Here is a 96,509-nt window from a genome sequence, read left to right on the forward strand (position 1 = left end):
CCACACGGCCCCGGGCTACGGGCCGTCCGCGCGAGGCGCGGAGGGTGTGCCCCGCGCCTACCGGCCCGGCCCGCCGCCCACACGCCTCGCCCCGGTCCTCCAAAGCCCGAGAGGCGAACGCCCGAGCAAGCGCCACTCACGCCCGGGCGCGGTCAACACCCCTACACGGCCCGCCCCGGGAGCCGAGCCACACGGCCCCGGGCTACGGGCCGTCCGCGCGAGGCGCGGAGGGTGTGCCCCGCGCCTACCGGCCCGGCCCGCCGCCCACACGCCTCGCCCCGGGGCCCGAGAGACGGACAGCCCGCACAAGCGCGACGCACGCCCACGCGCGGCCAACACCCCGACACGGCCAGCCCCGGGAGCCGAGCCGGACGGCTCCGGGCGGCGAGCCGTCCGCGCGAGGCGCGGGAGTTGCTCCCGCCGGAGGGGGCGGGTCAGGCTTCGGCCGTCGGGAGGGTTACCTCGAAGCGGCAGCCGCCGGGGATGTTGCGGACCGTGGCGCTGCCCCGGTGGGCCTCGACGATGCCCCGGACGATGGCGAGGCCGAGGCCCGCCCCGGCCGGCGGGGTGCGGGCGTCGGTGCCGCGCCAGCCGGTGTCGAAGACGCGCGGCAGCTCCTCCTCGGGGATGCCTCCGCAGCCGTCGGTCACGGACAGCACCACCCCCTCGGGGGTCCGTTCGGCGGCGACCGCCACCGTGCCGTCGGAGGGGGTGCGCCGGATCGCGTTGACCAGGAGGTTGCCCAGGACCCGGCTCATCTCCTTGCCGTCCACCTCGACCGGCACGGGGTCCACGCCGTCGCCGACGAGCCGTACGCCGTGTTCGCGGGCGAGGGGGTCCGCGCCCGCGAGGGCGTCGCCGACCAGGTCGTAGACGGAAACCCGGGTGGGGCTCAGGGCGAGCGCGCCCGCGTGGATGCGGGAGAGTTCGAAGAGGTCGCCGACCATGCCGTTGAGGCGCTCCACCTCGGTGCGGATCTGCCGCAGATAGCGGTCGGGGTCGGCGGCGACGCCGTCCTCCAGTGCCTCGGACATGGCGCGCAGCCCGGCCAGCGGGGTGCGCAGGTCGTGGGAGATCCAGGCGACGAGTTCGCGGCGGGAGGACTCCAGGGCGCGTTCGCGTTCCCGGGACGCGGCGAGCCGGGCGCTGGTGGCCTCCAGTTCTCGGCTCAGGGCGGCGAGTTCGGCGGTGGCGGGGCCGTCGGGGGAGGTGAAGGCGCCGCCGTCGCCGAAGGAGCGGGCGGCGAGGGCGAGTTCGCGGCTGCGGGCGACCACCCAGCGGCCCAGCAGCAGGGCGGTGGCCAGGGAGACCACGGCGGCCATGGCGGCGACCAGGGTGACGACCTTCAGGTCGTGCTCGGACAGGAACATCGCCTGCGCGACGACGAGGGTGCCGGCGAGCATCGCGGTGACGGCGACGGCGGCGACCACCGTGAGGTGCACGGCGAGCGAGCGGCGCCGGACCAGACGCAGCACGCCCGCGCCGAGCGCACCGGCCGCGGTCGCGCCGAGGAGGGCGTAGACGGCGATGAGGAGGGTGTCGTTCATGGCGACTCCCCCTCGAAGCGGTAGCCGACGCCCCAGACGGTCCGGATCAGCCGGGGGCGGGCGGGATCGTCCTCGACCTTGCCGCGCAGCCGGCGCACATGGACGGTGACGGTCGACTGGTCGCCGAAGTCCCAGCCCCACACCTCCCGCATCAGGTCCTCCCGCCCGAACACCCGCCCCGGGTGCCGCAGGAAGAAGCCGAGCAGGTCGAACTCGCGCACGGTGAGAGCGAGTTCGGCGCCGTCCTTGGTGGCGCGGCGGGCCGCCGGGTCGAGGGTGAGACCGGCCGCGCGCAGCGGCTCCACGGGCTGCGTGCGGCGGACCCTGCGCAGCACGGACTCGACGCGCAGGACGAGTTCGCGGGGGCTGAAGGGCTTGGTGACGTAGTCGTCGGCGCCGACCTCCAGGCCGAGGATGCGGTCGTCCTCGTCGCCGCGCGCGGTGAGCATGATGACCGGGACGGGCCCCTGTCCGCGCAGCCGGCGGCAGACCTCCAGGCCGTCCATGCCGGGCAGCATCAGGTCCAGCACGACGAGGTCGGGCCGGTGTTCGGCGGCCAGGGCCAGGGCGTCGGGGCCGTCGGCCGCGCGGTCGACGAGGTATCCGGCGCGGTCGAGGTAGCCGGAGACCACCTCGGCGACGGTCGGGTCGTCGTCGACCACGAGGACCCGGGGCTGCTGCTGTTCCATGCGGCCAGCCTCGCACCCCGGGCCCGCCCGGCGCGCCGCCGCCCGGCGGACGTACGCGTTCCGTAAGGACCGGGATCTCGTTCCGCAAGGACCGGGATCAGGCCGGTGGGTCAGGAGGGCAGCGGCTGCTCGGTCCAGATGACCTTGCCGTGCGGGGTGTGGCGGGTGCCCCAGCGTTCGGTGAGCTGGGCGACGAGGAAGAGGCCGCGGCCGCCCTCGTCCTCGGTGCGGGCCCGGCGCAGCCGGGGCGAGATGCCGCTGCCGTCGGAGACCTCGCAGATCAGGGCGCGGTCGCGGAGCAGCCGCAGCCGGACGGGGCCGGTGGCGTGCCGGATGGCGTTGGTGACGAGTTCGCTGGCGACCAGTTCGGTGGTGAACGCCAGGTCGTCCAGGCCCCATTCGGCGAGCCGCGCGGTGACGGCGGCCCGGCAGCGGGAGACGACGGCGGGGTCGCTCGGCAGGTCCCACTCGGCGACCCGGTCGGGCCCGAAGGCGTGGGTGCGGGCGACGAGCAGCGCCACGTCGTCGGTCGGGCGGACCGGGAGCAGGGCGTCGAGGACGGCCTCGCAGGTGTCGTCGGGGGCGGGGCCCGCGTGGGCGAGGGCGGCGCGCAGCCGGTCGAGGCCGGCGTCGATGTCGCGGTGGCGGTCCTCGACCAGCCCGTCGGTGTAGAGGACGAGCCGGCTGCCCTCGGGGAGTTCGAGTTCGACCGTCTCGAAGGGCAGGCCGCCGAGGCCGAGCGGCGGTCCGGAGGGCAGGTCGACGAAGTCGACGGTGCCGTCGGGGCCGACGACCGCGGGCAGCGGGTGCCCGGCGCGGGTGAGGGTGCAGCGCCGGGAGACCGGGTCGTAGACGGCGAAGAGGCAGGTGGCGCCTATGCCGCAGATCTCGGCGGGGGTGGTCTCCGAGGCCCAGTCCTCGCTGCGGTCGAGGCGTCCGACGAGGTCGTCGAGGTGGGTGAGGACGTCCTCGGGGGGCAGGTCGAGGGAGCAGAAGTTGTGCACGGCGGTCCGCAGCCGGCCCATCGTCGCCGCGGCGTGCAGCCCATGCCCGACGACGTCGCCGACGACGAGCGCCACCCGGGCCCCGGAGAGCGGGATCACGTCGAACCAGTCGCCGCCCACGGCGGCCTGTGCGGGCATGTACCGGTAGGCGACGTCGACGGCGCTCTGCTCGGGTCGGCCCCGGGGCAGCAGGCTGCGCTGGAGGGCGAGCGCGGTGTTGTGCTCGCGGGTGAAGCGGCGGGCGTTGTCGATGCAGATCGCGGCCCGGCCGCCGAGCTCCTGGGCGAGGGAGAGGTCGTCGTTCTCGAACGGGACGGGGTTGGCGCAGCGGTAGAAGCTGACCACGCCGAGGGTGGTGCCGCGGGCCCGCAGCGGCACCGTGATCAGGGAGTGGGTGCCGGCCGCCAGTACCCGCTCCAGGCGTACGGGGTCCTGGGCGCGCCAGCCGCCCGCCTCGGCGAGCACGGGTTCCAGCACGGCCCGGCCGCTCTCCAGGCTGCGGGCCTGCGGGGTGGTGCCGACGTAGGCGAACCCGTCGCCGACGTGGTAGAGCCGCGGTTCGTCGTTGCGGCAGCGCAGGGCGACGCGGCGCAGCGGGACGTCCGCGCCGAGCGGTCCGGGCTCCTCGCCGCTCAGCACGGCGTCGGGCAGGTCGAGGGCGGCGAAGTCGGCGAAGCGGGGGACGACGACCTCGGCGAGTTCCTCGGCGGTGCGGGTGACGTCGAGGGTGGCGCCGATCCGGGTCCCGGCCTCGTGCAGCAGGCCCAGCCGGCGGCGGGCGAGCAGCGCCAGCCGGCCCACACCGGGCTCGCCGACCAGCACCAGCCCGCCGTCGGACCGGTCGCCGAGGCCGCCGGGGGCGATGACGTGCGCGGCGGCGGCCGGGCTGGTGGGCGGGGTGAGTTCGACGGGGCGGGGGTGGCCGAGGACACGGGCCTCGACGACGACTCCGGTCTCCCCGGCGGCGCCCACGACCCGGCGGCGCAGCAGGGTGGCGGAGCGGCCGCCGCTCAGGGTCACCTCGTCCAGGGTGCGGTGCGGCGAGGCGAGCAGGGCCTCGGCCTTCTCGCGCAGTACGGCGAGGTCGATACGGCCGATGCCGGCGGCGCCGTCCGGCTCCGGGACCCCGTGGGGGGCGGCCCGCCGGTAGGCGGCGAGCAGTGCCCGCTCGTGCTGGGTGGACTGGTCCAGCAGGGCCGTCTCGACGGCGTGGGCGGCCTCCTGGACCAGCCTGAGCATGATCGGGTCGCCGTCGTCGCGCAGGCAGGTCAGGTCCAGTACGGCCATGGTGTGCCCGCTGAGCGGGTCGCGGACCGGGGCGGCGGCGCAGGCGAAGGGCTGGAGGCAGTCGGCGAAGTGCTCCCGGCCCACGACCTGGACGGGGCCGCGCTCCACGAGTGCGGTGCCGACGGCGTTGGTGCCGGCGATGTGCTCGGAGGTGTCGAACCCGGGGGCGAAGCTGACCGCGTCGAGGTGGGCGAGGAGGCGGCGGTGCCCGCCGAGGCGCTGGGCGATGCGGCCCTGTCCGTCGCAGAGGGCGACGGTCGTGCCGAGGTCGGTGAGGGACTCGGTGAGCTTGCGCAGGACCGGTTCGGCGGCGCGCAGCAGCCGCTCGTCGAGGGTCACGTCGGGGACGTAGGGGATGTGCAGGCGGTGCGGTTCGAGACCGGCGGAGCGGCAGCGCTTCCAGGAGGCCAGCACCGCGTCCCGGACGTCCGAGTCGACGCGGGCTCCGGTGAGGAAGCGTGCGTGGGCGTCGACGAGCCCGCCGATGTCGTCCCAGGCGACTGGCAAAGAACTCACTTCCCTCAGGCGTTTTCACCCTAGACCTGATGTGACTCGCATCACAACAGACCGTGAGCGGGGCCGGGAGCCCCGTCCACGACGTGACCAGCCTCCACCAGGACGTTCCGGTCCGCGAGGCGTGCGGTCGCGGCGTCGTGCGTGATCAGCACCAGCGAGGGGCCGTCGGGCTCCTCCTTCAGCCCGTGGAGCAGGGTGAGCAGGCCGCGCCGGGTGACGGTGTCGAGGCCGGAGGTGATCTCGTCGCAGATCAGGACGCGGGGGCGGGCGAGCAGGGCGCGGGCGAGCGCGGCGCGTTGCAGTTCGCCGCCGGAGAGTCCGCCGGGGCGGCGGTGCGCGGAAACCTCGGCGAGGCCGAGCCGCTCCAGCAGGGCCAGCGCCTCGTCCCGGGCGGGGCGCGGATCGGCGCCGCGCAGCCGGACGGCGGTGCGGGCGACCTGGTCCAGTACGGGCCGCGCCTCGTCGAAGGCGGCGCGGGCGTCCTGGAAGACGTACTGCACGGCGGCCAGCCGGTCCCGGTCCCGCCGCCGCAAGCTGCGCGGCAGCGCGTCCCCGTCGAGCAGCACCGCACCCTCGTACTCCCGGTGCAGCCCGGCCAGACACCGCCCGAGCGTGCTCTTCCCACTCCCCGACCGCCCCACGACGGCCACACACTCCCCGCCCCGCACAACGAACCGAGGCACCCGCAGCACCACGACCCCCCGATGCGCGGCGACAAGCCCGCGAACCTCCAGCACCACACCGGCGGGGTCCCCGCCCTCCCTGGCCTCCCCGGCCTCGCCACCTCCACCCGGCCCGGCAGGCATCAGCCCGACAGGACCGCCCGACGGGGCGGGCACCGGCCCGCCGGGCGCCAAGGCGGCGGACACCGGCACGGCAGGACCACCCCGCCCGCCAGGAGCCGGCCCGGCGACACCACCCCGCCCGGCGGCAACATCGTCGCCGACGCCGACGCCCCGTCCAGGGGACACAGCCCCCGCAGGACCGCCCCACCCGGCGGCCGCAGCCGGGACGGCGCCACTCCCCCCAGCGGAAACAGCCCCGACGGCGCCGCCCCGCCCGGCAGGGCCGGCGGACGCCGGCCCGTCCTCCCGAGCCTCACCAGGGCCGCCCCAGCCGCCTCCGCTCCCCATGACACCGCCCGGCCGGGTGCCCCGTCCCGTGGCATCGGGTGCGGAGTGATCGCCCCGCCCGGCGTCCCCGGTCCCGGCATGGTCACCCCGCCCGGCGTCCCCAGTCCCGGCATGGTCACCCCGCCCGGCGGGTGCGGTGCTCGGCGGGGCGCCGTCCTGGCGCGGTGCGGCCCCGCCCGGTCCCTTGGGCGAGGTCCCGGGCGAGGTCCCGGGCGGGACGCCCTGTGGAGCAGGCGCCGACCGGACGGGCGCCCACCGGACGGGGGCGGACCGGCTTCGTCCGCCGGGCGGGGTCCCGGTCGGGTCGACCCGCTCGCCGGGTGCGGCCCGACGCGGGTCGTCGTCCTGTTGCGCGGCGGCACCTCCCGCGGCGCCGCTCCGTGCGCCGGGCACGGTGCCGGCTGGGCCCGCCCGGCCGGTGAGGGCAGGCCGGGCCGGCGCGGCATCGGCCGCGTCGAGGAGGGCGCGGGTCCAGGCGTGTCGGGGCGTGTGCCACAGGCGTTCGGGCGGGCCGGATTCCACCACGCGACCGGCCCGTAGGACCAGGACCTCGTCGGCGAGGGCGCGGACGACGTCCAGGTCGTGGGTGAGCAGGACGACCGCGATACCGCCGGAGGCGACCGCGGCGAACCGGTCCGTGATGCGGGCCCTGGCCTCCGGGTCCTGACCGGTGGTGGGTTCGTCGGCGACGACGACCCGCGCGCCGAGCAGCAGTGCCTGGGCGAGTACGACGCGCTGCTGCTGGCCGCCGGAGAGCTGGTGCGGGTGACGGCGCAACAGGGCCCCGGCGTCCGGGAGCTGGGCGTCGGCGAGGGCGCCGAGCACCCGTTCGCGGGCCGGGCGCGGATCGTCCCCGGCGTGGGTGCGGGCGATGTCGTGGAGCAGGGCGCCCACCCGGCGGGCGGGGTTCAGGACGGCGGCGGGGTGCTGGGGGACGTAGCCGACGCGGCCGCCCTCCGTGTGCCGCACCGAGCCGGTGACCCGGGAGCCCGGCGGGTACTCGCCGAGCAGCGCCAGCCCGGTCGTGGTCTTGCCGCTGCCGGAGGCGCCGACCAGCGCGGTCACGGTGCCGCGCCGTACCCGCAGGTTCACCCCGTCCACCAGGGCGCGCCCGTCGATCTCGACGCGCAGGTCGCGGATCTCGGCGACGAGGTCCTCGGTCACGGGCGTGGCCCCTTCCGGTGCGGTGCCGCGGCGTCCTTCTGCAGGGCCGCGTCGAAGAGCAGGTTCGTGCCGGTGGTCAGCGCCACGATCAGCAGCGCGGGCACCACCACGGCCCACGGCTGGACGTACAGTCCGGTGCGGTTGCGGTCGACCATGACCGCCCAGTCGGCGGCGTCCGGCGCCACCCCGACGCCGAGGAACGCGGCGGTGGAGACGAGGTAGAGCACGCCGGTCAGCCGGATACCGGCGTCGGCGGCCAGGGTGCGCAGGGCGCGCCGGCCGACGTGGCCGAAGGCGATCCGCCACCGGCTCTCCCCCTGCATGCGCAGCGCCTCGACCGCGGGTCCGGCCGCCGCAGCGCCGGCCGCGGCGCGCACGATACGGGCCGCGTCGGGCACGTTGACCAGGGCGACCAGCAGCGCGAGCCCCACCGCGCCGGGCGGGAAGACGGCGGCCGTCAGCAGGATGAGCAGCAGCGAGGGCACCGCGAGCACCACGTCCAGGGGCCGCATCAGGGCCTCCTCCAGCCACCGCCGCCCGGTGAGCGCGGCGGCCAGCCCGGCCGGTACGGCGACCAGATAGGCCAGGGCCGTCGAGGCGAGCGCGGTCAGCACGACCGTGCGGCCGCCGTGCAGCACCTGCCGCAGTACGTCCCGGCCGACGAAGTCGGTGCCGAGCAGGTGCCCCTCACCGCGCACGAAGGACGGCGACCGGGGTCCGGGGTCGCCCGCGAGGAGCGGTCCGAGCAGGGCCAGCAGGACGGGTACGGCGGCCACGGCGAGGCCGAGCGCGAAGCGGCGCCGGGTCACGCGGCCACCTCCGCCCGGGGCACCAGCCGGTGGGCGACGAGGTCGGCGCCGAGGTTGAGGACGACGGCGAGCACCCCGAACACCACCGCGAGCCCCTGTACGACGGGCACGTCCCGTTCGGCGACGGCGTCGAGCAGCACGGTGCCCAGTCCGGGGACGACGAAGAGCGCCTCCACCACGACGACTCCGCACAGCAGCCAGTCGACGGTGCGGGCGAGCTGCTGCACGGCCGGGGCGGCCGCGTTGGGCAGGGCGTGCAGCCAGTGGATCCGGGCTGCGGGGATGCCGCAGCGGCGGGCGTGGGCGGCGTACGGCGAGGCCAGGGCGTCGACCATGCCGGCCCGGACCAGCCGGCTGAGGGAGCAGACGGGGCGGGCCAGCAGCACCAGGACGGGCAGGACCAGGACGGTGGGGTGGGCGAGGAGATCGGTGCCGTGGCCGACGGCGGTCGGCGGCAGCCAGGCCAGCTTCAGCGCGAACACCGTCACCAGCAGCACCCCGAGGGCGAACTCGGGGACGGCGTACACGGCGAGGGTGACGGAGCTGATCAGCCGGTCGGCGGGGCGGCCCTCGTGGCGGGCGGCGAGGACGCCGAGGCCGAAGCCGAGCGGGATCAGCAGGGCGAGGGTGAGGGTCGCGAGGAGCAGGGTGGGGCCGAAGCCGTCGGCGAGGTAGCCGGTCACCGGGCGGCCGGAGGTCAGGGAGGTGCCGAGGTCGCCGTGGAGGAGGCCCCACGTCCAGTCGGCGAGCCGCTCGTGCGCGGGCCGGTCGAGGTGGAGGGCCTCCCGGATCGCGGCGATCCGCGCCGGGTCGGGCTGGTCGCCGGCGAGGGCGACCGCCGCGTCGCCCGGCAGCGCCTCGGTGAGCGCGAAGACCAGCAGCACCACGGCGGCGGTCTGCGCGGCGCCGAGGAGCAGCCGCCGGGCGACGAAGGAGCGCGGGCCGCCCGGTCTCACGCGAGCCACACCTGGTCGAAGCGGGCCCAGTCGAGGGTGTTGGCGGGCGCGTTCGGCTCGACGCCCCTGACCGCGGGGGTGGTCGCGATGATCCAGTCGGCGAACCCCCAGACCAGGAAGCCCCCTTCGCGGTGCAGGCGTCGCTGCATCCGCTCGTAGACGGCGGCGCGTTCGGTCTTGTCGGCGGTCGACTGGGCCTGCTGGTAGAGGGCGTCGAAGTCCTTGTGCCGCCACTGGGTGGCGTTGGTGGTGGAGCCGGTGAGCAGCCGCTGGGACAGGTGCGCCTCGATGGGCATGGCGCCGGAGCGGTAGCAGGACAGGCTGCCGTTGTCGAGGACGTCGGACCAGTAGGAGTCCTTGCTGCCCATGCGTACCTCGACGGTGACGCCGGCGCGTGCGGCCTGGTCGCGGAAGATGGCGGCGGCCTCGGTGAACCCGGCGGCGACGGCCGAGGTGTCCAGGGTGACCTTGAGGTTCTCGGCGCCCGCCGCCTTGAGCAGGGCGCGGGCCCGGTCGAGGTCCTGGGTGCGCTGCGGGAGTCCGGCGGCGTAGTACTCGTAGCCCTTGCCGAACAGGTCGTTGCCGATCTCGCCGGCCCCGGACAGGGCGCCGTCGACGAGTTCCTGGCGGTCGGCGATGAGGAAGAACGCCTGGCGCACCCGCTCGTCGTCGAAGGGCGGGCGGTCGGTCTTCATGCAGAACGCCTGCATGGCGCTGTTGCGCAGCCGCACGATCTCGACGCGTCCGCCCTTCTCGTGGGCGCGTGCGGTGGCCGGGTTGAGTTCGTGGGCGTACTCGATCTGGCCGCCGAGGATCGCGTTGACGCGCGCGGACTCCTCGTTGGCCACGACGATCTCCAGCTCGTCCAGGTGCGGGGCGCCCTCCCAGTAGTCGGGGTTGCGGCGGTAGAGGGCGGAGCGGCCGGGGCTGAAGGAGACGAACCGGAAGGGTCCGGATCCGACGGGCTTCGTGTCGAAGTCGTCGGCGCCCTCGGGGACGATGTAGGCGCCGAACGCGGCGAGCACGTTGGGGAATTCGGCGGTCGGCCGCTTCAGTACGAACTCGATGCCGCGTTCGCCGGTGGCGCGGCTGGCGTCGAGGTCGATGGGTTCCAGGGACGCCTTGGCGCGGAAGGATCCCTCGGGGTCGGTGATCCGGCGGTAGCTGTACAGGACGTCGGCCGCGGTGACGGGTCTGCCGTCGTGGAAGGCGGCTTGACGGAGTGTCACCTTCCAGCGGTCGAGGGTCTTGTTGGGCTCCCACCGTTCGGCGAGGCGGGGGCGGGCCGAGAGGTCGGCGCCGTAGTCGGCGAGTTTGTCGTAGAGGGCCTTGGCGCGGGCGGCGTCGGCGAAGAGGTTGACCAGATGGGGGTCGAGGGTCTCGCTGGCGCCGCCGCCGGCGAAGGCGGCCCTCAGCCGTCCGCCGCGCCGGGGCTTGCCGTCGCCCGCGGAGGCCGCGTCCTCGGTTCCGCCCGCGCAGCCGGTCAGGGCGAGGGCGGCGGCGCCGGTGGTGGCGGCGAGGAAGCCGCGTCGGCGCAGGCCGGGGTGGGGTGCGTGGTCCATGGGTGTTCCTTCGGGTGTCTAGGCGGTGCGGTGGCGGGCGACGAGGTGCAGCCGGTCCGCGTCGGCGGACGCGCCGGGCAACCGGCCCTCCCGCCAGGGGGGTTCGGTGCGCGGGCCGGGCCCGTCGTGGAGTTCGAGCACGTCGAAGCCGTGGACGGCGAGGAGTTGGCGCAGTTCCTGCGGGAACAGCAGCCGCCAGGCGGAGTGCTGGACGAGCGGCGGGGCGCCGTCGTCGGTGGTCCATACCCGGGTACGGCGCAGGAGTTGGGCGGTGCGGTCGAGGGTCAGGGTGGTGGTGGCCCGGTGGTGGACGCCCTCCCAGGTGAATCCGGTTTCGCGGGGCGCGTCGAGGAGTGCGGCGCGGCCGAGGAAGTACGCACCGTTGCGCATCTCCGCGACCAGCAGCCCGCCCGGGGTCAGGGCGCGCCGGCAGGAGGTGAGGAAGCCGTCGAGCTGGGCGTTGGTGTGGCAGTACAGCAGGGCGCTGTCGAGGCAGACGACCGCGTCGAACGCGGCCCGCCCGAGGTCGAAGCCGTGCAGGTCGGCGCGGACGTAGCGGGGGCCGGGGTGGTGGGCGCGGGCGTGCGCGAGCATCGCCGCCGACAGGTCGGCGCCGGTGACGGTACGGCCCTCCCGGTGCAGCCGGGCGGCGTCGCGTCCGGTGCCGCAGCCGATGTCCAGCACCCGGGGCCCGGCGCCGTTGCGGCGCAGGCAGTCCTCGGCCCAGCGCCCGGCGAGCCGCTCGGGATCGGGGAAGCGGGCCTCGTACAGCGCGGGGTGGTCGGTGAGCAGATTCCGGCTGTCGGTACGGGAGTTGCGGGCATCCGAGCCGCCCGCACCGGCCCCGCCGACACGGGGCTCACCCGCGGTCGAGCCATGCGTACGGGCCCCGCCCGCACCCGAACCGCCCGTACGGGAGCCCCCCGTACGGGAGTCCTCCGCACCCCAGCCGCTGACCCCGGAGTCACTCCGGCCCGGCCCCTCCGCCTCGACCCCGCTCATACAGCGCTCCGCTCCGCCGCCCGCGGCAGCGCCCCGCGCCGGTGCAGCCGGGCGACCGCGCACGCCGAGGCCGCCCCGAGGGCCGCGCAGCACAGCCAGGGCAGCCGTTCCCCGGCGTCCATGGCCCAGCCCACGAGGGCGTTGCCCAGCGCGGCGGCGACACCGGAGACGGCGTAGAAGACGCCGAAGTACGTGCCGGTGAGTTCGGGGCGGCCGAAGCCGGGGACGAGTTCCATGACGAGCGGGGAGGCGATCATCAGGCCGAGGTGGAGCAGCACGACGGCGAGGAGGATCGCGAACGGCCCGCCGAAGAGGGGCGGCAGGAAGGCCAGGCCCATCACCGCCGGCCCCACGGCTATCCAACGGGCGCTGTCGCCACGGGACTTCAGGTGCCGGACGATCCTGAGCTGGAGGGTGAGGCCGGTGACGGTTCCGACGAGGAAGACGAGGCCGGCCGCCCCGTCCCAGCCGGTGGCCTGCCGGGCGCCCTCGGGCAGCAGCAGGTAGAGCTGGTTCTCCAGGGTGAACATGCCGACCATGGCGAGGGCGAAGGCGAGGAAGGCCCGGTTGCCGAGGACCTCCCGCCAGTCCCCGAGGACTCCCCCGCCGCTGGGCTCGACGGGGCGGGCGGGCAGGACGAGGGCCTGCGCCACGGTGAGCAGCGCGAAGATCCCGGCGGCGGTCAGCGCGCAGGTGCGGAAGTCGGCCAGCAGCAGCAGGCTGCCCAGCAGCGGCCCGATCAGCGCGCCGACCGTGGCGAACAGGTTGAACAGGGCGAACGCCTCCGCCTTGCGCTCGCCGGCCTCGTGCGCGAGATAGGCCCGCACGGCCGGGTTGAACAGGGCCCCGGCGAGTCCGCTGAGCACGGAGGCGGCGAGCAGGACGGTGAGCGAGTCGCCGAGGGCGAAGAGGGCGAACCCGACGGTCCGCAGGGCGCAGCCGGCGATGATGACGCCGCGCGCCCCGAGCCGGTCGGCGGCCGAGCCGCCGATGAGGAACAGGCCCTGCTGGCTGAGGGTGCGCACCCCGAGGACGACTCCGACGACCGCCGCCGACATGCCGAGGTGGCCGGTGAGATGGGTGGCCAGGTAGGGGACGAGGAGGTAGAAGCCGGTGTTGACGCCGGCCTGGTTGACCAGCAACAGCCGTACGGCGAGGGGGAACCGGCGTATCTCATGCCAGGTCCGCACGGGTCACCCCCAGTCCCGGGCGCCCGCTCGCGCGGACGTGGCCGTTCTCGCCGCCGATGCCGGTCCACGGGTCCCGGGCGAGCAGCAGATGTCCGTCGAGGTCGGTCCAGTGGGCGCGGTCGGCGAGGTGGACGGCGGGGGCGAGGGAGAGGGTGCTGGCGGTGAGGCAGCCGAGCATCAGCCGGGTGCCGCTGCCCTCGATCGCCTCGGCGATCCGCAGGGCGGCGTGGACTCCGCCGCACTGGGCGAGTTTGACGTTGACGCCGTGGACGCGTCCGGCGAGGCGGCGGGCGTCGTCGAGGGTGACGGCGTCCTCGTCGGCGATGACGGGCAGCGGCGAGCGCTCGGCGAGGGCGCACAGCGCCTCCGGGTCGCCCGGCGCGAGGGGCTGTTCGACGGCCTCGACGCCGAGTGCGGCGTACCGGGGCAGCAGCGCGGTGGCGAGGGCGGGGCTCCAGGCGCCGTTGGGGTCGAGGAGCAGCCGGGCCCCGGGGGCGGCGTCCCGGACCGCGCGGACTCGGGCCAGGTCGTCCTCGGGGTCGGCGGTGCCGGCCTTGACCTTGACGGTTTCGAAGCCGCGCGCCACCAGTCGGCGGGCCTCGGCCGCGGCGCGTGCCGGGGTGGTGATGCCGATGGTGCGGGCGGTGGCGGCGACCGGCGCCTCGGGTGCGCCGAGGAGCCGGTGGACGGGGAGGCCCGCCCGTCTGCCGACCAGGTCCAGGAGGGCGGACTCGACGGCGGCAGTTACGGCCGCCGGGGTGTCCGGCGGGGTCAACTCGCCTGCTTTCAGGGCCTCCAGAGCGCTCTCCGGCGTGGCGAACCGGGTCAGCGGGACCGCCCCGAGGAGCCGGCGCAGGGTGTCGGTGTCGAGGCCGAGGTAGGTGCTGCTGACGGCCTCGCCGTGGCCGGCCGTGCCGTCGTGCTCGACGGTCAGCCACACCGCGTCGCGGGCGGCCATGGTGGACCGGGAGATGCGCAGCGGTTCGGCCAGGGCGAGGCGCGCGGTGTGCAGTCGGGTCTTCACCGGGCGCCTCCCGGCCGGTCGGCGAGCGGGTCGGTGACGCGGGTGCAGCGGGCCCAGCCGGTGGCCTCGGCGGCGTAGGGGTGCGGTATCTCCACCGGCCGGGTGGCCGCGGTCGCCGGGTCGAGGCCGTGGGCGGCGGCAAAGTCGTCGTCGTAGACGGTGCCGAGGTAGCGGTGCGGGCCGTCGGGGAAGACGGTGGCGACGACGGCGCCGGGGTGGACGCGGGCGGCCCAGGCGGCGACCCGGGCGGCGGCGCCGGTGCTCCAGCCGCCGCTGACGAAGCTGGTGCGGGCCAGCCGGCGGCAGCTGTCGACCGCCTCGGCGGGGCCGATCCAGTGGACCTCGTCGAAGGCGTCGTAGGCGACGTTGCGCGGGTGGATGCTGCTGCCGAGGCCGCGCATCAGCCGGGCCCGGGCGGGCTGGCCGAAGATGGTGGAGCCGGTGGCGTCGACGCCGATCAGCCGCAGCCGCGGCCAGTGCCGGCGCAGGGGGCCGATCACGCCCGCACTGTGGCCGCCGGTGCCGACGCTGCACACCAGGATGTCCAAGTGGTCCAGCTGGGCGCCGAGTTCGGCGGCGAGGGAGGCGTATCCGGCGGTGTTGTCGGGGTTGTTGTACTGGTCGGGCCAGTAGGCGCCGGGGGTCTCGGCGAGCAGTTCGCGCAGCCGGTCCAGCCGGGCGGCCTGCCAGCCGCCGGGTGCGGCGGGCCGGTCGACGATCTCCAGGCGTACGCCGTGGGCGCGCAGCAACTGGCGCATGGAGGGCTCCAGTTCGCGGTCGCCGACCAGGACGACGGGATGCCCGAGGGCCTGTCCGGCGAAGGCGAGCCCGATACCGAGGGTGCCGGAGGTGGACTCCACCACCGGTGCGCCGGGGGCGAGTTCGCCTCGTTCGCGGGCGCCGAGCAGCATGGACACGGCGGCCCGCGCCTTCATCCCGCCGGCGGCGAGCCCCTCCAGCTTGGCCCAGAACCCGGGGTGGTCCCCGGGCAGTCCCGCGGTGATCCGCACGAGGGGGGTCCGGCCGAGCAGGGCGAGCAGTTCCGGCCGGGCGGCGGGCCGTACGGCGGTGACGGTCATCGTCGGCCTCCCGGACAGCGGTAGCGGTGCACGACGCCGGGTCCGCCGTCGAGCCAGAAGAACGGGTACGGCTCCGCGCACACCGCGCTCACCCCGTCCCCGAGGAAGCGGGGCAGTACGGCGCTGGCGGTCTGCGCGAACATCACCAGCTGCTTGCCGTGCTTCCGGGCGTGCGCGCGCAGGGGTTCGAAGGTGCCGTTGCCCAGGGTCATCCCGGAGACCAGCAGGGCCTCGCAGCGGTCGGCCGCGCCGAGCGCGTCGGCGGTGACCGGCTCGCCCCACTCGGTCGTGCCGCCCTTCAGATCGCAGGCGACATAGCGCAGACCGCGTGAACGCAGTTGCTCCAGCAGGGAGTTGACGACGCCGACGACGAGCACCGTGGACCCGGCCGGCAGGTCGAGCAGGCCGACGACGGCCGCCGCGCGGACCCGCGACTTCTCCAGGGACGACCCGGCGGGCAGCGGGACGCTCTCGGCGCCGCCCGCCCGGGTGTGCGGGCGGACGTGCATCAGGTAGGCGTCGAGGGCGGCCACCCGCACCGGCTCGGCCGGATGGTCCAGCAGCCGGGCGACGTCGGCGCCGGCGCAGTCGTCGAGGACGCCGTCGGACAGGGCGCCGGGTTCGGCCGCGCAGGAGCCGACGGCCTCGGCGAGCCGCAGGCTGAGCACCTCGTTGCGGTAGCCGGTGCCGCGTCCCTCGTGCCGTGCGGCCTGCCGGGTGGTGAAGGCGACGGCGATCCGCGACGCGGCCGGGTCGGGGCCCAGTTCGCCCGCGCGGACCCGGTGGACGAGTGCTTCGTAGGGGGTCATCGGACCACCAGTCCCGCGCGCAGTCCGGCGAGGAGTTCCTCGACCCGGTGCCGTGCGCCGGGTCCCTCGGTGTCGCCCGCCATGACGTGACCGAGGTAGTCGTTGTTGCTGTCCGCGGCCCGTACGGCCCGGCCGGGTTCGGCGAGCGTGAACTCCAGCACGCCCGTGTCGTCGGCGAGTCCGCCCGCGTCCAGGGCCCGGAGGGTGCCCGTGGCCTCGGGCAGGAGGAAGCCGACGGCGGCGCTGCGCAGTCCGGTGTCGACGGTCCCGAGGTCGGGGGCGCGGCCGAGGGCGAGGTCCACCTGGGCGGCGGCGAGGTCGACGCCGGTGACATGGCGGACCAGTTCGGTGATGCGGTTGCCGGCGGGCCGCGGGTTGACCTCCACGACGCGCGGCCCGTCGGAGGTGAGTTTGATCTCGGTGTGCGCGACGACCCCGTCGGCCAGGCCGAGCGCCCGGAGCGCGGCCACCGCGGTGTGCCGGACCGCCTCGGTGTCGGCCGGGGTGAGCGCGGCGGGGAACATGTGGCCGGTCTCGACGAAGGCGGGCGCCGCGCCGACGCTCTTGTCGGTGACGCCGACGACGTGCACGTCACCGGCGTGGGAGACGGTCTCCACGCTCACCTCGGGCCCGTCGAGGAGTGCCTCCAGGAGGACGACGGGCGCCCGCCGCTGGCCGCGGGCGTTGACCGGGAAGTCGTCCATCGCGCTCACGGCGGCGACCAGTTGCTCCTCGTCGTCGACGCGCCGGACGTACATCCCCGCGCACAGGTCGACGGGCTTGACGACCAGGGGGTAGCCGATGTCCCGGGCGGCGCGGACGAGGTCGGGCCGGTCCCGGTGGACGGCGTGGCGCGGCTGGGGCAGTCCGGCGGCGGCGAGGACCCGCCGGGTGGCGTCCTTGCGGCAGGCGTCCTCGACCGCGGCGGGCGGCGGGCCGGGCAGGCCGAGGCGGGCGGCGACGCGGGCGGCGGCCGGGAGGTAGTAGTCGCAGGAGGTGAGCACCCCGTCGAAGCCCAGCACTTCGTGGAGCCGCTCGACCCGGGGCAGCAGGGTCTCGGTGTCGTTGGTGTCGGCGGTGATCACGTTCCGGGCGCCGAGCAGGGGGTGCGCGGTCCCCTCGGGTGCCTGGCGCAGGTAGTGGTGCAGGTCGCGGGTGAGGAACGTGAACGTGTGCCCGCCCTCTCGTATCGCCCGCGGCAGCAGCCTGCTCATCGAGCCGACCCAGCTCTCGATCACCAGCAGATGTCCCACAACTCCCCTTTTCGCGGCGCAGGTTGACGGATCCCGACAGCTCCGCGCGGGGCGCGGGCCGGGTTCACGCGGTCACCATACTGATAATGAAACCCATTGTCATCAACGAGTTGGGGATGGACCGGGGAGCGACTGCCATGGGTGTGACGCAGAACACTGCTGATATGTGCGAAGTTTTACCGGCACCGGTGATTGATCCGGGCCCGCCGCACGTATCCCCTGATGTCAGAGCCGTTCGCCTCAGGAGGTCCGATGCGCATCTCGCGCAGTACGGCGGGAACCGTCTTCGTCGGCGGCGCCCTTGTGCTCACCCTGTCCGCCCTCGCGTACCCCGCGATGCTGGGCGTGCAGAACACCGCGACCGACACGTCCCGCATCATCGCCAACACCCCCTACGGGCCGTTGACCGAGGCGGACCGGGACTTCGTGGTGAAGGTGCGCGCCGCCGGTCTGTGGGAGTACCCGATCGGCGAGATGGCCCTGGAGCGGGGCGACAGCGCGGCGATGAAGGAGGCCGGCAAGCACCTGCTCGTCGGTCACGCGGGCCTGGACGCGCTCTGCCGCAAGATCGCCCCCGAGCTGGGCATCACCCTGCCCAACCAGCCCTCGCCGCAGCAGCAGCAGTTCGTGGCGACCGTGGACTCCAAGACCGGCAAGGAGTTCGACTCGACCGCCGTCGCCATCATGCGCGTGGCGCACGGCCGGATCTTCCCCGCCGTCGCGAGCATCCGGGCCAACACCCAGAACACCCTGGTCCGCCAGCTGGCGGACCTGACCAACGACACGGTGCTGGACCACATCACGGTGCTGGAGAAGACCGGCCTGGTCAACTTCGAGGCGACCAACTTCCAGCAGACCTCGCCCCCCAAGCTGCCGGACGTTCAGGTCACCCCGCCCCCGCCGCAGCCCGGCGCCCCGGTGCTGGCCCTCAAGCCGCGCCCGGACATCGACCTCAACACCGCCGCACCGCAGCCGACCGCCCAGCCGACCGCGGCCCCGAGCCCCAGCGGCACGGTGCGGTGAACTGAGCCGCGCCACGCCGTGCCGCTTCGTGCTGTGAGCGGCGCTCACAGCTCCTTCGCGGGCCAGTCCAGCAGCCGGGCCCCGATCGCCGCGGTCTGAAGGGTGTAGCGCTGCACCGGGTCGGCCGGATCGGTGCCGGTCAGCTGCCGCACCCGCTCCAGCCGGTAGGTCAGGGCCCGAACGCTGAGCGACAGCCGGCGGGCCGCCTCGGCGGAGACGCAGCCGGAGTCGAAGTAGGCGGTGAGGGTGTCCAGCAGCGGCCGGGCCCCGCCGCGGGCCTGCCGCAGCGGGCCGAGGACGCTGGTCACCAGGTCCACCATGGCCTGCCGGTCCCGGGTGAGGACGGGGTAGACCAGCAGGTCGGCGGCGCGCAGCACCGGCTCGGTCAGCTCCAGACGGGCGGCGAGGTCCAGCGCGTTGAGGGCCTCCTCGTAGGACTGCACGACACCGGCCGGGCCGGGGTGGGCGCGGCCGATGGCCACTTGGCCGCCCTCGGTGGCGGCGTACGCGTGCTTGGCGAAGTAGGTGAGGATCTCGTCCTGGTGGCCGGGGGCGATGCAGACCATCCGGCCGTCCTTGGTGGTCAGCAGGATGCTGCGGTCCCCGAACCGGCCCATCAGCGCGCGCTCCACCGAGCGGGGGACGGGGTCGCCGTCGTCGTAGGCGGCCGGGCCCCGGGCCACCGCCACGGTGTGCGCGTGCGCCAGCCGGAGCCCGTACCGCTCCGCGCGCTGCGCGAGCAGGCCGAGGTCGCTGCGGCCGTAGAGCAGGTCGTCCACGAACTCCCGGCGGGCGGCCTCCTCCTGCCGTACGGCCTGGCGCTGGGCACGTTCGTAGCCCTCGGCGAAGGCGTCCAGGGCCTGGGCCGCGGCGGACAGGACGGCGTCGAAGGTGGCGCCGTCGCCGGCCGGGCGGCTCGCCCGGGTCTCGGCCATGTACGCGGCGACCATGGCGCGCAGTCCGATCCCGGCCTCGGCGGCGCGCTCGCCCAGGACCCGGCGGGAGTCGAGTTCCGCGCGGGTGAGCCGGCGGCCGGTCGCGGTGGCGTCGGCGAGGAGGTCGGCGTAGCCGGTCAGGCACTCCGCTGTCACGTCCGGCCCCGCCATGCCCGCTCCCCCCGCTCCGCCGCGTGGTCGCGGCCGCTGTCCCACGTACTTACCGGACGCCCTTTCTAACGCATCCGGTTCGTTGTGTCCCCCACGCATACGGTTCCGCGCCCTGCCGGGCATACGGCGCGGGGCGCCCCCGATGGGCGATCAGCCCGTTTTCCAGCCGTTCCGGGTGTCGATCCGCTCCCACTCCAGCGCCCACTGCGCCAGACGCCGGCGCTCGATGAACTGCCGGACGCCCCAGACGACGCCGACTACGGCGCCGGTCGCGCACATGGCCGCCAGGACGGCGCCCGAGACGGCGTGCAGCCGGATCTCGCCGCCGCTCAGCGGCTCGGACGTGATCCGCTCGTGGCTGTCGGTCCAGACCGGGACGGTGGCCCCGGCCTTGATCCGGGGCGGGACGCGCGCGTCGTCGGTGTGGGTCCCGCCGTCGGCGCCCGTCCAGCGGACCTCGGCCCACACCCGGTAGTCGGCCGGGACCCGGGCCGGCACCTTGTCGTCCGCGTCCTCCACCAGCACCGCCGTCACCTGCCGGCTCTGCGCCCGCTGGTCGGCGGCGGCACGCTCCACAGCGCCGACCGTGACATACCCGGCGACCACCCCGGCCAGCAGCGCCAGCAGCCACCCGGCGAGCACCACCCACGCCTCGACCAGATCGCAGCGCCGCCTCAGTGGACTGCGCCGCCACCGCCACATCCGTATCCGTCCGGACCGTGCGTCAGCCATCGGCCGACACCCCCTGAAGAGCACCGACAGCACCAACCCCAGTGTGCGCCCGCCGTCCGGGTCCCGCCCTCGCTCGGCCCGCCCCCGCCTTGTCAAGAGTTGAATCAAAGTGGCCGAAAATCGCCTCCCCGTGGACCCGGAAGCACTCAAGCGGCCTGCGGTGAAAGCCAGTTCGCCTAGGTTGGGCACCACCTGATCAACGAGGCCACAGCAGGAGGCAGCACCGTGTCGGACGTCGATCCCCAGATCCGCGCGTCGATGGAGATACGCGCCCGCATCGACACGACGAAGCCGCACTCCGCGCGCTTCTGGAACTACTTCGTCGGCGGCAAGGACAACTACGAGGTCGACCGGGAGATCGGCGACCAGATCAAGGAGATCTTCCCGGGCCTGGTCGACGTCGCCGTCACCAGCCGGCACTTCCTCGGCCGTGCCGTGCGCCACCTCGCCGGGGAGCAGGGCATCCGCCAGTTCCTCGACATCGGCACCGGGCTGCCGACGGCCGACAACACCCACGAGGTCGCCCAGCGCGTCGCCCCGGACTCCCGGATCGTCTACGTCGACAACGACCCCATCGTGCTGGCCCACGCCAACGCCCTGCTCACCAGCACCCCGGAGGGCCGGACGGCGTATCTGGACGCCGACCTGTACGACCCCAAGGCCGTGCTGGAGACCGCCGCGGAGACCCTCGACCTCTCCCAGCCGGTCGCCCTGATGATCCTCAACACGCTGGGCCACGTCTCCGAGCACGCGCGGGCCGTCGACCTCGTGCAGCGGCTCATGGCGGGCCTGCCCTCCGGCAGCTACCTCGTGATCAGCGACAGCACCGCCACCAGCGAGGGCATGATCGCCGCGTCCGAGGCGTACAACTCCAGCGGCGCGGTGCCGTACCACGTGCGCAGCGTCGAGGAGATCGGGGCCTTCTTCGCGGGGCTCGAACTGGTCGAGCCGGGCATCGCCCAGGTCACCGAGTGGCGCCCCGACGGGACCGGGCCGCAGGGCTCCGAGGTCTCCGTCGACGCGTACTGCGGAGTGGGCCGCAAGCCCTGAGCGGGACCGGACGTCAGGACGGGGAAGGGCGCGGCCGTGGGCCGCGCCCTTTTCCGTGCGCCCGGTCCGGCGCGCGTCCTGACCCGTTTCTTCCCTGGGCCGTCGGTTTCCGGACTCCGCGACGTCACGTCCGCCGGGCACCTTTCGCACGTCCCCCCTTGCCTCGCCTTGTGATCCGTCCGCCCCGCTCCCCGGGGGCGTGACGCGGAAGGACGACGTGCGCCATGTCCCTTCTCCCGCTCCCCGCCCCGGCCGCCGCCCCCTCCCCCGACCGGCTCGCCCGTGGCGTCCGTCTCCTGCTGACCGTCCTGCCCCTGCTGCTGATCGGCGGCTGGCTGGTCGCCGACCGGCGGAGCCTGTACGACGGCGCCGGCCGGCTCGCCGCCGCCCACCCCGGCTGGCTGCTGTCCGGCATCGTCCTCACCTGTCTGACCTGGGTGGCCTCCGCGGTCGTACGGCAGGGGGCGATCCCCGAGCGGATGCCGCCGCTGCTGCTGCTCGCCTCGCAGTTCGCCGCGGGCGCCGCCAACCATGTGTTCCCGGCCAGCATCGGCGCCCACGCCGTCACCCTGCGCTTCCTCCAGGGCCAGGGCGTGCCGCTGCCCCGGGCCGCCGCGTCGCTGGCCCTGTACTCGCTGGTCAGACCGGTCGCGAAGGTGTTCGTGCTGCTCGGTCTGGTGCTGGCCGCCCCGGAACTGCTCCGGCCCTCGGATCTCCTCCCGCACTCCGGCACACTGCTGCCGGCCGCGGCGGGCGCGGCCGCCGTACTGGCCGTCGTCGCCCTGCTCCTGACCCTGGTACGGCGCCTGCGCCAGGGCTGCCTCGGCTTCCTGCGCACCGCCCTGACCGACGCCCGGCGGCTGCACACCATGCCGAGCCGGGTGCTGGCGCTGTGGGGCGGGGCGGCCGCGACCCCGCTGGTCCAGGCGGGGGTGGTGGCCTCGGTCGGCTCCTCGCTCGGGCTGCCGCTGTCGTGGCCGCAGATGGTGTTCGCGTTCCTCGCCGCGAGCACGGCCGTCGGGGCGGTGCCCGCACCGGGCGGCATCGGCCCCGTGGACGCGGCGACGGTCTTCACGATGGTCGCCCTCGGCGCCCCCCTGGGCCAGGCCACGGCAACCGTGATCGGCTACCGCGTCCTCACGGTCTGGCTACCCCTGGTCCCGGGCCTGCTGACCCTCTCCGCCCTGGTCCACCGCAAGCTGCTGTGACCGTGGCGGAAGCGCCGGTCACCGCCCCGGACGTGCGGGACGGGCGACCGGGCACGGCCACCCGAGGCGGAGCCCCCGTCACCGGCTCTCGCACGCGGGACCGGGGAGGGGCACTCGCCGCGAAGCCCTCGGCACCGGCCCTGTCGTGCGGGGCACCAGCACTCACGGCCGAGCCCCCTCACCCCCCCATACAGGGCGATGACCGGGCACGGCCACCCGGAGCGCGACCCCGAAACCAGCCCCGCGTACCGCTCCGAGCAGGAGCACTCGGAGCGCAGCCCCCGACGCCGACCCGGGACGCCGAGGGCACGGGCCGGCACTCGGAGCGGAGCCTCCGACACCGGCCATCGTGTGCGGGGCCGGGCACGGGCATGCGCCGCAGAGCGCCGGTCACCGGCCCTCGCACGCAGGGACGCGCGCAAGTACGCACCGCACAGCGCCCGACACCGACCACCGCACGCGGGGCGTTCACCGGGCACAGACACTGGAGCCGAGCCCAGGACCCCGGCTCTCTCGTGCGGGACCGGGCACGGGCCCTCCGGGCGAAGCCCCCCTTCACCGGCCCCCGCCCACCGGGCGGCGACCGGGACGGGCGATCCGCCGCGCAGCCCCGACACCGACCCCGCACGCAAGCCGGAGACCGGGCATCGGCACTCGGGGCCAAGCCCCGTCACCCGCCCCGCCCCTGCGCAGCGGCCGTCAGCCGCTCTCCGTGGGCTGCGCGGCTCGGTTCTGGAGGCGGGCGGCCAGGACTGCTACGTCGTCCTCGGCGTGCCGAGCGTCGAGGCGGGCGAGTGCGGTGTCGAGGAGGTCCTGGACGCCGGTGGCGGAGGCGAAGTCCACCCGGGCCAGCCGGTCCAGGGAACGGTCGATGTCCTCGCCGCGGCGCTCGACGAGTCCGTCGGTGAACAGCAACAGCGCCTGGGAGGGGTCCAGCCGGTGGTTGGCCGGTTCGTAGCCGCCCAGGCCGGTGCCCAGGGGCGGGCCGACCGGGACGGGGAGCAGCGAGACCCGGCCCTCACCGTCGATCACGGCGGGCGGCAGATGGCCGGCGCTGGCCAGCGTGACCATGCCGCGCACCGGGTCCACCCGGGCGATCAGGCAGGTGGCGGGGCGGCGGTCCGGTTCCGCCGAGGCGATGTCGTCGAGCTGGCGCAGCACCCGGTGCGGTGGGAGGTCGGCGGAGGCGATGTAGCGCAGGGCCGAGCGGTAGGCGGTCATGTCGACGGCCGCGTCGAGGCCGTGCCCCATGACGTCGCCGACGACGAGGAGCGTACGGCCGAAGTGCAGCCGTACCGTCTCGCACCAGTCGCCGCCGACCACGGCGCGCTGCCCGACGGGCAGGTAGCGGATGGCGACGTCGAGGTTGGGGTGCGGGCGGCCGGGTTCGGCGAGCAGCGCGCGCTGGAGCTTGCCGACGATCCCGGCGACGGCGTCGTGCTCCCGGGCGTGCCGGACGGTGGCGGCGGCCCGCTCCGCCAGGAACGCCGCCGCGTCCTCCTCGCCGTGGCCGAAGGGCGCCCCCTCGCGGGCGCAGACGAGCACGCCGTAGCGGTGGCCGCCGGCGGTGAGCGGGACGCACAGGGCGGGCCGGGTGCCGCCGGAGGTCAGCCGTACGGCGCCGCCGGTGCCGCGGACCGCCTCCGCGACCCTGCGGGCGTCGGGCAGCACGGCCGGGTTCCCGCGGGTGAAGCGGTACTCGGCGCCGGACCCGCCGCGGTCGTCCAGGACCGCCGTCGCGGCCGCGACCTGGGCCGCGGTCTCACGGGTCAGCTCGGTCCAGGTGGTGTCCTCGTCCAGGGTGGTGCCGACGCGCGAGGCCGCCGAGCGCAGCGCGCTCAGCCGGGAGCCACCGGCGCCCCAGGGAGGCGGGGCGGCGGAATCGGCCGGCTCGGCTGCCGCCGGGCTCCGGAACGACTCGAACGATCGCGCCACACCTACCACCCTAAAAGCACACCCGCCCGGACCGGGTGACGGCAGGATTTCGCCAGGTCGAATACCAGCACGCCGCCGGGTGCGCGAAACGGCCACCGGCTCCGCGCGGGCGCGGGTCCGGTGGCCGTCGGGAGCGGCGGGGTTCAGCCCTGGTCGGGCGTCAGCCGCAGCGAGATGCTGTTGATGCAGTAGCGCTGGTCGGTGGGGGTGGCATACCCCTCACCCTCGAACACATGACCGAGATGGGATCCGCACCGGGCGCACCGGACCTCGGTGCGCACCATCCCGTGCGAGGTGTCGCTGAGCAGCTCCACGGCGTCGGTGTCCTTCGGGTCGAAGAAGGACGGCCAGCCGCAGTGCGACTCGAACTTGGTCGCCGAGGTGAACAGCTCCGCGCCGCAGGCGCGACAGGAGTAGACGCCCTCGGCCTTGGTGTCGGTGTACTCACCGGTGAACGCGGGTTCGGTTCCGGCCTGCCGCAGCACGGCGTACTCGGCCGGGGTCAGTTCCGCGCGCCACTGCTCGTCCGGCTTCTCGACGTCGTACGACATGTTTCTCAGCCCCTCACTTCGACAGGCGGTCCAGGATCTGCGGGCCGAGGTCCGTCACGTCACCCGCGCCCATGGTGAGAACGAGATCACCGGGCTTCGCCATTCCCGCCACCGCGGCGGGCACCTCGCCCTTGTCGTGCAGGGCCGTGACGTCGGCGCCCGCGACCCGCGCCGCGTCGATGATCAGCTCGCTGGTGACCCCGGGGACCGGGTCCTCGCGGGCCGGGTAGATGTCCAGGACCAGCGAGGCGTCCGCGAGGGCCAGCGCCTGCCCCATCTCCTTGCCCAGCTCCTGGGTCCGGGAGAACAGGTGCGGCTGGAAGACGACGAGGATCCGGGCGTCCCCGGCGGCGGCGCGCATGGCCTCCAGGTCCGCGGTCATCTCCGTCGGGTGGTGCGCGTAGGAGTCGATGACCTGCACGCCGGCCGCCTCGCCCTTGAGCTGGAGGCGCCGCTTGACCCCGGTGTAGGAGGCGAGCGCCGGTGCCAGCTCGGCCGCCGGGATGCCGAGCGCGGCGCCCGCGGCGAGGGCGGCCACCGCGTTGTGGGCGTAGTGCCGGCCGGGGACGGAGACGGTGAAGGTGAGCTCCTCGCCGTCCAGGACGACCGTCACCTCGCTGCGCAGGCCCTGCGGGACCACGGAGAGCACCCGCACATCGGCGTCCGGCGCCTCGCCGTAGGTCACCGTGCGGACCCCGTCGAGGCGGCGGGTCAGCTCGCGCGCGCCCTCCTGGTCGGCGGAGACCACCAGGGTGCCGCCGGGCACGATCCGTCCGGCGAAGGTCTCGAAGGACTCGTAGATCTCGTCCATCGACGCGTAGTTGGCGTGGTGGTCCAGTTCCACGTTGAGCACGATCGCCACCTCGGGCGCGTACTTGTGGAAGCTGCGGTCCGATTCGTCGGCCTCGGCGACGAAGATCCCGCCGTCGCCGTGCAGGGCGTTGGAGCCGGGCGCGTCCAGGTCGCCGCCGATGGCGTACGACGGGTCCAGCCCGAGCGTGCTCAGCGACACCGCGAGCATGGAGGTGGTCGTCGTCTTGCCGTGCGTACCGGCCACGGCGATCGGCCGCAGGCCGTCCATCAGGGCGGCGAGGGCGTCGGAGCGGTGCACGACCGGGATGCCCAGCTCGGCGGCGCGGACCAGTTCGGGGTTGTCCGCGCGGATGGCCGACGACACCACCACACAGCTCGCGTCGTCGGCGAGGTGCGCGGCGGCGTGCCCGATGTGCACGGTCGCGCCCAGCGCCCGCAGCGCCTCGGCGGTCGCGGACTCCTTGGCGTCGCTGCCGGCCACGGCGGCACCGCGCTGCGCGAGGATCTTCGCGATGCCCGACATCCCGGCCCCACCGATGCCGATGAAGTGCGGTCGGTCCATGGCGGGGGGAAGTCCGGGTGCCATGCGTGTATCTCCCAAGATCCGGTCCTACGACGAAACAGCGCCCCCGGCGGGACGCGCCCCCAGCCTATTGGGTCGCGGAACGGCCCCGTGCCGCACGGCAGGGGCCACCTCCCCGGCGGGTCCTACTCCTCGCTGTGCGAGAAGAGCTTCAGTACCGGCACCCCGACCTTGTGCCGGGCCCGGGAGGCCCAGTCGCGGTGGAAGAACTCCTCCACGTAGTGCGGATCGGTCAGCACGATCACCTCGTCCGCGCCGCTCTCCTCCACCAGGGACTTGAGCGCGTCCAGGGGATGGTTCTCCACGAGCCGTCCCTCCGCCTCGCTCCCGGAGGCCCGCAGCGCCTGGAGGGAGACCGCGAGCGCCCGCTCGCCGAAGCTCTTCGCCTCCTCGCCCTCCGGGGTGTCCCCCTCCCGGGCCGCCTCGTCGAGTTCCCCGAGGGCCACGTCGTCGATGGCCCGCAGCAGGCGATCGGCCTGGTCGCCGCGTGGCTGGAGCAGCACATGGAAGGAGACCGCCTCGTCCCCGTGCAACGTGGTGACGAACTCCACGTCCGCGGAGGTCAGGGCCTTCTCGATCATCAATACGCTTCTGAACACCAGGCGCCCCTTCTTTCCGCAGGGCCGTGGGCGACCCTGCGGAAACCATCCTTCCCCGTGATCGCACGGGGACTGCGAGATTTAGTGTGCCCATCGGAAGCTAAACGGAACGACTGATTCCGCCGTTTTCGTCAGAGCCGCCCGTACCGGGTGAAGAGAAACCCCTCCTCCTCCAGCATGGACAGCAGTGCGAATCTCCTGGGCAGCTCCACCGAGGGCCCGCCGGCGATGCGCTGCGCGTCGCCCGCGGTGAGCATCGGCGCGACGGTGAGGCAGATCTCGTCGAGCACCCCGGCCGCCACGAACTGGCCGAGCAGTCTCGGCCCGCCCTCCGTCAGCAGCCGGCGGTACCCGAGTCCGGACAGCGCCTCGACGGCTCGCCCGGGGTCGATCCCCGCACCCTCGCCGGCGGCCACCACCCGGGCGCCGGCCCGCTCCGCCTCGGCGACCCGGCCCGGGTCGGCCGCGGCGCCGGTGAGCACGAGGGTCGGCACCAGCGGTGAGGTGAACAGCGGGAGCGAGAAGTCCAGGTCGAGCCCGGCGGTGACGACCGCGACGGCCGGCGCGGGCGCCTGTCCGGCGGCCTTGCGCCGGGCGGCGAACTCGGCCCGCGCGCGGGCCGGGCGGTACCCCTCCTGCCGAACCGTTTCCGCACCGACGACCACGATGTCCGCGAGGGCTCGCAGGGTGCCGAAGATCCGCATGTCGGCGGCGCTGGAGATCGGCTGCGAGCGGCCGTCGTGGTGGGCGGCGCCGTCGAGGGTGGACACCATGTTGGCGCGCAGCCAGGGTTCGCCGGACGGCGGGTAGGCGTACACCTCGGCAAGCTCGCCGAGCCCCCACTCACGGTCATCGGCCCGATCACCAACAGGAAACAGCTGTCGCATACGGAAAGTCTTCCACGGCCCCGGTCCCGGGGTACGGCCTCCCTACGTCTGCGACCCGGCGGACGCAGACCGCGCAGTTCCCCGCGCCCCTGAAACGGCAACAGCCCCGGAGGCCCAGCCCCCACCCGCCCAGGGGCGCGGGGAACTGCGCGCCCAGCCCCCACCGGGCCGCAGACAAGACCCCACCCCACCCCCCGGGGCGGGGACCGAACCGGCGTCTCCAACCCCCACCCGCCCAGGGGCGCGGGGAACTGCGCGATCAGCCCCCGCCGGGCCGCACCGGCAGGGAGGTCCGGGCGACCCCCTAAAATCGGTGAACGTGTCCTCCTCCACCGCCCCCGGCGAGACCCCCATAGCCGAAGCGACCCCGCTCTCCCTCTGCACCCGCGAACCCCACGTCCCCGCGGAGCGCCTCGTGGGCGAGATGGTTCCCCCACCCCGCTTCGACTCGGTCCGCTTCGCCACCTACCTCCCCGACCCGAACCAGCCGAGCCAGACCGAGGCGGTCCAGGTACTGGAGTCCTTCGCGGCGGGCCTCGGCGGAGCGCACGCGGCCGGCCCCGCCCGGCGCGGCCTGTTCGGCCTGGGCAGGCAGAAGGCCCCGAAGACCCCGGCCGGCCCGCGCGGCGTCTACCTCGACGGCGGCTACGGCGTCGGCAAGACCCACCTGCTCGCCTCCCTGTGGCACGCCACCCCCGCGGAGCCGTCCCTCAAGGCGTTCGGCACCTTCGTGGAGCTGACGAACCTGGTCGGCGCCCTGGGCTTCCAGCAGACCGTGCGAACCCTCTCCGGCCACCGCCTGCTGTGCATCGACGAGTTCGAACTCGACGACCCCGGCGACACCGTCCTGGTCTCGACCCTGCTCGGCAAGCTCGTCGACGCCGGGGTCGCACTCGCCGCCACCTCCAACACCCTCCCCGGCAAGCTCGGCGAGGGCCGCTTCGCCGCGGCCGACTTCCTGCGGGAGATCCAGGGCCTGTCGGCCCGCTTCCGCCCGCTGCGCATCGACGGCGAGGACTACCGCCACCGCGGCCTGCCCGAGGCACCGGCGCCGTTCAGCGACGAGCAGGTGACCAAGGCCGCGTACGCCACCGAGGGCGCCTCCCTCGACGACTTCCCGCATCTGCTGGACCACCTGGCCCGCGTCCACCCCAGCCGGTACGGCGCGCTGACCGACGGCGTGCGGGCGGTCTGCCTGACCGATGTGCGCCCGGTCCCGGACCAGTCGACGGCACTGCGGCTGGTGGTCCTCGCGGACCGCCTCTACGACCGCGAGGTCCCGGTGCTGGCCTCCGGACTCCCCTTCGACCAGCTGTTCGGCGAGGACATGCTGAAGGGCGGGTACCGCAAGAAGTACTTCCGCGCCATCTCCCGGCTCACCGCGCTGGCCCGGGACGCGAAGGGGCTCGTAGAGGGCCGGTAGCCCGTTCAACTTCCCCCGGTCAAGAGCCTGTTCCGGCCGCGCGCCCGCGCGTTTCGCGCTCTCTTCACCCGGAAACGCCGAGTTGACCCTGCAAATAACTTTTGCAGGGTTAACGTGTTTCTTGACCAACGGTTGACCCGGCATTGGTCCGAGCATGGGTCGCGAACCGCCGGGAGGGGGGCGCATGTTCCGAGGTGAGAGGGTACGGTCCGCGGTGCCGGTGCTGGCCGCCCTGCTGCTCGCACTGCAGTTCTTCGCTCCCGCCGTTTCCTTCGCGACCGCGCACACGTCCAGTCATGCAGAGGCCAAAGGCGAGCCGGAACCGAAGCTGTCCGGCCCTCCCGTGCGCGGGGAGGCCCTCGCCCCGCGCTCCTGCGATCCGCCCGCCGACCCGGCCGGGCCGCTGCGCACCCGGGACCGTACCGCCCCGTCCGGCTGGGCGCCCCCGGCGCCCGAACGCCCGCCGCCGCCCCAGCACTCCACGTCCGCCCCGGGACCGGCGGCCCCGGGCGCCGCGCACCACCGCACCGCGAGATCCGCCCCGGACCGCACCCCGGCCGCACTCCAGGTCTTCCGCTGCTGAGCGGCGGAGCAGGTCCCCCACTCTGCTCCGTCCCGCCCGTCCGACGCGCCGCCACGGCGCGCCAGGAGGAAGTCACCACCATGCAGCCCCTCATCGACCACGCCCGTTCCTTCGGTCAGCGCCCCGAGGAGTTCGCCGGGCTCGCCCAAGGCCAGTCCCCCCAGGTCCTGTTCATCACCTGCTCCGATTCCCGGGTCGTCCCGGCACTGATCACGGGCGCCCGCCCCGGTGAGCTCTTCGAGCTGCGCACCGCGGGCAACATCGTCCCGCCGCCCGCCGCGCACCCCACCAGCGAGGCGGCCACCATCGAGTACGCGGTCGAGGTGCTCGGCGTCCGCGACATCGTGGTCTGCGGCCACTCGCACTGCGGAGCGGTCGGCGCGCTGGTGCGCGGCGACGACCTGGACGCCGTACCCGCCGTGCGCGACTGGCTGGCGCACGCGACGCCGCGCCCCGCGGGGGCGGCCGAGGACCCGGCCGTCACCGAGGGCGTGCAGAGCCATGTGCTGACCCAGCTGCTGCGGCTGCGGTCGTACCCGTTCGTCGAACGGCGGCTGGCCGAGGGCCGGTTGACGCTGCGCGCCTGGTACTACGAGGTGCACACCGGCGCCGTCCTGGAACACCGCGCGCGGACCGACTCCTTCGAAGCGCTGTGAGCGCCGGGATGACCCGACTCCCGCACCTGCGGCGGGACTTCGCCGCGTCGCTGGTCGTCTTCCTGGTCGCGCTCCCGCTCTGTCTGGGGGTGGCCGTCGCCTCCGGTGTCCCGGCCGAACTGGGCCTGGTCACCGGCATCGTGGGCGGAGTCGTCACCGGACTGATGCGGGGCAGCAGCCTCCAGGTGTCCGGTCCGGCCGCCGGTCTGACGGTGCTGGTGCTGGAGGCGGTCCAGGAGTTCGGGCTGCCCGCGCTCGGGGTGATCGTGCTGGCCACCGGGCTGCTCCAGGTACTCATGGGCGCGCTGCGGCTCGGGCGCTGGTTCCGGGCCATCTCGGTCTCCGTCGTCGAGGGCATGCTGGCGGGCATCGGCCTGGTCCTGATCGCCGGCCAGCTCTACGCGATGACCGGCGCCGAGGCCCCGGCCTCGGGCCTGGCGAAGCTGGCCGGGCTGCCCGGCGCACTCGCCGGCGCCCTCGGCGACACCGAGGCTCTGGCCGCACTCGGGCTGGGCGTCGGCACGCTGGCCGTGCTGGTGCTGTGGCCGCGGCTGCCGGCCGCGGTGCGCACGGTGCCCGGTCCGCTCGCCGCGGTGGGCCTGGCGACCGGGGTCTCGGTGATGTGTGCGCTGCCGGTGGCCACGGTGGAGATCAGCGGCCTGCTGGACTCCGTACAGCCGCCGTCGCTCGACTCCCTCACCGAGGCGGCCGGGCCGGGCCTGCTCGCCACGATCGTCGCGTTCACGCTGATCGCGTCGGCCGAGTCGCTGTTCAGCGCGGCGGCCGTGGACCGGATGCACGACGGCCCGCGGACCGCGTACGACAAGGAGCTGATCGCGCAGGGCGCGGGCAACACGGTCTGCGGGGCGCTGGGCGCGCTGCCGATGACCGCGGTGATCGTGCGCAGCTCGGCCAACGTCCAGGCCGGCGCCCGCACCCGGGCGTCCCGGGTGCTGCACGGGGTGTGGCTGCTGCTGTTCGCGGCGCTGCTGCCGTCCGTGCTGGCCCTGATCCCCGTCCCCGCCCTGGCGGCCGTACTGGTGCACGCGGGCGCCAAGCTGATCCCGGTGCGCACCGTCCGCTCGCTCTGGCGCGAGCACCGGGGCGAGGCGCTGATCCTGGTCGTCACCGCCGTGTCGATCGTCGCGGTCAGCATGTTCGAGGGCGTCCTGATCGGTCTGGCGCTGGCGGTGGCCAAGACCGCCTGGGACGCCTCGCACCTGAAGCTGGAGGTCGTGGACAAGGGCGCGGGCCCGGTGCAGGCCCATCTGTCGGGCAACGCCACCTTCCTCCGGCTGCCGAGGATCCTCGACAGCCTGGAGGCGCTGCCCCGGGACCGTCCGGTGGAGCTGGACCTGTCCGGACTGCACCACCTGGACCACGCCTGCCGTACGGCCCTGCACAACTGGGCCGAGCGGCACAGCGCGGCCGGGACGGAACCGGTACGGGTCACCAGCCGGTGAGGTGACGACGGGCCCCGGGGGCCGGGACCGGGAGCGCTCGCGGTCCCGGCCCTGGCCCTGGCCCTGGCCCTGGCCCTGGGGCCAGACATACCCCTCGCCCCGACCCCGGGGCGAGGCATACCCCCACCGACAACGGGGGCATATCGTCTAATAAGCGAACACGCGAACACACCGGACCTCTGACAGGGAGGTCGTCATGGTCGAGGACCTGCTGATCGCTGCCGCGGCCGCCGGCGCCGCCGGGCTGGTCTACCTCACCGCCGCGGCCCGGATCGTCAAGCAGTACGAACGCGGCGTCGTCTTCCGGCTGGGGCGGCTGCGCGAGAACGTCCGCCAGCCGGGGCTCGCGCTGGTGGTGCCCGGCATGGACCGGCTGCGCCATGTGAACATGCAGATCGTGACGATGCCGGTGCCGGCCCAGGAGGGCATCACCCGGGACAACGTCACCGTGCGGGTGGACGCGGTCGTCTACTTCAAGGTCGTGGACCCCTCGGCGGCCGTCGTGAACGTCGAGGACTACCGGTTCGCGGTCTCGCAGATGGCGCAGACCTCACTGCGTTCCATCATCGGCAAGAGCGATCTGGACGACCTCCTCTCGGACCGGGAGAAGCTCAACCAGGGGCTGGAGCTGATGATCGACAGCCCGGCGATCGGCTGGGGCGTGCAGATCGACCGCGTGGAGATCAAGGACGTCTCCCTGCCCGAGTCCATGAAGCGGTCGATGGCCCGGCAGGCCGAGGCGGACCGGGAGCGGCGGGCCCGGATCATCAACGCCGACGCCGAACTCCAGGCGTCGAAGAAGCTCGCCGAGGCCGCCCAGCAGATGGAGGACACCCCCTCCGCCCTCCAACTCCGCCTGCTCCAGACGGTGGTGGCCGTCGCCGCGGAGAAGAACTCCACCCTGGTGCTGCCGTTCCCGGTGGAGCTGCTGCGCTTCCTGGAACGCGCCCAGCAACCGGCCCCGCCCGGGCCCGGGGAAGGCTGAACACGCTCTACGCGCGTGGTTCACCTGGCCGACGCCAGATGGTAGACACGGCGTGACCGCAGTCCTGTCCGCCAGCAGGAAGGTTCCCCCATGCCTGAGCACGGCTCCCAGACACGCCGTCAACTGCTCGCCCGTACCGGCGCCGTCGGCGTCTCGATCGCCTTCGCCGGAAACCTGAGCGAACTCTTCGCGGGCACCGCCGCCGCGCAGAACCTGGGCCACACCGGCTACGGCCCGCTCGTCCCCGACCCGGACGGCCTCCTCGACCTGCCGGAGGGTTTCCGCTACCGGGTGCTCTCCCGCGAGGGCGACCCGCTGCGCTCCGGAGAGGGCCCGGTGCCCTCCAACCACGACGGCATGACCGCGCTGCCCGGCCGCCACGGCCGCGTCCACCTGGTGCGCAACCACGAGAACCGCCACACCGCCCGCCTCCCGGTCCCCACGGTCGAGGGGCTGACCTACGACCCCGAGGGCAAGGGCGGCTGTACCGCCCTCACCCTGGACGCGCGCGGCGAGGTGCTCTCCGAGCGGGTCGCCGTCGCCGGTACGGCCGTCAACTGCGCGGGCGGGCCCACCCCCTGGGGCACCTGGCTGACCTGCGAGGAGACCGAGGACCGGGCCGGCACCAACGGCTACACCAAGGACCACGGCTTCATCTTCGAGGTCGACCCGGCCGACCCGCACCGCAGCGGCGCGGTCCCGCTCACCGCGATGGGCCGCTTCCAGCACGAGGCGATCGCCGTCGACCCGAGCAGCGGCGTCGTCTACGAGACCGAGGACGCCTTCCAGCGGCCCTTCGGCCTCTTCTACCGCTTCCTGCCGCGCAGGCCCCTGGGCGGGGGCGGTTCGCTGCGCGCCGGCGGGCGCCTCCAGGCGATGCGGGTCCCGGGCGTCCCGGACCTGTCGTCGATCCAGGAGACCGGCGCGCGCTTCGACCACGTCGAGTGGGTGGACGTACCCGACCCGCTGGCCGCCGGGACCCCGATCCGCCACCAGGACTTCGGCCCGCGCGGCATCACCCACGCGCAGAAGCTGGAGGGCTGCTACTGGGGCGGCCGTTCGGTCTACTTCGTGTCGTCCTTCGCCCGCAGCTCCGAGGGGTCGGCAGGCGACCACTACGGGCAGATCTGGCGCTACGACCCGGCGCGGCGCAGCCTGACCCTGGTGATCGTCTTCGGCCCCGACACCGACGTCCAGCTGCCCGGCGAGTCCCCCGACAACATCTGCCTGGCGCCCTCGGGCGGCCTGATGGTCTGCGAGGACGGCAACGGCGCCCAGCACGTCTACGGCGTCACCCGGCGCGGCGAGGTCTACGCGATGGCCCGCAACGCCCAGGACATCGGCACTCCCGGGGCCCCGGAGTGGGGCGAGTTCGCCGGCGTCGCCTTCTCCCCCGACGGCCGGACCATGTACGTCAACTGCTACACCCCGGGGACGACCTTCGCGGTGACCGGCCCCTGGCGGAGGTAGCCCGGCCCCGGGAACATCGGTGCCGCGGCTGTCGCACCGTGCCGAGGCAGCCACGGGCACTCGGAACCGATCAGCGGACCGCGCCGCCGTGCGCAACCGCCGCCGCGGCTCCTCCCGCGACGGCGGTTGCGCCGGCCTCGGTTCAGCCGGGTGGTGGCGTAGGCCTCGATCGCGTCGCGCTGGTACGCCGCCAGACCGGAAGCGATGGCCTCGTAGGCGGCACGCCACGTCCCGTTGTCGACGACGGAGCGTCCGATGGCCCGGTAGTCCTCGGCGGAGACGGCGCGCAGTCCGGTCAGGGCCCGGCACCGGGCGTCGATCTCGGCCTGGACCGGGTCGGCGTCGGCCGGGTGGCCCGCGGCCATGAGGTCGGCCAGCCGGATCATCTGCGCGGTGCGCTCACGGTGCGCGGCGTCGGCGTCGGCCTGGCTCATCGTGTCGGCGCGTCGTGCGACCTCGTCGGCGAGTTCGGGGAAGTCGCGCATGTTCTCCTCGTACTGCGAGGGGCTCACGCCTTCGAAGAGGTTCTCCGGTCGGTTGATGGTCATGGGGTGGCCGTCCTTCCTGGACTGCTCCAGTTCGGCGATCGTGCGGGAAACGGTGCCGGCCAGGGTGTCGAGCCGATCCCGTTCCGCGATGAGTCGCTGGTGGTGGCCGCGCAGGGCATCCACCTCGTCGACCTGCTCCGACAGGATCCGGCCGATCTCCGGCAGCCCGACGCCCAGGGCCCGCAGCACGAGGATCTGCTGCAGCCTCAGCAGCTGGCGCTCCTCGTAGTAGCGGTGACCGTTGGCACCGATCCGGGCCGGCGGCAGCAGGCCCGTCTCGTCGTAGTGGCGCAGTGTCCGGGCGGTCACGCCCGACATCCGGGCCACCTCCGAGATCGGCCGGTCCATCACGACTCCCGCATGTGTGTGTCGCCGGGCCGGCGTCTCCGGCCCTGGTCACGACGGTAGGAGCTGCCGCAACGGCAACTTCAACCCCGAGACCCGAGACCCTCGCGAACGAACGTCCACGATCCACACCCCGGGCCGCGGCAGCCGGCCCGGAGCCAGGGCTGTCGGCCCGGAGCCATGACTGTCGCCCCGCGCGGGACGGCAGGCCAATCCAGGATTCGTCCGATTAGTCCCATTATGTTCGTACGGTGATCCTTCCTGTACGTCACGTCACCGCCCTCTGCCTGCTCGCCGCCGCCCTCACCTCCTGTGCCGCCCCCGAGCCGCCCCGGGCCGCCCGGCCCGCGCCCGCCGCCCCCTCGGTCCGCCCGTCGGCGGTCCCGACCCTGGCGCCGGGGCCGGCCGGGCTGACCCCTCTCTTCCACCACGGCTCCCGGACCGCGGGCAAGGTGCTCGCCCTCACCTTCGACGCCGACATGACCGCCGACCAGGGGCCGCGTGCGGCCGGCGGCGAGCGGTTCGACAACCCCGGACTCATCGCCGCCCTGCGGGAGCTGAAGGTGCCGGCGACCGTGTTCATGACCGGCCGGTGGGCCGAGGAGTACCCCGCGCAGGCCCGTGGCATCGGCCGGGACCCGCTGTTCGAGGTGGCCAACCACTCCTACAGCCACCACGCCTTCACCGGGGACTGCTACGGCCTGCCGACCGTCTCCGAGGACCGGATGCGGGCGGACGTGGAGCGGGCCTACGCCGCCTTCCGGCAGGTGGGCGTGGCGAACGCGATGCCGTACTTCCGCTTCCCCGGCGGCTGTCACGACCGGCGGGCGCTGAGGGCGCTGACCCCGGCGGGGGTGACCGCCGTGCAGTGGGACGTGGTGAGCGGGGACGCCTTCGCCACCGACGCCGACGCCGTCGCCCGGCAGGTCCTGGACGGGGTACGGCCCGGATCGGTCGTCGTCCTGCACTGCACGCGCAGCGCCGCCCCGGTCACCGAGCGCGCCGTCCGCAGCATCGTGCCCGAGCTGCGGCGCCAGGGGTTCCGCTTCGTGAAGGTCTCCGAGCTGATCGGGGCCGCCGGCCACCGGGGGTGAGGGTCCTACCCTGGAGTCATGAGCGACGCCGACTACTGCACGATCGCCGACGCCACGAAACCGCCCCGGGCCGACGGGCCGCCGTACGCGGAGTGCGTGCTGTGCCGGGAGCCGACGGAGTACCCGGAGGCGTACAAGGGCATCACGCTGTGCCCGGTGTGCGAGTGGCGGGAGGCCGAGCGGACCGCCTGCTCGGGGTGATCCGCGCGGCCCGGCACCGGCGGTGGCCGGCGGGGTCCCGGCTGGCAGACTGGCCGGGTGAGCCACGCATCCACGTCCGCCGAGAGCCCCTTCCGTTCCGAGCCGTCCCCGCGCGACCGGGCACCGCAGTTCGTGCTGCCGCTGGTCGTCCGGATCGAGCGGGCGGCACCCCCCGCCCGTACCGACGCCCTGGAGACCGCCGCCCGCGCCGTCCTGGTGCTGCTGTCCGACGAGCGGGTGCTGGGTGAGGGCGAGTGGGCCGACGCCGTGCGGGACTGGCAGGACGGCCGGATCCGCAAGGTCGTCCGGCGGGCCCGGGGCGCCGAGTGGCGGCGGGCCGAGGCCCTGCCGGGGATCACGGTGACGGGCGGATCGGCCGAGGTGCGGGTCTTCCCGCCGGTGCCGCTGGACGGCTGGCCCAAGGAACTCGCCAAGCTCCAGGTCTCCGGCACCGATCTCGACGACCCCGAGCCGCCGCCGGCCGCGGACCCCTCGGCGCCCGTGCTGTGGCTCAGCCCCGACCTCGACATGTCGGCGGGCAAGGCGATGGCGCAGGCCGGGCACGGCGCCCAGCTCGCGTGGCTGGAGCTGTCCGGGGCGGAGCGCGCGGCCTGGCGCGACGCAGGCTTCCCGCTCGCCGTGCGGACGGCGTCCCCCGAGGACTGGCCGCGGCTGGCCGCCGCCGGGCTGCCGGTGGTGCGGGACGCGGGCTTCACCGAGATCGCCCCCGGCTCGTGCACGGTGGTCGCCGACCACCCGGCGCTGCGCACGCCGTAGCCCAACCTCAAATGTTGCTCTGAAGCACGCCCCGCGTGGATTCACCGGCCCGCGCCGGGGCGATACCCCCTGCACGCGGTCGGTGGAGGGGGACGGGCATGGAGCGACTGGGTACGGGGATCGGGTGGCGGCCGGAGATCGCGGACGCCGTGGAGCGCATGCCGGGCATCGACTGGGTCGAGGCCGTGGCGGAGAACGTGTGCCCGGGGCATCTGCCCGAGTCGCTGCGGCGGCTGCGCGAGCGCGGGGTCACCGTCGTCCCGCACGGGGTCTCGCTCGGCCTCGGCGGCGCGGACCGGCCCGACGAGGGGCGGCTGAAGGACCTCGCCGAGACGGCCGGCGCGCTGGGCTCACCGCTGGTCACCGAGCACATCGCCTTCGTCCGGGCGGGCGGCCCGCTCACCGCCTCGCCGCGCCTGGAGGCCGGCCATCTGCTGCCCGTGCCGCGCACCCGGGACGCGCTCGCCGTGCTGTGCGAGAACGTCCGGATCGCCCAGGACGCGCTGCCCGTCCCGCTCGCCGTGGAGAACATCGCCGCGCTGATCTCCTGGCCCGGCGAGGAGATGACCGAGGGCCAGTTCCTCTACGACCTCGTGGACCGCACCGGCGTACGGCTCCTCATCGACGTCGCCAACCTGCACACCAACCGCGTCAACCGGGGCGAGGACCCGGCCCTGGCGCTCGCCGAACTCCCCCTGGAGGCCATCGCGTACGTCCATGTCGCGGGCGGGTTCGAGCGGGACGGCGTCTGGCACGACAGCCACGCCCACCCGGTGCCGCGGCCGGTCCTCGACGTGCTCACCGACCTCGCCTCCCGGATCGCCCCGCCCGGAGTCCTGCTGGAGCGGGACGAGAACTTCCCCGAGCCGGCCGAACTGGAGCGGGAGCTGGCCGGGATCAGGGCCGCGGTCGCCAAGGGCGGCCGGGAGCAGGCGCCGGCGCGAGCCGTGCCGGACCCGGTCCCCGTGGCAGCGGCCGGGGCGCCCGCGCGTGAGCGGCTCGGGCTGGCCCAGACCGCGCTGCTGTCGGCGCTCGTCGCCGGGACGCCCGTGCCCGAGGGGTTCGACCGGACCCGGCTGCGGGTGCAGTCGCGGGCGCTCGCCGGGAAGCGGGCGGACGTGGTGGCGAAGGTGGCGCCCGAACTGCCGGTGATCCTGGGCCCGCGGTACCGGCCGGCGTTCCTCGCCTACGCGCAGGGCACCCCGATGACCGGCGGCTACCGCCGGGACGCCCTCGACTTCGCCGGGCAACTCCTCGACGTGGAGGGGCCGTTGGACGGCCGGGCGCGGCGGGAACTGCGCGAGTGGTGGCTGGAGCGCTCCGGCCCGGCCCCGCGCGGCCGGTCCCGGCTGGCCCGGATACGGCGGTCCGTGAGCCTGCGGTGAGCATCGGTCCGGACCAACCGGAACGTCACATACCCGCAACGCTCCGTCCGGATTGTGAACAACCCATGGCGTCCCCGGGGTCCTTGGCATAGAAACGCGGCATGTTCTGGGTCCTTCTCCTGCTGCTCGCCTGGGCCGTCGCCGGCGCCGCCTGCATCCGCCTGTGCCGGGCCGCCGTGGCCGCCGCGACCGCGGACGTGAAAGCGGGCCACGCCCACGACCTGACGCTGTACGAGGCCGCGTTCCTCTCCGGCGGCCCCCGCCGGGTCGCCGATCTGACCCTGGTCTCGATGGCCCGCCAGCGCCGGCTGCTGCTCGCCCGCACGGGCTGGGCGACGGTCGTCGACCCGCGCGGCCGGGACGACATGGAGCGGTCCGTCATAGGCGCGATCGGGCCCGAGGGGCAGTCCCGGATAGAGCCGGTGCGGGACGCGGCGGCGGGCGCGGAGGCGGTGGGCAGCCTCGCCGAGCGGCTCGTCCGGGCCGGTCTCGCCGTGCCCGCGGGCGCCCGGTCCGGCATCGCGGCCGCCGTCCGCCAGGTGCAGCTCGCCGCGGTGGTCGTCCTGGTACTGGGCGCGATCGCCCTGTTCATGCCGGGCGAGGCGGACATGCCCCGGCAACTCGTCGCCCTCTGGTTCGGGCTGCCGCTCACCCTGAGCCTGGCCTGCCTGGCCATCGCCCGCGTCGAGGTCCACCCCTACTCCCGCTGGGCCTCCCCGGCCGGCCAGCGCCTGCTCGGCGCCCTGGCCCGGCGTGCCCCGCGCGGCGACGAGGGCACCTACCTCACCACGGTCGCCGTACGGGGCGTCCACGCGGTCGGCGAGCCGGACCTGCGCGCCGCCTTCGAGCGGCGCGAGCCCCTCTGGCGGGACTGACCCCGGGGGCGCACCGGGGGAATCCGCGCCGACACCCGCCGTACGGTGCTTGCCTTCGCCCCCCGCCGAACGAAACATCCCTTTTGTTGCGTCCGTGCACCGAAGGGATACGCGATGAGAGCCCCCGTCCTGTACTCGGCCGCAGGGTCGCTGCTCCTGACAGCCCTCTCGGGTGCCCCCGCGGCCCCGGCCGACGGCGGCCGGGCCGTGCCCGGCATCGCCGAACTGCGCGGCACCGCGGTGGCCGCGGCCCGCGCCCGGGCCACCGGGATCGACTTCGGCTCCTGCTCCACCGAGCAGGACATGCCGGGCAGCCTGCGGTGCGGCACGGTGAAGGTGCCGCTCGACTACGCGTATCCCCACGGCAAGCAGATCGAACTGACGGTCAGCCGGGTGCGGGCCACCCACAAGGACCCGCACAACAGCAAGCACCGGGTGCCCCGGCAGGGCGCCCTGGTCTTCAACCCCGGCGGCCCCGGCGCCTCGGGCCTGTACTTCCCGCTGATCGGCCTGATGCCCGAGTGGAAGCGCCTCGGCGCGGCCTACGACCTCGTCGGCTACGACCCGCGCGGGGTGGGCCGCAGCGCCCCCCTGTCCTGCACCGACCCCGCCCGCTTCTTCAAGGGCCCCGGGCCGGCGCCCACCCACCCCTCGGAGTCGTACAAGCGTGAGCGCATCGCGCAGGCCAAGGCGTACGCGCGCGGCTGCGCCCAGCGGGGCGGCAGCGCCCTGAGGCACTACCACTCCCTCAACAACGCCCGTGACCTGGACGTCCTGCGGGCCGCGCTGGGCGAGAGGAAGCTGACGTTCATGGGCGCCTCGTACGGCACCTACTACGGCGCCCTGTACGCGACCCTGTTCCCCTCGCACGTACGGCGGATGGTGTTCGACGCGGCGGTGAACCCCGACCCGGAGCAGGTCTGGTACCGCAACAACCTCGCCCAGTCCGCCGCGTTCGAGGGCCGCTGGGCGGATCTGCGGGAGTGGATCGCGGAGCACCACGGGGTGTACGGGCTGGGCGACACCCCGGGGAAGGTGCTGCGCAGCTACGAGCGGGCCCGGGCCCGGCTCGCCGAGGAACCGGCGGGCGGCAAGGTCGGTCCCGCCCAGCTCCAGGGGGCGTTCCTCCAGGCCGGCTACTACGACGACTACTGGCCGTACCGCGCCGAGGCGCTGTCGGCGTACCTGAAGGGCGATCCGCAGCCGCTGATCGACATCGCGGCGCCGGTGACGGAGGCGGCCGTCGAGGCGGAGAACAGCAAGGCGGTCTACACAGCCGTCGAGTGCAACGACGCGGCCTGGCCCACCGACTGGCGGGTGTGGGACCGGGACAACACCCGGCTCGCCCGGGTCGCGCCGTTCGAGACCTGGGACAACGTGTGGGCGAACCTGCCCTGCGCGTACTGGTCCGGGCCGCGGCAGCAGCCGGTCGACGTGCGGACCGGGCCCGGTGAGCTGCCGCCGACGCTGATCCTGGCCGCCGAGCGGGACGCCGCGGCGCCCTACGAGGGCGCGCTGGAGCTGCACCGGCGGCTGTGGGACTCGGTGCTGGTGACCGAGCGGGACACCGGCACCCACGGCATCGCGGGCGGGTCGAACCCGTGCGTCAACGCCCGGGTGGAGGCCTATCTGCTGGAGGGACGGCTGCCGGCGCGGCGCGCCGCGTGCGCGCCGCGCCCGGAGCCGAGCCCGGCCGGCTGAGACACCCGGGACCTGAGACCCCCGGACCTGGGATCCGGGTTCGCCTAGGCGAGCCCGGCGACCAGGTCCGCGACCGACTTGCGGCGGCCCGTGTAGAAGGGGACCTCCTCGCGCACGTGCATCCGGGCCTCCGAGGCGCGCAGATGACGCATCAGGTCCACGATGCGGTACAGCTCGTCCGCCTCGAAGGCGAGGATCCACTCGTAGTCGCCCAGCGAGAACGAGGCGACCGTGTTGGCACGGACGTCCGGGTAGCCGCGGGCCATCTTGCCGTGGTCGGCGAGCATCCGGCGGCGGTCCTCGTCGGGCAGCAGGTACCAGTCGTAGGAGCGCACGAAGGGGTAGACGCTGACGTAGTCGCGGGGCGTCTCGTCGGCGAGGAACGCCGGGATGTGCGAGCGGTTGAACTCGGCGGGGCGGTGCAGCGCCATGTTCGACCAGACCGGCTCCAGGGCGCGGCCCAGCCGGGTGCGGCGGAAGAGGTTGTACGCCTCCTGGAGCTGGTCGCTGGTCTCGGCGTGCCACCAGATCATGACGTCGGCGTCGGCGCGCAGCCCGGACAGGTCGTAGGTGCCGCGGATCGTCACGTCCTTGGCGGCCAGCTTCTCGAACAGCTCCTGGACCTCGTCGGCGTAGCCGCCGCGGTCCTCGGGGAGGACGTCCTTGAGCTTGAAGACGGACCAGAGGGTGTAGCGGATGACCTCGTTGAGGTCCTTGGCCAGCTTGCCCTTGTTCGGGATCCTGCCGGACTCGGTGGTGGGGGCGTCGTCACTCATGCGTTTTATTCTCCTGCTCCTCCGTGCAGACTCTGCACCGGGTCTGCGGTGAGCCGGCGCAGCGCGCTCAGGTCACCGTGGATCTGGTCGACGGCCGCGTACGCGCTGGCGACACAGGCCGGGATGCCGACACCGTCGTACGCCGCGCCGCACACGGCCAGGCCGGGGACGCGGCCGACGTGTTCGCGGACGCGGGCCACGCGCGCGTGGTGGCCGACGGGGTACTGGGGCAGTCCGTCGGTCCAGCGGGTGACGCGGGTGGCGAGCGGGGTGGCGTCGAGGCCGGTGGCGGCTCTGAGGTCGTGCCGGGAGACGTCGACGAGGTGGGCGTCGTCCCGGCCGAGGATCTCCGTCTCGCCGTGGCGTCCGACGGAGGTGCGCACCACGACGACGTCCGGGTCCTCCTCGGCGATCCAGCCCCACTTCTGGGAGGCGAAGGTCGAGGCCTTGATGGTGCGGCCGTCGACGGGCGGCACCAGGAAGCCGCTGCCCTCGGGGAGCTCGGCCCGGGAGCGCCGGTAGGCGAGGGTGACCAGGGCCATGGAGGCGTACTCGACGGCGGCCAGTTCCCGCGCCGCGGCCGGTGCCTCGGCGCCGAGCAGCCGGGCGGCGGCGCCCGCCGGTACGGCGACGACGACGGCGTCGGCGTGCCGGGCCCGCCCGCCCGCGACGACCCGCCAGCCGTCCGCCGCGCGGCGCAGTTCCGTGACGGGGGCGCCGGTGACGATGTCGCCGCCGCGGGCCCGCACGGACCGGGCGACGGCGAGCGGGAGGGTGCCGATGCCGCCCTCGATGCCCATGAAGACCGGGCCGGCCTGCTGCTGTCCGGCGGCGCGTGCCTGGATCTCGCGGACCGCCTCGGTGAGGGAGTCGTGGTTCTGCGCGGCCCGGAAGAGCTGGGGGACGGCGGAGCGCAGCGAGATGCGGTAGGCGTCGCCCGCGTACACCCCGCCGAGCAGGGGTTCGACGAGCCGGTCGACGACCTCGCGGCCGAGCCGTCCGGCCACGTACGCGCCGACGGCCACGTCGTCGCCGACCTCGGTGCGGGGCAGTTCGGCGTCCCGGCCGATCCGGGCGAGCCCCTCCTCGGACAGCACCCCGGCGAGCGCGGCGGCGGTGCCGGGGACACCCATGATGTGGCCCTTGGGCATGGGGCGCAGGGCACCCCGGGTCCACAGGGAGGCGCTCGCGGTGGCGGGCGGCTGGAGGCGGTCGGCGAGACCGGCCTCGCGGGCCAGGCCGACGGCCTCGGGGCGGCGGGCCAGCATCGACTCGGCGCCGAGGTCCACGCGGACGCCGGCGATCTCGCCGGGCAGCAGCTTGCCGCCGATCCGCTCCGTGGCCTCCAGCACCGTCACGTCGCTGCCCCCGTCGAGGAGTCGGTGGGCCGCCGCCAGTCCGGCGATCCCGGCCCCGATGACGATGACGTGCCCGGGCTCCGCCGGTGTGTCCGCTGCGTGCATGATCCCACTCTCTCAAAAACCACCGGCGTTCCCGCCAGGGCCGTTCGGCCCCCGCTCCGCGGGAGTCCGCCGGGAGTCGGCCGACGGGGGTGTGCCCGGCCCGAGTCCCGACCGTGACCGCATCGGAACCACCGGAGGCCAACGTCCGGGGCGGTCCGGGCGTCGAAGAAGCATCAGTCCACGACCCTCGGGGGGTAACGCCACCATGCGCGCACCACGTTCCGTACGACCCGTCCCGGCCCTCGCCGGCCTCCTGCTGGCCGCGGCCCTGGCCCTGACCGGATGCACCGGGGCCGCGGGCGGCGCCGACAGCGCCGACAGCGCCGGTCTCAACGAGGCGGCGAAGTCCCAGGCGGACGGCGCCCCCGGCACCGAGGAGGGCTACGCGGCCGGTGACCCGGGCGCCGGCCGGGCCGAGGCCCCGCCCCGGGCCACGGCGAGCCACATCATCCGCACCGCCTCGCTGACCGTGCAGGTCAAGGACGTGCCGAAGGCCCTCGACGAGGCCCGTACGGTCACCGAGAACGCGGGCGGCTACATCGGCAACGAGACCACCACGCGCGACGGGCGGGGCCGTGAGCGCACCCGGGTCGTCCTGCGTGTGCCCGTCGCCTCCTACGCGGACGTGCTCTCCGATCTGGAGGGCACCGGCAAGCTGATCGACCGCTCCGCCAAGGCGCAGGACGTCACCGAGCAGGTCGTGGACGTGGAGAGCCGCGTCAAGACGCAGCGGGCGAGTGTGGCCCGTATCCGCGAACTGATGGACCAGGCGACCAAGTTGAGCGACGTGGTGACACTGGAGGGCGAACTGAGCACCCGCCAGGCGGACCTGGAGTCCCTCCTCGCCCAGCAGGCGTCCCTGAAGGACCGTACGAGCATGGCCACCGTCACGCTGTCGCTGACCGAGACGCCGGTGAAGAGGGCCGCGGCGGACGACGACCCGGGCGTCGCGGACGCCCTGACCGGAGGCTGGGACGCCTTCGTGACGACGCTGCGGTGGATCGTGATGGCCCTCGCGGCCGTCCTGCCGTTCGCCGCGGTCGCGGCCCTCGTCGTCGTGGTCTGGGTGCGGCTGGCCCGGCGCGGCGCGGGCCGTCGTGCGGAGGCCGAGCCCGTGCAGACGGCGGTCGGCCCGCTGCCCGCGGCCCGCCCGGCGCGGGACCCCGACGGCGCGGAGAGCTGACCGCGGGCGACCGAACGGAGCGGCACCCGTAGCGTGTTCGCATGAACATGAGCCTTGGGCGGGGTGCGAGGGAACGGCTGGTCGTGATCGGTGGCGACGCCGCGGGAATGTCCGCGGCGTCGCAGGCCCGGCGGATGAGGCCCTCCGCCGAACTGGAGATCGTGGCCTTCGAGCGCGGCCGCTTCTCCTCCTACTCGGCGTGCGGGATCCCGTACTGGGTGGGCGGCGACGTCCCCGACCGGGACCGGCTGATCGCCCGTACGCCCGAGGAGCACCGCGCCCGGGGCATCGATCTGCGGATGCGCACCGAGGTCCTGGAGATCGACGTACCCGGACAGCGGGTGCGCGCCCGCGACCTCGAAACGGGCGCCGAGTCCTGGACGTCGTACGACAAGCTCGTGATCGCGACCGGGGCGCGGCCGGTGCGGCCGGAACTGCCCGGGGTGGACGCGCCGGGCGTGCACGGCGTGCAGACGCTCGACGACGGGCAGGCGCTGCTCGACACACTGGCCGGCACGGAGGGCCGCCGCGCGGTGGTGGTCGGCGCCGGGTACATCGGCGTGGAGATGGCCGAGGCGCTCATCAACCGCGGCTACCGGGTGACGGTCGTCAACCGGGGCGCGGAGCCGATGTCGACGCTCGACGCGGACATGGGGCGGCTGGTGCACCGGGCCATGACCGGCCTCGGCATCACGATGGTCGACGACGCCGAGGTCACCGCCTTCCGCACCGGGGACGACGGGCGGGTGAGCGCGGTGGCCACGGCGGACGCCGAGTACCCGGCGGACGTGGTCGTGCTGGGGATCGGGGTGCGTCCGCAGACCTCGCTGGCGCGGGCGGCGGGACTGCCCCTGGGGGACCGTCAGGGACTGCTCACCGACCTGGCGATGCGGGTGCGCGGGCACGAGAACGTCTTCGCCGGGGGCGACTGCGTGGAGGTCCTCGACCTGGTCTCGGGGCAGCAGCGGCACATCGCGCTGGGCACCCACGCCAACAAGCACGGTCAGGTCATCGGCACCAACGCGGGCGGCGGCTACGCCACCTTCCCCGGGGTGGTGGGCACCGCCGTGAGCAAGGTGTGCGGTCTGGAGATCGCCCGCACCGGCCTGCGCGAGAAGGACGCCCGCCGGGCGGGGCTCCAGTACGTCACCGCCACCGTGGAGTCGACCAGCCGCGCCGGCTACTACCCCGGCGCGGGCACTATGACGGTCAAGATGCTCGCCGAGCGGCGCACCGGACGGCTGCTGGGGGTGCAGATCGTCGGCGGGGAGGGCGCCGCCAAGCGCGTGGACGTCGCCGCGGTGGCGCTGACCGCGGGGATGACGGTCGAGCGCATGACGTCCCTGGACCTCGGCTACGCCCCGCCGTTCAGCCCGGTGTGGGACCCCGTGCTGGTGGCGGCGCGCAAGGCGGTGAAGGCGGTGGCGGCGGCCCTCTGACCTCCCGAGGGGGCTCTAGGCGGTGCCGCTGATCCTGGGCAGGGAGGCGACGGACCCGCTGCCGGTCGCCGCGGCGGCGGTCGCGGCGGGCTGTTCGGCCGTGCTCGGCCTGGCGTGCGCGGCCGAGGCCCGCACGGACCGCAGCCGGTGGCTGACCGCCTCGTCCAGGGTCACCGGCCTGCCGTGCTGCGCGGCCAGCCGGCCGGCCTCCTGACCCAGCCGTGCCACGTCCTCCCAGGGGATGCGCACCACCACGGTGAGCTCAGCCTCACCGTCGGGCAGCGCGTGCATCGCGGGAGCCACTCGATCGTTCATCGCCCGTCCTCACGTAGTCCTGGTCGACAGGCCATACGGGCGCGGGGACGGGGGCGTTCACCGGTTCCCGGGCCGCTTCCGGGGAAGAAGTCCCCTGTGGTCATACCGGTCCATGACGTGAACCCCGTGCGCGGCACCCCGTGGGTGACGTACGGCCTGATCGCGGCGAACGTCCTGGTGTTCCTCGCCATGCCGGGCACCCTGGCCGAGATCGGCGAGAGCCAGCTGTCCCAGGTGTGCCGGCTGCACGCCTTCCTGGACCACTGGGCGGCGGTGCCGCAGGAGCTGGTCCACGACCGGATGCGGCGCGTGGTGCCGACCGGCGAGGTGGGGGTGGGGGCGCAGGGCCCCGGGTGCGTCGTCGGCGAGCCGGGCTACGACAAGTCGCCGGTGCTGTCGGTGTTCACGGCGATGTTCCTGCACGGCGGCTGGCTGCACCTGCTCGGCAACATGCTCTTCTTGATGATCTTCGGCAACAACGTCGAGGACCGCATGGGCCATGTGCGGTTCCTGCTGTTCTACGTCGTCTGCGGCTACGCGGCCGGGTACGGATTCGCGCTGCTCAACGCCGACTCCACCGACCCGCTGATCGGCGCCTCGGGGGCGGTCGCCGGGGTACTGGGCGCCTATCTGGTGCTGTATCCCAGGGCCAGGGTGTGGGTGCTGGTGCCGTTCCTGGTCTTCCTGCCGCTGCGGCTGCCGGCCTGGATCGTGCTGGGGTTCTGGTTCGGGCTCCAGGCGGTCTACTCGTCCGGCGAGGGCGTCGCCCCGGAGGCGGGCACCGTCGCGTACACGGCCCATGTGGTCGGGTTCGTCGCGGGGATGCTGCTGGCCTGGCCGCTGAAGCCGGGCACCCCGCCGCCGCCGGAACCGCGCGGGCTGCTCTTCGGCAGACGGGCGCGGCCCCGGCACACGGGGTGAGTCAGCGCGCGGTGCGGGTGTGGACGTACTCCACGAGCCGGGACAGCGCGTCCGGGTCGGTGTTCGGCATGACGCCGTGGCCGAGGTTGAAGATGTGGCCCTCCAGGCCCTCCGCGGCGTCGAGGACCGCCTGGGTCCTGGTCTCGACGGCCTCGGTGGTGGAGAAGAGCACGGTCGGGTCGAGGTTGCCCTGGAGCGCCCGGCCCGGGCCGACCCGGCGGGCGGCCTCGTCGAGCGGGACCCGCCAGTCGACGCCGACGACGTCCGCGCCGGCCTCGCCCATCAGGCGGAGGAGTTCACCGGTGCCGACACCGAAGTGGATGCGCGGGACGCCGTAGCCGGAGACGGCCTCGAAGACCTTGGCGGAGGCGGGCATCACCGAGCGGCGGTAGTCGGCGGGGGCGAGCGCGCCGACCCAGGAGTCGAAGAGCTGCACCGCGGAGGCGCCGGCCTCGATCTGCACCTTCAGGAACGCGCCCGTGATCTCCGCGAGCCGGTCCAGCAGGTCCGCCCAGAGCTCGGGGTCGCCGTACATCATCGCCTTGGCGTTCTCGTACGTGCGGGACGGGCCGCCCTCGACGAGGTAGCTCGCGAGGGTGAAAGGCGCGCCGGCGAAACCGATGAGCGGGGTGGGGCCGAGTTCGCGGGTGAGCAGGCCGATGGCCTCGGTGACGTAGGAGACGTCCTCGGGGGTCAGGTCGCGCAGCCGGGCCAGGTCGGCGCGGGTGCGGATCGGCTCCTCGACGACCGGGCCGACGCCGGGCTTGATGTCGAGGTCGATGCCGATCGCCTTGAGCGGGACGACGATGTCGCTGAAGAAGATCGCCGCGTCCACGCCGTGCCGGCGCACGGGCTGCAGGGTGATCTCGGTGACCAGTTCGGGGCGCATGCAGGACTCCAGCATGGGAATGCCCTCGCGCACCTTGCGGTACTCCGGCAGGGAGCGGCCGGCCTGCCGCATGAACCACACCGGGGTGTGCGGCACGGGCTCGCGCCTGCACGCCTTGAGGAAGGCGGAGTCGTACGTCGCTGTCGGCTGCGTGTCGTTGGCACTCACGGTGGTCAGTCTCCCACGGTGGCGGCGGTGCGAAGTTCCCGGCCGTGCCCGGGCGGCGCCGGACGCGTCCACCGGGTGTCTAGACCGGCGCCGGGCTCCGATTCCCCTTAACCTTCCCGCATGGCTGCGGCTCAGGGACGACTGTCGGGTGGAATGGATGACGCGAAGGACTCCGGGGAGGCGGGCGGGCATGCGAGCAGTACGGCGCCACCGGCCTTCCGGGCCGCGGTGGAGGCCCTGCGCGGGAGTCGGCTGAGGCCGCAGATCGAGGTGGAGCCCACCCGGGCGCCCCAGCGGCTCGCCCCGCACGCCTACGCGCTGGAGGCGGCGGTGGTCGACGGCGACCAGGATCTCGCCGACGGGCGGCTGGTGCTGCTGCACGACCCGGCCGGGCACGACGCCTGGCGGGGCACGTTCCGGCTGGTGACGCTGGTGCGGGCGGAGCTGGAGCCGGAGATGGCGGCGGACCCGCTGCTGCCGGAGGTGTGCTGGTCGTGGCTGACGGGCGCGCTCCAGGCCCGCGGACTGACGTACGGGGAGCCGAGCGGGACCGTCACCCGGGCGAGTTCCCACTACTTCGGTGGACTGTCCGAACGTCCGTCGGCCTCGCAGATCGAGATCCGCGCCTCCTGGACCCCGCGCGAGGGTCTGGGCGGGGTCCCGGACACCGCGGCGCACCTGGCGTCCTGGGCGGATCTGCTGGCCCAGGTCGCGGGACTGCCGCCGGCCGGGCCCGGGGACGCGGCGGTGGTGACGCTCCCGCAGCGGCGCGGACCGCAGTCCCGGTGAGCGTCACTTTGTCGATACGGCCACTTTCAGTCAGGAGCAGTCACTCGAACGAACCGATTCGTTCACCGAACGATCGACCGTACGTCCGAATTGCACCAATTGTTACTCACTAGATCGTGATCATTCTCTAAAGGACACCGGGTCCGGTGCCGAAGACGTCTGTGACCTTGAAAGCCGTCCGCCCCCCAGGAGGCCTGGTGTCCGTTCTCCTCGAGCAGCCCGCAAGCCTGGTCGCCTACCGCCCGAACAAGCCGACCGCCATGGTGGTCGTGGCCGATCCCCGCGTCCGCTCCACCGTCACCCGCCATCTGTGGGCGCTCGGTGTGCGCGACGTCATCGAGGCCTCGTCCGTCGCGGAGGCCCGTCCCCGAATCGGCAACCCGCGCGACATCTGTGTCGCCGACGTCCACCTCCCCGACGGCTCCGGCCTCACCCTGCTGTCCGAGACCCGCGCCGCGGGCTGGCCCAACGGCCTCGCCCTCTCCGCGGCCGACGACATCGGCGCCGTCCGCAACGCCCTCGCCGGAGGCGTCAAGGGCTACGTCGTCACCGGCACCCGCACCAACCTCGGGCTCCCCACCCGACCCGGTGCCGCCCCCCTCGGAGCCGCCGCCCGTATGCACCGCCGCCCCCCGGGTGCCCCGAGCCACCCGGGCGGCTACCGCGAACTCTCCGGCCGTGAGGTCGAGGTGCTGCGGCTGGTGGCGGAGGGTCAGTCGAACAAGGCCATCGGCGTCTCGATGGGCCTGTCCGCGCTGACCGTCAAGAGCCACCTCGCCCGTATCGCACGCAAGCTCGGCACGGGCGACCGTGCCGGGATGGTCGCCGTCGCCCTGCGCACCGGCATCATCCACTGACCCGGCCCGGCCGCCGCGCCGGACCTTCCCCGCCCTCGAACCCGTACCCCACTTCCCCGCGCGCCCGTCGACGGAACGTTCCGCCGGCGGGCGCGGCCATGCCCGCTGCCGGTGGCATCCGGGCCGCGGCCCGGCGCGACCGGGCGAATCGGGCGCGATGGCGGGCGGCCTGTTTTCGCTGGTCAACCCCGCTACCCTGAGTAGGGGCAGGTCAGGCGCCGGTCCGTGCGGATAGGCTTGACAGGTGACCGACGCCCAAGACACCGCAGCAGACACATCACTGCGAACCACCGGGGGCGCCCCTCCGGAAGACGGCGGATCTTCTGTTACGGAGGCGCCGATCCCACTGCTGGAGCCGCGCGAGGGCATGCCGCCCGTGATCGCGGACGAGGCCGCCCTCGCCGACATGGTCGCCGCCTTCGCGGCCGGCTCGGGCCCGGTCGCCGTGGACGCCGAACGCGCCTCCGGCTACCGCTACGGCCAGCGCGCCTACCTGGTGCAGCTGCGCCGCCAGGGCGCCGGGACCGCCCTGATCGACCCCGTCGCCTGCCCCGACCTGTCCGGTCTCGGCGCGGCGCTCGCCGACGTCGAGTGGGTTCTGCACGCCGCCACCCAGGATCTGCCCTGTCTGCGGGAGATAGGCATGGTGCCGAACGGGCTGTTCGACACCGAGCTGGCCGGGCGGCTGGCCGGGTTCCCGCGGGTCGGCCTCGGCGCGATGGTCGAGTCCGTGCTCGGCTTCGTACTGGAGAAGGGGCACTCCGCCGTCGACTGGTCCACCCGCCCGCTCCCCGAGCCCTGGCTGCGCTACGCGGCGCTCGACGTCGAGCTGCTGGTCGACCTGCGCGACGCGCTGGAGAAGGAGCTGGACCGGCAGGGCAAGCTGGACTGGGCCCACCAGGAGTTCGACGCCATCGCCTCCGCGCCGCCGCCCGAGCCGCGCAAGGACCCCTGGCGCCGCACCTCCGGCATGCACAAGGTGCGCCGCCGCCGGCAGCTCGGTGTCGTCCGCGAGCTGTGGGAGACGCGGGACCGGATCGCCCGGCGCCGGGACGTCTCCCCCGGCAAGGTGCTCTCCGACGCGGCCATCGTGGAGGCCGCGCTCGCCCTCCCGGCCGACGCGCACGCCCTCGCCGCGCTGAACGGCTTCGGGCACCGCACCGGGCGGCGCCAGCTGGAGCAGTGGCAGACCGCGGTGGACCGCGCCAAGGCGCTGCCCGAGACACAGCTGCCGCAGCCCGGACAGGCCCTCACCGGTCCGCCGCCGCCGCGGGCCTGGGCGGACAAGGACCCGGCCGCCGCGGCCCGGCTCTCCGCGGCCCGGGCCGGGGTGTCCGCGCTGGCGGAGCGGCTGAACATGCCGCAGGAGAACCTGATCACCCCGGACACCGTGCGCCGGGTCTGCTGGGAGCCGCCGAAGGTGGTGGACCCCGAGACCGTGGGCGCCGCCCTCTCCGGTCACGGAGCGCGCCCCTGGCAGGTCGAGCAGGTGACGCCGGTGCTGGTGGCGGCGCTGTCGGTGTAGCGCCGCCACCGGCACCGGCCGGGTGCCTGCCGCGAGAGCGGCTGCGGGATGTTCGCGACAGGCCGGTGCACGGTCCGCCGCGGCGGGGGAGCGCTACGGCGAGATCGCGCCAAGGTCTCCGGGCCGCCCGTCGGGACGGGACGGGACGGAGGCCGGCTCAGGACCCGATGGTGCTCTGTGCCTCCGTCCACCGTTCACTGAGGTCGGCGAAGAAGTCGTCGAGGCTGCCCTTGGCAGCGCCCCGGGCGAGGTCCACCAGCTTCTGGCGGTACTCGGGGGCGTAGATGCCGGTCTCCGACTGGTTGTCGATCTGCTTGACCTCGGCGCCCTTGGCGTCGTCCACCTCGATGAACTCGACGCCCGCGTCCTGGTAGGGCTTGAACACATCGGGGAGCGGGGCCTTCTTCAGCGGGGAGATCCCGAGGTTGTCCTTGTCGTAGCCGGACTTCTCGGTGAACCAGTCGACCCAGGCCCGGGCGGCGTCCTTGTGCTTGGAGTGGATGTTGACGGCCTGGCCGTAGTCCGGTGAGAGGGTCGCGCAGAACTTGCCGTCCTTCTGGGCCGGGAAGGGCATGAAGCCGATGTCGTCGGGGTTCACCCCGGCCTTCTTGCCGGCGTCCTGGAACTGGACGACGGCCCAGCTGCCGAGCCACTGGGTGGCTATCTCGCCCTTGGCGGTACGGGCCTTGGACTCCTCCCAGTTGGTGGTGGTCGGGTCCTTCTCCGCCAGGCCCTGATGGACGATGTCGTGCAGCAGGGTGTCGGCGACGCGCAGGTCGGCGTCCTGCGCCCAGGGGTCGCCCTCGGCCAGCTTGGTGGTGGCCTGCGCGTCGCAGTGGACGGAGCCGTTGACGTAGGTCCAGGAGGTCAGCGGCCAGCCGGCGGCGAAGTTGGTGTAGTAGGGGACGGCGTCCGTCTTGGACTTGACCTTCTTCAACGCGGCGATGAACTCGTCCGAGGTGGTGGGCCACTCGGTGACCCCGGCCTCCTGCCAGATCCGCTTGTTGTAGACGAAGCCCGGGGTGGTGCCGATCGGGCTCTGGCCGTAGACCTTGCCGTCGACCGTGGTGAAGTCGGTGAAGCGGTACTTGTCCTTGCGCTCGGCCACCGTGCCGAGGGAGGCGAAGAACTTCGGGTAGTCGGCCTTCTTGACCACCGCGGGGATCAGCAGGACGTCACCGTAGTTCTCCGTGTTCATACGGATCTTGACCTCGGCCTCGTAGTTGGTGAGGCCCTCGAACTTGACGTCGACCTTCGGATAGATCTTCTTGAACTCGGCGGCGTAGCGGTCCATCGTGCCGTCCTGCACCAGGTCGGTGCGGACGGTGAGGACCTTGATGGTGCCGCTGACCTTGGCCGGGTCGGTGGGCGCATCGGCATCCGCCCCCTTCGTCGAGGCACCGGTGCCGGTGCACGCCGAGAGCAGCAGGGCGGCACCCGTGGCCAGGGCGAGAACTGTACGGCGGTCCATGCGCTTCAGCTCCGTTCGTGTGGCGGACGACCACTGCGGGTTGGCTGGTTCGGAACTCTGACAGCGCTTGCTACACCGGTAAAGTCAAAATCTCGCCAAGGCCGTAAAAGGCTTTGGCCGCAAAGGGCTTGACCGTTTTAGGGGCACCTTGTGAAGGAGGCCGTGACGCGGGGCGGGAGCGGATTTCACGGCTCTGCCGGGAGCCACTCCCGGCCATCGCGCCGGGACATGTTCGAGGAGGTGGCCCGGGGCCCGTTCGCGGCGTCCGCCCGGCTCGCGCGTCCGTGGAGGCACCCCGGGGGCGGTCGTGCCGCGCGGCGAACGGGTGTGACCTTCGCCGCTTGGGGCCGTGGGACTGGGCAGCTACGTTACTCATAAGTAGCATGGTCGTAAGCGCACGCTCAGCGCATGCGTGCCGCAGCAGTGCAGTCCCGCACCCTGGAGGAGAGCCATCGTGCCTCGTACCGTCAGGGACGTCGTCTTCGTCGACGGCGTCCGCACCCCGTTCGGCAAGGCGGGCCCGAAGGGCATCTACCACGAGACCCGCGCCGACGACCTGGTCGTGAAGGCGATCCGGGAGCTGCTGCGCCGCAACCCGGCTCTGGAGCCCAGCAAGATCGACGAGGTCGCCATCGCCGCGACCACGCAGATCGGCGACCAGGGTCTGACCATCGGCCGCACGGCGGGCATCCTCGCCGGGCTGCCGCAGTCCGTGCCCGGCTACTCCATCGACCGCATGTGCGCCGGCGCCCTGACGGCCGTCACCGCCGTCGCGGGCGGCGTGGCCTTCGGCGCGTACGACATCGCCATCGCCGGTGGTGTCGAGCACATGGGCCGCCACCCCATGGGTGAGGGCGTGGACCCCAACCCGCGCTTCGTCAGCGAGAAGCTGGTCGACGAGTCCGCCCTGTTCATGGGCATGACGGCGGAGAACCTGCACGACCGCTACCCGAGCATCACCAAGCAGCGCGCCGACGAGTACGCGGTGCGCTCGCAGGAGAAGGCCGCCAAGGCGTACGCCAACGGCAAGATCCAGCAGGACCTGGTGCCGATCTCGGTGCGCCGCACCAACCCGGAGGCCGGTGAGACGGGCTGGGGCCTGGTCACCGCCGACGAGCCGATGCGCCCCGGCACGACGATCGAGAACCTGACCGGCCTGAAGACGCCGTTCCGCGTCCACGGCCGGGTCACCGCCGGTAACGCGGCCGGTCTGAACGACGGCGCCACCGCCTCGCTGATCGCCTCCGAGGACTTCGCCCGCGAGAACAACCTCCCGGTGAAGATGCGCCTGGTCTCCTACTCCTTCGCGGGCGTGGAGCCGGAGGTCATGGGCTACGGCCCGATCCCGGCCACCGAGAAGGCCCTCGCCCAGGCGGGGCTGACCATCGACGACATCGGCCTGTTCGAGATCAACGAGGCCTTCGCCGTCCAGGTGCTCGCGTTCCTGGAGCACTACGGCATCGCCGACGACGACGCGCGCGTCAACCAGTACGGCGGCGCCATCGCCTTCGGCCACCCGCTGGCCTCGTCGGGCGTGCGTCTGATGACGCAGCTGGCCCGGCAGTTCGAGGAACAGCCGAACGTCCGCTACGGCCTGACCACCATGTGCGTCGGCTTCGGCATGGGCGCGACGGTCATCTGGGAGAACCCGCACTTCGAGGGGGACAAGTGAGCACCACCGCTGAGCTTTTGAAGGGTGCGGCCGAGCTGTTCCCGGACGAGGTCGTCACGTCCGCGCACGTACGCCACCTCGACCTGCCGTTCGGCGCCGGGCGCTTCGCGCTCGTCACGCTGGACAACGGCTTCGACCACACCAAGCCGACCACCTTCGGACCGCAGTCCCTGGCGAACCTCAACCTCGCCCTCGACCAGGTCGAGAAGGAGGCCGCGGACGGCTCGATCGTCGGCGTCGGCATCACCGGCAAGCCGTTCATCTTCGCCGTCGGCGCCGACCTCAAGGGCGTCGAGCTGCTCAAGGAGCACGAGCACGCGCTCGCCATCGGCAAGGGCGGCCACGAGGTCTTCAAGCGCCTCGCCGGCCTGGCCGTGCCGACCTTCGCCTACTACAACGGCGCGGCCATGGGCGGCGGTGTCGAGGTCGGTCTGCACTGCACCTACCGCACCGTGTCGAAGGCGCTGCCCGCCTTCTCGCTCCCCGAGGTCTTCCTGGGCCTGGTCCCGGGCTGGGGCGGCTGCACGATCCTGCCGAACCTGATCGGCGCGGAGAAGGCCGTCTCGGTGATCATCGAGAACAGCCTCAACCAGAACAAGCAGCTCAAGGGCAAGCAGGTCTTCGACCTCGGCATCGCCGACGCCCTGTTCGAGGGCGCGGACTTCCTGGAGCAGTCGCTGATCTGGACGGCGAACGTCCTCAAGGGCGACGTCGTCGTCGAGCGCCCGGCGATCGACCGCGGCGAGGCCTGGGACCAGGCCGTCGCCAAGGGCCGCTTCATCGCCGACTCCAAGGTGCACGGCGCCGCCCCGGCCGCCTACCGCGCCCTGGACATCATCGCCGCCTCCAAGGACGGCGACCTCCAGAAGGGCTTCGACGCCGAGGACGTGGCGCTCGCGGACCTGATCATGGGCGGCGAGCTGCGCGCCGGCATCTACGCCTTCAACCTGGTGCAGAAGCGCGGCAAGCGCCCCGCGGGCGCCCCGGACAAGAACCTGGCCCGCCCGGTCACCAAGGTCGGTGTCGTCGGCGCCGGTCTGATGGCCTCCCAGCTCGCGCTGCTCTTCCTGCGCCGCCTGGAGGTGCCGGTCGTGCTGACCGACATCGACCAGGAGCGCGTCGACAAGGGCGTGGGCTACGTCCACGCCGAGATCGACAAGCTGCTCGGCAAGGGCCGTATCAACCAGGACAAGGCCAACCGCCTCAAGGCCCTGGTCACCGGTGTGCTGGACAAGGCCGAGGGCTTCTCCGACGCGGACTTCGTCATCGAAGCGGTGTTCGAGGAGATCGGCGTCAAGCAGCAGGTGTTCGCCGAGGTCGAGGCGGTCGCCCCGGCCCACGCGATCTTCGCGACGAACACCTCCTCCCTCTCGGTCACCGAGATGGCCTCGAAGCTGAAGAACCCCGAGCGGGTCGTCGGCTTCCACTTCTTCAACCCGGTCGCGATCCTGCCGCTGCTGGAGATCGTCCGCGGTGAGCAGACCGACGACGCCTCGCTGGCCACGGCCTTCGCCGTCGCCAAGAAGCTGAAGAAGACCGCGGTGCTGACGAAGGACGCCCCGGCGTTCGTCGTGAACCGCATCCTCACCCGCTTCATGGGCGAGATCCAGAACGTCATCGACGAGGGCACCCCGGTCGAGATCGCCGAGAAGGGCGTCGAGCCGCTCGGTCTGCCGATGTCCCCGCTGGTGCTGCTGGAGCTGGTCGGCCCCGCGATCGGCCTGCACGTCTCCGAGACGCTCAACCGCGCCTTCCCGGAGCGCTTCACGGTCTCCCCGAACCTCGCGGCCGTCGTCAAGGCCGGCAAGCGCGGCTTCTACGTCTACGACTCCGGCAAGCCGGAGCTGGACCCGGAGGTCGCCGCGCTCCTGAAGCAGGGCGATGTCGTCCTGACCGAGGAGCAGGTCCGCGCCCGGGTCCTCGACGCCGTCGCCCAGGAGATCGGGCTCATGCTCGACGAGGGTGTCGTCGCCGAGGCCCAGGACATCGACCTGTGCCTGATCACCGGTGCCGGCTGGCCCTTCCACCTGGGCGGCATCACGCCGTACCTGGACCGTGAGGGTGTCTCCGAGCGGGTGAACGGCAAGAAGTTCCTGGCGCCGGGCGTCGCCTCGGTCCCCGCGTAAGCGGCGGCCGGACACGTTCGCAGGGAGGGCCCCCGCCGTCGGCGGGGGCCCTCCCTGCGTTGGTTCACACCGTCCGCCAGGCCGCCAGTGCCAGGCCCGGTTCGTCCTTCTGCCGGGCCAGGCGCAGCACGCCGTCCGGGGTGAGGGTCGCCGCCACCACCCGCCCCTCGGCGTCCTCCGTCACCGCCACCCGGGTGCCCTCGGGCAGAGCGGGTCCCGACTCCGTCCACCACAGGCCCGCCGTCTCCCGCTCCGTCGGGTACGCGGCGAACGCGACGCGGCCGGAGGCCGAACGCTGGGCGAGCAGGGTGCAGTCGTGGCCGCCGAGGACGCAGCGGATCGCGGCGACCGGACCCGGGCCCGCGGCCCCGATCAGCGGGACCGGGTCGCCGTCCGGGCGCCAGGCGTGCAGCAGGCCCTCCATGTCGGCGTAGAACAGCGTCGTGTGCTCCTTGGAGGTGGGCAGGGCGCTGAGCGTGCCCGGGGCGACCGGCACGGGGAGGGGATCGGCGGCCAGCGGACGGGCGCCGGGCTCCTCCTGGAGCCAGCGCAGCACGCCGGCGGGGCCGGTGGCGTACACCTCGACCAGGCCCGACTCCCCGGTGACGGCGACGAGTTCCTCCTCCACCTTGGAGCCCTTCAGGTCGTGCCAGCCGTTCCAGCCGCCGCGCTCCTTCTGGTTGGTGGTGTGCACGCCCCGGCCGCGATTGCGGACGAAGAGGTACGCGCGGCCCTCGGCGTCGACGGCGACGGCGGGCGTTCCGGTGCGCTCGCCCTGCTTGTTGGGGTGTCCGACGGGAAGCCAGTCCAGGGGCGCGAGCAGCGGCCGGAAGTGGGTGGAGTGCACCAGGCCCGACTCACCCGAACGGGTGGGGCGCCAGGCGCCGAGGTGGATGTAGCCGTCGGCGCCGCGGGTGAGCGCGAAGCCCTCCTGGACCCGCTGGTCGCCGCCGACGCGACGGGGCGTGTCCCAGGTGCCGCCGGGGGTGTGCTCCGTACGGCACAGGACGGCGTCCTCGGTGTGCCAGTAGACGCAGAGGCGGCCGTCTTGGCCGCGTATGAGCCAGTCGCCGATCACCGGATCACTGTAATCGGCGGTGTCCGGGGCGGCGCGTGCGACCCTGGGCCCATGGAGGCCGAGTTGCTGGTGATCGTCGACGGGGCGAACGTCGTCGGGTCGGTGCCCGACGGCTGGTGGCGGGACCGCCGGGGAGCCGCCGAGCGGCTGCGCGACCGGCTGGCGGCGGACGGGGTGCCGGGGCGGCCGGGCCCGGTGGAGATCGTGCTGGTGGTGGAGGGCGCGGCGCGGGGCGTGGGGTCCGTCGAGGGCGTACGGGTGGAGTCCGCGCCGGGCAGCGGCGACGACCACATGGTGGCGCTGGTCGCCGGGCGGACGCCGGGCCGCGCCTGCCTGGTGGTGACGGCCGACCGGGAACTGCGCCGCCGGGTCACGGAGTTGGGTGCCGAGGTCGCCGGTCCGCGCACGGTACGGCCGTGACGGGCGGCGCTCACCGCTGCCGGACGTGCAGGACGGCGCCGTCGACCACCGCGACCTGCTCGTACCCGGCCAGCAGCAGGCGCAGCGGCCGGATCCGGTCCGGGGCGTAGGGCTTGCCCCGGGAGTCGTCGACGACCAGCCGGGGCGGACGGTCCGCCAGTTCCCGGCGGAGCGTGCTCCAGGCGCCCCTCATGGCGTACCTCTCCCCCACCTGTGGGCCGTCCCGGCCGCCGCTGTAGTTGGTGAGCAGACCGGCCGTCAGATAGCGGGTGGCGGGGGCGCGGTCGGCGAGCCAGTACGTCTCCGGGTGCATGCCCCACAGCAGGACCCGGTCGCCGGGGGCCGTGCGGGCGGTCACGGCGGCCGCGAGGCGCTGGGCGTGGGTGAGTTCGGGGCGGGGGGCGAGCAGGCCCCAGGTGAGGAACAGGGCGCAGCAGCAGGCCGTGGCGGCCGTCGCGCGGGTCCGGCGGGCTCGGGGGGCCGACCGCAGGGCCGCGGTCGCCAGCAGGGCCAGGGACGGGATGAGCTGGAGGTAGTAGTGGCCGAAGAAGTGGAGGCCGAGGGCGACCGCGCCGGCCGAGGCCAGCAGCCACAGCCACAGGTCCGCCTCCTGGGCGCGGGTGGTGCGCCAGGCGCGCAGCAGGGCCGGGAGGAGGGCGGCGCAGGCCACGGCGAGGATCGCGGTGTTGGCCAGCCCCCGGGCCAGGACGTGGAGTTCGGAGCCGGTGAAGGAGGCGTAGGCGCCCGATCCGGTGACCGTCCAGAACACGAAGCCGGCCGGGTCGGTGAGCAGCGCGGCCGCCGTCACCGGCAGTACGGCGCCCAGCCCCACCCGCAGCAGCGAGCCCCAGGCCGGCCCGCACAGCCACAGCACGGGCAGCAGCACCGCCCCGCCGGTCTGCTTGGCGAGGAACGCGCAGCCGACGGCGACGCCGGCGGCGGCCCAGCGGCGCCGGTCCGCGCACCACATCGCGGCGGCCGTGCAGGGGAGCATGAACACCTCGAAGGCGGCCGCCTGCGCGTCCTCGGGGTTCAGGCCGACGGAGATCAGCAGGTACAGCACCCCGGCGGTGCGGCCCGCGGTGTCGCCCCAGCGGCGGCGGGCCAGGGCCGCGAGCAGCACCGCGGTGGTCAGCTGCGCGAGGACCGCCAGCACCCGTACCGAGGTCAGCGACTCGGAGCCGGCCAGCGCGAACGCCCCCTGGTAGAGCCAGGGCACGAGCGGGGGCTTGCGGTCCACGACGGTGGTGTACAGCTCGCCGCCGTGCGCCAGTATCCGCGCCTGTACGGCGAGGAAGCCCTCGTCGGGGTTCCACAGGGGGCGGGCGAAGGACGGCAGGCGGGTGACCGTGGCCAGCAGGGCCAGTACGGGCAGCAGGCTCCGCCAGTAGCCCAGGGCGGCTCCGGAGGTGACCACGGAGCGTTGCGGCGCGAAGGGCCAGGCGTACATGGTGGGCACGCTATCCGGCCCCGCAGTCCCTTACCGATCGGGACATACGGGGCCGGAGTGTCGAGCGCCACCGCTACTGAATGTCACCTCGGGGTGGGTTGACCGAATCGCCGAGGACCGTCTCCTCGTGGCGTCCGAGACGGCTGTGGGTGCGGCCGTAGAGGAAGTACACGACGAAGCCGATGGCCATCCAGATGGCGAAGCGGACCCAGGTCTCGGCGGGCAGGTTGATCATCAGCCACAGGGAGGCGCAGACCGACAGGATCGGCACCCACGGCACCCACGGGGTGCGGAAGGCGCGGTGCAGGTCGGGGCGGGTCCTGCGGAGGATGATCACGCCGATCGCCACGACCACGAAGGCGAAGAGGGTGCCGATGTTCACCAGGGCCGCGAGTTCGGTCAGCGGGGTGAAGCCGGCCAGGATCGCGATGATCACGCCGAGCAGGATGGTGGGGCGGTAGGGGGTCTTGAACCGCGGGTGGACGTGGGAGAAGAACCGGGGCAGCAGGCCGTCGCGGCTCATCGCGAAGAAGACCCGGGTCTGGCCCAGGAGCAGGATCATGCAGACGGTGGTGAGGCCGACCGCGGCGCCGAAGCTGATGAAACCGGCGAACCAGGGGTGCCCGGTGGCCTTGAAGGCGTCGGCGAGCGGCGCGTCCACGGAGAGTTCGCTGTAGTGCTGCATGCCCGTGACGACGATCGACACGGCCACGTACAGCGTGGTGCAGATGACGAGGGAGCCGATGATGCCGCGGGGCATGTCGCGCTGCGGGTTCTTGGTCTCCTCGGCGGCGGTGGCCACGACGTCGAAGCCGATGAAGGCGAAGAACACGACCGAGGCGGCGGTGAAGATGCCCATCACACCGAAGTTGGAGGGCGCCCAGCCGAACATCAGCTGGATCAGCGGCGCCTGGAGGCTCTCCCCGGCGTCCACGGCCTGCTGCTCGGGGATGAAGGGGTCGTAGTTCTTGCCCTCGATGAAGAAGGCGCCCGCGACGATCACGGTCAGTACGACGGCGACCTTGATGGCGACGACGACCGAGGTGATCCGGGCGGACAGCTTCATGCCGAGTACGAGGATGCAGGTCAGGACGAGGATGAGGGCGGCGGCGAGGATGTCGAAGCCGAAGGCGTCGGCACCCTCCCTGCTGCCCAGCCCGGCGGGCATGTGCCAGCCCGCGTTGTCCATCAGCGACTGGATGTACCCGGACCAGCCGACCGCCACCACCGCCGTGCCCAGCGCGAACTCCAGCACCAGGTCCCAGCCGATGATCCAGGCGGGCAGTTCGCCGAGGGAGGCGTAGGAGAAGGTGTAGGCGGACCCGGCGACCGGGACCGTGGAGGCGAACTCGGCGTAGCACAGCGCGGCGAGCGCGCAGGCGACGCCGGACACGACGAAGGCCAGGGCGACCGCCGGACCGGCGTTGTTCTTGGCCACGGTCCCGGTCAGGACGAAGATGCCGGTGCCGATGATGACACCGACGCCGAAGACCGTCAGATCCAGGGCGGACAGGGATTTCTTGAGGGCGTGCTCAGGCTCCTCGGTATCGAGGATGGACTGCTCGACCTTCTTCGTCCGGAAGATGGTGTTGGCCACGGGCGTACCTCCCACGCTTGTCGTCCCCGACATGATCGAGAGGGGGCGTGGTGCGTATGCCCTGACACCAGCCCAGTCACACGGATGGGCCGGTTCCACCACCGAAAAGGCGGCTGGAACCGGCCCGTCCGGCCCAATGGGCGGTCAGTCCCGCGCGGGCTCCACCTCGGCCGCCGAGCGGTCGTAGCGGCCGTCCATCTTGGAGACCAGGCCGGTGACCTGACGGGCGATGTCCGGGGCGGTGAGGCCGATCTCGGTGAGCACCTCGGCGCGCGAGGCGTGGTCGAGGAAGCGCGGCGGGATGCCGAAGTCGCGCAGCGGGACGTCCACGCCGGCGTCGCGCAGGGCCTGGGCGATCGTGGAGCCGACGCCGCCGACGCGGGAGTTGTCCTCGACGGTGACGACCACGCGGTGCCGCTCGGCGAGCGGGGCCATGGCCTCGTCGACGGGCTTGACCCAGCGCGGGTCGACGACGGTGGTGGAGATGCCCTGCCGGTCGAGCAGGGTGGCGATCTCCAGGCACATCGGGGCGAGCGCGCCGACCGAGACCAGCAGCACGTCGGGCCGGTCGGTGCCCGGCTCGCGCAGCACGTCCATGCCGCCGACACGGCCCACGGCCGGTACGGCGGGGCCGACGGCGCCCTTGGAGAAGCGGACCACGGTCGGCGCGTCGTCGACCTCGACGGCCTCGCGCAGCTGGGCGCGGACCTGGTCGGCGTCGCGCGGGGCGGCGAGCCGGAGGCCGGGGACGACCTGGAGGATCGACATGTCCCACATGCCGTTGTGGGAGGCGCCGTCGGTGCCGGTGACGCCGGCCCGGTCCAGCACGAAGGTCACCCCGCACTTGTGCAGGGCCACGTCCATGAGCACCTGGTCGAAGGCGCGGTTGAGGAAGGTGGCGTAGACGGCGAAGACCGGGTGCACCCCGCCCGTGGCCAGGCCGGCCGCGGAGACGGCGCCGTGCTGCTCGGCGATGCCGACGTCGTAGACGCGGTCGGGGAACGCCTTGGCGAACTTGTCCAGGCCGACCGGCTGGAGCATCGCGGCGGTGATCGCGACGATGTCCTCGCGCTCCTCGCCGAGCGCGACCATCTCCTCGCCGAAGACGGACGTCCAGTCCGCCCCGGAGGAGGCGATCGGCAGTCCGGTGTCGGGGTGGATCTTGCCGACGGCGTGGAAGCGGTCCGCCTCGTCCTGGAGGGCGGGCTGGTAGCCGCGGCCCTTCTCGGTGAGGCAGTGCACGATGACCGGGCCGCCGAAGCGCTTGGCGCGGGCCAGCGCGGACTCCAGGGCCTCGATGTCGTGGCCGTCGATGGGGCCGACGTACTTCAGGCCGAGGTCCTCGAACATGCCCTGCGGGGCGATGAAGTCCTTCAGGCCCTTCTTGGCGCCGTGCAGGGTCTCGTAGAGGGGCTTGCCGACGACCGGGGTGCGCTCCAGGAGGTCCTTGCCGCGGGCCAGGAAGCGCTCGTAGCCGTCGGTGGTGCGCAGGGTCGCCAGGTGGTTCGCCAGGCCGCCGATGGTCGGCGCGTAGGAGCGCTCGTTGTCGTTGACGACGATGACCAGCGGGCGGTCCTTGGCGTCGGCGATGTTGTTCAGCGCCTCCCAGGCCATGCCGCCGGTCAGCGCGCCGTCACCGATCACGGCGACGACGTGGTCGTCGCGTTTCATGATCTGGTTGGCCTTGGCCAGGCCGTCGGCCCAGCCGAGGACCGTGGAGGCGTGGCTGTTCTCGATGACGTCGTGCTCGGACTCGGCCTGCGAGGGGTAGCCGGACAGGCCGCCCTTCATCTTCAGCCGGGAGAAGTCCTGGCGGCCGGTGAGCAGCTTGTGCACGTAGGACTGGTGGCCGGTGTCCCAGAGCACCTTGTCCTTGGGCGATTCGAAGACCCGGTGCAGGGCGAGGGTCAGCTCGACCACACCGAGGTTGGGGCCGAGGTGGCCGCCGGTCTTGGAGACCGCGTCGACGAGGAAGGTCCTGATCTCGCCGGCCAGCTGGTCCAGCTGCTCCAGGCTGAGCCGGTCCAGATCGCGCGGTCCCCTGATGCGGGTCAGCAGCGGCACCCGTGCCTCCTTGCAGTAGAGCTGTTGCCGGGCTTGTCGAGTCTAATGTTCCGCCCGCGCGGCCGTCGCGCGGGCGGTGCGTCGTACGTCACGCGATCGGCTGTACCCACAATGTGCCGTTCCTACGACATGACTGTGCCCGGCACCGCCATTGGTGCCGGGCACAGGATTCAGGAACCCGGGGGCTCCCGCCGGGCGCTACGCGCGGCCGGCGGTCTTCTGCGTCTTGCGGGTGACGGCGTCGATGACGACGGTCGCCAGCAGAACGCCACCGGTGATCATGTACTGGACCGGGGAGGCGATGCCCTCCAGGGCCAGGCCGTACTGGATGGAGACGATCACCAGGACACCCAGCAGGGCGTTCCAGGTGCGGCCGCGTCCACCGAACAGCGAGGTGCCACCGATGACGGCCGCCGCGATGGCGTTCATCAGCAGGTCACCGGCGCCGGCGCCCTGGTTCGCCGAGGCGATCTTGGAGGCGATGAACAGACCGCCGATGGCGGCGAAGGTGCCGGAGATCGCGAAGACCGAGATCCGGACCATCTCCACGTTGATGCCCGCGCGGCGGGAGGCCTCGACGCTACCGCCGAGTGCGAACACCTTGCGGCCGTACGCGGTGCGGCGCAGGACGAAGTCCGTGAGCAGCAGGACCGCGATGAAGAGCACCACGGCCAGCGGCAGGCCCTTGTAGGAGTTGTAGACCGCGGCCACCGCGAAGGAGACGACGGCCAGCAGCACGGTGCGCAGGATCGTGTCACTCAGCGGCCTGGACGGCACACCCGCGGCCTCGCGGCGGCGGTTGCCGTAGAAGGAGCTGAGGAAGAACAGCACGACCGCGACGACGGCGAGACCGTAGGCGGCGGCGACATCGGAGAAGTAGTAGCTGGTCAGCTTGGCGACGATGCCCTCGCTGTCCAGGTTGATGGTGCCGTTGTCGCCCAGGATCTTGAGCATGAAGCCGTTCCAGAACAGCAGACCGGCCAGAGTCACGGCGAAGGCGGGAACGCCGATCTTCGCGAAGAAGAAGCCGTGGATGGCGCCGGCCGCCGTGCCGGTGAGGATGGCCAGCACGAAGGCGAGCCACTCGTTCATGCCGTTGGTGACGTTCAGCACCGCGAAGGTGGCGCCGGCGACACCGGAGACCGAGCCGACCGAGAGGTCGATCTCGCCCAGCAGCAGGACGAAGACGATACCGACGGCGATCATGCCCGTGCCGACCATGGCGACGGAGATGTCGGAGAGGTTGCCCGCGGTGAGGAAGTTGGAGTTCAGGCTCTGGAAGATGATCCAGATGACCGCCAGACCGATGACGACCGGGATGGAACCCAGGTCGCCGGCCTTCATCTTGCGCTTGAACTCGGAGACGTAGCCCGCGAGGCCCTGCTCGCGCACCAGCAGCCGGGGGTCGACGGCGACGTCGGAGCCGCGTGCCGCCTCGGGGTTCTCCACCACGTGGTCCTCGGGAGGCGTGGAGGTCTTGTCGATGCTCACTTCTGAGCCTCCCCATTGGAGCGCGCCGCACGACGGGTCACGGCGTTGTCCGTGGCACCGGTGATGGCGGAGATGATCTCTTCCTGCGAGGTCGACTTGACCTCGAAGACGCCGTTGTTGCGTCCGAGCCGCAGCACGGCGACCTTGTCGGCCACCGCCTTCACATCGGCCATGTTGTGGCTGATGAGGATGACGGCGTGGCCGCGCTCACGCAGCCGCTCGACCAGGTCGAGGACCTGGGCGGTCTGCTCGACACCGAGGGCCGCGGTGGGCTCGTCGAGGATGACCAGCTTGGGCTCGCCCAGCATGGAGCGGGCGATGGCGACCGTCTGGCGCTGACCGCCGGAGAGCGAGGCGATCGGGATGCGGACGCTGGGGATGCGGATGGACAGCGTGTCCAGCAGCTCGCGGGAGCGGCGCTCCATCTCCACCTCGTCCAGGACGCCGCGCTTGCGGACTTCCCGGCCCAGGTAGAGGTTGCCGACGACATCGATGTTGTCGCACAGCGCGAGGTCCTGGTAGACCGTCGCGATGCCCAGGTTCTGGGCGTCGTGCGGCTTGCTGATCGATACGGCCTTTCCGTCCCACTCGATGACACCGTCGTCGATGGGATGCACGCCGGCGATCGTCTTCACCAGCGTGGACTTTCCGGCGCCGTTGTCGCCGACCAGGGCGACAACCTCACCGGCGTGGACCTCAAGCTCTACGTCGGTGAGCGCCTGGACGGCACCGAATCGCTTGGAGACCCCGCGCAACGCCAGCACGGGCGTAGCGGACACGTGAACCAACTCCTTCGCCGCCTGACCCGGCGGAAGGTAGTGCAGAAAAGTACTGGGGGGTTGTTCCGTCCGGCGCCCCGCGCCGAGCTTGCGGGGCTGTCGAATGCGCGGGGCGCCGGAGGAGCTGTGGAGCATCAAGTCCGGTACGGGAATTCAAGGACGAATTCCCGTACCTGTGAAGGGACTTGCAGCTGTCTACTTGAGACCGATCTTGTCGCAGGCCGCCTTGTACTTGGCGGTGCAGATCTCCTCGACGGTGTAGACGCCGTCCTTGACGACGGTGTCCGCGATGTTCTCCTGGGTCAGCGAGGTGACGTCGACCAGGATCGAGGGGATGCCCTTGTTGGTGGGGCTGTCCACGGTGTCTGCGGCGATGGAGTCGAGCGACTTGCCCTGGGCGAGCGCGACGGCCATCTCGGCGGCGGCGTCGGCCTCGGGGGCGTACGGCTTGTAGACGCTCATGTACTGCTCACCGGTGACGATGCGCTGCACACCCGCGAGCTCGGCGTCCTGGCCGGTGACCGGGACGTCGATGCCGGCGGCCTTGAGGGCGGTGATGATGCCGCCGGCCATGCCGTCATTGGCGGAGTAGACGCCGATGATCTTGTCCTTGCCGATCGCCGAGATCGCGCCCTCCATGTTGGCGTTGGCGTTCTCCGGCTTCCACTCCTTGGTGTCGTACTCCTTGCCGACGTTCACCTTGCCGTCGAGGACGGAGTGCGCGCCCTCCTTGAACTTGGCGGCGTTCGGGTCGGTGGAGGAGCCGTTCATCATGACGATCTGGCCGTCCTTGGCCTTGTCGCCGAGCGCCTTCAGGAGCGCCTCGCCCTGGGTCTTGCCGACCGTCACGTTGTCGAACGAGGTGTAGGCGTCGATCGGGCCCTGCGCCAGGCGGTCGTACGCGACGACCGGGATGCCCGCGTCCTTGGCCTTCTGCACGGAGGACTTGATGGCCGCGGCGTCCACCGCGTCCAGGATGATCACGTCCACCTTGTTGGTGATCATCGAGTCGACCTGCTGGCTCTGCTGGCTGGCGTCCTGCTTGGCGTTGGCGTAGACGACCTCGCCCTTGCCGTTCGTCAGCTCGCCGATCTTCTTCTCGATCAGCGGGCGGTCGAACTTCTCGTACCGCGCGGTCTGGTTCTCCGGAAGGAGGAGACCGACCTTGATGTCGTCGCCCTTCTTGGCGCTCGACTCGTTGGAACCACTGTCGTTGGCCTCATCGGCGCTGCCACAAGCGGCGAGCGAGATGGCCATTGCACCTGCGGCAACGGCGACGGCGGCACGACGCATACGCGTGTTCACTCTAGAAACCTCCCTGACGAGGCCGCGACGTTGCGGCCGAGGTGGCTGGAAGTCAACTCGGCCACGCGTGCGACGTCAAGAAGTAAATCCTTAACGGGTTGGCAACGGTGCCATCCGTTCTCTAAGTGAAGGCGGGCGCCGCAGCGTGCAGGGTGCCGTCCAAAAGGGTCGAATCGCCCATCTCGCTCAGTGCGAGGGCGAGCGCTCCGAGCACTTCCGCACGGCCTCCAAGGGCCCCCGGGAGAACGGAGAGTTGACGTGCCGCGCTGGGGATCGCGTACCGGCTCACGGACTCCCTTATGGGCCCGAGAACCAGCTCGCCGGCCTCGGCGAGATCACCGCCCAGGACCACCCGGCTCGGGTTCAGGAGATTGCAGAGATTGGCCACTCCACTGCCGATGTGACGGCCCACGTCGGCGATCACCCGACGGCAGCCCGGATCTCCGTCCCTGGCCAGCCGCACAACGCCTTCCATGGTGAGATCCGTGCCGTGACTGGACTGGAGGAGCGGCAGCACGTAGCGGGCGGCCGCGAAGGTCTCCAGGCAGCCACGGTTTCCGCAACGGCAGACCGGGCCGGATTCATCAAGTGTAATATGCCCGATTTCTCCCGCTGTGCCGCCCGGCCCGCGGTAGATCTTTCCGCTGATCACCAGACCCGCGCCGACACCGCTCGCGACCTTGATGTACGCCAGGTCCCGGACCCCCCGGCCGCTCCCCCAGACCAGCTCGCCGAGGGCGCCGAGGTTGGCGTCGTTGTCCACGTGCACCGGCACGCCGAGCCGCCCCCGCAGCTCCTCGGCGGGCCTGGTGCCGGTCCAGCCCGGCAGGATGGCGGTGGAGCCCAGACTGCCGGACTCCACGTCGATCGGCCCGGGCACTCCCAGGCCGACGCCGGCGATCTTCGTGCGGTCCACGCCGGTCGCCGCGATCAGGCGGTTGACCAGCTCTTCCGCCCGGTCGAAGCCCTGCGCGGCGGAGGCGTCCACGTCCAGCGGCTCGGACTCCTCGGCCAGCACCTGATGGGCGAGGTTGCCCACCGCGACCCGTAGGTGGGTATGACCGAAGTCGACGCCGATGACGATGCCGGCGTCGCCGCTCAGACTGACGCTGCGGGCCCGGCGGCCGCCCGCCGACGTGGGCGTGACCTCGACGGTCCCGCCGTCCTTCAGTTCCCGGACGATATTGGAGACCGTGGCGGCCGACAGTCCCGTCGTCCTGGCGATCTCCGCCTGGGTGAGTGAGCCCGCCAGTCTGACGGCACGCACGACCCGCTCCAGGTTGGCTCGGTGCAGCGACGACTGCGACCCCGGAGTCTCCACGACGACCTCCTGCGCGCGGGACCGCTTCAGCGAGGCCCCGTCTATGTCCAACTAGTGAACTCTAAGCTGAGCCGTTCGGGTTGCCTCCCGTCAAGAGGTTGAACAGTATCCGGGGTCCAGCACACACCCGCACACGCCGCTCCCAGGGAAGAGAACGGCGTGTGCACGAGCGATTTCCGAGGGTTACTTCAAGGTCGCGGAGGTGAGACCCGCCTGCACCTGCCGTTGGAATGACAGGTACACAACCAGCATGGGGATCATGGCGATGGTGACGCCCGCGAAGAGCACCGGGAGGTCCGAGGCGTAGCCCTGCTGCTGCTGGAGCTGGATGAGCCCCTGGGTCAGGACATACCGTTCCGGATCGTCGCCGCTCTGCGGCTGCATCAGCACCGTCGGCAGGATGAACTGGTTCCACTGGCCCAGGGTGTTGAAGATGCCGACGCTGAGCAGTCCCGGCTTCGCCATCGGCAGCATCACCTGGAAGAACGCCCGGCTGTGCGAGGCGCCGTCCAGGATCGCCGCCTCGAACACCGCGGTCGGCAGGGTCCGGAAGAAGGCGTGCATGAAGAAGACCGTGAACGGCATCGAGTAGGCGACGTACACCAGGATCAGACCCTGGTAGGTGTTGAGCATGTCCAGCCGCTTCACCATGAAGAACAGCGGGACCAGCGCCAGGAACACCGGGAACATCGCGCCGGCGACGAAGAAGTAGTACAGGAACCGGTTGCCCCAGAACTCGTACCGGGCCAGCACGTACGCCGCCATGGCGCCGAACAGCATCGTCAGCGGCACCGAGAAGACCAGCACGATGACGGTGTTGAGGAAGTAGTCCCCGATGCCCTTGTCCCAGGCCCGGGAGAAGACGTCCAGGGACCAGTTCTCGGGCCAGCCGAAGGCCGAGGAGCCGATCTGCACGTCGGACTTGAAGGAGCTGAGCACCAGCCACAGCAGTGGCAGCACGATCAGCAGCGCCCACAGGGCCAGGAAGCCGTGCGAGAAGACGTTCAGCACGACGCCCTCGCCGCGTTCGTCGCCCGGTCGGGCCGGTGCCGTGCTGACCGCGGGCGGGGTCGGGGGTGCCGATTCCTTGATGGGTGCGCTCATGTCGTCGTCTCTCCCGCTCAGAACTCGATGCGCTCGCGGCGGGTGGCGCGCAGCGTGACCACGGACACGATCAGGGTGAGGAGCAGCATGACCACGCCCATGGCGCAGGCGTAGCCGCTCTTTCCGTACATCAGGAAGTTGCGCATCATCACCGTCGCCATGACCTCGCTGTGGTGGTCGGGGCCGCCGCCGTAGTCACCGGAGGTCATCGTGGTGACCAGGATGAACATGTCCATGGCGGCGATGCCGAGGTAGACCCACGCGGTCTGCACGGAGTCCCACAGCAGCGGCAGGGTGATGCGGAAGAAGGTGTGGGCGCGTCCGGCGCCGTCGATCAGCGCGGCCTCGTAGATGTCGCGCGGGATGGACTGCATGGCCGCGGAGAACAGCACCAGGTAGAAGCCGACGCCGTGCCAGACGACCACCGCCATCAGGGCCCAGAGCACCATGTTCGGCTCGTTGAGCCACTCCACGGGGCGCTCCGTGTCGACCAGGCCGATCTTGATGAGGACGCCGTTGAGCATGCCGCCGCCGTCGCTGCGGTACACCGCTCCGAAGAGCACGGCGAGAATCGCCAGCGACAGGACCTGCGGAAAGAAGTAAACGATCTTGTAAAACCCGGAGCCGGCCACTCCGGCCACTCCGCCGGCCCGTCCTCGCCCGCCGGCGTTCAGCATGAAGGCGAAGAACAGCGCGAGCAGAATCGTGATCGCGGGGATGAAGATCAGGAACAGGATGTTGTGCCAGATCGCCCCCATGAAGATGTCGTCCTCGAACAACGCGGTGTAGTTGTCCAGGCCGACGAAGTCGAACGTCTGCGACTGGCCCTGCCAGTCGGTCAGCGAATAGCCGAACGTCTGGATGTAAGGCCAGATCACGAAGATCAGATAGAGCGCCACGGGAGCGAACAGAAATCCCGCGACGAACCGGTGCTGCCCTTTACGCATAGGCGTTTCCTGCCCCTGAAGTCCCGTTCCGGGCCGGTGGTGTCCGGCCCGGAACGCGGTCGGTCGTGCGCGAGATCAGTCCCGGCGGTTCTTCTTGGACTCCGGGTCCTCGGCCTGCTTGTCCACGGCTGCCTGCGCCCGCTTCAGCCACTCCTTGGGCTGGATGCGCTTGGCCATCAGCTCGTTGGACGCGTTCTCGATGGCGGCGCCCATCTCGCTGTACCACTCGGTGTACAGGAACCGGAAGGTGTTGTCGCCGGCCGCCTTGGACGCCTCGACCGTCGACTGGGTGCCGGGGCGCAGCTGGACGCTGGAGTCGACGCCGTCCGCCAGGATGGTCAGCGAGTTCGCCTCCTTGGCGAACAGGGTCGACCACTCCTTGGAGAGCATCATCCGCATGAACTCCTTGGCCGCGGGCAGGTTCTTCGCCTTGGCCGGGATGATGAACGGCTCGCCGGAACCGGCCCGGATCGCCTCGAACGGCAGCTTGCTGCCGGGCAGCGTCGGCATCGGCAGGAACTTCATGTCGAAGTCCTCCGGGGTCTGCTTCAGCTGCTCGTTCTCCAGCCAGGAACCGCTGGTGATGAAGGCCGCCTTGTACTGGTTCCACCGGGTCTGGGACTCGGTGTGGGTCAGACCGTTCGTTCCGGGCATCAAGTAGCCCTTTTCGACGACCTCGTAGACCGCCTCGATGGCGGCCGTGGCGGCCTCGGAGCCGACGAACGCGTTGGGTTCGAGGTTGTCGATCGCCTTCATGGCGTCCAGACCGCCGGTCTTGGCGATGAGGTCCATGATCGCGACGTTGATGTAGTACGGGTACTTGCCCTGGTGGGCCAGGCCCCCGATGCCCTGGGACTTGGCGTCCTTGCAGATGGCGAGGAAGTCGTCCCAGGTCTTGGGCGCCTCCCAGCCCTTCTCCTCGAAGAGCTTGCCGGAGTACCACAGGCCCCACACCGTGTAGATGTAGTTCAGCGCGACGACCTTGCCGCTCTGCATGCCCGCGTCCAGGGTGCCCGGGATCAGGGTGTCACGGACCTTCTTGCCCGGGTCGTCGACCGACGGGGAGTCCAGGACCTCGGCGAGGTCGAGCAGCTGGCCGTTCTTGTGGAGCACGTCGATCGGGATCTGCTGGGCGCCCGAGTCGTCCACGATGTCCGGCGGGTTGCCCGCGTTGAACCGCGGCTGGAGCTTGCCGGTGATCTCCTGGGTGCCGGTGTGGGTGGAGGTGACCCCCCACTTCTTCTCGAAGGACGCCTCCCACGCCTTGGCGTAGTCGTCGCCGTAGCCGCCCTTGAAGACGACGACGTCGAGCTTGGTGCCCTTCTTCACGCCGAAGGGGTTCGACTTCGAGGTCTTGCCCTCGCTGTCGTTGCCGGAGTTGTCGTCGCCGCCGCCGCTCGCACAGGCCGACAGGAAGCCCATCGTGGGCACCGTGATCAGACCGAGTGCGGCGGACCGCTTGATCAGATCGCGGCGGTTGGTGCCGTCTGTGCTGTTCGGACCGGAAGTGGATCCCATGCTCAAGTCCTCGCCTTCTCCAGGACTCAGGCGGTGAACCGGATCCTCGCCGGCACCGCGGTCAGGTCAAGCAGGGTCGTGCGGGAAGTACCGTGAATCGCCGACAGGTATAGTCCACTTCCGGCCGACGGAGCAAGATCGAATGCAAGGTTCACCGGTGGTCTTTTCCGAGTTGAGACCTCTTGGAAATATGAGCGGGCTGTGCCCCCGCCGGTGGAAATATCCCCGCCATCACCCCCGAATGCCACAGCCAACACCCTTGACACGACAGTGGACTTGAGCCTCAACTAATCCTTGCGCACCGAAGCTGACAACGTTGTCCAGAGCGCAGGGAGAGTGCTTGTCGATGAGGCACAGACGTGGCACCGCGGTCGTGTGGGCGACCGCTTTCGCTTTGGCGGTGGGTTCGCAGGGCGTCGCGGTGGCGCTGCCCGAGGCCCCGTCCGCCGACCGGGAGTTCGCCTCCTCCTTCGAGAGCGGCGACCCTGCCCCGGACTGGTTGAACACGGTCGACACCGGGCCGGACGGCACACCGCGGACGGCCGGGGTCGACGGCGGCTACAGCTCGGGCATTCCGGGCAATGTGACCGGCCGGGTCACGGACGTGCGGGCGAACGGCGAGAACTCGGGCGGTGGCGAGGTGAAGGAGAACCTCGTCGACCTGGAGCCGAGCACCAAGTGGCTGGTCTTCGAATCCACCGGCTGGGTGGAGTTCGACCTGGACGCACCGGTGCGGGTCGCGCAGTACGCGCTCACCTCGGCCAACGACGTCGCCGGACGGGACCCGCGGAACTGGACCCTGAAGGGCTCGGCGAACGGCACCGACTGGACGACCCTGGACTCCCGGTCGGGCGAGTCCTTCGCCGAGCGGTTCCAGACCCGGACCTTCGACATCGCCGAGCCGGGCGAGTACCGGCACTTCCGGCTGGAGGTCACCTCGAACAACGGCGCCTCGGGGATACTCCAACTCGCCGACGTGCAGTTCTCCACCGGCGACGGCGAGGGTCCGGTGCCCAAGGACATGCTCTCCCTGGTCGACCGGGGGCCGAGCGGCTCGCCGACGGCGAAGGCGGGCGCCGGGTTCACCGGCAAGCGGGCGCTGCGGTACGCGGGCCGGCACACCGCCAACGGGCCGGCGCACTCGTACAACAAGGTCTTCGACGTCGATGTGGCGGTCGGCCGGGACACCCAGCTGTCGTACCGGATCTTCCCCTCGATGGCCGACGGCGATCTCGACTACGACGCCACGAACGTCTCCGTCGACCTCGCCTTCACCGACGGCACCTACCTCAGCGACCTCAACGCCACCGACCTGCACGGGTTCCCGCTCACCCCGCGCGGGCAGGGCGCGTCGAAGATCCTCTACGTCAACCAGTGGAACAACGTCGCCTCGCGGATCGGCTCCGTCGCGGCCGGGCGGACCGTGGACCGGATCCTGGTCGCCTACGACTCCCCCAAGGGCCCGGCGAAGTTCCGCGGCTGGCTGGACGACGTGGCGCTGCGCAACGTCCCCCGGGAGCGGCCGAAGGCCCATCTGTCGGACTACGCGGTGACGACCCGGGGCACCAACTCCAGCGGTGGCTTCTCGCGCGGCAACAACTTCCCCGCGACGGCCGTGCCGCACGGCTTCAACTTCTGGACCCCGGTGACCAACGCGGGCTCACTGAGCTGGCTCTACGACTACGCGCGCGGGAACAACGCGGACAACCTGCCGACGATCCAGGCGTTCAGCGCGAGCCACGAGCCGAGCCCCTGGATGGGCGACCGGCAGACCTTCCAGGTGATGCCGTCCGTCGCCACCGGCACCCCGGAGACCGGTCGCGACGCCCGTGAGCTGGCCTTCCGGCACGAGAACGAGACCGCGCGGCCGTACTACTACGGGGTGCGGTTCGAGAACGGCCTGAAGGCCGAGATGACCCCGACCGACCACGCGGCGGTGCTGCGCTTCACCTACCCCGGCGACGACACCAGCGTCCTGTTCGACAACGTCACCGACCAGGCGGGGCTGACCCTCGACCAGGAGACCGGAACGTTCACCGGCTACTCCGACGTGAAGTCGGGCCTGTCCACGGGGGCCACCCGGCTCTTCGTGTACGGCGAGTTCGACAAGCCGGTGACCGAGGGCTCCTCCAGCGGCGTCAAGGGCTACCTGCGGTTCGCCGCGGGCGACGACCGGACCGTCACCCTGCGCCTGGCCACCTCGCTGATCAGCGTCGACCAGGCCAAGGCGAACCTGCGCCAGGAGGTCCCGGACGGCACCTCGTTCGACGCCGTCAAGGAGCGCGCCCGCTCCCAGTGGGACCGCATCCTCGGCAAGGTCGAGGTCGAGGGCGCCACGCCCGACCAGCTGACCACCCTGTACTCCAGCCTCTACCGGCTCTACCTGTACCCCAACTCCGGCTTCGAGAAGGTCGGTTCGAAGTACCAGTACGCCTCGCCCTTCTCGCCCATGCCGAACCCCGACACCCCGACGCACACCGGGGCGAAGATCGTCGACGGCAAGGTGTACGTCAACAACGGCTTCTGGGACACGTATCGCACCACCTGGCCCGCCTACTCCCTGCTGACGCCCTCTCAGGCGGGCGAGATGGTCGACGGGTTCGTCCAGCAGTACAAGGACGGCGGCTGGACCTCGCGCTGGTCCTCCCCGGGGTACGCCGACCTGATGACCGGCACCTCCTCCGACGTGGCCTTCGCGGACGCGTACGTCAAGGGCGTCGACTTCGACGCGAAGTCGGCGTACGACGCGGCCGTGAAGAACGCCACCGTCGTGCCGCCCTCCTCCGGGGTGGGCCGCAAGGGCATGGCGACCTCGCCGTTCCTCGGGTACACCAGCACCGACACCCACGAGGGCCTGTCCTGGGCGCTGGAGGGCTACCTCAACGACTACGGCATCGCGCGGATGGGCCAGGAGCTGTACCGCGAGACCGGCGAGAAGCGCTACAAGGAGGAGTCGGAGTACTTCCTCAACCGCGCCCAGGACTACGTGAACCTCTTCGACTCCGAGGCCGGCTTCTTCCAGGGCCGGAGCGCCGAGGGCGACTGGCGGGTGGAGTCCTCGAAGTACGACCCGCGGGTGTGGGGCCACGACTACACCGAGACCAACGGCTGGGGCTACGCCTTCACCGCCCCGCAGGACTCGCGCGGCCTCGCCAACCTCTACGGCGGCCGCTCCGGCCTCGCCGACAAGCTCGACGAGTACTTCTCCACCCCGGAGACCGCCTCGCCGGACTTCGTCGGCTCCTACGGCGGTGTCATCCACGAGATGACCGAGGCGCGGGACGTCCGGATGGGCATGTACGGGCACTCCAACCAGGTGGCCCACCACGCGATCTACATGTACGACGCGGCCGGGGAGCCCTGGAAGGCGCAGAAGAACGTCCGCGAGGTGCTGTCCCGCCTGTACACCGGCAGCGAGATCGGCCAGGGCTACCACGGCGACGAGGACAACGGCGAGCAGTCGGCCTGGTTCCTGTTCTCCTCGCTCGGCTTCTACCCGCTGGTGATGGGCAGCGGCGAATACGCCGTCGGCTCCCCGCTGTTCACCAAGGCGACCGTCCACCTGGAGAACGGCCGGGACCTGGTCGTCAAGGCGCCGAAGAACAGCGCGCGGAACGTGTACGTGCAGGGCCTGAAGGTCAACGGCAAGCCCTGGAAGTCGACTTCGCTGCCGCACGAGCTGCTCGCGAAGGGCGGGGTCCTGGAGTTCGACATGGGACCGCGGCCGTCGTCCTGGGGCACCGGCAAGAAGGCGGCGCCCGTCTCCCTCACCAGGGACGACCGGGTGCCGACGCCCCGGGCGGACGTGCTGAAGGGTGAGGGCGCCCTGTTCGACGACACCTCGGCGACCAACGCGGCGGTGACCGGCGTGGACCTGCCGACGGCGGAGCCCGCCAAGGCCGTCCAGTACACGCTGACCTCGGCGGACCGCACGAAGGCGCCGACCGGCTGGACCCTCCAGGGGTCCTCCGACGGCACCGAGTGGACGACGCTGGACCGGCGGGTGGACGAGTCCTTCACCTGGGACCGGCAGACCCGGGCGTTCTCGGTGCGCACACCGCGGACCTACGAGAAGTACCGGCTGGTCCTGGACGGCGAGGCGACCTTGTCGGAGGTCGAACTGCTCGCCCGATAGGGCCTGTTGCGGGGGCGGCGCCGGGCCGGCGTCTCCCCCGCTTCGCCGTCGCCGGAACCGGTCCCCGGAAAATCCCGACTGACAGATCGCCGTGGGCGTGCTTATGATGCCGCCGATGACGACCTTCGCCTCGCACCGATTGGGGGACTCGTTCACGCAAGGTGAGTGCTGATGGCAGCTCACTTCGCGAACGGGATTCCGCCCCGCCTGCTCATGTGGCTCCGCGTACGCGAGTACGCCGTGCCCCCGTCCATGATCGAGACCGCGACCGCACGCCGTGCGGCCGGGGACTGGGCCGGGGCCTGCGCCGCCGCCCGGATCGACCCCGATCTCGATCTGCGCGCCGTGCGCCACCGCCACGGCACCGAACTCACCGCCCGGCTCCGCACGGATCTGCGCCTGCTGGCACCTGATCTGCTGCGCTGGCACATGCCCAGGATCGCCCCCGACGGGCGGCTCCGGCCCGGCCTGACCCTCTCCCTGGCCCGCTACCGGCGCGCCGGTGACACTCCGCTGCACCTGGTGGTGCGGACCCCGCCGAACCGGGCGGACGCCGGGCAGCGGATGGCGCTGTCCCTGTGGGAGGAGTCCGGGCCGACGGCCGCCGGGCACCATCCGCACCCGCACCCCGACCGGCGCTTCCGGCTCGATCTGCACCGGCACCTGTGGGACCCGGCGCTCGGCGCGGACCTGGCGCGGCGCTGCGGTGCGCGGTCGGCCGGCTCACCCGTCGACGCCGGTCCCGACCTCGGCCTCGACCTCGATCCCGACTCCGGCTGGGCGGTGGGCCGTTGGGCCGCCGAGGCGGAGGTGCTGCTGCGCGCCGAGGGTCGGGCGCGCGGGGCCTTCACGGTACGGCTCGGCACGGGCCGGCACGCGGTGCTCGAACTCGTCGCCCCCGACGACGGCCATGTTCCGGTCTGCCGTCCGGTGCGGTGCGTACCGCCCGCGCAGGAGACGGCGGTGCTTCCGGTCCTGCCGGAGGCGGCGTCCCGGCTGCTGCCGGACCTGGAGCTGCTGCGCGCCGGGCTCGTCGACCCCTCGCGCCTCCATCCGCTCGTCGCCGCCGCTCTGGTGAGGGGTGACGGGCTCACGGAACCTGACGAAGTGCCCGATCCCGCACGGCTGTTCGGCGGGGGCGGGGATCCGCACCGGGTGGAGTGCCGGGGCGAGGTGCACCGGATCGCGCTGCGGGACGGGGTGCTCGCCGCCGTCGACCACGATCCGGCCCAACTGCGGCGCGAGGAACTGCTGGTGGCGCTCGGCGGGCCGCCGCTGCCCTGTCTGCGGGCGATCGACGCCGTCCACCGCAGCCCCGAGGCGCTGCCCGCGGTGCGGGAGCGGCTGGCCCACGGCGATGTCGCCGGGGCCCTGGCCGTGGTCGAGGGGCTGCTCGGGTCCGGGGCCGTCCTGCGCGAGGGGCCGCTCCGGGACGCGCTGGAGACGGCCGCGGCACGCCGGGTGGAGCACGGTCTCTACCGAGCGGGGCTGGTCGCCGGGCATCCCGGTGCCGGCGGTTCTGGTGGTTCCAGCGGTGCCGGCGGTGCCGGCGGTGCGCGCCGCCGTCCGCGGCTCGGGCGTCGTGCGCCCTTCCCGCTGGTGGCCAAGCGGGTCGGCCGGGCCCGGCCTCGCACCGGTCAGGCCCGCTGACCGGCCGAGCCCTTCCGCGCTCTCCTCTTGCCTTTCCTTCTTCGGACCGCTGTCCGAACCCTTCGAACTCCCCTGGTGATGCCATGACTTCCAGCACGCTCCTGCCCGTCGACCCGTTCCCGACCGCGTCCGCGACCGCTACCCCGACCACCAACCCGACCGCGCCCCCGACCGCGTCCCGGCTTTCCGTCGCCGACGACCTGCTGACGCTTCTACGGACCACCACCACCGAGCCCCGCCCCGACGACCAGCTCGACGCGCTCACCCTGGCGGTCTCGGCCGACCTGCCCGTCCTGCTGTGGGGCGAGCCGGGGATCGGCAAGACCGCGGCGCTCACCCAGCTCGCCGCCTCCCTGGACCTGCCGCTGACCACCGTGATCGCCAGCGTCCACGAACCGACCGACTTCTCCGGACTGCCCATCGTGGGCGACGACCCCGCCACCCTGGGCGTACCGATGGCGCCCCCGCAGTGGGCGGTGGACCTCGTCCGCGCCGGGAAGGGACTGCTCTTCCTCGACGAGCTGTCCACCGCCACCCCTGCCGTCCAGGCCGCGCTGCTCCGGGTGGTGCTGGAGCGCAGGGTCGGGGCCCTGCAACTCCCGCCGGGGATCAGGATCGTGGCCGCCGCCAACCCCCGGGCGTCGGCGGCGGACGGGTGGGAACTGAGCCCACCGCTCGCCAACCGGTTCGTGCACCTGTACTGGGTGCACGACAAGGACGTGGTCGTACGGGGCCTGGGCGGCGTCTGGCCCCGGGCCGAACTTCCGTCTCTAGACTCCGATTTGCTGCCGGACGCGGTGGCCTTCGCGCGGCGCGCGGTCTGCGGCTTCCTCGCGGCCCGGCCGACCCTGATCCACCGGCTGCCGAGCACCGAGGCCCGGCGCGGCGGTGCCTGGCCCTCGCCCCGCAGCTGGGAGACCGCGCTGACCCTGCTGGCCTTCGGTACGGCGGCCGGTGCCTCCCGGGAGGTGCTGGCCCTGCTGGTGCGGGGCGCGGTCGGTGACGGTGCCGGGCTCGAACTCCTCGCCCATCTCGACCGGATGGACCTGCCCGACCCGGAGTCGCTGCTGGCCGATCCGGGGGCGGCGGAGCTGCCCGAGCGCGGTGATCTGCGGCAGGCCGCACTGGAGGCGGTGGTGGCCGCGGTCGGGGCGCGCCCGGAACGGGACCGGTGGGAGGCGGGCTGGGCGGTGCTGGTGCGGGCCCTGGAGACGGGCGCCCCGGATCTACTGGTCGCCCCGGCCACGGCGCTGGCCTCGCTGCGGCGCGACGACTGGGAGGTGCCGGCGGCGGTGGAGCGGCTGGCCTCGGTCATCGGGCTCGCCGAGCGGGCGGAGCGGTCGGTGCGGCGGGTTGCCGCGGGTCGGGGCGCAGGGGCGCAGGTGGGCCGATGACGGGGGTGGGCGGGGCGCGGGTCGGGCGGTCGTCCCCGCGGCCGTATCCGATGGCGCCGCCTCCGCCGCCGCGGCCGGTGCGGGTGACCGTCCCGGCCGCCCCCACCGGTCCCTCCGGGCCGGAGAACCCGGCCGGACTCCGCCTCGACATGGAGAAGTTGATGGCCGCCCGGCTGCACGCGGTCAAGGTCCGCCCCTATCTCGCCGACGCGCTCTTCGCGCTGCATGTGGTCGAGGACCGGGCCGTTCCGACGATGGCCGTCGACGCGCACTGGCGCTGCTACGTCTCCCCCGGCTTCGTGGCCCGGACCCCGGTCGAGGAACTCGCGGGCGTCTGGGTGCACGAGGTCTCCCATCTGCTCCGCGACCACCACGGGCGGGGCGAGCGCTACGCCCGCGCCCACGAGGAGGGCGGGACGGGGGACGCCCGCTCCTCGCGGCTGGGCCGGCTGCGGCAGAACATCGCCGCGGACTTCGAGATCAACGACGACATCTACGGCGACGGGCTGCCCCGGCCCACCGGTGCGGTCCTCCCCTCCCTGTTGCGGCTGCCCACCGGACTGCTGATGGAGGAGTACCTGCGCACGGCCTCGCTGGACGGCCTGGCCGCGGAACTGGCCTGGCTGGACTGCGGCAGCGGTGCCGACGGGGAGCCTCGGCCGTGGGAGCTGGGGCCGGGCGGGGCGCACGGGCTGACCCGGCAGCAGCGGGACGCGGTCCGTTTCCGGGTCGCCGAGGGGATCAAGGGCCGGCGCGGCACGACCCCGGACGGCTGGCAGCGGTGGGCGGAGGAGGCGTTCCATCCGCCGCAGCCGTGGCGGCAGTTGCTGGGGGCGGCGGTGCGCTCGGCGGCGGGCGCGCCGGGGGTGGGCGAGAACCACACCTTCAGGCGGCCGTCCCGGCGGTCGGCCGCGCTGCCGGGGGTGGTGCTGCCGAGTCTGCGCCGTACGCCGCCGCGGGTGTGCGTGGTGATCGACACGTCGGGTTCGGTGAGCGACTCCGAACTGGGCGGCGCGCTGCTGGAGGTCGCGGCGATCGCGCGGGCGGTGGGCGGACGGCGGGACCTGGTCTCGGTGATCTCCTGCGATGCGGCGGCGGGGGTGGCGGTGCCGTTGTGCCGGGCCGAGAACATCGAGCTGATCGGGGGTGGGGGTACGGACCTGCGCTCGGGTTTCGCCCGGGCGCTGGCGGCCCGGCCCCGCCCGGACGTGATCGTGGCGTTCACCGACGGGCAGACGCCGTGGCCGTCGGCGCAGCCGCCCTGCCGGACGGTCGTCGGGCTCTTCCCCCGCCCGGCGGGCACCGCGGACGAGGACGACCCGGACTACGTCCCGGACACCCCGCCGGCATGGGCCCACGTCGTCGCAATCGGCTGAGCGGGTTGCCTGCTGGGTGCGGCCCGATGGGGGCTGGGCGCGCAGTTCCCCGCGCCCCTGGCGGCACTGCCAACACCGTTCGATTCGCAGCCCCGTCGACCCAGGCGGCCAGTGTGCGTTGCCTGTTGGGCGCGGGACGGTGGGGGCCGAGCGCGCAGTTCCCCGCGCCCCTGGCGGCACTGCCAACACCGTTCGATTCGCGGCCCCATCGGCGCAGGCGGCCAGTGTGCGTTGCGGTCCGGCCAGCTGGCCCGGCCGAACTGTGTGTACGTCACGCAAGCTGAGCGGAACCCACGGCGACCGGCACCAACAGCCCCGCCAAGGGGCGCGAGGAACTGCGCGCCCAGCCCCCACCAGGCCGCACCCAACACACAACCCACACCGACCACCCGCAAAACCAGCGGTGCCGGCAGCGCCGCCAGGGGCGCGGGGAACTGCGCGCCCAGCCCCCTCCGGGCCGCCCCCATCAGGTCACGGCCGCAAGGCCAGCGGCATCCGCGGTGCCGCCAGGGGCGCGCCCAGCCCCACCACCCCGCGCCCAACAGGCACCGCACCGGTGGGCGGGGCGGGAGCGGGTCCGGGCGGGTTCCGGTCCGACGCGGATGGGAGCGCTCCCACCCCGCTGGTCCGGAACCTAGCGCCATCGGACGGGGTTGTAAACGGCTCGAACGCCCCGTGCCGCTAGCTCGCCGAGCACGTCGCTACCGTGGGCGCCACCCCCGCCAGGGGGACACGGAGCGTGAACTCCGTGCGGCCGGGGCTGCTGTGCACGTCGAGGCGGCCGGCGTGGGCCGCGGTGATGGCCGTGGCGATGGCCAGTCCCAGGCCCGACCCGCTGTCGATGCCCGGTGTGCGGGAGCGCGAGACGTCGGCTCGGGTGAAGCGTTCGAAGACCGTGGGGAGGAGGGCGGGCGGAATCCCGGGACCGTTGTCCGTGACGCGGACGACGCAGTCGGTACCGCTCACCGTCACGGCGGCCACCACCCGGGTGCCCGCCGGCGTGTGCACCCGGGCGTTGGCCAGCAGGTTGCCCACCACCTGGTGGAGTCTGGCCTCGTCGCCCAGCACCACGGCCGGGGTGTCCAACTCCAGCCCCCAGTCGTGGCCGGCGCCCGCGGCCCGGGCGTCCCACACCACCTCGGCGACCAGCGCCGCCAGGTCCACCTCGGCGGACTCCAGCGGGCGCCCCTCGTCGAGGCGGGCCAGCAGCAGGAGGTCCTCGACCAGGCCGGTCATCCGGGCCGACTCGGAACGGACCCGACGCCAGGCCAGGACCGGCTCGATCCGGTCGGTGCCGCGGTTCATCAGCTCCGCGTAGCCCGCGATGGAGGCGAGCGGGGTACGCAGTTCGTGGCCGGCGTCGGCGAGGAAGCGGCGCATCCGCTCCTCGGTGCGGCGGCGTTCGGCCAGCGAGGACTCGACGTGCTCGATCATCCGGTTGAGCGCGGCGCCCACCTGGCCGGCCTCGCTGCCGGGGTCGGTGTCGCGGGCCGGGACACGGGTGAGGGCGCTGACCTCACCGCGGTCCAGCGGGGCGCGGGAGACCTCGACGGCGGTGGCGGCGACCCGGCCGAGCGGGCGCAGCTGACGCCGTATCACCACCGCGCAGGCGCAGCCGGCGACGGCCAGTCCGGCGGCTGCGACCGCGGCCTCGGCGACGACCATGCCGCCGATCATGTCCTGGACGTCGTCCATGGGCAGCCCGGTGAGGACCCGCACCCCGTCCTCGTCGAGCGCGGCGACCCGGTAGGTGCCGAGGCCGGGGACGGTGACGGTGTGCCGGGTGCCGTCGGTCCGGATGCCGTCCAGGGCGGCGCGCTGGGTGGTGGCGAGTTCCTCGGGGTCGGCGTCCTGGTGGACGAGGGCGGCGGCGAGGACGGTTCCGTCGGCGGCGAGCCGGGCGGCGAGCAGCCCGGCGGGCTGGCCGTTCTCGTGCAGGAAGCCGAGGCCGTCGGTGTCGTCGGGGTGGAGCGCGGCGCCGCCGAGGCTGCGTTCGGCCGCGTCGGCGACCCGGTCGTCGAGGTGGCCGAGGAGGGCGGCGCGCTGGACGAGGACGGTGGTGAGGGCCATCGCGGTGCAGACCACGACGAGGGTGGCGCTGATGAACAGCACCAGCCGGGCCCGGATGGAGCGGGTGCGCGGGCGCCGGGTCATCCGCCGTCAGCCCCCGCCCCAGCCCCAGCCCCAGCCCCAGCCCGGATGACGTAGCCGAGGCCGCGCACGGTGTGGATCATCGGGGCGCGGCCCTTGTCGATCTTCCGGCGCAGGCCGCAGACGTAGACCTCGACCAGGTTGCCGCCGCCGTCGAAGGAGCCGCTCCAGACGCGGTCCAGGATCTGGGCCTTGCTGAGGACCTGGCGCGGGTGGTCCAGGAGCAGGCCGAGGAGTTCGAACTCCTTGGCGGTGAGCCGGACGGGCCGGCCCGCGCGGTGCACCTCGCGGGTCTCACGGCTCATCACCAGGTCGCCGAGGACGCGTACGGAGTCCTCGCGGCGGGCGTGTTCGCCGCCGGCGCGGCGCAGCAGTCCGCGCAGCCGGAGGACGACCTCCTCCAGGGAGAAGGGTTTGGTGACGTAGTCGTCGGCGCCCGCCTCCAGTCCGTCGAGGCGGTGTTCGAGCGCGTCGCGGGCGGTGAGCATCAGCACGGGCAGGTCGGGCTGTTCCGCGCGCAGTCTGCGCAGGACCTGGAGGCCGTCGAGGTCGGGCAGCATGCCGTCCAGGACGACGGCGTGCGGGGCGCAGCCGCGGGCGAGCCTCAGCGCGCTGTGCCCGTCGGGCGCGGGGTGGGGCTGCCATCCCGCCTCGGTGACGGCCACGGACAGCAGTTCGAGCAGGCCGGGTTCGTCGTCGACGACGAGTACGCGCACCCGCCCGGTGCGGGACCCCCAATTACCAGACATGTCCCGATGCTGTCCCGCCCGGCTGAGGGACCGCTGTGTTCCACCTGGGCGGCACCCGTGGGCCGGGCCCGCGTCCGCCCCGGAACGCGGACGGGCCGCATCCCCGTCCTCGCGGAGGGGATGCGGCCCGGGTGCCCTGGGGCGCCGGAGACTAGCCGCGGATCAGGTTGCGCAGCACGTACTGCATGATGCCGCCGTTGCGGTAGTAGTCGGCCTCACCGGGGGTGTCGATGCGGACGACCGCGTCGAACTCGACGCCCGTGTCGGTGGTGACCTTGACCGTGCTCGGGGTGGTGCCCTCGTTGAGCTCCGTCACGCCGGCGATGGAGAAGGTCTCCTCGCCGGTCAGGCCGAGCGAGTCGGCGTTCTGGCCGGCCGGGAACTGCAGCGGCAGGACGCCCATGCCGATGAGGTTCGAGCGGTGGATGCGCTCGTACGACTCGGTGATGACGGCCTTGACGCCGAGGAGCGCGGTGCCCTTGGCGGCCCAGTCGCGGGACGAGCCGGAGCCGTACTCCTTGCCGCCCAGGATGACCAGCGGCACGCCGGCGGCCTGGTAGTTCTGCGAGGCGTCGTAGATGAACGACACCGGCGCGTCGGCCTGGGTGAAGTCGCGGGTGTAGCCGCCCTCGGTGCCCGGCGCGATCTGGTTGCGCAGGCGGATGTTGGCGAAGGTGCCGCGGATCATGACCTCGTGGTTGCCTCGGCGCGAGCCGTAGGAGTTGAAGTCACGACGCTCCACACCGTGCTCGGTGAGGTACTTGCCGGCCGGGGTGTCGGCCTTGATGGCGCCGGCCGGGGAGATGTGGTCGGTGGTGACCGAGTCGCCGAGCTTCGCGAGCACGCGGGCGCCCGTGATGTCGGTGACCGGGGTGGTCTCCATCGTCATGCCCTCGAAGTACGGGGGCTTGCGGACGTAGGTCGACTCCGCGTCCCACTCGAAGGTGTTGCCGGTCGGGATCGACAGGGCCTGCCACTGGGCGTCGCCCGCGAAGACGTCCTGGTAGGACTTGGCGAACATGTCCTCGCCGATGGCGTTGGCGACGACGTCGTTGACCTCGGCCTCGGAGGGCCAGATGTCCTTCAGGAAGACCGGGTTGCCCTCGGTGTCGGTGCCGAGCGCGTCCTTGGTGATGTCCACCTTCATGGACCCCGCGAGGGCGTACGCGACGACCAGCGGCGGGGAGGCCAGGTAGTTCATCTTGACGTCGGGGTTGATCCGGCCCTCGAAGTTCCGGTTGCCGGAGAGGACCGAGGTGACCGCGAGGTCGTGGTCGTTGACGGCCTTGGAGACCTCCTCCGGCAGCGGGCCGGAGTTGCCGATGCAGGTGGTGCAGCCGTAGCCGACGAGGTTGAAGCCGACCTTGTCGAGGTACGGGGTCAGGCCCGCCTTGTCGAAGTAGTCGGTGACGACCTTCGAGCCCGGGGCGAGGGTGGTCTTGACCCACGGCTTGCGGGTCAGGCCCTTCTCCACGGCCTTCTTCGCCACGAGCGCGGCGGCGACCATGACGTAGGGGTTCGAGGTGTTGGTGCAGGAGGTGATGGCCGCGACCGTCACCGCACCGTGGTCGATCTCGTACGTCGAGCCGTCGGGGGCGGTGACGGTGACCGGGTTCGACGGGGCGCCGTTGGGCGCGACGGCCGGGGCGTCGGAGGCCGGGAAGGACTCCTGGCCCGCCTCGTCGACGGTGTCGACGTAGTTGCGGACGTCCTGCTTGAACTGCTCGGCGGCGTTCGCGAGGACGATGCGGTCCTGCGGGCGCTTCGGGCCGGCGATGGAGGGGACGACCGTGGAGAGGTCCAGCTCCAGCTTCTCGGAGAAGTCCGGCTCGGCCTTCGGGTCCAGCCAGAGGCCCTGCTCCTTGGCGTACGCCTCGACGAGCGCGACCTGCTGCTCGGAGCGGCCGGTGAGCTTGAGGTAGTTCAGGGTCTCGTCGTCGATCGGGAAGACCGCGGCGGTGGAGCCGAACTCCGGCGACATGTTGCCGATGGTGGCGCGGTTGGCGAGGCTCGTGGCCGCCACACCCTCGCCGTAGAACTCGACGAACTTGCCGACGACGCCGTGCTTGCGCAGCATCTCGGTGATCGTGAGCACGAGGTCGGTGGCGGTGGTGCCGGGGGTCAGCTCACCGGTCAGCTTGAAGCCGACGACGCGCGGGATGAGCATGGAGACCGGCTGGCCGAGCATCGCGGCCTCGGCCTCGATGCCGCCGACGCCCCAGCCGAGCACACCGAGGCCGTTGACCATCGTGGTGTGCGAGTCGGTGCCGACGAGCGTGTCGGGGTACGCCTGGCCGTTGCGGACCATGACCGTACGCGCCAGGTGCTCGATGTTCACCTGGTGGACGATGCCGGTGCCCGGGGGTACGACCTTGAAGTCGTCGAAGGCGGTCTGGCCCCAGCGCAGGAACTGGTAGCGCTCCTTGTTGCGGCCGTACTCCAGCTCGACGTTCTGGGCGAACGCGTCGTGGGTGCCGAACTTGTCGGCGATGACGGAGTGGTCGATGACCATCTCGGCCGGGGAGAGCGGGTTGACCTTCGCCGGGTCACCGCCGAGCGCCTTGACGGCCTCGCGCATGGTGGCGAGGTCCACGACGCAGGGGACGCCGGTGAAGTCCTGCATGATCACGCGGGCGGGCGTGAACTGGATCTCCTCCGAGGGCTGGGCCTGCGAGTCCCAGCCGCCGAGGGCGCGGATGTGGTCGGCGGTGATGTTCGCGCCGTCCTCCGTGCGGAGCAGGTTCTCCAGCAGGACCTTGAGGCTGTACGGAAGGCGGGCCGAGCCTTCCACCTTGTCCAGCCGGAAGATCTCGTACGACTCGTCGCCCACCTGCAGCGTGCTGCGGGCGTCGAAGCTGTTCGCCGACACGACAGTCTCCTTCTTTGATGTGCGCGTTCCCACCGCATCCTGCCGCCACGACGACTTGTCCGATCGGCTGAGGTAAGGCTAAGTTAGGTAACCCTTACTAGCCTGGCGGCTGCGGTACGCCTCGGCAGATATCTCGATGTCGAGATAACTCTAGTACATGGGGCCGGGATGGTCATGCCCGGCCTCCCTGTGATGTCCTTCTCCGACCATGAAGCGAGGCGATTTCCACCGGCACGCCAGGGGCTGGACCCGCTGGGTCCCGCTGCCGACGAACACGTGGACGACCCTGAGTCCCGGGCGCGCCCCCCTGCGCTCACCCCTGCTCGGCGACGCCGACCTGGCCCGCGCCGCCTGGACCGCCGGCCACCTGCCCGAACTCTTCGCCGCGCTCCGGCACGCGGTCTGCGCCCACCTCGGGAGCTTCCCCGAACGGCTCGACGTACGCACGGTGCACGTCCACCCCGTGGCGCGGGACGGCATCCCCTACGTCGGCGTCGAACTGCGCGACCTCGGCGTCATCCTGCACGGCAGACGCGTGGTGGACCTCGGCGGGCCGGAGCTGGCCACCCGGCTCTCCACCGCCGAACAGGACGCCGCCGACCGGCGGACCGGACTGGACGAGGCGCTCCTCGGCCACTGGAGCAGCATCCCGATGGACTACGGCGTGATGGAGTCCTCGGAGCTCGAACTGCGCGCCAACGGCCAGGGCTGGAGCAAGCTGGCGACCGTCCTCGGGGAGCACGTCACCCGGCTGACCTGGCGCTGCCCGGAGCCGGGGACGCTGGAGCTGCGGACGGCCGACGGGGAGGCGTCGCGGCATGCCTACGTGGTCACCGGCGACCCGGTGCCGACGGTCGCCTTCGACGAACCGGTCGAGTTCTGCCATCAGTTCGGCCGCTCGGGGTAAGCGGGGAGCATCGGCGCCACGGGCGCACGAACCGCGACAGGAGGAACCGATGCCCCTCACCTTCCGCAAGAGTTTCCGCATCCTTCCCGGGGTCCGGCTGAACATCAACAAGCGCTCCTGGTCCATCACCACCGGCGGCAAGCACGGACCGAAGCGCACCCACAGCAGCACCGGACGTCGTACGACATCAATGGATTTGCCCGGACCTTTCGGATGGCGTCGTACCCGTACCGCCAAGCGGCGTTGACGGGGCATCACCCGAACGGACCCCTCAAGAGGCGCCATCTCATATCTGAGATAGCCTCAACCCCATGGCAGACGACTACCTCGTACGCATCGGCAAGCTCATCCGTGACGCCCGGCAACACCGTGGCTGGACACAGACGCAGCTGGCCGAGGCGCTCGGCACCTCCCAGAGCGCCGTCAACCGGATCGAGCGCGGCAACCAGAACATCAGCCTTGAGATGATCGCCCGGATCGGTGAGGCCCTGGACAGCGAAATCGTCTCGCTGGGCTACGCGGGTCCGATGCATCTGAGGGTGGTGGGCGGCCGCCGGCTGTCCGGCGCGATCGACGTCAAGACGAGCAAGAACGCCTGTGTCGCACTGCTGTGCGCCTCCCTGCTCAACAAGGGGCGCACGGTGCTGCGCCGGGTCGCCCGCATCGAGGAGGTCTACCGCCTGCTGGAGGTCCTCCAGTCCATCGGCGTGCGCACCCGCTGGATCAACGACGGCACCGACCTGGAACTGGTGCCGCCGGCCGAGCTGGACATCGACGCCATCGACGCCGAGGCCGCCGTCCGCACCCGCTCCATCATCATGTTCCTCGGCCCGCTGCTGCACCGCGTGGACAGCTTCAAGCTGCCCTACGCCGGCGGCTGCGACCTCGGCACGCGCACCATCGAGCCGCACATGATCGCGCTGCGCCGGTTCGGCCTGGACATCGCGGCGACCGAGGGCCTCTACCACGCCCAGGTGGACCGCGCGATCACGCCCGACCGCCCGATCGTGCTGACCGAGCGCGGGGACACCGTCACCGAGAACGCGCTGCTGGCCGCCGCCCGGCACGACGGCGTCACGGTCATCCGCAACGCCTCCTCCAACTACATGGTCCAGGACCTGTGCTTCTTCCTGGAGGCCCTGGGCGTGCGGGTCGAGGGCATCGGCACCACCACGCTGACCGTGCACGGCGTGCCGACCATCGACGTGGACGTCGACTACTCCCCCTCCGAGGACCCGGTCGAGGCGATGAGCCTGCTGGCCGCCGCCGTGGTCACGGAGTCGGAGCTGACGGTGCGCCGGGTGCCCATCGAGTTCCTGGAGATCGAGCTGGCGGTCCTGGAGGAGATGGGCCTCGACCACGACCGCACCCCCGAGTACGTCGCCGACAACGGCCGTACCCGCCTGGTGGACCTCACCGTCCGCCCCTCCAAGCTCGAAGCCCCGATCGACAAGATCCACCCCATGCCCTTCCCGGGCCTGAACATCGACAACGTCCCCTTCTTCGCGGCGATCGCCGCCGTCGCCTCGGGCAAGACCCTCATCCACGACTGGGTCTACGACAACCGCGCGATCTACCTCACCGACCTCAACCGCCTCGGCGGCCGCCTCCAGCTCCTCGACCCGCACCGGGTCCTGGTGGAGGGCCCCACCCGCTGGCGCGCCGCGGAGATGATGTGCCCGCCGGCCCTGCGCCCCGCAGTGGTCGTCCTGCTGGCGATGATGGCGGCCGAGGGCACGTCGGTGCTCCGCAACGTGTACGTCATCAACCGCGGCTACGAGGACCTCGCGGAGCGCCTGAACTCGATCGGCGCGCAGATCGAGATCTTCCGGGACATCTGAGGCCCGTTCGGTAGGGTCGCCGCGTGCGGGTGAGCGGACGTGTGCGAGCGGGAGGTGCCCTCGGGCAGCTCCTGCTCGTCGTCGTGCTCGCGCTCGGGGTGTTCGTGATGCACACCCTGGGGCACCCCGAGGACTCCTCGCACTCCGGGGCGGGGGGCGTCTCGCACACGGCACCGATGGAGCACCCCGCGGAGGGGGCGTCCACTCATGAGCCCTCTCTGCCGATGGACATGGCCTCGCTGTGTGTGGCCGTGCTTCTCGGTGGCTGGGTGCTCGGCGCGCTGCTGAGGTCTGCGTTCGGCCGGCATCCGGACGGGGCGGCGCGGCTGCTCGCGCAGGTCGCCGCGGTGCCGAGACCCCGGCCCCCGCCGCGCGGCCCCACTCTCACCCTGCTGTCGGTTCTGCGGCAATAGGCCGAAATCCACCACGGGCGCGAGCCCGTGACTCGGCATGCCTGCGAAGCAAGAACGAACCGACACGAAAAGGTGAGTATCACCATGAATACAGTCAAGCGCGGCCTTGTGGCCGCCGGTCTCGTCGCCGGGGTCCTTCTCGTCTCCGCCTGTGGGGGCGAATCCCACGAGGGCGCGGCCGGAATGGACCACGGCGGCTCGGCGTCGGCACCGGCTCCGGACGGCGGCTTCAACGACGCGGACGTCGCCTTCGCGCAGATGATGATCCCGCATCACGAACAGGCCCTGGAGATGGCCGAGCTGGCCGACGGGCGGGCCGCGGACCCGGAGGTCGAGGAACTCGCCGGGAAGATCGAGCGGGCCCAGGACCCCGAGATCGAGACGATGCGGGGCTGGCTGAAGAGCTGGAAGCAGCCGACCTCGGCCGCGTCGATGCCGGGCATGGACCACGGCTCGGGGCACGGCTCGGGGCACGGCGGTGACGGGATGATGTCCGCCTCGGACATGGCGGAGTTGAAGGGGCTCAAGGGCGCCGCGTTCGACCGGGCCTTCGCCGAGATGATGATCGAGCACCACGACGGTGCGATCGCGATGGCCGAGGACCTGCGCCGGGACGGCGAGAACGCCGACGCCAAGAGGCTCGCCGCCGCCGTCGTGAAGGGGCAGTCCGCCGAGGTCGAGCAGCTGCGCGACCTCCTCGACCGGCTCTGAGCGGTCCGGGCCGGAGGGGTGTGCACCCCTCCGGCCCGGCCACTGTCAGCCCTCGACGAGGGTGACGTCCTGCTGACCGGTCGCGTGGATGGCCGGCAGCGGCAGGCCCGCGCTGGAGTCCAGTTCCATGACGGTCGCCTCGACCCGGACCCGGCCCGGCTCGAAGGCGCCCCCGCCCGGCCTGCCGGTGTTCTCCCAGCGGTGCTCCATGCCGTCGCAGCGGGCCGGGGTGCCGCCGAGCCCGTGGCGGACGGAGGAATCCGCCGCGCCGACCGAGGAGCTGACGAAGACCGGGCCCGCACCCCCGGTGCAGCGGTAGGTGCCGGAGAGGGTGATCGTGCCGTCGGCGGCGATCCTGCCCGTGGGGTCCACGGTGACCGTCTCGTGGGAAGTGGCGCCGGCGGGGGTGGCGAGGAGGAGAAGCAGGGCGGAGCCGAGGGCGACGCCGAGGGAGGTGCGAACGGGCACGGGAAACCTTCCGGAGGAACGGGACTCGGGGCCTCCACCAGTACCGGGCGGGCCCGCCCGCGCGTGTGATCGTCACTCCTTCGGTGGCGAGTTGGCGTCGGGCGTCCGCGGAACGTCAGGGAGTTGTCCCCGTGTTGTCACGCTCACGGCTGGCCCGTGGCGGTTCGTTCACGGCAGGAGCATGGTCGGTCCATCGGAACAATCCTCAACGTGGAGGTGCGCCATGGGTGCCCACCGGTCTTCGTGTTCCCTCCCCGGCACGCACGCTCCCCGGGTCGTCGCCGCCCACCCGGAGCAGGGGTGGAGTCTGCTGTGCGACGGCACGATCGTCTTCGACGACTCCGGTGAGCTGCTGCCCGACGGGCGGGTCGTGACGCCGCATCGGGCGGTGGTGAGCGGGCTGACGACGGCTGCCTGAACTCCCTTACTTAGATAGCGAGTTACGGCAGTACCGCGAAGCCGTCCAGTTCCACCATCGCCGGTTCGTCCCAGAGTCGTACGACCTCCACGACCGCCATCGCCGGGTAGTCCCGGCCGGCCAGTCGCCGCCAGATGCGGCCCAGTTGGGGCGCGTCGGCCCGGTACCGCGCGATGTCCGTGGCGTAGACCGTGACCCGGGCCAGCTCGGCCGGGGTGCCGCCGGCCGCGCGCAGGGCGGTGAGCAGGTTGGCCAGCGCCCTCTCGAACTGTTCCGGGAGGGTGTCGCCCACGATCTTCCCGTCCTCGTCCAGGGCCGTCTGGCCCGCCAGGAATACCAGTCGCCCGCCGGTGGCGACCACCGCGTGGGAGAAACCCGTGGCCGGGGACAGTTCCGGCGGGTCCACTCGCTCCACGGTCATGTGCGGGCCTCCGGGGTCATGTGCGGGCCTTCAAGGAGCATGCGCGGGCCGCCTTCAGGGTCGTGTGCGGGCCTTCAGGGTTCATGTGCCGGCCTCCAGTGCGGCGTACAACTCCTTCGCGATGATGCCCCGTTGGACCTCGCTCGCACCTTCGTAGACACGCGGGGCGCGGACCTCGCGGTAGAGGTGCTCCAGCGGATGGCCGCGGCGCAGGGCACGGGCCCCGTGGAGTTGTACGGCGCGGTCGACGACGTACTGGGCGGTCTCGGTGGCGAGGAGTTTCGCCATCGCCGAGCGCAGCGGGACGTCCGGGGCGCCCTCGTCGTACGCCGTCGCCGCCGCGTGGACCATCAGCCGGGCCGCCTCGACGCGCAGGGCCATCTCGGCGACCTCGTGGGCGACGGTCTGGAGGTCCTTCAGCTTGCCGCCGAACGCGTCCCGTCGGCCGGTGTGGACGAGGGTGGCGTCCAGGGCGGCCCGGGCCATGCCGACGGCGAAGGCGCCGACGCTCGGGCGGAACAGGTTCAGGGTGCCCATGGCGACCCGGAAGCCCCGGTCGGGTTCGCCGAGGACGTCGGCGGCGGTCACCGGGACCGCGTCGAAGTCGAGGGTGCCGATGGGGTGCGGGGAGAGCATGTCCAGGGGGGCACCGGTGAGCCCGGAGCGGTCGGCGGGGACCAGGAACGCGGTCACCCCGCGGGCGCCGGCGCCGGGGGTGGTGCGGGCGAAGACGGTGTAGAAGTCGGCCTCGGGGGCGTTGGAGATCCACGCCTTCTCGCCGGTGAGCCGCCAGCCGCCGGTGCCGTCCGTGCCGTCGGGTTCGGCGGCCAGGGCGAGGGCCGCCGCGTCGGAGCCCGCCCCGGGCTCGCTGAGCGCGAACGCGGCGACCAGCGTGCCCGCGCCGACCCCGGGCAGCCAGCGCTCGCGCTGGGCCGGGGTGCCGTGGGCGTGCACGGGGTGGGCGCCCAGGCCCTGGAGTGCGAGCGCGGTCTCCGCCTCCGTACAGGCGTGGGCGAGGGACTCCCGCATCAGGCACAGGTCCAGGGCGCCGGAGGTGAACAGCCGGGGCAGCAGGCCGAGGCGGCCCAGTTCGGCGACGAGCGGGCGGTTGACCCGGCCCGGCTCGCCCTTCTCGGCGAGCGGGGCGAGCCTCTCGGCGGCCAGTCGCCGCAGTTCGGCACACCAGGCGAGCTGTTCCGGTTCGAGTGAGAATGCGGGCATCGCCGTCCTCTCTCCCCGCGCCCGTCCGGGGCGGCCGCGGAGCCACTCCCCGACGGTATCGCGCACAGTTGACTGCCGTCACCAACACGATACGCTCGTCGGGCGAGACGACAGGCCCTAGGAAGCCCACGAGGCATAGGGGGCGCAACGCATGTACCTCTCGGCGCATCGCGACACCTTCACGCGCGACCATCTCCCACCGTCCGAGGAGTGGCCCGAACTCAGCTTCGACCTGCCGGAGCTGCACTACCCCGAACGGCTGAACTGCGCCGAGGAGCTGCTCACCGGCCCGCCGGACGACCGCCCCGCGTTCCGCACGGCCGCAGGCATCTGGAGCTACGGCGAGCTGCGCGCCCGGGTCGACCGGCTGGCGCATCTGCTCACCGGCGACCTCGGGGTCGTCCCGGGCAACCGGGTGCTGCTGCGCGGCCCGACCGGCCCCTGGCTCGCGGCCTGCTGGCTGGCGGTGCTGAAGGCGGGCGCGGTCGCGGTGACCGTGCTGGCCCAGCAGCGCCCGCACGAGCTGCGCACGATCTGCGAGATGGCCGAGGTGAGCCACGCCCTGTGCGACATCCGCGCGGTGGACGACCTGGTCAAGGCGGAGACGCCCGGGCTGCGGATCGCCACCTACGGCGGTGACGCCCCGGACGACCTGCTGAACCGGACCGCGCCCGGCACCCCGTACACCGCGGTGGGCACCGCCTGCGACGACGTGGCGCTGATCGCGTTCACCTCGGGGACCACCGGACGGCCCAAGGGGTGCATGCACTTCCACCGGGACGTGCTGGCGGTGGCCGACACCTTCTCCCGGTACGTGCTGCGACCGGAGGCCGACGACGTCTTCGCGGGGAGTCCGCCGCTCGGCTTCACCTTCGGGCTCGGCGGGCTCGTCGTCTTCCCGCTGCGCGCCGGGGCCAGCGCCCTGCTGCTCGAACAGGCCGGTCCCCGGCAGCTGTTGCCGTCGATCGCCGAGCACCGGGTGACCGTGCTGTTCACCGCGCCGACCGCCTACCGCGCGATGCTCGACGAGCTGGACGGGCACGACGTCTCCAGCCTGCGCCGCTGCGTCTCGGCCGGGGAGAACCTGCCCGCGGCCACCTGGCACGCCTGGCGGGAGCGGACCGGGCTCGGCATCATCAACGGCATCGGCGCCACCGAGCTGCTGCACATCTTCGTCTCCGCCGCCGACGAGCACATCCGGCCCGGCACGACCGGGGTGCCGGTGCCGGGCTGGCAGGCGCGCGTGGTCGACGCCGAGGGCCGGGAGAGGCCCGACGGGCAGCCGGGGCTGCTCGCGGTGCGCGGCCCGGTCGGCTGCCGCTATCTCGCCGACCCCCGGCAGCGCGAGTACGTCCGCGGCGGCTGGAACATCACCGGTGACACCTACGTCCGGGAGAGTGACGGCTACTTCCGGTACGTCGCCCGCGCGGACGACATGATCATCTCGGCCGGGTACAACATCGCCGGCCCCGAGGTCGAGGAGGCGCTGCTGCGCCACCCGGACGTGCTGGAGACCGCGGTCGTGGGCCGCCCCGACGCGGCGCGCGGCCAGGTCGTGCTGGCGTTCACGGTGCTCAGACCGGGCGCCCGGCGGGACGCGGAGGTGCTGCGCGCCTTCGTGAAGCAGGAGTTGGCGCCCTACAAGTGCCCGCGCGAGATCGTGTTCCTGGACGCCCTGCCGCGCACCGCGACCGGCAAGCTCCAGCGGTTCAAGCTGCGGCTGGCGGCCGACGCCGGGGGTGACCGGCAGTGACGCCGACGACCTAAGATGATCAACGTGTCCGACCAGCATGCTCCGCGGTCTCTGATCGTCACGCTCTACGGCGCCTACGGCCGCCATGTGCCCGGCCCGGTGCCCGTCGCCGAGCTGATCCGGCTGCTGGCCGCGGTCGGCGTGGACGCTCCGTCCGTGCGTTCGTCGGTGTCCCGGCTGAAGAGACGCGGACTGCTCGTGCCGGCCCGCACCGAGCAGGGCGCGGCCGGCTACGAACTGTCCCCCGACGCACGCCAGTTGCTCGACGACGGCGACCGGCGCGTCTACGCCACCGCACCTCCCGAGGACGAGGGCTGGGTGCTCGCGGTGTTCTCCGTGCCGGAGTCGGAGCGGCAGAAGCGGCACGTCCTGCGCTCCCGGCTGGCGGGCCTGGGCTTCGGGACGGCCGCGCCCGGCGTGTGGATCGCTCCCGCGCGGCTGTACGAGGAGACCCGGCACACCCTGGCGCGGCTGCGGCTGGAGGCGTACGTGGACTTCTTCCGCGGCGAGCACCTCGGCTTCGCGCCGACCGTGGAGGCCGTCGACCGCTGGTGGGACCTGGCCGCCGTCGCCAAGGAGCACGAGGCGTTCCTCGACCGTCACGCGCCCGTGCTGCACGACTGGGAGCGGCGCGCGGACACCCCCGCCGAGGAGGCGTACCGCGACTATCTCCTCGCCCTGGACTCCTGGCGCCACCTCCCCTACGTCGACCCCGGGCTGCCCGCCCGGCTGCTCCCCGAGGACTGGCCGGGCGCGCGTTCGGCCGCGGTGTTCCGGGCGCTGCACGAGCGGCTGAGGGACGCGGGGGCGGCGTTCGCGGGACTGACGGCGCCCGATCCCTCGGCGTGATCCCGATGCCTGGTCCGGGTGCCCGGCCCCGGTGCCTGGTCCGGGTGCCTGGTCCCGGTGCCTGGCCCGGCAGCGTGATCCCGGTGCCTCATCCCTCCGCGTGACCCTCGACGCGGGCCCTTGTGATGCCCCTCACAACCCGGGCCACTCAGAGAACCCTCAGCCTCCTCCGTCACTCTTCTCAGATTTCTCACCTAGCGTGCGTCGCGTTGTAGGCCAGGTAAGAAAACAGAGGACTGTTGCGCATGACCACGACGGCAAGGGCTCAGGGAGCCACCATCTGGCTCACCGGGCTGCCGAGCGCGGGCAAGACGACGATCGCCCGCCTGCTCGGTGACCGGCTGAAGGCCGGGGGACATCGCGTCGAGGTCCTCGACGGCGACGAGATACGCCGGTTCCTCTCCGCGGGGCTCGGCTTCTCCAAGGAGGACCGCAACACCAACGTGCAGCGCATCGGGCTGGTCTCCGAGGTGCTGGCCCGCAACGGGGTGCTGTCCGTGGTGCCCGTGATCGCGCCCTACGCCGAAAGCCGCGAGGCCGTGCGCGGGCGGCATCTGAGGAGCGGTGCGCCGTACTTCGAGGTGCATGTGGCCACCCCGGTCGAGGTGTGCAGCGAGCGTGACGTCAAGGGCCTGTACGCCCGGCAGGCCGCGGGCCAACTGGCCGGGCTGACCGGCGTCGACGATCCGTACGAGCCGCCGGTGGACCCGGATCTGGTGCTGCGGACCCAGGAGCAGAGCCCGGACGAGTCGGCGGACGCGGTGTACGCGCTGCTGGCGGAGCGGGGGCTGGTGTGAGTTCCGCGCTCTCGCATCTGGACTCGTTGGAGTCCGAGGCGGTGCACATCTTCCGCGAGGTGGCGGGCGAGTTCGAACGGCCGATGATCCTCTTCTCCGGCGGCAAGGACTCCATCGTCATGCTCCACCTCGCCCTGAAGGCGTTCGCCCCCGCCCCGGTCCCCTTCACGCTCCTGCACGTCGACACCGGACACAACTTCCCCGAGGTCCTCGACTACCGCGACCGCGCCGTCGCCCGCCACCAACTGCGCCTGCACATCGCCTCCGTCCAGGACTACATCGACCGCGGCACCCTCAAGGAACGCCCCGACGGCACCCGCAACCCCCTCCAGACCCTCCCGCTGACGGAGAAGATCCAGGCCGAACGCTTCGACGCCGTCTTCGGCGGCGGACGCCGCGACGAGGAGAAGGCCCGCGCCAAGGAACGCGTCTTCTCCCTGCGCGACGAGTTCTCCCAGTGGGACCCCCGCCGCCAGCGCCCCGAACTGTGGAACCTCTACAACGGCCGCCACGCCCCCGGCGAACACGTCCGCGTCTTCCCCCTCTCCAACTGGACCGAACTCGACGTCTGGCAGTACATCGCCCGCGAGAACATCGAACTCCCCCAGATCTACTTCGCGCACGAGCGTGAGGTGTTCGCGCGCAGCGGCATGTGGCTGACGGCGGGCGAGTGGGGCGGCCCGAAGGCGGGCGAGACGGTG

General features: G+C 72.8%; 80 protein-coding genes and 1 pseudogene. 38 read left to right on the forward strand and 43 right to left on the reverse strand.

Features of this window, described 5'->3' with window-relative positions; genetic code table 11:
- Positions 1-434: 434 nt before the first annotated feature.
- The 13 genes from ABT296_RS27785 to ABT296_RS27845 form a co-directional block, all read right to left on the reverse strand.
- Positions 435-1,547: a sensor histidine kinase gene (locus ABT296_RS27785; protein ID WP_351931392.1), complete on the reverse strand. Its 1,113-nt coding sequence runs from the start codon at positions 1,545-1,547 to the stop codon at positions 435-437.
- Positions 1,544-2,236: a response regulator transcription factor gene (locus ABT296_RS27790; RefSeq protein ID WP_351931393.1), complete on the reverse strand. Its 693-nt coding sequence runs from the start codon at positions 2,234-2,236 to the stop codon at positions 1,544-1,546. Before ABT296_RS27790 ends, ABT296_RS27785 begins: the two co-directional genes overlap by 4 nt.
- A gap of 110 nt (positions 2,237-2,346) precedes the next feature.
- A complete protein-coding gene (locus ABT296_RS27795) occupies positions 2,347-5,043 on the reverse strand; it encodes a SpoIIE family protein phosphatase (protein WP_351931394.1) in 2,697 nt (898 codons plus the stop codon).
- Between the two features lie 41 nt (positions 5,044-5,084).
- Positions 5,085-7,340: an ATP-binding cassette domain-containing protein gene (locus ABT296_RS27800; protein ID WP_351931395.1), complete on the reverse strand. Its 2,256-nt coding sequence runs from the start codon at positions 7,338-7,340 to the stop codon at positions 5,085-5,087.
- Entirely contained in the window at positions 7,337-8,149 is an 813-nt protein-coding gene (locus ABT296_RS27805; RefSeq protein ID WP_351931396.1) for an ABC transporter permease, read from the reverse strand. The genes ABT296_RS27800 and ABT296_RS27805 overlap by 4 nt, the downstream gene beginning before the upstream one ends.
- The gene (locus ABT296_RS27810) at positions 8,146-9,105 is read right to left on the reverse strand and encodes an ABC transporter permease (protein ID WP_351931397.1); all 960 of its coding nucleotides are present in this window, start codon (positions 9,103-9,105) and stop codon (positions 8,146-8,148) included. The genes ABT296_RS27805 and ABT296_RS27810 overlap by 4 nt, the downstream gene beginning before the upstream one ends.
- Positions 9,102-10,667: an ABC transporter substrate-binding protein gene (locus tag ABT296_RS27815; protein WP_351931398.1), complete on the reverse strand. Its 1,566-nt coding sequence runs from the start codon at positions 10,665-10,667 to the stop codon at positions 9,102-9,104. Before ABT296_RS27815 ends, ABT296_RS27810 begins: the two co-directional genes overlap by 4 nt.
- An 18-nt stretch (positions 10,668-10,685) precedes the next feature.
- Positions 10,686-11,669 (reverse strand): class I SAM-dependent DNA methyltransferase, encoded by a 984-nt coding sequence (locus ABT296_RS27820; RefSeq protein ID WP_351931399.1) that lies wholly within the window; start codon positions 11,667-11,669, stop codon positions 10,686-10,688.
- A complete protein-coding gene (locus tag ABT296_RS27825) occupies positions 11,666-12,859 on the reverse strand; it encodes an MFS transporter (RefSeq protein WP_351931400.1) in 1,194 nt (397 codons plus the stop codon). The genes ABT296_RS27820 and ABT296_RS27825 overlap by 4 nt, the downstream gene beginning before the upstream one ends.
- Complete coding sequence (locus tag ABT296_RS27830) at positions 12,843-13,883, reverse strand: dipeptide epimerase (RefSeq protein WP_351931401.1); 1,041 nt, start codon at positions 13,881-13,883, stop codon at positions 12,843-12,845. Before ABT296_RS27830 ends, ABT296_RS27825 begins: the two co-directional genes overlap by 17 nt.
- On the reverse strand, positions 13,880-14,962 hold the full coding sequence (locus tag ABT296_RS27835; RefSeq protein ID WP_351931402.1) for a PLP-dependent cysteine synthase family protein: 1,083 nt from the start codon (positions 14,960-14,962) through the stop codon (positions 13,880-13,882). Before ABT296_RS27835 ends, ABT296_RS27830 begins: the two co-directional genes overlap by 4 nt.
- Positions 14,959-15,771, reverse strand: coding sequence for a Rossmann-like domain-containing protein (locus tag ABT296_RS27840; protein WP_351931403.1), 813 nt, complete (start codon positions 15,769-15,771; stop codon positions 14,959-14,961). The genes ABT296_RS27835 and ABT296_RS27840 overlap by 4 nt, the downstream gene beginning before the upstream one ends.
- Positions 15,768-17,024 carry an ATP-grasp domain-containing protein gene (locus ABT296_RS27845; RefSeq protein ID WP_351931404.1) on the reverse strand — a complete coding sequence of 419 codons (1,257 nt, stop codon included), beginning with the start codon at positions 17,022-17,024 and terminating at the stop codon, positions 15,768-15,770. Before ABT296_RS27845 ends, ABT296_RS27840 begins: the two co-directional genes overlap by 4 nt.
- A gap of 252 nt (positions 17,025-17,276) precedes the next feature.
- Here ABT296_RS27845 and ABT296_RS27850 point away from each other — a divergent pair, with 252 nt between their 5' ends.
- Positions 17,277-18,047: a DUF4142 domain-containing protein gene (locus ABT296_RS27850; RefSeq protein ID WP_351931405.1), complete on the forward strand. Its 771-nt coding sequence runs from the start codon at positions 17,277-17,279 to the stop codon at positions 18,045-18,047.
- A gap of 44 nt (positions 18,048-18,091) precedes the next feature.
- On the opposite strand, the gene ABT296_RS27855 is transcribed toward ABT296_RS27850, so the two are convergent.
- Both ABT296_RS27855 and ABT296_RS27860 read right to left on the reverse strand, forming a co-directional pair.
- A complete protein-coding gene (locus ABT296_RS27855) occupies positions 18,092-19,153 on the reverse strand; it encodes a PucR family transcriptional regulator (protein WP_351931406.1) in 1,062 nt (353 codons plus the stop codon).
- Positions 19,154-19,303: 150 nt separating this feature from the next.
- A complete protein-coding gene (locus tag ABT296_RS27860; RefSeq protein ID WP_351931407.1) occupies positions 19,304-19,885 on the reverse strand; it encodes an Rv1733c family protein in 582 nt (193 codons plus the stop codon).
- 258 nt (positions 19,886-20,143) lie between these two features.
- Between ABT296_RS27860 and ABT296_RS27865 the strand changes: the two genes are divergently transcribed.
- Together ABT296_RS27865 and ABT296_RS27870 are read left to right on the forward strand one after the other, a co-directional pair.
- Positions 20,144-20,935, forward strand: coding sequence for an SAM-dependent methyltransferase (locus ABT296_RS27865; protein WP_351931467.1), 792 nt, complete (start codon positions 20,144-20,146; stop codon positions 20,933-20,935).
- 224 nt (positions 20,936-21,159) lie between these two features.
- Positions 21,160-22,143 (forward strand): lysylphosphatidylglycerol synthase transmembrane domain-containing protein, encoded by a 984-nt coding sequence (locus ABT296_RS27870; RefSeq protein WP_351931408.1) that lies wholly within the window; start codon positions 21,160-21,162, stop codon positions 22,141-22,143.
- A gap of 699 nt (positions 22,144-22,842) precedes the next feature.
- Here ABT296_RS27870 and ABT296_RS27875 read toward each other — a convergent pair.
- The 5 genes from ABT296_RS27875 to ABT296_RS27895 all read right to left on the reverse strand — a co-directional run bounded on the left by ABT296_RS27875 (position 22,843) and on the right by ABT296_RS27895 (position 27,511).
- Positions 22,843-24,078 carry a PP2C family protein-serine/threonine phosphatase gene (locus ABT296_RS27875; protein WP_351931409.1) on the reverse strand — a complete coding sequence of 412 codons (1,236 nt, stop codon included), beginning with the start codon at positions 24,076-24,078 and terminating at the stop codon, positions 22,843-22,845.
- 143 nt (positions 24,079-24,221) lie between these two features.
- Positions 24,222-24,629: a peptide-methionine (R)-S-oxide reductase MsrB gene (gene msrB, locus ABT296_RS27880; protein ID WP_351931410.1), complete on the reverse strand. Its 408-nt coding sequence runs from the start codon at positions 24,627-24,629 to the stop codon at positions 24,222-24,224.
- Positions 24,630-24,642: 13 nt separating this feature from the next.
- Positions 24,643-26,028, reverse strand: coding sequence for a UDP-N-acetylmuramate--L-alanine ligase (gene murC / locus ABT296_RS27885; RefSeq protein ID WP_351931411.1), 1,386 nt, complete (start codon positions 26,026-26,028; stop codon positions 24,643-24,645).
- Positions 26,029-26,150: 122 nt separating this feature from the next.
- Positions 26,151-26,606 (reverse strand): indole-3-glycerol phosphate synthase, encoded by a 456-nt coding sequence (locus ABT296_RS27890; protein WP_351931412.1) that lies wholly within the window; start codon positions 26,604-26,606, stop codon positions 26,151-26,153.
- Between the two features lie 149 nt (positions 26,607-26,755).
- Positions 26,756-27,511, reverse strand: a complete 756-nt coding sequence (locus ABT296_RS27895; RefSeq protein ID WP_351931413.1) for a pyrimidine reductase family protein — start codon at positions 27,509-27,511, stop codon at positions 26,756-26,758.
- Between the two features lie 319 nt (positions 27,512-27,830).
- On the opposite strand from ABT296_RS27895, the gene zapE reads away from it, so the two are divergent.
- From zapE to ABT296_RS27925, 6 genes are all read left to right on the forward strand, one after another.
- Positions 27,831-28,934, forward strand: coding sequence for a cell division protein ZapE (zapE, locus tag ABT296_RS27900; RefSeq protein ID WP_351931414.1), 1,104 nt, complete (start codon positions 27,831-27,833; stop codon positions 28,932-28,934).
- Positions 28,935-29,118: 184 nt separating this feature from the next.
- Positions 29,119-29,517 carry a hypothetical protein gene (locus ABT296_RS27905; RefSeq protein ID WP_351931415.1) on the forward strand — a complete coding sequence of 133 codons (399 nt, stop codon included), beginning with the start codon at positions 29,119-29,121 and terminating at the stop codon, positions 29,515-29,517.
- Positions 29,518-29,597: 80 nt separating this feature from the next.
- Positions 29,598-30,173, forward strand: coding sequence for a carbonic anhydrase (locus ABT296_RS27910; RefSeq protein ID WP_351931416.1), 576 nt, complete (start codon positions 29,598-29,600; stop codon positions 30,171-30,173).
- 8 nt (positions 30,174-30,181) lie between these two features.
- Positions 30,182-31,636: a SulP family inorganic anion transporter gene (locus ABT296_RS27915; RefSeq protein ID WP_351931417.1), complete on the forward strand. Its 1,455-nt coding sequence runs from the start codon at positions 30,182-30,184 to the stop codon at positions 31,634-31,636.
- 196 nt (positions 31,637-31,832) lie between these two features.
- Positions 31,833-32,621 carry a slipin family protein gene (locus ABT296_RS27920; protein ID WP_351931418.1) on the forward strand — a complete coding sequence of 263 codons (789 nt, stop codon included), beginning with the start codon at positions 31,833-31,835 and terminating at the stop codon, positions 32,619-32,621.
- 90 nt (positions 32,622-32,711) lie between these two features.
- Positions 32,712-34,091, forward strand: coding sequence for a PhoX family protein (locus tag ABT296_RS27925; RefSeq protein ID WP_351931419.1), 1,380 nt, complete (start codon positions 32,712-32,714; stop codon positions 34,089-34,091).
- A 143-nt stretch (positions 34,092-34,234) separates the two neighbouring features.
- Here the strand turns inward: ABT296_RS27925 and ABT296_RS27930 are convergent.
- A pseudogene (locus tag ABT296_RS27930) lies at positions 34,235-34,987 on the reverse strand (MerR family transcriptional regulator); the annotation flags it as partial.
- 248 nt (positions 34,988-35,235) lie between these two features.
- Between ABT296_RS27930 and ABT296_RS27935 the strand changes: the two are divergent.
- The 6 genes from ABT296_RS27935 (at position 35,236) to ABT296_RS27960 (ending at position 41,017) form a co-directional block, all read left to right on the forward strand.
- Positions 35,236-36,078, forward strand: coding sequence for a polysaccharide deacetylase family protein (locus tag ABT296_RS27935; protein ID WP_351931420.1), 843 nt, complete (start codon positions 35,236-35,238; stop codon positions 36,076-36,078).
- A gap of 18 nt (positions 36,079-36,096) precedes the next feature.
- On the forward strand, positions 36,097-36,279 hold the full coding sequence (locus ABT296_RS27940) for a hypothetical protein (protein ID WP_351931421.1): 183 nt from the start codon (positions 36,097-36,099) through the stop codon (positions 36,277-36,279).
- Between the two features lie 57 nt (positions 36,280-36,336).
- Complete coding sequence (locus ABT296_RS27945; protein WP_351931422.1) at positions 36,337-37,056, forward strand: peptidyl-tRNA hydrolase; 720 nt, start codon at positions 36,337-36,339, stop codon at positions 37,054-37,056.
- A 98-nt stretch (positions 37,057-37,154) separates the two neighbouring features.
- Positions 37,155-38,441: an MbnB/TglH/ChrH family RiPP precursor modification enzyme gene (locus ABT296_RS27950; RefSeq protein WP_351931423.1), complete on the forward strand. Its 1,287-nt coding sequence runs from the start codon at positions 37,155-37,157 to the stop codon at positions 38,439-38,441.
- 101 nt (positions 38,442-38,542) lie between these two features.
- Entirely contained in the window at positions 38,543-39,316 is a 774-nt protein-coding gene (locus tag ABT296_RS27955) for a TIGR04222 domain-containing membrane protein (RefSeq protein WP_351931424.1), read from the forward strand.
- 114 nt (positions 39,317-39,430) lie between these two features.
- On the forward strand, positions 39,431-41,017 hold the full coding sequence (locus tag ABT296_RS27960; protein ID WP_351931425.1) for an alpha/beta hydrolase: 1,587 nt from the start codon (positions 39,431-39,433) through the stop codon (positions 41,015-41,017).
- Positions 41,018-41,061: 44 nt separating this feature from the next.
- Here ABT296_RS27960 and hemQ read toward each other — a convergent pair whose 3' ends face one another.
- Together hemQ and hemG are read right to left on the reverse strand one after the other, a co-directional pair.
- Complete coding sequence (gene hemQ / locus ABT296_RS27965; protein WP_351931426.1) at positions 41,062-41,793, reverse strand: hydrogen peroxide-dependent heme synthase; 732 nt, start codon at positions 41,791-41,793, stop codon at positions 41,062-41,064.
- Positions 41,794-41,798: 5 nt separating this feature from the next.
- Positions 41,799-43,256: a protoporphyrinogen oxidase gene (hemG, locus tag ABT296_RS27970; protein ID WP_351931427.1), complete on the reverse strand. Its 1,458-nt coding sequence runs from the start codon at positions 43,254-43,256 to the stop codon at positions 41,799-41,801.
- A gap of 205 nt (positions 43,257-43,461) precedes the next feature.
- Between hemG and ABT296_RS27975 the strand changes: the two genes are divergently transcribed.
- Complete coding sequence (locus ABT296_RS27975; protein ID WP_351931428.1) at positions 43,462-44,439, forward strand: DUF4349 domain-containing protein; 978 nt, start codon at positions 43,462-43,464, stop codon at positions 44,437-44,439.
- A 41-nt stretch (positions 44,440-44,480) separates the two neighbouring features.
- Positions 44,481-45,878 (forward strand): FAD-dependent oxidoreductase, encoded by a 1,398-nt coding sequence (locus tag ABT296_RS27980; protein ID WP_351931429.1) that lies wholly within the window; start codon positions 44,481-44,483, stop codon positions 45,876-45,878.
- 15 nt (positions 45,879-45,893) lie between these two features.
- Here the strand turns inward: ABT296_RS27980 and ABT296_RS27985 are convergent, their stop codons facing one another.
- The gene (locus ABT296_RS27985; RefSeq protein ID WP_351931430.1) at positions 45,894-46,193 is read right to left on the reverse strand and encodes a hypothetical protein; all 300 of its coding nucleotides are present in this window, start codon (positions 46,191-46,193) and stop codon (positions 45,894-45,896) included.
- Between the two features lie 96 nt (positions 46,194-46,289).
- Here ABT296_RS27985 and ABT296_RS27990 point away from each other — a divergent pair, with 96 nt between their 5' ends.
- Positions 46,290-47,114 carry a rhomboid family intramembrane serine protease gene (locus ABT296_RS27990; RefSeq protein ID WP_351931431.1) on the forward strand — a complete coding sequence of 275 codons (825 nt, stop codon included), beginning with the start codon at positions 46,290-46,292 and terminating at the stop codon, positions 47,112-47,114.
- Between the two features lies 1 nt (position 47,115).
- Here ABT296_RS27990 and hemE read toward each other — a convergent pair whose 3' ends face one another.
- On the reverse strand, positions 47,116-48,171 hold the full coding sequence (hemE, locus tag ABT296_RS27995) for a uroporphyrinogen decarboxylase (RefSeq protein ID WP_351931432.1): 1,056 nt from the start codon (positions 48,169-48,171) through the stop codon (positions 47,116-47,118).
- A gap of 153 nt (positions 48,172-48,324) precedes the next feature.
- Here hemE and ABT296_RS28000 point away from each other — a divergent pair, with 153 nt between their 5' ends.
- The 3 genes from ABT296_RS28000 (at position 48,325) to ABT296_RS28010 (ending at position 51,342) form a co-directional block, all read left to right on the forward strand.
- Complete coding sequence (locus ABT296_RS28000) at positions 48,325-48,960, forward strand: DUF3000 domain-containing protein (protein WP_351931433.1); 636 nt, start codon at positions 48,325-48,327, stop codon at positions 48,958-48,960.
- Positions 48,961-49,157: 197 nt separating this feature from the next.
- Positions 49,158-49,817, forward strand: a complete 660-nt coding sequence (locus tag ABT296_RS28005) for a LuxR C-terminal-related transcriptional regulator (RefSeq protein WP_351931434.1) — start codon at positions 49,158-49,160, stop codon at positions 49,815-49,817.
- Positions 49,818-50,061: 244 nt separating this feature from the next.
- Positions 50,062-51,342 carry a ribonuclease D gene (locus ABT296_RS28010; RefSeq protein ID WP_351931435.1) on the forward strand — a complete coding sequence of 427 codons (1,281 nt, stop codon included), beginning with the start codon at positions 50,062-50,064 and terminating at the stop codon, positions 51,340-51,342.
- Positions 51,343-51,499: 157 nt separating this feature from the next.
- Here the strand turns inward: ABT296_RS28010 and ABT296_RS28015 are convergent, their stop codons facing one another.
- Positions 51,500-52,813, reverse strand: a complete 1,314-nt coding sequence (locus ABT296_RS28015; protein WP_351931436.1) for an ABC transporter substrate-binding protein — start codon at positions 52,811-52,813, stop codon at positions 51,500-51,502.
- A gap of 454 nt (positions 52,814-53,267) precedes the next feature.
- Between ABT296_RS28015 and ABT296_RS28020 the strand changes: the two genes are divergently transcribed.
- On the forward strand, positions 53,268-54,485 hold the full coding sequence (locus ABT296_RS28020; protein WP_269662227.1) for a thiolase family protein: 1,218 nt from the start codon (positions 53,268-53,270) through the stop codon (positions 54,483-54,485).
- On the forward strand, positions 54,482-56,611 hold the full coding sequence (locus tag ABT296_RS28025) for a 3-hydroxyacyl-CoA dehydrogenase NAD-binding domain-containing protein (protein WP_351931437.1): 2,130 nt from the start codon (positions 54,482-54,484) through the stop codon (positions 56,609-56,611). The genes ABT296_RS28020 and ABT296_RS28025 overlap by 4 nt, the downstream gene beginning before the upstream one ends.
- 64 nt (positions 56,612-56,675) lie before the next feature.
- On the opposite strand, the gene ABT296_RS28030 is transcribed toward ABT296_RS28025, so the two are convergent.
- Positions 56,676-57,689, reverse strand: coding sequence for a PLL family lectin (locus ABT296_RS28030; RefSeq protein ID WP_351931438.1), 1,014 nt, complete (start codon positions 57,687-57,689; stop codon positions 56,676-56,678).
- Between the two features lie 51 nt (positions 57,690-57,740).
- Here ABT296_RS28030 and ABT296_RS28035 point away from each other — a divergent pair, with 51 nt between their 5' ends.
- The gene (locus ABT296_RS28035; RefSeq protein ID WP_351931439.1) at positions 57,741-58,109 is read left to right on the forward strand and encodes a PIN domain-containing protein; all 369 of its coding nucleotides are present in this window, start codon (positions 57,741-57,743) and stop codon (positions 58,107-58,109) included.
- Between the two features lie 10 nt (positions 58,110-58,119).
- On the opposite strand, the gene ABT296_RS28040 is transcribed toward ABT296_RS28035, so the two are convergent.
- The 10 genes from ABT296_RS28040 to ngcE all read right to left on the reverse strand — a co-directional run bounded on the left by ABT296_RS28040 (position 58,120) and on the right by ngcE (position 71,685).
- Positions 58,120-59,559, reverse strand: a complete 1,440-nt coding sequence (locus ABT296_RS28040; RefSeq protein ID WP_351931440.1) for an ArnT family glycosyltransferase — start codon at positions 59,557-59,559, stop codon at positions 58,120-58,122.
- 73 nt (positions 59,560-59,632) lie between these two features.
- Positions 59,633-61,156, reverse strand: coding sequence for an amino acid permease (locus ABT296_RS28045; RefSeq protein ID WP_351931441.1), 1,524 nt, complete (start codon positions 61,154-61,156; stop codon positions 59,633-59,635).
- 144 nt (positions 61,157-61,300) lie between these two features.
- The gene (dxs, locus tag ABT296_RS28050; RefSeq protein WP_351931442.1) at positions 61,301-63,220 is read right to left on the reverse strand and encodes a 1-deoxy-D-xylulose-5-phosphate synthase; all 1,920 of its coding nucleotides are present in this window, start codon (positions 63,218-63,220) and stop codon (positions 61,301-61,303) included.
- A gap of 198 nt (positions 63,221-63,418) precedes the next feature.
- Positions 63,419-64,711 carry a sugar ABC transporter permease gene (locus ABT296_RS28055; protein WP_351931443.1) on the reverse strand — a complete coding sequence of 431 codons (1,293 nt, stop codon included), beginning with the start codon at positions 64,709-64,711 and terminating at the stop codon, positions 63,419-63,421.
- The gene (locus tag ABT296_RS28060) at positions 64,708-65,499 is read right to left on the reverse strand and encodes an ATP-binding cassette domain-containing protein (RefSeq protein WP_351931444.1); all 792 of its coding nucleotides are present in this window, start codon (positions 65,497-65,499) and stop codon (positions 64,708-64,710) included. Before ABT296_RS28060 ends, ABT296_RS28055 begins: the two co-directional genes overlap by 4 nt.
- Positions 65,500-65,685: 186 nt before the next feature.
- Complete coding sequence (locus ABT296_RS28065; protein WP_351931468.1) at positions 65,686-66,783, reverse strand: substrate-binding domain-containing protein; 1,098 nt, start codon at positions 66,781-66,783, stop codon at positions 65,686-65,688.
- A gap of 133 nt (positions 66,784-66,916) precedes the next feature.
- Entirely contained in the window at positions 66,917-68,116 is a 1,200-nt protein-coding gene (locus tag ABT296_RS28070) for an ROK family transcriptional regulator (protein ID WP_351931469.1), read from the reverse strand.
- A gap of 183 nt (positions 68,117-68,299) precedes the next feature.
- Entirely contained in the window at positions 68,300-69,220 is a 921-nt protein-coding gene (locus ABT296_RS28075; protein ID WP_351931445.1) for a carbohydrate ABC transporter permease, read from the reverse strand.
- Positions 69,221-69,237: 17 nt separating this feature from the next.
- Positions 69,238-70,167 carry a carbohydrate ABC transporter permease gene (locus tag ABT296_RS28080; protein ID WP_351931446.1) on the reverse strand — a complete coding sequence of 310 codons (930 nt, stop codon included), beginning with the start codon at positions 70,165-70,167 and terminating at the stop codon, positions 69,238-69,240.
- A gap of 75 nt (positions 70,168-70,242) precedes the next feature.
- Positions 70,243-71,685, reverse strand: a complete 1,443-nt coding sequence (gene ngcE / locus ABT296_RS28085; RefSeq protein ID WP_351931447.1) for an N-acetylglucosamine/diacetylchitobiose ABC transporter substrate-binding protein — start codon at positions 71,683-71,685, stop codon at positions 70,243-70,245.
- Positions 71,686-72,031: 346 nt separating this feature from the next.
- Between ngcE and ABT296_RS28090 the strand changes: the two genes are divergently transcribed.
- The 4 genes from ABT296_RS28090 (at position 72,032) to ABT296_RS28105 (ending at position 80,240) form a co-directional block, all read left to right on the forward strand.
- A complete protein-coding gene (locus ABT296_RS28090) occupies positions 72,032-75,820 on the forward strand; it encodes a GH92 family glycosyl hydrolase (protein WP_351931448.1) in 3,789 nt (1,262 codons plus the stop codon).
- Between the two features lie 171 nt (positions 75,821-75,991).
- The gene (locus ABT296_RS28095; protein WP_351931449.1) at positions 75,992-77,470 is read left to right on the forward strand and encodes a hypothetical protein; all 1,479 of its coding nucleotides are present in this window, start codon (positions 75,992-75,994) and stop codon (positions 77,468-77,470) included.
- Positions 77,471-77,553: 83 nt separating this feature from the next.
- The gene (locus ABT296_RS28100) at positions 77,554-78,864 is read left to right on the forward strand and encodes an AAA family ATPase (RefSeq protein ID WP_351931450.1); all 1,311 of its coding nucleotides are present in this window, start codon (positions 77,554-77,556) and stop codon (positions 78,862-78,864) included.
- Between the two features lie 149 nt (positions 78,865-79,013).
- Positions 79,014-80,240 (forward strand): vWA domain-containing protein, encoded by a 1,227-nt coding sequence (locus ABT296_RS28105; protein ID WP_502977345.1) that lies wholly within the window; start codon positions 79,014-79,016, stop codon positions 80,238-80,240.
- 681 nt (positions 80,241-80,921) lie between these two features.
- On the opposite strand, the gene ABT296_RS28110 is transcribed toward ABT296_RS28105, so the two are convergent.
- The 3 genes from ABT296_RS28110 to acnA form a co-directional block, all read right to left on the reverse strand.
- Positions 80,922-82,394: a HAMP domain-containing sensor histidine kinase gene (locus ABT296_RS28110; RefSeq protein WP_351931452.1), complete on the reverse strand. Its 1,473-nt coding sequence runs from the start codon at positions 82,392-82,394 to the stop codon at positions 80,922-80,924.
- A complete protein-coding gene (locus tag ABT296_RS28115; protein WP_351931453.1) occupies positions 82,391-83,140 on the reverse strand; it encodes a response regulator transcription factor in 750 nt (249 codons plus the stop codon). Before ABT296_RS28115 ends, ABT296_RS28110 begins: the two co-directional genes overlap by 4 nt.
- Before the next feature lie 151 nt (positions 83,141-83,291).
- A complete protein-coding gene (gene acnA, locus ABT296_RS28120; RefSeq protein WP_351931454.1) occupies positions 83,292-86,009 on the reverse strand; it encodes an aconitate hydratase AcnA in 2,718 nt (905 codons plus the stop codon).
- A gap of 208 nt (positions 86,010-86,217) precedes the next feature.
- Between acnA and ABT296_RS28125 the strand changes: the two genes are divergently transcribed.
- From ABT296_RS28125 to ABT296_RS28145, 5 genes are all read left to right on the forward strand, one after another.
- The gene (locus ABT296_RS28125) at positions 86,218-86,916 is read left to right on the forward strand and encodes a hypothetical protein (protein ID WP_351931455.1); all 699 of its coding nucleotides are present in this window, start codon (positions 86,218-86,220) and stop codon (positions 86,914-86,916) included.
- A 49-nt stretch (positions 86,917-86,965) separates the two neighbouring features.
- A complete protein-coding gene (locus tag ABT296_RS28130) occupies positions 86,966-87,163 on the forward strand; it encodes a DUF4236 domain-containing protein (RefSeq protein WP_351931456.1) in 198 nt (65 codons plus the stop codon).
- A 64-nt stretch (positions 87,164-87,227) separates the two neighbouring features.
- Positions 87,228-88,757, forward strand: coding sequence for a helix-turn-helix domain-containing protein (locus ABT296_RS28135; protein ID WP_351931457.1), 1,530 nt, complete (start codon positions 87,228-87,230; stop codon positions 88,755-88,757).
- Between the two features lie 41 nt (positions 88,758-88,798).
- Complete coding sequence (locus ABT296_RS28140; protein ID WP_351931458.1) at positions 88,799-89,170, forward strand: DUF6153 family protein; 372 nt, start codon at positions 88,799-88,801, stop codon at positions 89,168-89,170.
- An 84-nt stretch (positions 89,171-89,254) separates the two neighbouring features.
- Entirely contained in the window at positions 89,255-89,881 is a 627-nt protein-coding gene (locus ABT296_RS28145) for a DUF305 domain-containing protein (protein WP_351931459.1), read from the forward strand.
- A gap of 45 nt (positions 89,882-89,926) precedes the next feature.
- Here ABT296_RS28145 and ABT296_RS28150 read toward each other — a convergent pair whose 3' ends face one another.
- Entirely contained in the window at positions 89,927-90,349 is a 423-nt protein-coding gene (locus tag ABT296_RS28150; RefSeq protein WP_351931460.1) for a DUF6299 family protein, read from the reverse strand.
- 223 nt (positions 90,350-90,572) lie between these two features.
- On the opposite strand from ABT296_RS28150, the gene ABT296_RS28155 reads away from it, so the two are divergent.
- Positions 90,573-90,767 (forward strand): DUF5999 family protein, encoded by a 195-nt coding sequence (locus ABT296_RS28155; RefSeq protein ID WP_351931461.1) that lies wholly within the window; start codon positions 90,573-90,575, stop codon positions 90,765-90,767.
- A gap of 22 nt (positions 90,768-90,789) precedes the next feature.
- Here ABT296_RS28155 and ABT296_RS28160 read toward each other — a convergent pair whose 3' ends face one another.
- Both ABT296_RS28160 and ABT296_RS28165 read right to left on the reverse strand, forming a co-directional pair.
- Positions 90,790-91,188: a RidA family protein gene (locus ABT296_RS28160; RefSeq protein WP_351931462.1), complete on the reverse strand. Its 399-nt coding sequence runs from the start codon at positions 91,186-91,188 to the stop codon at positions 90,790-90,792.
- A gap of 81 nt (positions 91,189-91,269) precedes the next feature.
- Complete coding sequence (locus tag ABT296_RS28165; RefSeq protein WP_351931463.1) at positions 91,270-92,409, reverse strand: acyl-CoA dehydrogenase family protein; 1,140 nt, start codon at positions 92,407-92,409, stop codon at positions 91,270-91,272.
- Between the two features lie 151 nt (positions 92,410-92,560).
- Between ABT296_RS28165 and ABT296_RS28170 the strand changes: the two genes are divergently transcribed.
- From ABT296_RS28170 to cysD, 4 genes are all read left to right on the forward strand, one after another.
- Complete coding sequence (locus ABT296_RS28170) at positions 92,561-94,162, forward strand: AMP-binding protein (protein ID WP_502977344.1); 1,602 nt, start codon at positions 92,561-92,563, stop codon at positions 94,160-94,162.
- Between the two features lie 15 nt (positions 94,163-94,177).
- Positions 94,178-95,011 (forward strand): PaaX family transcriptional regulator, encoded by an 834-nt coding sequence (locus ABT296_RS28175; RefSeq protein ID WP_351931464.1) that lies wholly within the window; start codon positions 94,178-94,180, stop codon positions 95,009-95,011.
- A 245-nt stretch (positions 95,012-95,256) separates the two neighbouring features.
- Positions 95,257-95,808 (forward strand): adenylyl-sulfate kinase, encoded by a 552-nt coding sequence (cysC, locus tag ABT296_RS28180; RefSeq protein ID WP_351931465.1) that lies wholly within the window; start codon positions 95,257-95,259, stop codon positions 95,806-95,808.
- A partial coding sequence (gene cysD, locus ABT296_RS28185; RefSeq protein WP_351931466.1) for a sulfate adenylyltransferase subunit CysD occupies positions 95,805-96,509 on the forward strand: 705 nt, incomplete at its 3' end. The genes cysC and cysD, both read left to right, overlap by 4 nt.

Source organism: Streptomyces sp. NPDC000983 (assembly GCF_040299205.1).
In the GTDB taxonomy this organism is placed as follows: Bacteria; Actinomycetota; Actinomycetes; order Streptomycetales; family Streptomycetaceae; genus Streptomyces.

Bases quoted from the DNA above. Each gene is read 5' to 3' on its own strand.
- ABT296_RS27815 (WP_351931398.1), bottom strand. From the start codon at position 10,667: ATGGACCACGCACCCCACCCCGGCCTGCGCCGACGCGGCTTCCTCGCC.
- cysC (WP_351931465.1), top strand. From the start codon at position 95,257: ATGACCACGACGGCAAGGGCTCAGGGAGCCACCATCTGGCTCACCGGG.
- ABT296_RS27950 (WP_351931423.1), top strand. From the start codon at position 37,155: ATGGAGCGACTGGGTACGGGGATCGGGTGGCGGCCGGAGATCGCGGAC.
- ABT296_RS27820 (WP_351931399.1), bottom strand. From the start codon at position 11,669: ATGAGCGGGGTCGAGGCGGAGGGGCCGGGCCGGAGTGACTCCGGGGTC.
- ABT296_RS27785 (WP_351931392.1), bottom strand. From the start codon at position 1,547: ATGAACGACACCCTCCTCATCGCCGTCTACGCCCTCCTCGGCGCGACC.
- ABT296_RS27985 (WP_351931430.1), bottom strand. From the start codon at position 46,193: ATGAACGATCGAGTGGCTCCCGCGATGCACGCGCTGCCCGACGGTGAG.
- hemQ (WP_351931426.1), bottom strand. From the start codon at position 41,793: ATGAGTGACGACGCCCCCACCACCGAGTCCGGCAGGATCCCGAACAAG.
- ABT296_RS27860 (WP_351931407.1), bottom strand. From the start codon at position 19,885: ATGGCTGACGCACGGTCCGGACGGATACGGATGTGGCGGTGGCGGCGC.
- ABT296_RS28015 (WP_351931436.1), bottom strand. From the start codon at position 52,813: ATGGACCGCCGTACAGTTCTCGCCCTGGCCACGGGTGCCGCCCTGCTG.
- ABT296_RS28105 (WP_502977345.1), top strand. From the start codon at position 79,014: ATGGAGAAGTTGATGGCCGCCCGGCTGCACGCGGTCAAGGTCCGCCCC.
- murC (WP_351931411.1), bottom strand. From the start codon at position 26,028: ATGGCACCCGGACTTCCCCCCGCCATGGACCGACCGCACTTCATCGGC.
- ABT296_RS28160 (WP_351931462.1), bottom strand. From the start codon at position 91,188: ATGACCGTGGAGCGAGTGGACCCGCCGGAACTGTCCCCGGCCACGGGT.
- ABT296_RS28095 (WP_351931449.1), top strand. From the start codon at position 75,992: ATGGCAGCTCACTTCGCGAACGGGATTCCGCCCCGCCTGCTCATGTGG.
- ABT296_RS28130 (WP_351931456.1), top strand. From the start codon at position 86,966: ATGCCCCTCACCTTCCGCAAGAGTTTCCGCATCCTTCCCGGGGTCCGG.
- ABT296_RS27870 (WP_351931408.1), top strand. From the start codon at position 21,160: ATGTCCCTTCTCCCGCTCCCCGCCCCGGCCGCCGCCCCCTCCCCCGAC.
- ABT296_RS28110 (WP_351931452.1), bottom strand. From the start codon at position 82,394: ATGACCCGGCGCCCGCGCACCCGCTCCATCCGGGCCCGGCTGGTGCTG.
- ABT296_RS28125 (WP_351931455.1), top strand. From the start codon at position 86,218: ATGAAGCGAGGCGATTTCCACCGGCACGCCAGGGGCTGGACCCGCTGG.
- ABT296_RS27960 (WP_351931425.1), top strand. From the start codon at position 39,431: ATGAGAGCCCCCGTCCTGTACTCGGCCGCAGGGTCGCTGCTCCTGACA.
- ABT296_RS27975 (WP_351931428.1), top strand. From the start codon at position 43,462: ATGCGCGCACCACGTTCCGTACGACCCGTCCCGGCCCTCGCCGGCCTC.
- ABT296_RS28100 (WP_351931450.1), top strand. From the start codon at position 77,554: ATGACTTCCAGCACGCTCCTGCCCGTCGACCCGTTCCCGACCGCGTCC.
- ABT296_RS28065 (WP_351931468.1), bottom strand. From the start codon at position 66,783: ATGCGTCGTGCCGCCGTCGCCGTTGCCGCAGGTGCAATGGCCATCTCG.
- ngcE (WP_351931447.1), bottom strand. From the start codon at position 71,685: ATGGGATCCACTTCCGGTCCGAACAGCACAGACGGCACCAACCGCCGC.
- ABT296_RS28165 (WP_351931463.1), bottom strand. From the start codon at position 92,409: ATGCCCGCATTCTCACTCGAACCGGAACAGCTCGCCTGGTGTGCCGAA.
- ABT296_RS27840 (WP_351931403.1), bottom strand. From the start codon at position 15,771: ATGACCCCCTACGAAGCACTCGTCCACCGGGTCCGCGCGGGCGAACTG.
- ABT296_RS28135 (WP_351931457.1), top strand. From the start codon at position 87,228: ATGGCAGACGACTACCTCGTACGCATCGGCAAGCTCATCCGTGACGCC.
- hemG (WP_351931427.1), bottom strand. From the start codon at position 43,256: ATGCACGCAGCGGACACACCGGCGGAGCCCGGGCACGTCATCGTCATC.
- ABT296_RS28080 (WP_351931446.1), bottom strand. From the start codon at position 70,167: ATGCGTAAAGGGCAGCACCGGTTCGTCGCGGGATTTCTGTTCGCTCCC.
- ABT296_RS28115 (WP_351931453.1), bottom strand. From the start codon at position 83,140: ATGTCTGGTAATTGGGGGTCCCGCACCGGGCGGGTGCGCGTACTCGTC.
- ABT296_RS28040 (WP_351931440.1), bottom strand. From the start codon at position 59,559: ATGTACGCCTGGCCCTTCGCGCCGCAACGCTCCGTGGTCACCTCCGGA.
- ABT296_RS27925 (WP_351931419.1), top strand. From the start codon at position 32,712: ATGCCTGAGCACGGCTCCCAGACACGCCGTCAACTGCTCGCCCGTACC.
- ABT296_RS28175 (WP_351931464.1), top strand. From the start codon at position 94,178: ATGATCAACGTGTCCGACCAGCATGCTCCGCGGTCTCTGATCGTCACG.
- ABT296_RS27910 (WP_351931416.1), top strand. From the start codon at position 29,598: ATGCAGCCCCTCATCGACCACGCCCGTTCCTTCGGTCAGCGCCCCGAG.
- ABT296_RS27915 (WP_351931417.1), top strand. From the start codon at position 30,182: ATGACCCGACTCCCGCACCTGCGGCGGGACTTCGCCGCGTCGCTGGTC.
- ABT296_RS28145 (WP_351931459.1), top strand. From the start codon at position 89,255: ATGAATACAGTCAAGCGCGGCCTTGTGGCCGCCGGTCTCGTCGCCGGG.
- ABT296_RS27835 (WP_351931402.1), bottom strand. From the start codon at position 14,962: ATGACCGTCACCGCCGTACGGCCCGCCGCCCGGCCGGAACTGCTCGCC.
- ABT296_RS27920 (WP_351931418.1), top strand. From the start codon at position 31,833: ATGGTCGAGGACCTGCTGATCGCTGCCGCGGCCGCCGGCGCCGCCGGG.
- ABT296_RS27855 (WP_351931406.1), bottom strand. From the start codon at position 19,153: ATGGCGGGGCCGGACGTGACAGCGGAGTGCCTGACCGGCTACGCCGAC.
- ABT296_RS28170 (WP_502977344.1), top strand. From the start codon at position 92,561: ATGTACCTCTCGGCGCATCGCGACACCTTCACGCGCGACCATCTCCCA.
- msrB (WP_351931410.1), bottom strand. From the start codon at position 24,629: ATGTCGTACGACGTCGAGAAGCCGGACGAGCAGTGGCGCGCGGAACTG.
- ABT296_RS28090 (WP_351931448.1), top strand. From the start codon at position 72,032: ATGAGGCACAGACGTGGCACCGCGGTCGTGTGGGCGACCGCTTTCGCT.
- ABT296_RS28155 (WP_351931461.1), top strand. From the start codon at position 90,573: ATGGGTGCCCACCGGTCTTCGTGTTCCCTCCCCGGCACGCACGCTCCC.
- ABT296_RS27790 (WP_351931393.1), bottom strand. From the start codon at position 2,236: ATGGAACAGCAGCAGCCCCGGGTCCTCGTGGTCGACGACGACCCGACC.
- ABT296_RS28000 (WP_351931433.1), top strand. From the start codon at position 48,325: ATGGATGACGCGAAGGACTCCGGGGAGGCGGGCGGGCATGCGAGCAGT.
- ABT296_RS28035 (WP_351931439.1), top strand. From the start codon at position 57,741: ATGGAGGCCGAGTTGCTGGTGATCGTCGACGGGGCGAACGTCGTCGGG.
- ABT296_RS27980 (WP_351931429.1), top strand. From the start codon at position 44,481: ATGAACATGAGCCTTGGGCGGGGTGCGAGGGAACGGCTGGTCGTGATC.
- ABT296_RS27890 (WP_351931412.1), bottom strand. From the start codon at position 26,606: ATGATCGAGAAGGCCCTGACCTCCGCGGACGTGGAGTTCGTCACCACG.
- ABT296_RS27895 (WP_351931413.1), bottom strand. From the start codon at position 27,511: ATGCGACAGCTGTTTCCTGTTGGTGATCGGGCCGATGACCGTGAGTGG.
- ABT296_RS27955 (WP_351931424.1), top strand. From the start codon at position 38,543: ATGTTCTGGGTCCTTCTCCTGCTGCTCGCCTGGGCCGTCGCCGGCGCC.
- ABT296_RS27905 (WP_351931415.1), top strand. From the start codon at position 29,119: ATGTTCCGAGGTGAGAGGGTACGGTCCGCGGTGCCGGTGCTGGCCGCC.
- ABT296_RS28075 (WP_351931445.1), bottom strand. From the start codon at position 69,220: ATGAGCGCACCCATCAAGGAATCGGCACCCCCGACCCCGCCCGCGGTC.
- ABT296_RS27940 (WP_351931421.1), top strand. From the start codon at position 36,097: ATGAGCGACGCCGACTACTGCACGATCGCCGACGCCACGAAACCGCCC.
- ABT296_RS27865 (WP_351931467.1), top strand. From the start codon at position 20,144: ATGGAGATACGCGCCCGCATCGACACGACGAAGCCGCACTCCGCGCGC.
- ABT296_RS27850 (WP_351931405.1), top strand. From the start codon at position 17,277: ATGCGCATCTCGCGCAGTACGGCGGGAACCGTCTTCGTCGGCGGCGCC.